This window comes from Tepidicella baoligensis, assembly GCF_013432195.1.
Classification (GTDB): Bacteria; Pseudomonadota; Gammaproteobacteria; order Burkholderiales; family Burkholderiaceae_C; genus Tepidicella; species Tepidicella baoligensis.
In genome coordinates, this window is the sequence record NZ_JACCDB010000003.1 from 166,148 (window position 1) to 252,500 (window position 86,353).

General features: G+C 65.6%; 85 protein-coding genes and 1 tRNA gene (1 of these 86 only partly in view). 55 read left to right on the top strand and 31 right to left on the bottom strand.

What is annotated here, in order from left to right; translation table 11 throughout:
• The 11 genes from HZS63_RS05425 to HZS63_RS05470 form a co-directional block, all read left to right on the top strand.
• Positions 1-401 carry the final stretch of a VWA domain-containing protein gene (locus HZS63_RS05425; protein ID WP_180683036.1) on the top strand. It extends 769 nt beyond the left edge of the window, so 401 of the gene's 1,170 nt are visible here — the last part of the coding sequence; its start codon lies beyond the left edge, outside the window; the stop codon is at positions 399-401.
• 20 nt (positions 402-421) lie between these two features.
• Complete coding sequence (locus HZS63_RS05430) at positions 422-1,426, top strand: XdhC family protein (RefSeq protein ID WP_180683037.1); 1,005 nt, start codon at positions 422-424, stop codon at positions 1,424-1,426.
• Position 1,427: 1 nt separating this feature from the next.
• A complete protein-coding gene (locus HZS63_RS05435; protein WP_180683038.1) occupies positions 1,428-2,117 on the top strand; it encodes a nucleotidyltransferase family protein in 690 nt (229 codons plus the stop codon).
• Positions 2,114-2,242, top strand: coding sequence for a hypothetical protein (locus tag HZS63_RS14120; RefSeq protein ID WP_281364029.1), 129 nt, complete (start codon positions 2,114-2,116; stop codon positions 2,240-2,242). The genes HZS63_RS05435 and HZS63_RS14120 overlap by 4 nt, the downstream gene beginning before the upstream one ends.
• 53 nt (positions 2,243-2,295) lie before the next feature.
• Entirely contained in the window at positions 2,296-3,342 is a 1,047-nt protein-coding gene (locus tag HZS63_RS05440) for a hypothetical protein (protein ID WP_180683039.1), read from the top strand.
• The gene (locus HZS63_RS05445) at positions 3,339-4,340 is read left to right on the top strand and encodes an XdhC family protein (protein ID WP_180683040.1); all 1,002 of its coding nucleotides are present in this window, start codon (positions 3,339-3,341) and stop codon (positions 4,338-4,340) included. Before HZS63_RS05440 ends, HZS63_RS05445 begins: the two co-directional genes overlap by 4 nt.
• A gap of 109 nt (positions 4,341-4,449) precedes the next feature.
• Complete coding sequence (locus HZS63_RS05450; RefSeq protein ID WP_180683041.1) at positions 4,450-6,267, top strand: NAD(P)H-dependent oxidoreductase subunit E; 1,818 nt, start codon at positions 4,450-4,452, stop codon at positions 6,265-6,267.
• Positions 6,264-7,004, top strand: coding sequence for a 2Fe-2S iron-sulfur cluster-binding protein (locus HZS63_RS05455; RefSeq protein ID WP_180683042.1), 741 nt, complete (start codon positions 6,264-6,266; stop codon positions 7,002-7,004). The genes HZS63_RS05450 and HZS63_RS05455 overlap by 4 nt, the downstream gene beginning before the upstream one ends.
• The gene (locus HZS63_RS05460) at positions 7,001-7,564 is read left to right on the top strand and encodes an NADH-quinone oxidoreductase subunit B family protein (RefSeq protein ID WP_219339093.1); all 564 of its coding nucleotides are present in this window, start codon (positions 7,001-7,003) and stop codon (positions 7,562-7,564) included. Before HZS63_RS05455 ends, HZS63_RS05460 begins: the two co-directional genes overlap by 4 nt.
• A gap of 9 nt (positions 7,565-7,573) precedes the next feature.
• Positions 7,574-9,067, top strand: coding sequence for a Ni/Fe hydrogenase subunit alpha (locus tag HZS63_RS05465; RefSeq protein ID WP_180683043.1), 1,494 nt, complete (start codon positions 7,574-7,576; stop codon positions 9,065-9,067).
• Between the two features lie 2 nt (positions 9,068-9,069).
• Complete coding sequence (locus HZS63_RS05470) at positions 9,070-9,603, top strand: hydrogenase maturation protease (protein ID WP_343039953.1); 534 nt, start codon at positions 9,070-9,072, stop codon at positions 9,601-9,603.
• On the opposite strand, the gene HZS63_RS05475 is transcribed toward HZS63_RS05470, so the two are convergent.
• Positions 9,561-10,499, bottom strand: coding sequence for a ChaN family lipoprotein (locus tag HZS63_RS05475; protein ID WP_180683044.1), 939 nt, complete (start codon positions 10,497-10,499; stop codon positions 9,561-9,563). The two genes, HZS63_RS05470 and HZS63_RS05475, sit on opposite strands and share 43 nt — an antisense overlap.
• Before the next feature lie 29 nt (positions 10,500-10,528).
• Between HZS63_RS05475 and HZS63_RS05480 the strand changes: the two genes are divergently transcribed.
• On the top strand, positions 10,529-11,038 hold the full coding sequence (locus HZS63_RS05480) for a Dps family protein (RefSeq protein WP_180683045.1): 510 nt from the start codon (positions 10,529-10,531) through the stop codon (positions 11,036-11,038).
• A gap of 8 nt (positions 11,039-11,046) precedes the next feature.
• Here the strand turns inward: HZS63_RS05480 and HZS63_RS05485 are convergent, their stop codons facing one another.
• The gene (locus HZS63_RS05485) at positions 11,047-11,343 is read right to left on the bottom strand and encodes a BTH_I0359 family protein (RefSeq protein ID WP_180683046.1); all 297 of its coding nucleotides are present in this window, start codon (positions 11,341-11,343) and stop codon (positions 11,047-11,049) included.
• A gap of 132 nt (positions 11,344-11,475) precedes the next feature.
• Positions 11,476-12,225: a DUF3108 domain-containing protein gene (locus tag HZS63_RS05490; protein WP_180683047.1), complete on the bottom strand. Its 750-nt coding sequence runs from the start codon at positions 12,223-12,225 to the stop codon at positions 11,476-11,478.
• Between the two features lie 25 nt (positions 12,226-12,250).
• Between HZS63_RS05490 and HZS63_RS05495 the strand changes: the two genes are divergently transcribed.
• Positions 12,251-13,195, top strand: a complete 945-nt coding sequence (locus HZS63_RS05495; protein ID WP_180683048.1) for a fumarylacetoacetate hydrolase family protein — start codon at positions 12,251-12,253, stop codon at positions 13,193-13,195.
• 13 nt (positions 13,196-13,208) lie between these two features.
• Here HZS63_RS05495 and HZS63_RS05500 read toward each other — a convergent pair whose 3' ends face one another.
• Positions 13,209-13,622, bottom strand: coding sequence for a VOC family protein (locus HZS63_RS05500; protein WP_180683049.1), 414 nt, complete (start codon positions 13,620-13,622; stop codon positions 13,209-13,211).
• Positions 13,623-13,627: 5 nt separating this feature from the next.
• Positions 13,628-14,011, bottom strand: a complete 384-nt coding sequence (locus HZS63_RS05505) for a TraR/DksA family transcriptional regulator (protein WP_180683050.1) — start codon at positions 14,009-14,011, stop codon at positions 13,628-13,630.
• A 138-nt stretch (positions 14,012-14,149) separates the two neighbouring features.
• On the opposite strand from HZS63_RS05505, the gene HZS63_RS05510 reads away from it, so the two are divergent.
• Together HZS63_RS05510 and HZS63_RS05515 are read left to right on the top strand one after the other, a co-directional pair.
• Positions 14,150-14,896, top strand: coding sequence for a PhaM family polyhydroxyalkanoate granule multifunctional regulatory protein (locus HZS63_RS05510; protein WP_180683051.1), 747 nt, complete (start codon positions 14,150-14,152; stop codon positions 14,894-14,896).
• Positions 14,893-16,176, top strand: coding sequence for an FIST signal transduction protein (locus HZS63_RS05515; RefSeq protein WP_180683052.1), 1,284 nt, complete (start codon positions 14,893-14,895; stop codon positions 16,174-16,176). Before HZS63_RS05510 ends, HZS63_RS05515 begins: the two co-directional genes overlap by 4 nt.
• 39 nt (positions 16,177-16,215) lie before the next feature.
• On the opposite strand, the gene tgt is transcribed toward HZS63_RS05515, so the two are convergent.
• Positions 16,216-17,430, bottom strand: coding sequence for a tRNA guanosine(34) transglycosylase Tgt (gene tgt / locus HZS63_RS05520; protein WP_180683053.1), 1,215 nt, complete (start codon positions 17,428-17,430; stop codon positions 16,216-16,218).
• A 118-nt stretch (positions 17,431-17,548) separates the two neighbouring features.
• On the opposite strand from tgt, the gene HZS63_RS05525 reads away from it, so the two are divergent.
• Positions 17,549-19,183 (top strand): methyl-accepting chemotaxis protein, encoded by a 1,635-nt coding sequence (locus HZS63_RS05525; protein WP_180683054.1) that lies wholly within the window; start codon positions 17,549-17,551, stop codon positions 19,181-19,183.
• Here the strand turns inward: HZS63_RS05525 and queA are convergent.
• Positions 19,143-20,219, bottom strand: a complete 1,077-nt coding sequence (gene queA / locus HZS63_RS05530; RefSeq protein ID WP_180683055.1) for a tRNA preQ1(34) S-adenosylmethionine ribosyltransferase-isomerase QueA — start codon at positions 20,217-20,219, stop codon at positions 19,143-19,145. The genes HZS63_RS05525 and queA overlap by 41 nt on opposite strands.
• Positions 20,220-20,313: 94 nt before the next feature.
• Between queA and HZS63_RS05535 the strand changes: the two genes are divergently transcribed.
• A complete protein-coding gene (locus tag HZS63_RS05535) occupies positions 20,314-21,078 on the top strand; it encodes a ParA family protein (protein WP_180683056.1) in 765 nt (254 codons plus the stop codon).
• A 19-nt stretch (positions 21,079-21,097) separates the two neighbouring features.
• Here HZS63_RS05535 and HZS63_RS05540 read toward each other — a convergent pair whose 3' ends face one another.
• The 3 genes from HZS63_RS05540 to HZS63_RS05550 are packed head-to-tail and all read right to left on the bottom strand — an operon-like array spanning position 21,098 to position 23,887.
• Positions 21,098-22,588 carry a sensor domain-containing diguanylate cyclase gene (locus HZS63_RS05540; protein ID WP_180683057.1) on the bottom strand — a complete coding sequence of 497 codons (1,491 nt, stop codon included), beginning with the start codon at positions 22,586-22,588 and terminating at the stop codon, positions 21,098-21,100.
• A gap of 39 nt (positions 22,589-22,627) precedes the next feature.
• Complete coding sequence (locus HZS63_RS05545; protein WP_246316174.1) at positions 22,628-22,939, bottom strand: P-II family nitrogen regulator; 312 nt, start codon at positions 22,937-22,939, stop codon at positions 22,628-22,630.
• A 15-nt stretch (positions 22,940-22,954) separates the two neighbouring features.
• The gene (locus tag HZS63_RS05550) at positions 22,955-23,887 is read right to left on the bottom strand and encodes a sodium-dependent bicarbonate transport family permease (RefSeq protein ID WP_180683058.1); all 933 of its coding nucleotides are present in this window, start codon (positions 23,885-23,887) and stop codon (positions 22,955-22,957) included.
• 157 nt (positions 23,888-24,044) lie between these two features.
• On the opposite strand from HZS63_RS05550, the gene recG reads away from it, so the two are divergent.
• From recG to ubiA, 3 genes are read left to right on the top strand one after another with little or no spacing between them, the layout of a single operon-like run.
• Positions 24,045-26,186, top strand: coding sequence for an ATP-dependent DNA helicase RecG (recG, locus tag HZS63_RS05555; protein ID WP_180683059.1), 2,142 nt, complete (start codon positions 24,045-24,047; stop codon positions 26,184-26,186).
• Positions 26,187-26,199: 13 nt separating this feature from the next.
• Positions 26,200-27,174 carry a hydrogen peroxide-inducible genes activator gene (locus HZS63_RS05560; protein ID WP_180683060.1) on the top strand — a complete coding sequence of 325 codons (975 nt, stop codon included), beginning with the start codon at positions 26,200-26,202 and terminating at the stop codon, positions 27,172-27,174.
• An 8-nt stretch (positions 27,175-27,182) separates the two neighbouring features.
• Entirely contained in the window at positions 27,183-28,067 is an 885-nt protein-coding gene (ubiA, locus tag HZS63_RS05565) for a 4-hydroxybenzoate octaprenyltransferase (protein ID WP_180683061.1), read from the top strand.
• A 9-nt stretch (positions 28,068-28,076) separates the two neighbouring features.
• Here ubiA and proC read toward each other — a convergent pair whose 3' ends face one another.
• Both proC and glpK read right to left on the bottom strand, forming a co-directional pair.
• A complete protein-coding gene (proC, locus tag HZS63_RS05570; protein ID WP_180683062.1) occupies positions 28,077-28,943 on the bottom strand; it encodes a pyrroline-5-carboxylate reductase in 867 nt (288 codons plus the stop codon).
• A complete protein-coding gene (glpK, locus tag HZS63_RS05575; RefSeq protein ID WP_180683063.1) occupies positions 28,940-30,439 on the bottom strand; it encodes a glycerol kinase GlpK in 1,500 nt (499 codons plus the stop codon). The genes proC and glpK overlap by 4 nt, the downstream gene beginning before the upstream one ends.
• A 257-nt stretch (positions 30,440-30,696) precedes the next feature.
• On the opposite strand from glpK, the gene rplN reads away from it, so the two are divergent.
• The 19 genes from rplN to HZS63_RS05670 all read left to right on the top strand — a co-directional run bounded on the left by rplN (position 30,697) and on the right by HZS63_RS05670 (position 39,742).
• A complete protein-coding gene (gene rplN, locus HZS63_RS05580; RefSeq protein ID WP_180683064.1) occupies positions 30,697-31,065 on the top strand; it encodes a 50S ribosomal protein L14 in 369 nt (122 codons plus the stop codon).
• A gap of 9 nt (positions 31,066-31,074) precedes the next feature.
• Positions 31,075-31,395: a 50S ribosomal protein L24 gene (rplX, locus tag HZS63_RS05585; protein WP_180683065.1), complete on the top strand. Its 321-nt coding sequence runs from the start codon at positions 31,075-31,077 to the stop codon at positions 31,393-31,395.
• Between the two features lie 2 nt (positions 31,396-31,397).
• On the top strand, positions 31,398-31,937 hold the full coding sequence (rplE, locus tag HZS63_RS05590; protein ID WP_180683066.1) for a 50S ribosomal protein L5: 540 nt from the start codon (positions 31,398-31,400) through the stop codon (positions 31,935-31,937).
• A gap of 8 nt (positions 31,938-31,945) precedes the next feature.
• Positions 31,946-32,251, top strand: a complete 306-nt coding sequence (rpsN, locus tag HZS63_RS05595) for a 30S ribosomal protein S14 (RefSeq protein WP_180683067.1) — start codon at positions 31,946-31,948, stop codon at positions 32,249-32,251.
• A 19-nt stretch (positions 32,252-32,270) separates the two neighbouring features.
• Positions 32,271-32,666 carry a 30S ribosomal protein S8 gene (gene rpsH / locus HZS63_RS05600; RefSeq protein WP_180683068.1) on the top strand — a complete coding sequence of 132 codons (396 nt, stop codon included), beginning with the start codon at positions 32,271-32,273 and terminating at the stop codon, positions 32,664-32,666.
• Between the two features lie 24 nt (positions 32,667-32,690).
• Complete coding sequence (rplF, locus tag HZS63_RS05605; protein ID WP_180683069.1) at positions 32,691-33,224, top strand: 50S ribosomal protein L6; 534 nt, start codon at positions 32,691-32,693, stop codon at positions 33,222-33,224.
• Between the two features lie 11 nt (positions 33,225-33,235).
• Entirely contained in the window at positions 33,236-33,601 is a 366-nt protein-coding gene (gene rplR / locus HZS63_RS05610) for a 50S ribosomal protein L18 (RefSeq protein WP_180683070.1), read from the top strand.
• A gap of 14 nt (positions 33,602-33,615) precedes the next feature.
• Positions 33,616-34,134, top strand: coding sequence for a 30S ribosomal protein S5 (rpsE, locus tag HZS63_RS05615; protein WP_180683071.1), 519 nt, complete (start codon positions 33,616-33,618; stop codon positions 34,132-34,134).
• 11 nt (positions 34,135-34,145) lie between these two features.
• Positions 34,146-34,328 carry a 50S ribosomal protein L30 gene (gene rpmD, locus HZS63_RS05620; protein ID WP_180683072.1) on the top strand — a complete coding sequence of 61 codons (183 nt, stop codon included), beginning with the start codon at positions 34,146-34,148 and terminating at the stop codon, positions 34,326-34,328.
• Between the two features lie 14 nt (positions 34,329-34,342).
• Complete coding sequence (rplO, locus tag HZS63_RS05625) at positions 34,343-34,774, top strand: 50S ribosomal protein L15 (protein WP_180683073.1); 432 nt, start codon at positions 34,343-34,345, stop codon at positions 34,772-34,774.
• Positions 34,775-34,798: 24 nt separating this feature from the next.
• Positions 34,799-36,118, top strand: coding sequence for a preprotein translocase subunit SecY (gene secY / locus HZS63_RS05630; RefSeq protein ID WP_180683074.1), 1,320 nt, complete (start codon positions 34,799-34,801; stop codon positions 36,116-36,118).
• 3 nt (positions 36,119-36,121) lie between these two features.
• Positions 36,122-36,340 carry a translation initiation factor IF-1 gene (gene infA / locus HZS63_RS05635; RefSeq protein WP_086118896.1) on the top strand — a complete coding sequence of 73 codons (219 nt, stop codon included), beginning with the start codon at positions 36,122-36,124 and terminating at the stop codon, positions 36,338-36,340.
• Between the two features lie 29 nt (positions 36,341-36,369).
• Entirely contained in the window at positions 36,370-36,483 is a 114-nt protein-coding gene (gene rpmJ, locus HZS63_RS05640; protein WP_072242940.1) for a 50S ribosomal protein L36, read from the top strand.
• Positions 36,484-36,501: 18 nt separating this feature from the next.
• A complete protein-coding gene (gene rpsM / locus HZS63_RS05645) occupies positions 36,502-36,867 on the top strand; it encodes a 30S ribosomal protein S13 (RefSeq protein ID WP_180683075.1) in 366 nt (121 codons plus the stop codon).
• A 17-nt stretch (positions 36,868-36,884) separates the two neighbouring features.
• Complete coding sequence (rpsK, locus tag HZS63_RS05650) at positions 36,885-37,289, top strand: 30S ribosomal protein S11 (RefSeq protein ID WP_180683076.1); 405 nt, start codon at positions 36,885-36,887, stop codon at positions 37,287-37,289.
• A 165-nt stretch (positions 37,290-37,454) separates the two neighbouring features.
• Positions 37,455-38,078: a 30S ribosomal protein S4 gene (rpsD, locus tag HZS63_RS05655; RefSeq protein WP_180683077.1), complete on the top strand. Its 624-nt coding sequence runs from the start codon at positions 37,455-37,457 to the stop codon at positions 38,076-38,078.
• 108 nt (positions 38,079-38,186) lie between these two features.
• Entirely contained in the window at positions 38,187-39,173 is a 987-nt protein-coding gene (locus tag HZS63_RS05660; RefSeq protein WP_180683078.1) for a DNA-directed RNA polymerase subunit alpha, read from the top strand.
• 72 nt (positions 39,174-39,245) lie between these two features.
• On the top strand, positions 39,246-39,641 hold the full coding sequence (rplQ, locus tag HZS63_RS05665) for a 50S ribosomal protein L17 (RefSeq protein WP_180683079.1): 396 nt from the start codon (positions 39,246-39,248) through the stop codon (positions 39,639-39,641).
• A gap of 24 nt (positions 39,642-39,665) precedes the next feature.
• Positions 39,666-39,742, top strand: a tRNA-Met gene (locus tag HZS63_RS05670).
• A gap of 258 nt (positions 39,743-40,000) precedes the next feature.
• On the opposite strand, the gene katG is transcribed toward HZS63_RS05670, so the two are convergent.
• Complete coding sequence (gene katG / locus HZS63_RS05675) at positions 40,001-42,181, bottom strand: catalase/peroxidase HPI (RefSeq protein WP_180683080.1); 2,181 nt, start codon at positions 42,179-42,181, stop codon at positions 40,001-40,003.
• A gap of 232 nt (positions 42,182-42,413) precedes the next feature.
• Positions 42,414-44,009 carry an MFS transporter gene (locus HZS63_RS05680; RefSeq protein ID WP_180683081.1) on the bottom strand — a complete coding sequence of 532 codons (1,596 nt, stop codon included), beginning with the start codon at positions 44,007-44,009 and terminating at the stop codon, positions 42,414-42,416.
• A 109-nt stretch (positions 44,010-44,118) separates the two neighbouring features.
• Between HZS63_RS05680 and HZS63_RS05685 the strand changes: the two genes are divergently transcribed.
• Together HZS63_RS05685 and HZS63_RS05690 are read left to right on the top strand one after the other, a co-directional pair.
• The gene (locus HZS63_RS05685; RefSeq protein ID WP_180683082.1) at positions 44,119-44,559 is read left to right on the top strand and encodes a universal stress protein; all 441 of its coding nucleotides are present in this window, start codon (positions 44,119-44,121) and stop codon (positions 44,557-44,559) included.
• 49 nt (positions 44,560-44,608) lie between these two features.
• Entirely contained in the window at positions 44,609-45,298 is a 690-nt protein-coding gene (locus tag HZS63_RS05690; RefSeq protein ID WP_180683166.1) for a dienelactone hydrolase family protein, read from the top strand.
• On the opposite strand, the gene HZS63_RS05695 is transcribed toward HZS63_RS05690, so the two are convergent.
• Both HZS63_RS05695 and HZS63_RS05700 read right to left on the bottom strand, forming a co-directional pair.
• A complete protein-coding gene (locus HZS63_RS05695) occupies positions 45,286-48,252 on the bottom strand; it encodes an EAL domain-containing protein (RefSeq protein ID WP_180683083.1) in 2,967 nt (988 codons plus the stop codon). The two genes, HZS63_RS05690 and HZS63_RS05695, sit on opposite strands and share 13 nt — an antisense overlap.
• 85 nt (positions 48,253-48,337) lie before the next feature.
• Positions 48,338-48,814, bottom strand: coding sequence for an Lrp/AsnC family transcriptional regulator (locus tag HZS63_RS05700; RefSeq protein WP_180683084.1), 477 nt, complete (start codon positions 48,812-48,814; stop codon positions 48,338-48,340).
• 208 nt (positions 48,815-49,022) lie between these two features.
• On the opposite strand from HZS63_RS05700, the gene HZS63_RS05705 reads away from it, so the two are divergent.
• The 5 genes from HZS63_RS05705 to secF all read left to right on the top strand — a co-directional run bounded on the left by HZS63_RS05705 (position 49,023) and on the right by secF (position 57,066).
• Complete coding sequence (locus tag HZS63_RS05705; RefSeq protein WP_180683085.1) at positions 49,023-52,655, top strand: indolepyruvate ferredoxin oxidoreductase family protein; 3,633 nt, start codon at positions 49,023-49,025, stop codon at positions 52,653-52,655.
• A gap of 70 nt (positions 52,656-52,725) precedes the next feature.
• A complete protein-coding gene (locus HZS63_RS05710) occupies positions 52,726-53,694 on the top strand; it encodes a DMT family transporter (RefSeq protein WP_180683086.1) in 969 nt (322 codons plus the stop codon).
• 129 nt (positions 53,695-53,823) lie between these two features.
• Complete coding sequence (gene yajC, locus HZS63_RS05715) at positions 53,824-54,138, top strand: preprotein translocase subunit YajC (protein ID WP_180683087.1); 315 nt, start codon at positions 53,824-53,826, stop codon at positions 54,136-54,138.
• Between the two features lie 75 nt (positions 54,139-54,213).
• A complete protein-coding gene (gene secD / locus HZS63_RS05720; protein ID WP_180683088.1) occupies positions 54,214-56,100 on the top strand; it encodes a protein translocase subunit SecD in 1,887 nt (628 codons plus the stop codon).
• Positions 56,101-56,115: 15 nt separating this feature from the next.
• Entirely contained in the window at positions 56,116-57,066 is a 951-nt protein-coding gene (gene secF, locus HZS63_RS05725; protein WP_180683089.1) for a protein translocase subunit SecF, read from the top strand.
• Between the two features lie 37 nt (positions 57,067-57,103).
• Here secF and dprA read toward each other — a convergent pair whose 3' ends face one another.
• Complete coding sequence (gene dprA / locus HZS63_RS05730) at positions 57,104-58,210, bottom strand: DNA-processing protein DprA (RefSeq protein ID WP_180683090.1); 1,107 nt, start codon at positions 58,208-58,210, stop codon at positions 57,104-57,106.
• Positions 58,211-58,218: 8 nt separating this feature from the next.
• Positions 58,219-59,400 (bottom strand): LysM peptidoglycan-binding domain-containing protein, encoded by a 1,182-nt coding sequence (locus tag HZS63_RS05735; protein ID WP_180683167.1) that lies wholly within the window; start codon positions 59,398-59,400, stop codon positions 58,219-58,221.
• Between the two features lie 295 nt (positions 59,401-59,695).
• Here HZS63_RS05735 and def point away from each other — a divergent pair, with 295 nt between their 5' ends.
• The 4 genes from def to HZS63_RS05755 are packed head-to-tail and all read left to right on the top strand — an operon-like array spanning position 59,696 to position 62,275.
• A complete protein-coding gene (gene def, locus HZS63_RS05740) occupies positions 59,696-60,214 on the top strand; it encodes a peptide deformylase (RefSeq protein WP_180683091.1) in 519 nt (172 codons plus the stop codon).
• 10 nt (positions 60,215-60,224) lie between these two features.
• Complete coding sequence (gene fmt, locus HZS63_RS05745; protein WP_180683092.1) at positions 60,225-61,196, top strand: methionyl-tRNA formyltransferase; 972 nt, start codon at positions 60,225-60,227, stop codon at positions 61,194-61,196.
• A 1-nt stretch (position 61,197) separates the two neighbouring features.
• Positions 61,198-61,947 carry an AzlC family ABC transporter permease gene (locus HZS63_RS05750; protein ID WP_180683093.1) on the top strand — a complete coding sequence of 250 codons (750 nt, stop codon included), beginning with the start codon at positions 61,198-61,200 and terminating at the stop codon, positions 61,945-61,947.
• Positions 61,940-62,275 (top strand): AzlD domain-containing protein, encoded by a 336-nt coding sequence (locus HZS63_RS05755; RefSeq protein ID WP_180683094.1) that lies wholly within the window; start codon positions 61,940-61,942, stop codon positions 62,273-62,275. Before HZS63_RS05750 ends, HZS63_RS05755 begins: the two co-directional genes overlap by 8 nt.
• On the opposite strand, the gene HZS63_RS05760 is transcribed toward HZS63_RS05755, so the two are convergent.
• The gene (locus HZS63_RS05760) at positions 62,226-64,238 is read right to left on the bottom strand and encodes an ATP-binding protein (RefSeq protein WP_180683095.1); all 2,013 of its coding nucleotides are present in this window, start codon (positions 64,236-64,238) and stop codon (positions 62,226-62,228) included. The two genes, HZS63_RS05755 and HZS63_RS05760, sit on opposite strands and share 50 nt — an antisense overlap.
• An 85-nt stretch (positions 64,239-64,323) precedes the next feature.
• Between HZS63_RS05760 and HZS63_RS05765 the strand changes: the two genes are divergently transcribed.
• Positions 64,324-65,295, top strand: a complete 972-nt coding sequence (locus HZS63_RS05765; protein WP_180683096.1) for an IS5 family transposase — start codon at positions 64,324-64,326, stop codon at positions 65,293-65,295.
• Between the two features lie 136 nt (positions 65,296-65,431).
• Here the strand turns inward: HZS63_RS05765 and HZS63_RS05770 are convergent, their stop codons facing one another.
• Both HZS63_RS05770 and HZS63_RS05775 read right to left on the bottom strand, forming a co-directional pair.
• The gene (locus tag HZS63_RS05770; protein WP_180683097.1) at positions 65,432-65,911 is read right to left on the bottom strand and encodes a putative pterin-binding protein; all 480 of its coding nucleotides are present in this window, start codon (positions 65,909-65,911) and stop codon (positions 65,432-65,434) included.
• Positions 65,912-66,014: 103 nt separating this feature from the next.
• Positions 66,015-68,078, bottom strand: coding sequence for an ATP-dependent helicase (locus HZS63_RS05775; RefSeq protein WP_180683098.1), 2,064 nt, complete (start codon positions 68,076-68,078; stop codon positions 66,015-66,017).
• Positions 68,079-68,138: 60 nt separating this feature from the next.
• On the opposite strand from HZS63_RS05775, the gene HZS63_RS05780 reads away from it, so the two are divergent.
• The gene (locus tag HZS63_RS05780) at positions 68,139-69,092 is read left to right on the top strand and encodes an AEC family transporter (protein WP_180683099.1); all 954 of its coding nucleotides are present in this window, start codon (positions 68,139-68,141) and stop codon (positions 69,090-69,092) included.
• Between the two features lie 6 nt (positions 69,093-69,098).
• On the opposite strand, the gene priA is transcribed toward HZS63_RS05780, so the two are convergent.
• The 6 genes from priA to HZS63_RS05810 form a co-directional block, all read right to left on the bottom strand.
• Positions 69,099-71,210, bottom strand: a complete 2,112-nt coding sequence (gene priA / locus HZS63_RS05785; RefSeq protein ID WP_180683100.1) for a replication restart helicase PriA — start codon at positions 71,208-71,210, stop codon at positions 69,099-69,101.
• Between the two features lie 330 nt (positions 71,211-71,540).
• Positions 71,541-72,659 carry a uroporphyrinogen decarboxylase gene (gene hemE, locus HZS63_RS05790; protein ID WP_180683101.1) on the bottom strand — a complete coding sequence of 373 codons (1,119 nt, stop codon included), beginning with the start codon at positions 72,657-72,659 and terminating at the stop codon, positions 71,541-71,543.
• A gap of 32 nt (positions 72,660-72,691) precedes the next feature.
• Positions 72,692-74,002, bottom strand: a complete 1,311-nt coding sequence (locus tag HZS63_RS05795; protein WP_180683102.1) for an O-acetylhomoserine aminocarboxypropyltransferase/cysteine synthase family protein — start codon at positions 74,000-74,002, stop codon at positions 72,692-72,694.
• Positions 74,003-74,020: 18 nt separating this feature from the next.
• A complete protein-coding gene (locus HZS63_RS05800; protein WP_180683103.1) occupies positions 74,021-74,524 on the bottom strand; it encodes a CoA-binding protein in 504 nt (167 codons plus the stop codon).
• A 133-nt stretch (positions 74,525-74,657) separates the two neighbouring features.
• Positions 74,658-75,278 carry a thioredoxin family protein gene (locus HZS63_RS05805; RefSeq protein WP_180683104.1) on the bottom strand — a complete coding sequence of 207 codons (621 nt, stop codon included), beginning with the start codon at positions 75,276-75,278 and terminating at the stop codon, positions 74,658-74,660.
• Positions 75,279-75,292: 14 nt separating this feature from the next.
• Positions 75,293-77,464, bottom strand: a complete 2,172-nt coding sequence (locus HZS63_RS05810) for a protein-disulfide reductase DsbD family protein (RefSeq protein WP_180683105.1) — start codon at positions 77,462-77,464, stop codon at positions 75,293-75,295.
• A 234-nt stretch (positions 77,465-77,698) separates the two neighbouring features.
• On the opposite strand from HZS63_RS05810, the gene HZS63_RS05815 reads away from it, so the two are divergent.
• Both HZS63_RS05815 and HZS63_RS05820 read left to right on the top strand, forming a co-directional pair.
• Complete coding sequence (locus tag HZS63_RS05815) at positions 77,699-78,946, top strand: class I SAM-dependent methyltransferase (RefSeq protein ID WP_425505917.1); 1,248 nt, start codon at positions 77,699-77,701, stop codon at positions 78,944-78,946.
• A gap of 9 nt (positions 78,947-78,955) precedes the next feature.
• A complete protein-coding gene (locus tag HZS63_RS05820; RefSeq protein ID WP_180683107.1) occupies positions 78,956-79,810 on the top strand; it encodes a creatininase family protein in 855 nt (284 codons plus the stop codon).
• A 42-nt stretch (positions 79,811-79,852) separates the two neighbouring features.
• Here HZS63_RS05820 and HZS63_RS05825 read toward each other — a convergent pair whose 3' ends face one another.
• The 3 genes from HZS63_RS05825 to HZS63_RS05835 all read right to left on the bottom strand — a co-directional run bounded on the left by HZS63_RS05825 (position 79,853) and on the right by HZS63_RS05835 (position 82,653).
• Positions 79,853-80,521 (bottom strand): histidine phosphatase family protein, encoded by a 669-nt coding sequence (locus HZS63_RS05825; RefSeq protein ID WP_180683108.1) that lies wholly within the window; start codon positions 80,519-80,521, stop codon positions 79,853-79,855.
• Between the two features lie 126 nt (positions 80,522-80,647).
• Complete coding sequence (locus HZS63_RS05830) at positions 80,648-81,901, bottom strand: aminotransferase-like domain-containing protein (protein ID WP_180683109.1); 1,254 nt, start codon at positions 81,899-81,901, stop codon at positions 80,648-80,650.
• Between the two features lie 83 nt (positions 81,902-81,984).
• Positions 81,985-82,653, bottom strand: a complete 669-nt coding sequence (locus HZS63_RS05835; protein ID WP_180683110.1) for a LysE family translocator — start codon at positions 82,651-82,653, stop codon at positions 81,985-81,987.
• Between the two features lie 135 nt (positions 82,654-82,788).
• Here HZS63_RS05835 and HZS63_RS05840 point away from each other — a divergent pair, with 135 nt between their 5' ends.
• Positions 82,789-84,267 (top strand): aminotransferase-like domain-containing protein, encoded by a 1,479-nt coding sequence (locus HZS63_RS05840; RefSeq protein ID WP_180683111.1) that lies wholly within the window; start codon positions 82,789-82,791, stop codon positions 84,265-84,267.
• A gap of 2 nt (positions 84,268-84,269) precedes the next feature.
• Here HZS63_RS05840 and abc-f read toward each other — a convergent pair whose 3' ends face one another.
• Positions 84,270-86,192, bottom strand: a complete 1,923-nt coding sequence (gene abc-f / locus HZS63_RS05845; protein WP_180683112.1) for a ribosomal protection-like ABC-F family protein — start codon at positions 86,190-86,192, stop codon at positions 84,270-84,272.
• Positions 86,193-86,353 lie beyond the last annotated feature (161 nt).

Genomic DNA, 86,353 nt, shown 5'->3' on the forward strand with positions numbered 1-86,353 from the left:
GGGTGTTTGTGTTCCACGTGCGGCTGGCCGAAATCACGCCGCTGCTGCAGCGCGACAGTGCTGTGGTGCAGGAAAAAATCAATGCAGTCACCGCCGGTTTTGGCGCTGGCACCCGTATTGCCACCAACCTGCAAGCTTTCACCCGCCAGAGCGCCCGCGCCCAGCTGAGCCGCGACAGTCGCGTCTGGTTGATGTCGGACGGCTTCGATACCGACGCGCCCGAAGCACTGCGCGAATCCTTGCAGGCACTGCGCCGTCACGGCGCGCGCATCACCTGGTTTCACCCCACGCGGCAGCGGCCTGCCTCCGCAGCCTTGGAGCAGGCTCGAAGCTGCGTGGATCATTTTCTGCCACTGGCCACCCTGGCAGATCTGGCCCGGGCTCGTCCGTGGCTGTACTGATGCACGACTGGAGAGCGATCATGAACCTGACCGCCTGGCTCGAAGCGGCCCAACAGTTCCACTCGCAACAGCGGGCCTATGCCCTGGTGACGGTGCTGCGTGTCACGCCGCCCGCTTCTGCCCGAGCGGGTGACAAGGCGGTGGTCACGGCCGACGGTACCCTCAGGGGCTGGATCGGCGGTGGCTGCGCGCAGCCCGCGGTCATCAAGGCGGCCCGGCTCGCGCTGGCCGACGGCCAACCGCGCACCATCCGCATCACCCCAGCCAGCGAGAGCGAAGAAAAGCAGCTGGAGGATGTGCTGGAGTTCGGCATGTCCTGCCATTCGGGGGGGACGCTGGAGCTGTTTGTGGACCCGGTGCTGCCCCAAGAAGCACTGGTGGTGTTTGGCGATTCGCCGGTGGCACGTGCGCTGTGTGATCTGGCGCCGCGCGTGGGCTTTGCCGTGCACTGGGTGGCCCAGGGGGCGGTGGCCACGGATGCCCCTGCAGCCCATCGGGTGCTGGACAACGACGATGCCGCATCGGTGACGGCCACCGTGCCGCCGGCCAGCTGGGTGGTTGTGGCCACGCAGGGGCGGCGCGACATGCCGGCCCTGAAGGCGGCGTTGCAGATCCGTGCCCGCAGAATCTGGTTCGTGGCCAGCGAACGCAAGGCGGGTGTGCTGAAAGACAGCCTGCTGGCCGCTGGCGAAGACGCGGACCGTGTCGGGGCCATCGTGGCGCCGGCGGGCACGCCCATCGGCGCCGACACGCCAGAGGAAATCGCCCTGTCGGTGCTGGCTTCGGTGGTGGCGGCGCGACGCCAGCAGGTCAACGATGCGGCGTCCCCAAAATCGTGCTGCGGGGGGCGCAAGCCAGCCGCTGCGCAGGCAACAGCGGCAGCGAGGGTGTCGGAAGAAGCAACGGCAGTCACGGCAGGCGCCACGCTGACGGAAGCGGCCATGGAAGCGGCAACCGCCATGCCTGAGCCGTCCACGCCTGCGGCCTCAACACAGCAGGCCAAGACATCCTGTTGTGGAGGTTGATATGGGCTGCATCCTCAAAGGCGGTGGCGGTCTCTACAGCCGTGTGGTGGTGGGGGCGGTACTCTTGGCAGCGGGTGCAGGATCGCGCATCGGATGGCGTCCGAAAAGCCTGCTGGAACTGGGCGGCGTACCCTTGATACGTCGGCAGCTCATCGCTCTGTCGGGGGCGGGCGTGGACGAGGTGGTGGTGGTGCTGGGTCACCATGCTGACCACATCGAGCCCGTGGTGCAGGACTTCCCGGTGAGCGTGGTGCGCAACCCCGTCCCGGACGACGGGCAGGTGTCGTCGCTACGTCTGGGTCTGCAGGCCCTGAGCGGCAAGCTCGACGCGGTGCTGGTGGCGCTGGCCGATCAGCCGCTGCTCAATGCCCAGGACCTGAGGGACGTGATCGGGGCCTACAAGAAGCGACCTTCGGGTACTCAGGTGGTGGTGCCCACGGTGGACGGTCTGCCCGGCAACCCCGTGATGTTTGCTGCCGAGGTACGTGATGCGGTGTTGTCGGGCAATGCCCGGCTGGGCTGCAAACAGTGGCAGGCAGCCCATCCTGAACAGGTGTATCGTTGGGACACACCCAATCGTCGTTATCGCATCGACATCGACAGCGAGGACGACATCACACAGGTGGCGGCCACCACCGGGCATCAACTGCGCTGGCCGGCCCGTTGGCAGACTGAAGCTGCGCAGCCATGAGCGCCGCTGATCGACACACCGGGGACTGGGCCCCCGCGCTGTGGGCCACCCCACTGGGCACCTACCAGTGGCTCCATGCTGCCACGGTCAACCCGCTGCTGGAACGCGGGCTGGGCAGGGGATAAGCGTGCATCCGTTGCCGGTCGCTCATCCTGTACGCTCGATCCCGAGTCGGTTGATGTCGGTTTCCGGCTGGGGCATAGCCCATCAGGTGTGCGTGGCCTGTCTGACTTACAGCGCCTGGCTGGTATTGCTCCAGATGGGCATGACGCTGACCTGGAATTGGTTCAGTGGGCTGTTGCCGCTGGCGGCGTGGTGGGCATGGTGGATTCTGGATCCCCTGGGAGACAGGGGCCGACATCAGCGGGTGGCGATGTGGGCGGCAGTCGGTGTAGGGGTGGGAATATGCCTGGCTCACATGGGTGGCCGAACGCTGTTGGGCTGGACGGGTCTGCTGCTGGCAGCATGGACTTGGGCGCAATGGCTCCGCTCTGTGCCGCAGTACCGACTCGCCTGTGAAGCGTGCGGGTCGTTGTCGCGCCTGTGCGTGAGTGTGCCGACCCAATTGGCCGGGCTTTTGCTGGCCGTCTGGCTTGCGGCCGATCCGATGCTCTGGACCCATCGCTGGCCAGGGCTGCTGATGGTGTGGCTGGCTTGGTTGTTGTGTGCTTGCATGAGTCGGCGTGTGCTCCAGCCTTCTCATGGTGTCCCTTCGTTTCTGTTCCACCCAGCCATGGCCTTGATGATGGGAGGGCAGCTGCTGATGGCCCAGTGGTGCGTTGCGATCGGCTGGACCTACACGCAAGCCGTATTGGCCCATGGTATCGTCATGGTCCTGGCTCATGCCGTTCATCAGGTGATGGGAGCGGATGCCGGTGCGGCTCCATCCCCATGGGCACCGAATCGCTGGCATCGGTCCGGGTATGCGCTGGCTCCTTTGCTGGGCATCGCCGCAGCGGTGTGTTTCTGGTTTGCAGATGATGCGGCGGCCATGCTGGCTGCCATGGCCTTGATCGCATTGAGCCAAACGCAGGCCCCCGCGTTTGCCGAAGCCCGTGCCTACCGCTTGTGGACCTTGAGTCTGTTCTTGCCGGCGCTGCTCTGGATGGGGTATGCCGCCCCGACTGGTGGCCCCCCAGCCATTGCCGGACCGCTCATCGGGCTCAGCGTTGTGTGGGCGATCGGGGTCTGGGTACGTCTTTGGTATGCAAGGAGGGCTTCATGAACAGCATCGATATGGATGTGATACGCAATGCGCTGGACTGGCTCGAGCGCGGCCATCGGGTGGTGTTGGGGACGGTGGTGCGTACCTGGGGTTCTGCGCCTCGACCACCCGGTTCCTTGATGGTGATTCGCGATGACGGTCAGGTCGCCGGCTCCGTGTCGGGAGGGTGCATAGAGGACGACCTCATCCGTCGCGTGGCAGCGGGCGAATTGGCCCTGCGCCGCCCGGAGGTAACCATTTATGGCCAGACCGCTGAAGAAGTACGCCGGTTCGGCTTGCCCTGCGGCGGAACGGTGCAGGTGGTGCTGGAGCCCCTGTCGCCACAGTCCCAGTTGCGCGAATTGCTGGTGGAGATTGCCGGACACCGGTTGGTGCAACGTGAGCTGGATGTGCAAACAGGCCTCGTGCGGCTCGGCCCCGTCACACATGGAGAACGAGTCTCGTTCGACGGCAGGTACCTTGTCACGGCGCATGGCCCCCGGTTGCGTCTGCTCATCATCGGCGGTGGGCAGTTGTCGCGTTATCTGGCCAGCATGGCCCTCATGCTGGACTATCAGGTCATCGTCTGCGAGCCGCGCACCGAATACCACGAAGGTTGGGATGCTCTGCCCGGTGTCACCCTTTCCACTCAGATGCCGGACGATCTGGTGCTCGCCATGAATCTGGACGAGCACAGTGCGGTCGTAGCGGTGACGCACGACCCCAAACTCGATGATCTGGCCCTGATGGAAGCCTTACGGACGCCCGCTTTTTACGTGGGGGCGCTCGGGTCCAGGCACAACAATGCGCGACGCCGCGAGCGCCTGATGGAGTTCGACGTCTCGCCGCAAGAAGCCGCCCGCATGCGTGGACCGGTGGGCCTACGCATCGGTGGATTGACGCCGCCAGAAATTGCACTCAGCATCATGGCCGAACTGACGGCGCTGCGCCGCGGCATCGATCTCAGTCAGCCTCTGAGTGATTGGTCGGTCTCATCAACAGTCTGTCAGTTGGCTTGAGGCAGGCGCCTGGTCAGGCGTGCCCGATCCGCTTGAATAGGGCACAATAGTCCGCAGCCGGCCCGGGTTCACGTGTTGCACCGGGTCAGCCTGATGTGGAGGCCTCTGTTTGCAGTTCAACGACCACCACCCTGAGCAGCTTGCATCCATCCTGAGGTTGCACCGGAATGCGCCCGAGCGGCTGCTGCAAATCCTGCACGACGTGCAGGACCACCTGGGCTGGCTCCCCCCCGCGGCCTTGACCGCCGTGGCCCAAGGGCTGGGCCTGCCTCGTGTGGCCGTGGAAAGCACGGCAGGCTTCTACAGCTTCCTGTACACCCAACCGGTCGGCGAGTATCGGGTGCTGTTCTCCGACAACATCACCGACCGCATGCTGGGCGCCCCCGCATTGATGCAACGTTTGTGTGAGCGCCTGTGGCTGGAGCCGGGCAAAGTGTCGCCGGACGGTCTGGCCAGCGTGGCCACCACCTCCTGCACCGGCCTGTGCGACCAGGGGCCTGCGCTGCTGGTCAACGGCCGTGCCATACCGCGCCTGACCAACGAACGCATCGACGCGATGGCGGGACTGATCCAACGGCGCGTGCCGGTGGCTGATTGGCCCGATGACTGGTTCGCGATCGAAGACCACATACACCGGCGCGATGCACTGCTCAGCCACGTGTGGCAAGCGGGTGAGGTGTTGCATGCTGCCCGCGAGCGGGGGGCGCAGGGCGTGCTGAAGGAAGTGGAGCGCTCCGGCCTGCGCGGGCGTGGGGGCGCGGGGTTTCCCACTGGGTTCAAGTGGCGTGCCTGCGCCGAAGCCCCGGGGGATCGGCGCGTCATCGTCTGCAATGCCGACGAGGGCGAGCCCGGCACCTTCAAGGACCGCGTGCTGCTGACCACCGCGTTCGATCTGGTGGTGGACGGCATGTGTGTGGCGGCGCTGGCCGTGGGGGCGAGCCTGGGCTTCATCTACTTGCGTGCCGAATACCGCTTCCTGTTGCCGCGCCTGCGGTCCCGGTTGGCCGAACGGCGCGTGCAGGGCCTGCTGGGGCCGGGCTGCCTCGGGTCGGGGCAGGACTTCGACATCGACATCCACCTGGGTGCCGGCGCCTACATCTGTGGCGAGGAATCGGCGCTGATCGAATCGCTGGAGGGCAAGCCGGGCAAGCCGCGCATACGCCCGCCATTCCCGGTCACCCACGGTTACCTGGGCCTGCCCACCGCCGTGAACAACGTGGAAACGCTGGCCACGGCCGCGCTGGTGGCCCTGCACGGGGGCGACTGGCTGCGCGCCATCGGCACATCGGCATCCAGCGGCACCAAGGTGCTGTCGATTTCGGGCGACGTGGCCCGCCCTGGCATCTACGAGTTCCCTTTCGGTACCCCGCTGATCGAGGTGCTTGATGCGGCCGGTGCCACCGACGTCCAGGCCGTGACCACCGCCGGGGCCGCCGGACCCTGCCTGAGTGCCAGCGAACTGGACCGCCGCATCGCCTTTGAAGACGTGGCCACCGGCGGCTCGATCATGGTGTTCAACCGCTCGCGCGACCTGTTCGAGCTGGCGCACAACGTGGCGCATTTCTTTGCCCACGAAAGCTGTGGCTTCTGCACCCCCTGCCGGGTGGGCACGGCGGTCAACGCGCGTTTGCTCGACAAGCTGGCCGCCCATCGCGGCTCGCCCTACGACCTGGACGAAATGGACCGCATGCACCGCCTCATGCAGGGTGCCAGCCATTGCGGCCTGGGCAACACCGCCACGCTGGCCCTGCAGGACCTGGTGCACAAATTCCGCCCCGCTTTCGAGCGCCGCCTGGCCTCCACGGCCTATGAACCCGCCTTCGACCTCGACGCGGCCCTCAGCGAAGCCCGCCGCATGACCGGGCGCGACGACGCCCACGCCCACCTGGGCAGCAACCGCAGCGCGGGCCTGGGGCAGACGCCATGACCACGCCATCCCCACCCGCTTCACCACCCACTTTTCTGCTCGACGGCCAGCCCGTGCCCTTCACGCCCGGCCAAACGGTGATGCAGGCCGCCTACGCGGCCGGCCGCTACATCGCCCACCTCTGCTGGCACCCCGACTTTTCCGCCCACGGTTCGTGCAAGCTGTGCACCGTGCAGGCCAACGGCCGGCTGGCCACCGGGTGCACGCTGGCTGCGGCCGAGGGCATGGAGGTGCACACCCAGACCCCCGAACTGCAAGACAAACGCCGCACCCTGTTGCAACTGCTGTTCGTGGAGGGCAACCACTTCTGTCCCTCGTGCGAGAAAAGCGGCAACTGCCAGCTGCAGGCCACGGCCTACGAGGCCGGCATGCTCACCCCGCACTTCGACCACTTCTTTCCCGCCCGGCCGGTGGACGCCTCCCACCCCGAGGTGTTGCTGGACTTCAACCGCTGCATCCTGTGCGAGCTGTGCGTGCGCGCCAGCCGGGACGTGGACGGCAAGCACGTGTTCGCCCTCTCCGGCCGGGGCACGCAGTCACACCTCATCGTCAACAGCCCCACCGGCCGGCTGGCCGACACCGACTTCGCCGCCTCCGACCGCGCGGCCGACATCTGCCCCGTCGGCGTGATCCTGAAAAAGCGCGTGGGCTTTGCCGTGCCCATCGGCCAGCGCCGTTACGACGCCCAGCCCGCCAGCGCGGTGGACGTGGCCTCACCCGCGAGGGACAACGCATGACCGAGCCCATGGCCACCCCGCCACGCAAGCTCAAGATCGCCACCGTCTCGCTGGCCGGCTGCTTCGGCTGCCACATGTCCTTTCTCGATATCGACGAACGCCTGCTGCCGCTGCTCGACCTCGTGGAATTCGACCGCTCCCCGCTCACCGACATCAAGCACTGCGGCCCCTGCGACATCGGCCTCATCGAGGGCGGCGTGTGCAACGCCGAGAACGTGCACGTGCTGCGCGAATTCCGCGCCCAGTGCCGGGTGCTGGTGGCGCTGGGGGCTTGCGCCGTCAACGGCGGTCTGCCGGCGCAGCGCAACCACCTGGCGGTGGGCGACGTGCTGCAGCAGGTCTACCTCACCGGCCACGGACTGGCCGCGGGCAGCCAGATCCCCAACGACCCGGAACTGCCCCTGCCACTGAACCAGGTGCACCCGGTGCACGAGGTGGTGCGCATCGACCACTTCCTGCCCGGTTGCCCGCCCTCGGGCGACGCCATCTGGGCCTTCCTGAACGATCTCATTGCCAGCCGTGAGCCCCGCCTGGGCCACGGCCTGCTGCACTACGACTGAATCGCTGCCATGAACCCCGCTGCCGACCTCGAAACCGCCCAGGTGCCCCGCGAAGGCTTGCGCCGGGTCGCCATCGACCCCGTGTCGCGCGTCGAAGGCCACGGCAAAGTCACGCTGCTGCTGGACGAGCAGCACCGCGTGCACCAGGTGCGGCTGCACATCGTGGAGTTTCGCGGCTTCGAGCGCTTCATCCAGGGCCGGCCCTACTGGGAGGTGCCGGTGATGGTGCAGCGGCTGTGCGGCATCTGCCCGGTGTCGCACCACCTGGCGGCCAGCAAGGCGTTGGATGCCGTGGTCGGCGTGCGCCAACTCACCCCCACCGCCGAAGCCATGCGCCGGCTCATGCACCATGGGCAGATCCTGCAGTCCCATGCGCTGCATTTCTTCCACCTGTCCTCGCCCGACCTGCTGTTTGGCTTCGAGTCGGAGGTGGAGCGGCGCAACATCGTGGGCGTGGCGCAGGCCCATCCGGACATCGCCAAGCAAGGCATTCTGCTGCGCAAGTACGGGCAGGAGGTGATCCGCCTCACCTCGGGCAAGCGCGTGCACGGCACTGCGTCGGTGCCCGGGGGCGTGAACCGCTCGCTCACCGGCGCGCAGCGGCTGGAGCTGCAGCAGGGCATCGCACAGGTCATCGCCTGGAGCCGGCAGGCCGTGGCACTGGTGCAACAACTTCATGAACAGAACCCGGCGCTGTACGACGTGTTCGGCACCTTCCGCTCGCCCATCATGGGGCTGGTGGCGCCGGACGGCAGCCTCGACCTGTACGACGGCGCCCTGCGCGCCACCGACGCCGACGGCCAACGCCTGTTCGACCGGTTCGATGTGAATGGCTACGACCGCCTCCTGACCGAAGAGGTCAAGCCCTGGACCTACATGAAGTTTCCCTACTTCACCGCCCTGGGGCCGGAGCAGGGCTGGTACAAGGTGGGGCCGCTGGCGCGCATCCAGAACGCCGACCGCCTGCCCACCCCGCTGGCCGAGCAGGCGCGCCAGCAGCTGCTGGCCTACGCCCGCGCGCGCGGCCACGCCGTGCTGCACGCCACCCTGGCCTACCACTGGGCGCGCATGATCGAGATGCTGCACGCGGCCGAAACCATCGAATGCCTGCTGCACGACGACGCGCTCGAAGGCACCGACCTCATGGCCCAGGGCGAGCGCCCGTCGGCTGGCGTTCGCGAAGGCGTGGGCGTCATCGAAGCCCCGCGCGGCACGCTCATCCACCACTATCAGGTGGGCGATGATGACCTCGTCACCATGGCCAACCTGATCGTCTCCACCACCCACAACAACCAGGCCATGAACACGGCGGTGCGCGAGGTCGCGCGGCGCTACCTGGACGGGCGCGAACTCACCGAAGACCTGCTCAACCACATCGAAGTCGCCATCCGCGCCTACGACCCCTGCCTCTCGTGCGCCACCCATGCGCTGGGCCAGATGCCGCTGGAGGTGGTGCTGCTGGATGCCGATGGCACCGAGCTCGACCGCAAGGTGCGCCATTGACCGTGGCTGAGCAAACGACCGCCCCCACCCTGGTGTTTGCCTGGGGCAACCCCAGCCGGGGCGACGACGCCTTGGGCCCCCGGTTTGCCGAGGCCGTGCAGAGCTGGCAACTGCCCGGTGTGGAGTGCCTGACCGACTTCCAACTCCAGGTCGAGCATGCGCTGGACTTGGTGGGACGCGAGCGCGTGCTGTTTGTGGACGCAACTGTGGACGCAACCATGGAAGTGTCGGGCGTCCCGTTCACCGTGACCCCCCTGCACCCCCGGCGGGACGCCAGCTTCACCAGCCATGCCCTGTCGCCGCAGGCGGTGTTACAGGCCTTTGCCGACACCCAGACACAACCGCCACCTCCTGCCTGGTTGTTGTCGCTGCCAGGCGCAGCCTGGGGGCTGGGGGAGCCGGTGTCGGCGACGGCCGAGCACGCCCTCCACGCTGCCCTGACCTGGGCCCGCCCTTGGCTGGCAGGGGAGGCCGCTCACCCCGGCATGCCGGCTCACGGCGTGGTTGTGCCCGAAGGACCGCCTGCCGGACGCTGAAAACGCTGCCGCAACGCGGCGCAGTGGTCTTGCGGCGGGGCCGCAGGCGTGGGCCAGACGGCATCGGGGGACAGCGGGGTCCCTTCAGGCGCCAGCGGTTCGGCGCCTGCCGTGCGCAGGTCGATCACCCGGACCTGTGCCGTGGGCAGTGCCGGATCGATCTGTGCCAGCTGCCAGGGCACACCGATGTCCTTGCGCGCGTGCTGCCGACCCGTCAAGAGCAGCACCACCCGGTCAGGCTGCAGCAGCGATCGCACGGTGTGGGCCATGGCCTGGTCTCGGGCGATCTGGATGCGAGCCATGCCGGGCCACTGGCTTGCCGGCAACAACTCGCAATGGGCGGTGTGGATCAGCGCCTGCAATGCTTGCCAGCCATCGGGTGGCAGGGTGCGGTCGAGCGTGGTGTCGGTCATGGCCGAACGCATGGCCCAGCGAGGCAGGTTGCCGCCGTGCACCGGCACACCGGACCGCACCGCCACCATCACCACCGGGCCATAGCGTTCCCAGGGCCAGTCGGCATCGGGCCAGGCCAGCGCTTGCTGCACGCGCTCGGGCGCACTGTCGGTGGGCAAGCCAGTGGTGCTGTGGCCGCGTGGGGCCATTTCCAGCACCAAGGCGTGCAACAGTTCCCGGCTGGCCAGGTGGTGCACCACCTCGGCCTGCAGCGCCTGGTGGGCGTCGGCGTCATGCTGTTCACCGATGATCAGCACCTGCGCGGGCAGCAAGGCATCTACACGCTGAGCCACCTCGGACGGGCGGACTTCTGGCGTCATGCCCTGAGCCGCCCTGACAGGCGTCAGGCCAAACGTGGCCGTCAACACGACCACCAGCCCCAGCAGGCGCCATGACGCTGCCAGCCACGACCAGCTAAAGGCGCTAGGATAAGGGGTTGTCATCCTTGTAAACCTTGTTTTGGAGTCATCCCATGGCCAAGAAAGCCCCGCCCGCCCCCGTCAAGCCCCTCAAGATGGACATCGGTATCAACGACAAGGACCGCGCCGCCATCGCCCAGGGGCTGAGCCGGCTGTTGGCCGATACCTACACGCTGTATCTGACCACGCACAACTTCCATTGGAACGTGACCGGGCCCATGTTCAACAGCCTGCACGACATGTTCATGGCCCAGTACACCGAGTTGTGGAATGCGGTGGACCCGATCGCCGAGCGCATCCGCGCCCTCGGTCATGTCGCTCCCGGGTCCTACGCCGAATACGGCAAGCTCAGCTCCCTGCCCGACGCCCCAGCGGTACCGCCGAAGGCCATGGAGATGGTGCGTATCCTCGCCCAAGGCCATGAGGCGGTGGCCCGTACTGCCCGCAGCCTCTTTCCGCTGGTGGAAAAGGCCAGCGATGAGCCCACCGCCGACATACTCGTGCAACGCCTGGCTGTGCACGAACAGACCGCCTGGATGCTGCGCAGCCTGCTGGAAGACTGAGCCCCGCTTCAGTGCACCACGACTGGCGTCTGAGCCAGCGTGGCATAGCGTTCCAGCGTGTCCTCCACCTCTTCTTGGGTGGGGGTGTCGCGCTGCCAAGCCTGGATCTGCTGCTGAAACAACTCGGCCCAGGAGCCGTCGAGATAGACCTCCTTGCCCGAGCGTTTGTCAACGATTTCGAACCCATGACGGGGCATCTGTGGGCCATTCGCGGACTCGTTGGCTTGCACATCGCAAGCGTGGGCAGGCACATTCGCGAAGATATGCACCACCGCGAAGGATTCTGAGTCGTAGAGCATGTGCATGGTTCAAATGTCCTCGAAATGCGATAACCCTGCAAGCTTCATGCCGTGTCCCTGACACGTTTTTCGGCATGGCTGCCACGACCTGGATATGGAGGCCGACCGGCGGCACTTCAAGAGGCGATGAGCGGGGGCTCAAGGGAGGCGGCGCAGCCGTTGGTCCACCCGGTGGCCTTCATCGTCCTCCAGCACCAGGCGAGCGGGCAGATGGTGCACGGCAGGCGCGAGCCACAAGGTGATTTGGGTGTCTCCCGGGTCGGCGCGTTCGCGCTCCAGGCGCAATGCCGGCAGGCTGCCGGCGGGGGTGTCCACCGCTTCCTGGGCGGCGAGGCGGAAACGCCACGGTTCGGTACCGCCCTGGCCCAGCACCGGTACCACGGCGGTGGCGCTGCCCATCGCCTCCTGCGCCTGGGACCTGGCCCACAGACCCAGCTGAAAAAACAGGCTCAGACGGTCCTGCGTGCCCGCGACCAGAGGCCCGTCATGCATCAACTGCCCATCGCGCAGATAGCGGAAACGCTGCTCGGCCCAAGCCAGCTCGTAGCGCCGTTCGCGGCGGGCCTGGTCGATGTAGCGCTCGGGGCGCAGGCCGTCGCGGCTGAGCCGGCCCTCGGAGCGCTGGGTACGGGTGCCCACCAGCGGCGCACGCATGTCCAGCGATGCTGTGTAGGCCGCCCCATTCGGTTCCCAGTGCAAGACGCTGGCGGCGCGGTAGGGCAGGCCGCGCGCACGGCCGCTGACCTCGTATTCCAGCGTCATGGCCGCTGGCCATGGCGGCGGCTCGACGGCACGGCCGGTGCCCCACATGCCCACGGCAGCCGCACCCGTTGCGGTCATCCAGGCGCGGCGGGTCCAGCCAACGGTATCCTTGGTGTTTGACTCCATGGGCCCAATCGTACACTTGTCGGCCATGAAACTCGCCACTTACAAGGACGGCTCCCGCGACGGTCAGCTCGTGGTGGTCTCGCGCGACCTCGGCATGGCCCACTATGCCACGGGAATCGCCGGCACGTTGCAACAGGCGCTCGATGACTGGAATTTCATCGCGCCGCAGTTGCAGGACCTTGCGGTCACCCTGAACCACGGCAAGGCCCGGCACGCCTTTCCTTTCGACCCCCGGATGTGCATGGCCCCGCTGCCCCGAGCCTATCAGTGGGTGACGGGTGCCGCTCACCCCCGCCCGGTGGAGGCGCAAGGCCCACTCCAGCGCCCGAGCGACGATCTGCGTGGCCCCTGTGACGATCTGATCCTGGCGCAGCCGGGTTCAGGCGTCGATGTCGGCGCCGGGATCGCGGTGATCACCGATGACGTGCCCCAGGGAGCCACGCCTGAGCGGGCGCTGGAAGGGGTGCGGCTGCTGATGCTCTACAACGACACGGCGCTGGCTGTGGCCCGACAGGGCGCATGCGGCGAGCGCATCCAGCCCGGGCCGACCGCCTTCGGCCCGGTGGCGGTGACCCCCGACGAACTTGGCGAGGCCTGGCAGCAGGGGCGCTTGCACCTGACCCTGCAGATCACCTGCGCCGGACGCAAGCTCGGCATGTGCGATCTCGCCGACATGCGCGGCTCCTTCGGCACGTTGATCGCGGACCTGTGCCGCACGCGCCGGTTGCGTAGCGGCAGTATCGTGGGAGGTGGGATCGTCGGGAGCTCCCCGGTGGACGCGGACGGCCGCCCCGATTGGCCCAAGGGCCACGGCTGCATCGCCGACCGCCGGGCCGCCGAACAGCAACGCGATGGCCGGGCCGTGACGGCCTACCTGGCCCTGGGAGACGTGGTGCGGCTGGAGGTCAAGGGGCGCGACGGACAGTCGGTCTTCGGCGCCGTCGAGCAAACGGTGGCCGCGCCGGTCTGAGCCTTGGTTTCCGTCAGCTGGCGTACACCGTGTCCAGCGAACGGAAGCCTTTGATCTCGATCGGGTTGCCGAAAGGGTCGCGGAAGAACATGGTCCACTGCTCCCCAGGTTGCCCCTGGAAGCGCACCTGCGGTGGGATCACGAAGCGCACGCCAGCGGCGGTGAGCCGATCGGCCATGGCCCGCCAGTCGTCGAGTGTGAGTATCAGCCCGAAATGCGGCATCGGCACCCGGTGATCGCCCACATGCCCGGTATCGGCGGTGGCCAGCGGCTGGCCCAGGTGCAGCGAAAGCTGGTGGCCGAAGAAGTCGAAATCCACCCAGGTGTCGGTGCTGCGGCCTTCGGTACAGCCCAGCAGCCCACCGTAGAAGCGGCGGGCTTCGTCGAGGTCGGTGACGTTGAAGGCGAAATGAAACAGGCTGCGCATGGCGGTCACAGGGACGGATGGGTCACGTCCCGGTCGTGCTCGGCCTTGTCCTGACAGGCCACGCAGCGCAGGGCGGTGGGGTTGGCGTGCAGCCGGGCGGTGGGGATGTCGACGCCGCAGTCCACGCACAAGCCATAGTCGCCCGAGGCGATGCGCTGCAAGGCGGCATCGATGGCGGCCAGGGTTTCGGCCTCCCGCTCGTCGATGGCCATGGCCAGGTCACGCTCGGCGTCGGCCTGCGCCCAGTCGCCGCTCTGCACGTCACGCAGGTCGCCAGCGGCTTCGGCACGCCCGATTTTGCCGCCGCGCTGGGCACGGATCTGTGCAATCACGTCGCTGCGCATCTGTTGCAGCTGTTGGGCAAAGGTATCGGAAATGTGCTGGCTCATGGGAAGGCTCCTGTGCTGAATGGATGCATTGTCATGCAAACGGGGTGGTTCTGCCTTGATGCGGGTCAAGGCCGGGAGTGTCAAGCCAGGCGAGCTGTGGCATGCTTGCAGGTATCCGTTTTGCCCTGGAGCTGGACCATGACCGCACCCGACATGCACGCTTTCGCCAAATACATCCCCGGCTTCGAGTTTTTGCAGAACCTCTCGCGCCAGACGGCCGCCGGTGCGGCCCCTGGGCAGGCTGGAGCCGCACCCGGCATGCCTCCGATGAGCCACTGGGTGGCCCCGACCTTGGATGTGGAAGAACTGGACAAGCGCATTCAGGACCTGCGGGCCGTGCATTTCTGGCTCGACCAGAACACCAAGGCCCTGGCCGCGACCATCCAGGCTTTGGAAGTGCAGAAGATGACGCTGGCCGCGCTCAAGGGCATGAACGTGAGCTTGCAGGACATGGCCGAGGCATTTCAGATTCGCCCCGAGCCCACGGCCGATGCCGCGGCTGCCACGGCCGCCACGGCGGCCCCAACACCGGCAGCGCCGCCTTCTGAAGCCGCTGCTGCCAATGCCGCCCCCGCGCTGGACCCGCTGCAATGGTGGAACGCGCTGACCCATCAGTTCCAGACCATTGCCAACGGGGCCATCCGCGACATGGCCGAGCATGCCAGCCGGGCGGCCGAACAGATGACCCAGACGGTACAGGCCGGCACCGAACCGGCGGCCGCCGCCCAGGCGTCCCCCGCCGATCTCCCGCCCCCGACCCGCAGCCGGGCCACGAAGCGTCCCCGCCCGGCGCCCCGCCAGACCACAGGGGCGTCCCGGCCTGCAGCGAAAAAAGCACCTGCCGCTGCCACGCGCAAGAAGGCCAGCACGGCCAGGAAGGGATGAAGCGGTTTCCCTACGCCCACGCCACCCACCCGCAATGGCGCATGGCCGCCGCGCTGGTGTTGGCGCAGCTGCGCGCCCAGATGGCCCTGCCCGACCATGCGTCCCAGCCGGCGTTGGGCCTGCTCTACATCACCGACCACTACGCCGCCGAGGCGCCAGGCATCCTGGATCATCTGAGCACCGAATTGCCCGAGGTCACGGATTGGGTGGGGACCGTGGGGGTCGGCATCGTGGCCAACAACGTGGAGTACATCGACGAGCCGGCCCTGGCCGTCATGCTGTGCGACCTGGCCCCTCATCAATACCGTGTTTTCAGTGGGGTTGCCCCGCTGGCGGCGACCCAGGACACCGACGGCTTCGTGCCGCAAACGGCGCTGGTGCACGCGGATGGATCCACCCCTGACGTGGCCGAACTGATCGCCGAGGTGGCGCAGCGGACCTGGAGTCACCACGTCTTCGGAGGCCTGGCATCGAGTCGCGGCCCGACGGTGCAGTTCGCCCGTTCCAGTCGAGGAGCCGTGGCCGGCAGCGGTCAGCGTGGCGCTGTTGGGGTGTTCCATGGGGGATTGAGCGGTGTGGCCTTTGGGCCTGACGTGCGGCTGCTGTCCCGCGTCACACAGGGAGTTCGGCCATTGGCGGGCATGCACCGCATCGACCGCGCCGATCACAACGTCGCCCTGGTGCTGGACGGCCGCCCGGCCCTGGAAGTGTTGTTGGAGGACTTGGCGATCACGTTGGACGACCCGCCCGCTGCGGTGCAACGGTTGCGCCAGACGCTGGTGGGCCTCACCGCGCCGGAGCCGGCTCGGGGGCCTGGCCTGCAGGTGCCCGGCGCCGTGGGGGACGATGTGCTGGTGCGGCATCTGATCGGACTGGACCCGGGCCGGCGTGGCGTGGCCATGGCCGATGTCGTGCCTGTGGGCGGGCGGTTGGTGTTTTGCGAGCGCCATGTGCAGGCCGCCAAGGCAGACCTGATGCGCATGTGTGCCGAAATCCGCGAGGAGCTGGAATCTCCTGCCACGCAGGCAGAGGGCTCACCCTTCCCAGCGCAGGCGCAGCCTGCGAGGGAGCGCATCGTGGGCGCGGTGTATGTAAGCTGTAGTGGCCGCGGCGGGCCGTACTTTGGTGGATCCAGCGCCGAACTCCAGGTCGTGCGCCATGCGCTGGGCGATGTGCCGCTGGTTGGCTTCTTGGCCAGTGGCGAAATCGCGCACCACCGGCTGTATGGGTACACCGGTGTGCTCACGGTCTTCGCAACGGCCGACAGCGAGGCGGCATGAGTCAAACCTGAGCGCGGGAGGCAGCGACGATTTGCAGACTCAGACCCCGCGCGCACGCTCGGCCTGAAAGCGTTGCCGAAAGGCGCCGAAGGTGCCCGCGTCCAGCGCCTCGCGCACCTCACGCATCAGGTTCAGGTAGTAGTGCAGGTTGTGGATGGTGTTGAGCATGGGGCCCAGCATCTCGCCGCATCGGTCCAGGTGGTGCAGGTAGGCGCGGGAAAAGCCGTCGCGGCCGCCGTTGTCCCAGCTCACGCCGCTTGGGCCCGCGCAGGCGTAACAGGTGCAAGTGGGGTCCAGTGGTTGCGGGTCGGCCTTGTGGCGCGCGTTGCGGATCTTCAGGTCCCCGTAGCGGGTGAAGAGGGTGCCGTTGCGGGCGTTGCGGGTGGGCATCACGCAATCGAACATGTCCACGCCACAGGCCACGCCGTCCACCAGGTCCTCCGGGGTGCCCACGCCCATCAAGTAGCGTGGTTTGTGGGCGGGCAGGCGGTGCGGTGTGTGCGCCATGATCTGCCGCATCAACTCCTTGGGTTCGCCCACGCTCACGCCGCCGATGGCGTAGCCGGGGAAGTCCATCTCCACCAACGCTTCCAGCGACTCCTGGCGCAGATGCTCGAACATACCCCCCTGCACGATGCCGAACAGCGCATTGGGGTTGCCCAGGCGTTCGAACTCGGCTTTGGATCGCAACGCCCAGCGGCGGCTCAACTCCATGCTCCGGCGCGCTTCGGCCTCGGTGGTGATGTGGCCGCTGCCCCCCTGGCTGGGTGGGTTGCCCTGCCAGTACGGTGTGCACTCGTCCAGCTGCATCACGATGTCGCTGTTCAGGACGGTCTGGATTTGCATGCTCACCTCGGGCGACATGAACAGCCGGTCGCCGTTGACGGGCGAGGCGAAATGCACGCCTTCCTCGGTGATCTTGGCGCTGTGTGCCAGGCTCCAGACCTGGAAGCCGCCCGAGTCCGTCAGGATGGGTTTGTCCCACTTCTCGAACTGGTGCAGGCCGCCAAAGCCCTTCACGATGTCCAGCCCCGGGCGCATCCACAGGTGGAAGGTGTTGCCCAGGATGATCTGCGCACCCATGTCGTGCAGGCTTTGCGGCGTGACGCCCTTGACGGTGCCATAGGTGCCCACGGGCATGAAGATGGGGGTCTGCACCACGCCGTGGTTGAGCGTGAGCGTGCCACGGCGGGCGTGGGAGCCTTCGTAGCCGCCGCGGGGCGGGTCGGTGATCAGGAGGTCAAATTGCAGCATTGGGCATATTGTGCAAGGCTTTTGCATGGAAGCGGGGAGAATAGCCAGCCCAAGCAGAGCCCATCGCAGTTGGGCTATAGTCCAAATAAATAAGCCATTGGTAATCGAGGAGATTTTCATGCTTGAACGAATGACGGTGGTCAAACGTCTGTTCCTGGGCTTTGGGGTGCTGCAGGCCATTCTGATCGCCGTCACACTGACGGGCGTGTTCAGGGTGTTGTCGATCGAGGCTGCGCTGGCCGAGAACAGCCTCGAACATGCGCCCATTCAGCGTTTTGCGATCAACTTCCGCGGCTCGGCCCACGATCGATCCATTGCGATCCGGGATGTGGTTCTGGCGGGCACGCAAGAGGAGGTGGATCGCGAACTGCGGCGCATTCAAGATCTGGCCAAGTTCTATGCCGATGCTGCCGCGCCTCTGGAGCAACTGCTGGCGACTTCTGCCAACAGGGAGGAACTGCAACGTTTGTATGGAGCCATCAAGGCGATCGAGGCCCAGGCCGTTGCGTCCACGCAGGCCGTCGCCAGCCGTGTGGCGCAAGGCGATCCAGAGGGCGCCCGTACCATCTTATGGACCCAGGTCAAGCCCCAATATGAGCAGTGGCTGGCGGCCATCAACCGGCTCATCGACTTCGAAGAAGCCAACATCCAAGCCAAAAACCAGATTGCACAAGAACAAGCGGCAGGCTTTTTGAAAGTGATGTTGTTCGCGCTGGCCTTGGCCTTGGTGATCGGTATCACGTTGGCGGTGGGTATTTCTCGCAGCATCATTCGCCAGCTCGGTGCAGAGCCTGCCGCTTTGGGTGATGTGGCCCAGCGGGTGGCCAAGGGCGACCTGCAATCGGTACAGGGTATTCGGGCGCGAGACAGTCGCAGCGTGCTGGCTTACTTGGGGGCGATGCAGGCCAGCCTGGAGTCCATTGTGTCGAAAGTCCGTTCGGCTTCCAGTGTGATTGCCAGCCGATCCACCGAGATTTCCCAGGACAACGCGGATCTGAATCGGCGAACCCAGGAGCAGGCCGATCATCTGCAAAAAACCGCTGCATCCATGGAGCAGATGAATGCCGCGGTTCGTGCCAATGCCGATTCGGCCCAGGAGGCAGCCCGGCTGGCGGCATCGGCCAGCGATGCCGCTCACCAGGGCGGCGAGGTCATGCAACAGGTCATTCAGACCATGGATGACATCTCCAGCAGTTCACGAAAAATAGGCGACATCATCGGTGTGATCGACAGCATTGCGTTCCAGACCAATATCCTCGCTTTGAATGCGGCGGTCGAGGCTGCCCGTGCGGGCGAGCAGGGGCGCGGCTTCGCTGTCGTGGCTTCGGAGGTGCGCAGTCTGGCGCAGCGCAGCGCTGAAGCGGCTCGCGAGATCAAGTCGCTGATCGAGGCCAGCGTCGGCAAGGTGGAGTCTGGCTCCCAGCTGGTGACCAATGCCGGCGCCAAGATCGAAAACATCGTGCAGCAGGTGCAGCAGGTGGCCGGCATCATCCGCGACATCAGTGTTTCCACACAGCAGCAAACCAGTGGCATAGGAGAGGTCAGCGAGGCACTGGCCGAGCTGGACCGCTCCACACAAGACAATCTCTCGCTGGCGCAAAGGGCTTCTGTGGCAGCCGACGATCTCTACCGCAACGCCCAGTTGCTGCAAGAGGCGGTTCAGGTCTTCAGACTGAGCCGGGACGACTCGCCGCAGACCCCCTTGCTGGCCATCAGCCCGCCCGCTTCAGCAGCATCGAATCACCGTAACTGAAAAAGCGGTAGCGCTGCTCGATCGCATGCCGGTACAGCGCCATGATGTGGTCATGGCCCGCGAAGGCGCTCACCAGCATCATCAGTGTGCTTTTGGGCAGGTGGAAGTTGGTGATGAGCACGTCCACCACCTGGAAACGAAAGCCTGGGGTGATGAAAATGTCGGTGTCGCCGCAGGCCAAGCCGGTGCGGGCCCAGCTTTCCAGCGTGCGCACGCTGGTGGTGCCGATGGCGACGATGCGTCCACCCCGGGACTGGGTCTCGCGTATGGCCTGCTGCGTGGCTGCGGGTACCTGGTACCACTCGCTGTGCATCACATGCTCGGCGATGTTCTCGGTCTTGCAAGGCTGAAAGGTGCCGGCTCCCACGTGCAGCGTGACGCTGGCGCGCTGCACGCCGCGGGCGTCCAGGGCCGCGAGCACACCTTGGTCAAAATGCAGCGCGGCGGTCGGCGCGGCCACGGCTCCCGGGTTTTTCGCAAACACGGTCTGGTAACGCCGCTCGTCTTCTTCCGTGTCACCGTGCTGGATGTAGGGTGGCAGCGGCACGTGGCCGTGCGCGGCCATCAGGGCATGGGGCTCGCCGCTGAATGCGAAGCGAAACAGCGGCCCGTCATCGTGGGGCCAGCGGCCCAGCAGCGTGGCGGTGAATGCCGTGCGGGTGCTGCCACGGGCGTGCATGTGCAGCGTCGCGCCCACAGGGGGCTTTTTGCTCACCTTCATGTGTGCCACCACCTCGTGGCCAGGGCCGGGCAACACACGCTCCACCAGCAGCTCCACTTTGCCCCCAGTTGCTTTTTCGCCAAACAGCCTGGCCTTGATCACCTGGGTGTCGTTGAACACCAGCAGATCGCCCGGCAGCAGCAGCTCGGGCAGCTCGCGGAAGAGGCGGTCCACCGGCGGCGCGCCTCTGCCATCGAGCAGGCGTGAGGCGCTGCGTTCGGGCGCGGGGTGCTGGGCAATGAGCTCAGGCGGCAGCGAAAAATCGAAATCGCTGAGGGTGAAGACGCGGGTTGCGTCAGCGGTGGATGCGGTCATGGGCTTGAGGGCCGGACGGGCCCGTTCCAAGTGAAACAAGGCCGCGATTGTCGCAGAAGGTATGATGTTGCGCTGCAACAAGCAGGAGAATCCCATGGCCCTCGTCGTGTTCAATCAGAAAGGTGGGGTGGGCAAGTCCACCATCGCGTGCAACCTCGCGGCCATCAGCGCGGTCCAGGGTTTGCGGACCCTGCTCATCGACCTGGACCCGCAGGGCAATTCGACCCGCTATTTGCTGGGCGTGCCGGCAGCGGCCGACCAGCCCACCGTGGCCAGTTTTTTCGATCAGACACTGAGCTTTACCTTCAACCCCTTGCCGGCCAATGAATTCGTGATCGACACGCCGTTCGATGGCTTGAAGGTGATGGCCGCCAGCGAGCGACTGGACGAACTCCAGCCCAAGCTGGAATCGCGCCACAAGATCTACAAGTTGCGCGAAGCCTTGCAACAGTTGGCCGACAGCTACGACCGGATCTACATCGACACCCCTCCCGCGCTCAACTTCTACACCCGCTCGGCGTTGATGGGGGCCAGTGGCTGCCTCATTCCCTTTGATTGTGATGATTTCTCACGTCAGGCGCTTTACACGCTGCTGGCCAATGTGCAGGAAATCCGCGCCGATCACAACCCGGGGCTGGACATCAAGGGCATCGTGGTCAACCAGTTCCAGCCGCGTGCCAACCTGCCGCAGCGGCTGGTGCAGGAATTGGTGGACGAAGGCTTGCCGGTATTGGAGCCCTATCTGCCCGCTTCGGTGAAGGTGCGTGAGTCGCATCAGCTGGCGCGGCCCATGATCCATCTGGATTCGAAACACAAGCTCACGCAGGCCCTCTGGGCTTTGCACGAGCGGCTGGGTTGAGGGTGCGGGGGCAAGGGCATCAAGCCCGGTCCGAGCGTCGCCGGGCGGGTGCATGGGTTTCGTAATAGCGGGCCTTGTCTTCATACATGGCACGGTCGGCGGCCTGCAAGGCGGCCTCCATCGACTCGCCACGCTGGCAGACCGCCAGGCCCATGGCAAAACTCAGTGATTTGCCGGGGTAAAACTGGTTGTTCAGCTCCAACACCTGCCGGATCTGTTCCATCACACCGCGTGCCCCTTCCTCGTCGGTGCCCGGCAGCAGCACCACGAACTCGTCGCCGCCGATGCGCGCGGCACAACCCGGAGCGTCAACCGCTTTGTTGAGCACCTCGCCCGCACGGCGCAGCAGGGCGTCACCGGCCACATGGCCGCCTTCGTCGTTGGCGATCTTGAGGCCATTGAGGTCCACCGCGATCACCGCCACCGGCCAGGGACCTTTACGGCTGAGGCGGTTGGTTTCCTCGACGAAGTAGGCCCGGTTGCGCAGGCGGGTCAACACGTCGTGTTTGCCCAGGTATTCGAGGTAGGCCTCGGCCTTCTTGCGGGCGGTGATGTCCACCAACGACACGAGCACCAGGCTCCAGTCGTCGAGATGATCTTCCAGGATGGCGAACTGCATGTGCACATGCAGGGGGTCGCCGCCGAGCGTGTAGTTGACCACTTCGCGCTCCTGGGCGTATTTGCCGTTCCAGAGGTCGATCAACTGGGCCGCAAAGGGTTCTTCCATGTCGTCGCGGAACACGGCATCGAGCCGTCGCAGCAGTTCGTGTTTGTCGGCAGCGCCAAACAAGCGCAGCGTCTGGCGGTTGACGTCGATGACGCGGATTTCCCGCATGCACCGGGTGATGAACTCCGGGTGTACCTTCAGAAATACCGGGAAGTCCTCGATGCCCTGCGCCCGCACCTCGTCGAGCAATTGTTTGACGGCACGGAAGTCCTCGACCCATAGCGAGACGGGGGAACGTTCGAACAGGTCCCGGGCGTACTGCTCACTGTCGTGCAGATCGCGCTCGGCCTGTACCCGTGCCGTGATGTCCTCCAGCGAAACCAATACGCGGTCCCAACGGTCTTCATGTCCGGGCAGGACCTTGCCTCGGATGAGCACGTCCAGGCGTCGCCCGTCGAGGGTGTAGTTGACGGTTTGGTTTTCGAACACCGGCTCGCCGTTCCAGATGGCCGTCAGTTCACGGATGGCCGTCTCGTGCATGTCGCCCGAGAACACCCGGTCCAGCGACGACAGCAGGCGCTCCTGGGATTCGGCACGGAACAGCTCGAGGGTGCGTTGGTTGACGCGCAACACGCGGTAGCAAGCCGTGCACTCAGCCACCCGGGCGGGGTTTTCGCGCAGGTAGAGGCCGAGGTCGGTCACGCCGGCGGCCCGCCAACGCTGGAACAAGGCGATCAGTTCGCTGTAGTCTTCCAGCCAGAGAGATACCGGAGCGAGTTCGAACACATGCTCGAACTCGGTGTCCGTGGCGGTGGAGGGGGGCTGGGTCGCGGCAGGGTTCATGCGAGCATCATAGCCCGCTCGATTCCGTCCAGGATGGTGTCAGAACTTGCCGGGCCGCAGGACTTCCACTTCCGAAAAGCAGGCCACCATGGCGTAGTTGGAGTAGTAGCGGGCCTGCAGGTGGGCCAGCAGCGCTTCGGCCTGCTCGCGGGCGCAGATCACCTCGATGCGGATGTTGCGCGACTCGTCCCACGAGGCGTCGCGCACGCCCCGGCTGCCTTTGCCGCGCGCATCCGAAATGGTGTAGCCGCGCACGCCCATGCGGTCCATGTCCTTGATCAGGAGCTGCTCGATGCTGGCTTCGGTGAACACGGTGAGCAGGGTGCGTTTCTCGGTGTGCATGCTGTCCATGGCGTCGGTCCTGTGTCACGCTCCGGTCAGTTGGGTGGCCATCCAGTGGTAGAGCGGAATGCCCAGCAGGATGTTGAAGGGGAAGGTCACGCCCAGCGAGCCGGCCAGTGAGATCGCCGGGTTGGCTTGCGGCACCGCGATGCGCATGGCCGCCGGCACCGCGATGTAGGAGGCCGAGGCCGCCAGGGTGGCCAACATGGTGAGGCCGCCGACCGACAGGCCCAACATCATCCCGGTGCCCAGCCCCAGGGCAGCCGACAGCAGGGGCATGGCCAGCCCGAAGACGATGAGCGACAGCCCGCGCCGCCGCAGCTCGCCCACTTGCCGGCTTACGATCAGGCCCATTTCCAGCAGGAACAGCGTCAGCACCGCTTTGAACAGGTCGAAATACAAGCCGCCGATGGGCGCCAGACCTTGCGGGCCGGCGGCCCAGCCAATGGCCATGCCGCCGAGCAGCAGCGTCACGCCCTTGCCCAGGAAGGCTTCGTGCCCCAGCGATTGCCAGTCCGTGTCCCGGCTGACACCCCGAGCCAACATGATGCCCACCAGAATCGCCGGGATTTCCATCACTGCCAAGAGGATGGCCATCTGCGGCTCCATGTCGATGTTGCGTGCGGCCAGCCAGGCGGCCGCCACCGCGAAGGTGGCCACGCTCACCGAGCCGTAATGGGCGGCTGTGGACGCCGCGTTGGGGCGGTCGAATCCGAACACCATGCGCAGGCCGGCATAGGCGATCAGGGTCTGCAACACACCCAACACGATCACCGCTCCAATTTGCGGCAGCAGCGGCAGCAGCGGCTGGGTGGCCAGCCCCTGGCCGCCCTTCAGGCCGATGGCCAGCAACAGAAAGATCGACAGCGAGTCGTACAGGGCATTGGGCAGCTTCAGTTCCGAGCGCAGCAGTCCCGCGACCAGACCGAACAAGAAAAACAGGATGACCGGATCCATAGCGTGCATGATGTCATGGTTTGTGCCCGGATGGCAGGCCGAGGCCGCGACAGGCGTGACGGGCGATCGTAAGGACAGAAAACCATTTTGTAAAATCCATTTTTCATGACGGATTCATAGCCTAAATGCTATCTTTAAAGGCTGGCACAATCGGTCCATGGCTGAAGCCGCCCCGTCTCCGTCGCTGCCCCAGTCTGCTGCCAAGCCCTTGTCCGCACCGCAAAAAGCGTTGCGCAAGCTGGGGTTGGTGCGCGCCATCGATCTGGCGCTGCACCTGCCCTTGCGCTACGAGGACGAAACCCGCATCACCCGGCTGGCCGATGCGCGCGAGGGCGAATCGGTGCAAATCGAAGGCACGGTCACCGGCTGTGAAGTCGTTCAGCGACCGCGCCGCCAGTTGCTGGTTACGTTGGACGACGGCAGCGCCACCTGTACCCTGCGGTTTTTCAGTTTCTACCCCAGCCATCAAAAAACCCTGAGCGTGGGGGCCCGCATCCGGGCCCGCGGCGAGTTGCGCGGTGGCTTGCTGGGCTGGACGATGATGCATCCCAGCTTCCGTGTGGCCAGTGGCGAGTTGCCTGATGCACTCACCCCCGTCTATCCGACCAGCGCCGGTTTGCCGCAGGCCTATTTGCGCCGTGCGGTGCAGGCCGCTTTGCAGCGGGCCGACCTGAGCGACACCGTGCCGCCCGAAGCGCTGGCGGAATGTCCGGGCCTGCGCCTGCCCGGCCAGGGCTGCCCGTGGAGCCTGCGTGAAGCGTTGCAATTTCTGCATCATCCCGCGCCCGATGTGCCGCTGGCGGCTCTGGAAGATCGCAGCCACCCTGCCTGGCAGCGCCTCAAGGCCGAGGAGTTGCTGGCGCAGCAGTTGTCGCAATACCGTGCCAAGCAGGAGCGGGCTGGACTGCGGGCCCCGGCCCTGCCCAGCCGCCCCGGCGGCTTGCACGAACAACTCCTCGCGGCGTTGCCGTTTCCACTCACGGCCGCTCAGCGCCGCGTGGGTGAAGAGATCGCGCGCGATCTGGCCCGCACCGTACCCATGCATCGGCTGCTGCAGGGCGATGTGGGCAGCGGCAAAACGGTGGTGGCCGCGCTCGCGGCTGCCGTGGCCATCGACGCAGGCTGGCAGTGCGCCCTCATGGCGCCGACCGAAATTCTGGCTGAGCAGCACTTTGCCAAACTGGTCGGCTGGCTCCAGCCCTTGCTGGAGCCCCTGGGCCAAGAGGTGGCCTGGCTCACCGGGAGCCAGAAAAAGAAGGACCGCGCCGAGATGCTGGCGCGCATCGAAACCGGGCGTGCCGCGTTGGTGGTGGGTACCCATGCCGTGATCCAGGAACAGGTGCGTTTTCACAAGCTGGCGCTGGCGATCATCGACGAGCAGCACCGCTTTGGCGTGGCCCAGCGTCTCGCCCTGCGGGAAAAAATGCAAGGCACTGGGCTGGAACCCCATCTGTTGATGATGAGTGCCACCCCCATCCCACGCACCTTGGCCATGAGTTATTACGCAGATCTGGACGTTTCCACCATCGACGAACTGCCCCCCGGCCGCACCCCCATCGTCACCAAACTGCTGGCCGACAGCCGGCGCGACGAGCTCATCGAGCGCCTGCGCCGCCAGGTTGCCGAAGGCCGGCAGGTCTATTGGGTCTGCCCTTTGATCGAGGACAGCGAGGCGCTCGACCTGAGCAACGCCACCGCCACCCATGCCGAGCTGTCTGCGGCCATGGATGGGCTGGTCGGCGCCGACGGCTCGCCGGTACTCGTGGGGCTGCTGCATTCGCGCATGCCCCCGGCCGAGAAAAAGGCCGTCATGGCGCTGTTCAGCCAAGGCGTCATGGGGGTGCTGGTCAGCACCACCGTCATCGAGGTGGGGGTGGATGTGCCCAACGCCTCGCTCATGGTGATCGAACACGCCGAGCGCTTCGGTCTGAGCCAATTGCATCAGCTGCGCGGCCGGGTGGGGCGCGGCACGGCAGCCTCGGTTTGCCTGTTGCTGTACTCGCCCGATGAAAACGGCCGCGTCAGTCCGACCGCTCGCGAGCGCCTGCGTGCCATGGTCGAGACGAACGATGGCTTCGAGATCGCCCGGCGCGACCTGGACATTCGGGGGCCGGGCGAATTCCTCGGAGCGCGCCAGTCCGGCTCACCGCTGTTGCGCTTCGCCGATCTCGCCACCGACAGCCATCTGCTGGAATGGGCCCGCGAATGGGCGCCCCGGGTGCTTGACCAATGGCCCGATCTGGCGCACAAACACCTGGACCGCTGGTTGGGTGGAAAATCCGACTATCTGAAAGCTTGATTCGATAGCAGCCATGACCCTGACCGAACTGAAATACATCGTCGCCGTGGCGCGCGAAAGGCACTTCGGCAAGGCCGCCGAGGCCTGCTTCGTGTCGCAGCCCACGTTGAGCGTGGCCATCAAGAAGCTGGAAGAGGAGCTGGAGGTCAAGCTCTTCGAGCGCAACGCGACCGAAGTGGCCGTCACCCCGCTGGGCGAGGAAATCATACGCCAGGCCCAGGTGGTGCTGGAGCAGGCCGCCGCCATCAAGGAAATCGCCAAGCGCGGCAAGGACCCGCTGGCCGGCCCTTTGCGGCTCGGGGTCATTTACACCATCGGCCCCTATCTGCTGCCCGATCTGGTCAAGCAGATCATCGAGCACACGCCGCAGATGCCGCTCATCCTGCAGGAGAACCTGACCGTCAAGCTGCTGGAGCAATTGCGCCTGGGCGAAATCGACGCCGCCATCCTGGCCGAACCTTTTCCTGACACCAATCTGGCCATCGCCCCCCTGTACGACGAGCCGTTTTTCGCGGCGGTACCAGCCAACCATCCGCTGGCCCAGCGCGACGACGTGACGGTCGAAGAACTCAAGCAGGAAACCATGCTGTTGCTGGGCAGCGGGCATTGTTTCCGCGACCACGTGCTGGAGGTGTGCCCCGAGTTCGCGCGATTTTCCAACGACGCCGAAGGCATACGCAAGACCTTCGAAGGCTCCTCGCTCGAAACCCTCAAGCACATGGTGGCGGCGGGCATGGGCATCACCCTGGTGCCCCGGCTGAGCGTGCCCTCTGCAGCGTTGGGGCCAGGTGCGAAGGCCGTTGCGCCAGGCACCGGGCCGGGCGACACCTCTTATGTGCGCTATCTGCCGTTTGCCGGTGAACCGCCGACGCGTCGCGTGGTGCTGGCCTGGCGGCGCAGTTTCACGCGCTATGAGGCCATTGCCGCGCTGCGCAATGCCATCTATGCCTGCGAGCTGCCGGGTGTCAGACGCCTGACTTCATCATGAGCATGCCCATGACCGCTTCCCTCTGGCGCGACAAGCTGTCGCTGTATTTGGACCTGATCCGCTGGGACCGCCCCGCCGGCTGGTTGTTGTTGCTGTGGCCGACCCTGTCGGCGTTGTGGGTGGCCGCAGACGGCTGGCCGGGCTGGCATCTGCTGACGGTGTTCGTGCTGGGTACCATCCTCATGCGCAGCGCGGGCTGTTGCATCAACGACGTGGCCGACCGGGAATTCGATCGCCACGTCAAGCGCACGGCGCACAGGCCAGTGACGAGTGGTCGGGTCTCGGTCAAAGAGGCGCTGCTGCTGGGGGCCGTGCTGGCTTTGCTTGCCTTTGTGCTGGTGTTGACCACCACCTGGGCCGCCGTCTGGCTGTCGCTGCCGGCGCTGGCCGTGGCCATGGTGTATCCCTATGCCAAGCGGGTGCTGTCCATGCCGCAGGCGGTGCTGGGCGTGGCCTTCAGTTTCGGCATTCCCATGGCCTATGCGGCGGTGCAGTCCTCAGTTCCCTGGCAGGCATGGGCGCTGCTGGTGGCCAACCTGTTCTGGGTGCTGGCCTACGACACCGAATACGCCATGGTCGATCGCGACGACGACCTCAAGATCGGCATGAAGACCTCGGCCATCACGCTCGGGCGCTACGACGTGGCCGCCGTCACCGCGTTCTATGTCGTGCATCTCGCGCTGTGGGGCGCTTTGCTGTGGCCGGTGGTCGGGGGCGGTTGGTTTGGCCTGGCCCTGGTTCTGGCCCTGGCACAGGTGGTGTGGCATCTGACCCTGATCCGCGACCGCACGCGCGAGGGGTGCTTTCGGGCCTTTCGGCTCAACCACTGGCTGGGTTTCACCTTGTTCGCCGGGTTGGCGCTGACTTACGCCCAGCGCCAGTGGTGGGGTTGACGCGCAGGCTCAGGCGCCAAATTCGTCGCCCAGCTCCCGTGCGCGGCGTTGCGCGGCATGCATGGCGGCGACGAAGGCATCGGCCACACCGGCCGAGTTCATGGCCGTGAGCGCGGCGTAGGTGGTCCCCCCCTTGGAGGTCACGCGCTCGCGCAACACTTCGGGCGGTTCGCTGGCGTCCTGCGCCAGATGCGCGGCCCCGACGAAGGTGCCGATCGCCAGTTGCAGCGCGGTGTCTGCATCCAACCCCATCTCGGTGCCAGCCCGTCGCATCGCCTCCAGAAAGTAGAACACATAGGCCGGACCGGAGCCGGACAGGGCCGTGACCGCGTCCAGGTCGGCTTCTTGTGGCAGCCACAGAAAGCGCCCCGTGGTGCCTACCACGGCCTCCACCAGTCGCCGGTCTTCGGGTGTGACGCCTGCGCCGGCATACAGACCGGTCATGCCCAGACCCACCAGGGCTGGCGTGTTGGGCATGGCACGCACGAGACGCCCGTTGCCCAGCCAGGCGCGCATGCTGCCGGTTCGGATGCCGGCGGCCACGCTCAGGTGCAGGGCCGAGCCGGTGTGGGCGGCGCAGGCCAAGGCGGCTTCCTTGAAGGTCTGCGGTTTGACGGCCCAGACCACGAGGTCGCTGCCCGCGAGCGCCGGGTTGGGGGCCTCGTGCAGGCGCACGTCTCCGAACTGGCTGGCCAGCTTGTCGCGCTGCGGGGCATGGGGTTCGACGATGTCGATCCGTGCGGCAGGCAGGCCTCGCTGGATCAGGCCGCCGATGATGGCGCTGGCCATGTTGCCGCCACCGATGAACGCCAGGCGGCTGTCCGCGAGGATCGACACAGGCGCAGCAGGGGGAGTGGTTTGGATCGGGCGGTTCATGGGGCGATTGTCGCCTGTCTCACGGCGCGTTCCCAGGCCGCCATGGCTTCGGCGGCTCGATCGGCCGTCCATTGAGGTTCGAAGCGGCGATCCGCCCGCCACAGGTGCTCCCAGGCCTGCGGGCCATCGAACACCCCGGCCTGCAGACCGGCCAGGCAGGCCGCGCCGAGCGCCGTGGTTTCGGTCACGGCCGGGCGTACCACCGCAATGCCCAGCAGATTGGCCTGTGTCTGCATCAGCAGGTCATTCACACTGGCACCGCCGTCCACCCGCAGTTCTTGCAGGGCAGCCGCGCCATGCGCTTGCGCGTCCCGGTTCATGGCTTGCAGCACCGCGGTGGACTGGAAGGCGATGCTGTCCAGTGCAGCGCGGGCAATGTGGGCCATGGTGGTGCCGCGCGTCAACCCGGTCAGGGTTCCCCGGGCGTCCGGCTGCCAGTAGGGCGCACCCAAACCCGTAAAGGCAGGCACGAAAACGACTCCCTCACTGTCTGGCACCGAGGCCGCCAGCGCCTCCACGTTGTGGCTGGCCTCGATGGCCCGCAAGCCGTCGCGCAGCCATTGCACCACCGCCCCTCCGATGAATACGCTGCCCTCCAGCGCATAGGCTGGCGTCGCGTCGTAGCGGGCCGTGGCCGTGCTCAGCAGGCCGTTGTCGCTGGTCGCGGGCAGGGCGCCGGTGTGCATCAGCAGGAAACACCCGGTGCCGTAGGTGTTCTTGGCCATGCCGGGGTGCAGGCAGGCCTGGCCGATCAGGGCGCTTTGCTGGTCGCCGGCCACCCCGCCGATCGCGATCGGCCCACCGAACAGGGGTTCATCGGTGGTGCCGAAAGCGGCGCTGGACGGCAAGACTTCGGGCAGCACGGCACGCGGAATGTCGAGTGCTGCCAGCAACTCGTCGTCCCAGTCTCCCCGCTGCAGGTGAAAGAGCAGGGTGCGGGAGGCGTTGCTCACGTCGGTCACGTGGCGCCGCCCGCCCGTCAGCTGCCATACCAGCCAGCTGTCCACCGTGCCGAAAGCGAGCTCCCCGGCCTGCGCACGGGCACGGGCGCCTGGGATGTGGTCCAGCAACCAGGCCAGCTTGGTGCCCGAAAAGTAAGGGTCGGGCCGCAAACCCGTGCGCCGGTGGATGGTGTCCGCGCCCAGCCGGGCCTCCAGGCGTTGGCATAGATCGGTGGTGCGCCGGTCTTGCCAGACAATCGCCCGGTACAACGGTTCACCAGAGCGACGGTCCCACAGCAGGGTGGTTTCGCGCTGGTTGGTGATGCCGATGGCGGCGATGTCGCGATGCGTCATTCCAGCCAGGCGCAGCGCCTCCTGCGCGGTGTGGAGTTGATCATTCCAAATCGCCTTCGGGTCGTGTTCCACCCAGCCGGGCTGAGGATAATGCTGACGCAGCTCCCGCTGCGCGCAGGCCACGACCCGTCCCTCGGGGTCGAACACCAGGCTGCGTGAGCTGGTGGTGCCCTGATCCAGGGCCAGCAGGTATTGGGTCATCTCGGGTCTCCGCCATCCAGGCCATGTGCCCACACTGTAGCGCGCCGGCCACACATGCAAAGCGGTTGCGCAGACTGGCCAGGGTCGCTTGACAGCACCGAATCGGTAGGCAATAATACCCAGCTTCGCCCTCAAAGGCGGAGTTTTCTGCCCACCGAAGCTGCATCGTCCGTCATGACGACGCGGCGACGACGGGCCCAAGACTGATCGCCGCAGACCATGGTGGCCTGCGGGATTCAAGTTGGGACTTAAATCAAATGATCCAAACGCAATCTCGACTCGATGTTGCTGACAACACGGGTGCCAAGTCCGTGATGTGCATCAAGGTGCTGGGTGGTTCCAAGCGCCGCTATGCCAGTGTGGGCGACATCATTAAAGTGAGCATCAAGGAGGCCGCTCCGCGTGGCCGCGTCAAGAAGGGCGAGGTCTACAACGCCGTGGTGGTGCGCACCGCCAAGGGCCTGCGTCGCCCCGACGGCGCCTTGATCAAGTTCGATGGCAACGCCGCCGTGCTGCTCAACAACAAGCTGGAGCCCATCGGCACCCGTATCTTCGGGCCGGTCACGCGCGAACTGCGTACCGAAAAGTTCATGAAGATCGTGTCGCTGGCGCCCGAGGTCCTGTAAGGAGTTGTCATGAACAAGATCCGTAAAGGCGACGAAGTCATCGTGATTGCTGGCCGTGACAAAGGCAAGCGTGGCAAGGTGGTGTTGCGTGCCGACGAAGAGCGTGTGGTGGTCGAAGGTGTGAACATCGTCAAGAAGCACGTCAAGCCGAACCCCATGAAGGGGGTGACCGGCGGCATCGTGGAAAAAGCCATGCCCATCCATCAGTCCAACGTGGCCATCTTCAACGCGGCCACCGGCAAGGCTGATCGCGTGGGTGTGAAGGTGCTGGCTGACGGCAAGAAAGTGCGCGTCTTCAAGTCCAGCGGTGAAGAAATCAAGGTGGCATGACCATGGCACGCTTCCAACAAATCTACCGCGACAAGATCGCGCCGGCGCTCAAAGAGCAGTTTGGCTACAAGTCCGTCATGGAGGTGCCGCGCATCACCAAGATCACCCTGAACATGGGTGTGGGTGAGGCCGTTGCCGACAAAAAAGTGCTGGAAAACGCCGTCGGCGACCTCACCAAGATCGCCGGCCAGAAGCCGGTCGTCACCCGCGCCCGCAAGGCCATCGCCGGTTTCAAAATTCGCGAAGGCCAACCCATCGGCTGCATGGTGACCCTGCGCGGTGCCCGTATGTACGAATTTCTGGATCGTTTCGTCACCGTGGCCCTGCCCCGTGTGCGTGACTTCCGTGGCATTTCCGGTAAGGCATTCGACGGTCGTGGCAACTACAACATCGGTGTCAAAGAGCAGATCATCTTCCCGGAAATCGAATACGACAAGGTCGATGCCGTGCGTGGTCTGAACATCAGCATCACGACGACCGCCAAGAACGACGCTGAGTGCAAGGCGTTGCTCGCCGGTTTCCGTTTTCCGTTCAAGAACTGAGGTGGTGTGTGGCTAAACAAGCTTTGCTCCAGCGTGAACTCAAGCGCGAAAAACTCGCCGCCAAGTTCGCCAACAAATACAACGAGTTGAAGGCCATTGCCAAGGATGCCAAGCGCTCCGACGAAGAGCGCGACGCCGCTCGCCTGGCCTTGCAGAAATTGCCTCGCAACGCCAACCCGACCCGCCAGCGCGCCCGTTGTGAAATCACCGGCCGTCCCCGCGGCACCTTCAAGCAATTCGGCCTGGGCCGCATGAAGATCCGTGAAATGGCCTTTGCCGGCGAGATTCCCGGCGTGACCAAGGCCAGCTGGTGAGCCGCGAAGGAGTAACGAAATGAGCATGAGTGATCCTATCGCCGACATGTTGACCCGCATCCGCAATGCGCAGATGGTGGAAAAAGCCACTGTGTCCATGCCTTCCTCCAAGGTAAAGGCTGCCATTGCGCAGGTGCTGAAAGACGAAGGCTACATCGACGGCTTCCAGGTCAAGACCGAAGGGGGCAAGAGTGAGCTCGAGATTGCCCTGAAGTACTACGCCGGGCGTCCGGTGATCGAGCGCATCGAGCGTGTCAGCCGCCCTGGTCTGCGCGTGTACAAAGGTGCCAAATCGATTCCTCAGGTCATGAATGGCCTGGGTGTGGCGATCGTCACCACGCCCAAGGGTGTGATGACCGACCGCAAAGCGCGTGCTGCCGGAGTCGGCGGTGAAGTTCTGTGTTACGTCGCCTGACGCGCGCATCGAGGAGTATCTGAAATGTCTCGTGTAGGTAAAGCGCCCGTCGTCATCCCTCAGGGTGTCGAAGTGGCCATCAAGCAAGACGTCATCACCGCCAAGGGTGCCCTCGGGGCCCTGAGCGTGAATCTGAATCCGCTGGTCAAGGTGGAAAGCGCCGACGGCAAGCTGACCTTTGCAGCCGTTGCCGACACAGCCGAAGCCAGCGCCATGCGCGGCACGATGCGCCAGTTGGTCAACAACATGGTCAATGGGGTGAGCAAAGGCTTCGAGAAGAAGCTGACGCTGGTGGGTGTGGGCTACAAGGCCGCCGCTGCCGGCAACAAGCTCAACCTGGCCGTGGGTTATTCCCACCCGGTGGACTTCGTGATGCCCGAGGGTATCAGCGTGGCCACACCGGCTCCGACGGAAATCGTGGTCAAGGGCGCTGACCGTCAGCGCGTGGGCCAGGTCGCCGCCGAAATCCGCGCCGTGCGTCCTCCCGAGCCCTACAAGGGCAAGGGCATTCGCTATGCGGATGAGAAGGTCGTCATCAAAGAGACCAAGAAGAAATAAGGACTGCGAACATGTTGACGAAAAAAGAACAGCGTTTGCGTCGTGCCCGTCAGACCCGCATCCGCATTGCCCAGCAAGGCGCGGTGCGCCTGAGCGTGAACCGTACCAACCTGCACATCTATGCCAACGTCATTTCCGGCGATGGCTCCAAGGTACTCGTGTCGGCTTCGACCGTCGAAGCCGAAGTGCGCGCCCAGTTGGGCGGTGCGGGCAAAGGCGGCAACAAGGCGGCAGCAGAGTTGATCGGCAAGCGCATTGCCGAGAAGGCCAAGGCCGCTGGCATTGAGAAGGTGGCCTTCGACCGTTCCGGTTTCGCCTACCACGGCCGAGTCAAGGCCCTGGCCGATGCCGCGCGTGCCGCCGGCCTGCAGTTCTGATTGGGGAAACGCAAATGGCAAAGATGCAAGCCAATGTGAAGAGCGAAGGCAACGACGACGGCCTGCGCGAAAAGATGATCGCGGTTAACCGCGTGACCAAAGTGGTCAAGGGTGGCCGCATCATGGGTTTCGCGGCGCTGACCGTGGTCGGTGATGGCGACGGCCGCGTGGGCATGGGCAAGGGCAAGGCGCGTGAAGTGCCGGTGGCCGTCCAGAAAGCCATGGATGAAGCCCGTCGCAACATGTTCAAGGTGTCGCTGCGCAGCGGTTCCCTGCACCATGAGGTGCACGGCCAGCACGGCGCTTCCAAGGTGATGATGCTGCCGGCCGTCAAGGGTACCGGCATCATCGCTGGCGGCCCGATGCGTGCCGTCTTCGAGGTGCTGGGCGTGACCGACGTGGTGGCCAAGAGCCATGGCTCGACCAACCCGTACAACCTGGTGCGCGCCACGCTGGACGCGCTGAAACACTCGACGACCCCTGCCGAAGTGGCTGCCAAGCGCGGCAAGTCGGTGGAAGAGCTCGTAGGTTGACTGGAGCGATCATGACGACTGCCAACACCATCAAAGTCAAACTGGTTCGCAGCCCCATCGGCTGCAAAGTGGATCACCGGGCCACCGTGCGTGGCCTGGGTCTGCGCAAGCTCAACAGCGAGCGCGTGCTGCAGGACACCCCTGCCGTGCGCGGCATGATCAACAAGATCAGCTATCTGGTCAAAGTGATCTGATCGGAGTCTGACACATGGAACTCAACACTCTCAAGCCCGCCGCTGGCGCCAAGCACGCCAAGCGTCGCGTGGGTCGTGGCATCGGCTCAGGTCTGGGCAAGACCGCCGGTCGCGGTCACAAGGGCCAGAAATCCCGTGCTGGGGGCTACCACAAGGTCGGCTTCGAAGGCGGCCAGATGCCGCTGCAACGCCGGCTGCCCAAGCGGGGTTTCAAGTCCCAGTCCCTGAAGTTCAACGCCGAGGTGACGTTGGCTGATCTGCAGGCCCTGGGTGCTGCCGAGGTGGACCTGCTGACGCTGAAGCAAGCGGGGCTGGTGCCTGAGCTGGCCAAGAAGGTCAAGGTCATCAAGACAGGTGAACTGAACATCGCTGTCAAGCTGAGCAATATCGGCGCGACGGCGGGTGCCAAGGCCGCCATCGAAGCCGCTGGCGGCTCGCTGGCCTGATTCGGCTAACCCTCGGAAACGCTTGTGGCCACAAACGCAGCCTCCCTCGCGAAAACCGGCAAGTTCGGTGACCTGCGTCGCCGGCTGGTCTTTTTGCTGCTCGCGCTGGTGGTGTACCGGATCGGTGCACACATTCCGGTGCCGGGGATCGACCCGGACCAGTTGAGTCAGCTCTTTCGTGGGCAGCAGGGCAACATCCTGAACCTGTTCAACATGTTCTCCGGCGGCTCGCTGGAGCGGTTCGCGGTGTTTGCTTTGGGGATCATGCCGTACATCTCGGCATCGATCATCATGCAGCTCATGACCTATGTGGTGCCTTCGCTCGTCCAGCTCAAGAAGGAAGGCGAGGCCGGTCGCCGCAAGATCACCCAGTACACGCGCTACGGCACGCTGGCGCTGGCGATCTTCCAGTCGCTCGGTATCGCCCTGGCGCTGGAGGGCATGCCTGGTTTGGTCATCGACCCTGGCTTTACCTTCCGCTTCACGGCGGTGGTCAGCTTGGTGGCCGGCACCATGTTCCTGATGTGGCTGGGTGAGCAGATCACCGAGCGTGGTATCGGCAACGGCATTTCGCTGCTGATCTTCGCAGGCATTGTGGCAGGTCTGCCCAGAGCTGTCGGCAGTTTGCTGGAGTTGGTTCGCACGGGTGCGATGAGCATTCTGGCGGCGATCTTCATCGTCCTGCTGGTGGTCGTGGTGACCTACTTCGTGGTGTTCGTCGAGCGCGGTCAACGCAAGATCCTGGTGAACTACGCGCGCCGTCAGGTAGGCAACAAGGTGTATGGTGGCCAGTCCTCGCACCTGCCGCTGAAGCTGAACATGGCAGGCGTGATTCCACCGATCTTTGCCTCGTCCATCATCCTGTTGCCGACCACGCTGGTGAGCTGGGTCAGCACGGGGGATTCGACCCGCTGGCTGCGCGATCTGGCTTCGGCCTTGTCGCCGGGGCAGCCGATCTATGTCGGTATCTACGCCGCCGCCATCATCTTCTTCTGCTTTTTCTATACGGCGTTGGTGTTCAACAGCCGCGAGACGGCAGACAACTTGAAGAAGAGCGGCGCTTTCATTCCGGGCATCCGTCCGGGTGACCAGACGGCGCGGTATATCGACAAAATCCTCGTTCGGCTGACGTTGGCCGGCGCGATCTACATCACGGCGGTGTGTTTGCTGCCGGAGTTCCTGATCCTGCGCTACAACGTGCCGTTTTACTTCGGGGGCACCTCGTTGTTGATCATCGTGGTCGTGACCATGGACTTCTGGGCCCAGGTGCAGAATTACGTGATGTCACAACAATATGAGTCGCTACTGAAGAAAGCCAATTTCAAGGCGTCTCCAGGTGTGTAAGTCATGGCCAAGGACGATGTCATCGAGATGCAGGGCGAGGTCATTGAAAACCTCCCCAACGCCACGTTTCGCGTCAAACTGGAAAATGGACATGTGGTCCTGGGACACATTTCCGGCAAGATGAGGATGCACTACATCCGCATCCTCCCGGGTGACAAGGTCAAAGTGGAGCTCACGCCTTATGACCTCACCCGGGCCCGGATCGTGTTCCGCAGCAAGTGAGTTTTTGAGAATCTGTTCAGGAGAAAGACATGAGAGTTTCGGCTTCGGTCAAGAAAATGTGCCGCAACTGTAAGATCATCCGTCGCCATGGCGTCGTTCGCGTCATCTGCACCGACCCGCGACACAAGCAGCGTCAAGGCTGAATCGTTTAGAGGACCACCATGGCACGTATTGCAGGTATCAACATCCCGCCGCACAAGCACGCCGAAATTGGCCTGACCGCCATTTATGGTATCGGTCGCACCCGCGCTCGCAAGATTTGCGAGGCCTGCGGTATCGACTACACCAAAAAGATCAAGGATTTGACCGACGCCGAGCTGGAAAAAGTGCGCGATCAGGTCAGCACCTACACCATCGAAGGTGACCTGCGTCGCGAGACGACGATGAACATCAAGCGTCTGATGGACATCGGCTGCTATCGCGGCTTCCGCCACCGTCGCGGTCTGCCCGTGCGCGGCCAGCGCACCAAGACGAATGCCCGCACCCGCAAGGGTCCGCGCAAGGCAGCTCAGTCGCTGAAGAAGTAATCGGTTAAAGGACAGTTATGGCTAAGCAACAATCCAGCAGCGCCGCTGCCCGCGTCCGCAAGAAGGTCCGCAAGAACATTGCCGACGGGATCGCGCACGTGCACGCGTCGTTCAACAACACCATCATCACCATCACCGACCGTCAGGGCAATGCACTGGCTTGGGCGTCGTCGGGGGGGCAGGGCTTCAAAGGTTCGCGCAAGTCCACGCCGTTCGCCGCCCAAGTGGCCTCGGAAGCGGCCGGCCGTGCCGCCATGGAGCAGGGCATCAAGAACCTGGACGTCGAGATCAAGGGGCCGGGCCCGGGTCGCGAGTCGTCGGTGCGTGCGCTGGGCGCGCTGGGTATTCGCATCACCTCCATTTCCGACGTGACGCCGGTGCCGCACAACGGTTGCCGTCCCCAGAAGCGTCGTCGCATCTGAGGGGTGTGGCTTGACGGGTCATCCCGTTGTGCTCTATACTAAAAAGCTTTTTGCTTTGAGCCACTGCAGTTCGCTGCGGTGGCGTTGTCGTTAAGACCACCGCCGGCATGCATGCGTGCCGGCTCCCGCAGAGTTCCTGCGGCAGTTGAAACTGAAGGACATCACGTGGCACGTTATCTCGGCCCCAAGGCCAAACTCTCTCGCCGTGAAGGCACCGATCTGTTGCTCAAGAGCGCTCGCCGCGCCATCAGTGACAAGGCCAAGTTCGATTCCAAGCCGGGTCAGCACGGGCGCACCTCGGGGCAGCGCACCTCTGACTTCGGCCTGCAGTTGCGCGAAAAACAGAAGGTCAAGCGCATCTATGGTGTGCTGGAGCGTCAGTTCCGTCGCTACTTTGCCGAGGCCGACCGCCGCCGTGGCAATACCGGCACCAATTTGCTGAGCCTGCTCGAATCCCGCCTGGACAACGTCGTGTTCCGTATGGGTTTTGCTTCGACCCGTGCCGAGGCGCGTCAGTTGGTGTCACACAAAGCCATCCTGGTCAACGGACAGAGCGTGAACATTCCGTCCTACCTGGTCAAGGCCGGTGACGTGGTCGCCGTGCGTGAGAAGTCGCGTAACCAAAACCGCGTCAAGGAAGCCCTGGAGCTGGCCAAGCAGATCGGTTTCCCGGCCTGGGTGGAAGTGGCTGCCGACAAGGCCGAGGGTACGTTCAAGAAGGTGCCGGACCGTGACGAATTCGGCTCCGACATCAACGAATCCCTGATCGTCGAACTGTACTCGCGTTGATCGCGAGATGCTTGTTAGAGCCCGGATTCTGCTGCTGGCGGGGTCCGGGATTTTGTGCTCCATCGGCCTTATCGGTGTAACGAGCCGAGGGTATTGAAGGAAGTCCGAATGCTGAATAACCTGCTCAAACCCAAGAACATCAACGTCGAGCACCTGTCGGCCAACCGCGCCGAGGTGACGCTCGAGCCTTTCGAGCGGGGTTACGGCCACACCCTTGGCAATGCCTTGCGCCGTGTGCTGCTGTCCTCGATGGTGGGTCACGCTCCCACCGAGGTGACCATCGCCGGGGTGGTGCACGAGTACTCGTCGATCGACGGCGTTCAGGAGGACGTGGTCAACATCCTGCTCAACCTCAAGGGTGTGGTGTTCAAGCTGCACAACCGCGACGAGGTCACGCTGAGCCTGCGCAAGGAGGGCGAAGGCGCCGTGACCGCCGCCGATATCCAAACCCCGCACGATGTGGAAATCTTGAATCCGGATCACCACATCGCGACTCTGGCCGCCGGTGCCAAGCTGGACATGCAGATCAAGGTGGAAAAAGGTCGTGGCTATGTGCCGGGCAACCTGCGCCGCGGTGACGACAGCACCCGTTCCATCGGTCGCATCGTGCTCGATGCCTCCTTCTCGCCGATCAAGCGTGTGAGCTATGCGGTGGAAAACGCCCGCGTGGAACAGCGCACCGACCTGGACAAGCTGGTGCTGGACATCGAAACCAACGGTGCCGTGGGTCCGGAAGAGGCGGTGCGTGCCGCCGCCAAAATCCTCGTCGAGCAACTGGCTGTGTTCGCCCAGCTGGCGGGTGACGAAGTATTCCCGGCCGACGGTACGCCGTCTCGTAGCGCCCAGCAGTTCGATCCGATCCTGCTGCGTCCTGTCGATGAGCTGGAGCTGACGGTGCGTTCGGCCAACTGCCTCAAGGCCGAAAACATCTACTACATAGGTGACCTGATCCAGCGCACCGAGAACGAGCTGCTCAAGACCCCGAATCTGGGTCGCAAGTCGCTCAATGAAATCAAAGAAGTGCTGGCTTCGCGCGGCCTGACGCTGGGCATGAAGCTGGAAAGCTGGCCGCCCGCCGGCCTGGAAAAGCACTGATCGTTTTTTTACCGCCCCTGACCCCCCGCAGTACCTGATACGGCTGCGGGTGAAATTAGAAAGGAAATCCCCATGCGTCACGGACACGGACTTCGCAAACTCAACCGCACCAGCAGCCACCGCCTGGCCATGCTGCGCAACATGATGAATTCGTTGCTCACGCACGAAGTCATCAAGACCACGTTGCCCAAGGCCAAGGAGCTGCGCCGCGTTGTCGAGCCCATGATCACCCTGGCCAAGGAGCCGACCCTGGCCAACAAGCGCCTGGCGTTCGACCGCCTGCGCGATCGCGACGTGGTTGTCAAGCTGTTCAATGAGCTGGGCCCGCGTTTCAAGGCGCGTCCGGGTGGTTACACCCGCATCCTGAAGATGGGCTTCCGCGTGGGCGACAACGCTCCCATGGCCCTGATCGAGCTGGTGGACCGTGCGGAAAAAGCACCGGCTGAAGGGGTTGCGGACTCCGAATAAATCGTGCTACAATAACAATCTTGACGCGGAGTGGAGCAGTCTGGTAGCTCGTTGGGCTCATAACCCAAAGGTCGCAAGTTCAAATCTTGCCTCCGCAACCAACAGAATGCGCATTTGGCATGCATGTGACATGCATGTGTGTAGCGCAAAAGGCCTCCCCATGCGGAGGCCTTTTTGTTGTCTGTTGCTGTGTGTTGCGCCCAGCATGGGCACCATACTTGGTGCTGCAAAGCCAGACAGCGAGCAAAGCGCAACGGGATGCGGTTGGCCGAGCGCTTTGCGAGGAAGTGCCGGCCGGAAGCAGCAACCCAGTGGCGTCGCATCCGGCCGGCCTGGCCGCGCATGGCGGCCGTTGGCACTCAAGCGGTCAGGTCGTAGCGGTCCGCGTTCATCACCTTGGTCCAGGCGGCGATGAAGTCATGGACGAACTTCTCGCGGTTGTCGTCCTGGGCATAGACCTCGGCGTAGGCGCGCAGGATGCTGTTGGAGCCAAACACCAGGTCCACCCGGGTGGCCGTCCACTGGGTTTGGCCGCTGGCGCGATCGACGATGTCGTAGCTGTTGCGGCCGGTCGGCTGCCAGCGGTAGGCCATGTCGGTGAGGTTCACGAAGAAGTCGGTGGTCAACGCGCCGACGCGGTCGGTGAACACGCCGTGTTTCGTGCCGCCGTGGTTGGTGCCGAGCACGCGCATGCCGCCGATGAGCACAGTCATCTCCAGCGCCGTCAGGCCCATGAGCTGGGCGCGGTCGAGCAGCATTTCTTCGGGTTTGACGGCGTAGTGCTGCTTTTGCCAGTTGCGGAAACCATCGGCCAGAGGTTCCAGTACGGCAAAGGAATCGACATCGGTCTGGGCCTGCGTGGCGTCGCCACGGCCTGGAGCGAACGGCACCGACACCTCAAAGCCAGCGGCGCGTGCGGCTTGCTCGATGCCCAGATTGCCACCCAGCACGATCACGTCGGCCACGCTGGCGCCGGTCTCGGCCGCGATGGGTTCGTACACCGCCAGCACCTTGGCCAGGCGGGCGGGTTCGTTGCCTGCCCAGTCCTTTTGCGGAGCCAGGCGAATGCGGGCACCGTTGGCGCCGCCGCGATAGTCCGAGCCTCGGAAGGTGCGGGCGCTGTCCCAGGCGGTGCAGACCATTTCGCTGATGGACAGACCGGCCGCAGCAATCTTGGCCTTGACGGCGGCAACGTCGTAGTCGGTGCGGCCGGCGGGAACGGGGTCTTGCCAGATCAGGTCTTCGGCAGGCACCTCGGGGCCGATGTAGCGCGTCTTGGGGCCCAGATCGCGGTGTGTGAGTTTGAACCAGGCGCGGGCGAAGACTTCTTCGAAATAGGCTTGATCAGTGGCAAAGCGTTCGGAGATTTTGCGGTATTCCGGGTCCACCTTGAGGGCCATGTCGGCGTCGGTCATGACCGGCATGGTGCGGATGGAGGGGTCTTCCACGTCGGTGGGCATGTCTTCGGGGCGGATGTTCACGGGCTTGTATTGCCAGGCGCCGGCGGGGCTCTTGGTCAGCTCCCAGTCGTGTTTCAGCAGCATGGCGAAGTAGCCGTTGTCCCACTTGGTGGGGTTGGTGGTCCAGGCGCCTTCGATACCGCTGGTCACGGTGTCGCGGCCGATGCCGCGCGCCTGGTGGTTCATCCAGCCCAGACCCTGTTCGTGCACATCGGCGCCTTCGGGGGCAGGGCCCAGAAGGGCGGGGTTGCCGTTGCCGTGTGCCTTGCCCACGGTGTGGCCGCCAGCGGTCAGGGCCACGGTTTCCTCGTCGTTCATGGCCATGCGGGCGAAAGTGACGCGCATGTCGCGTGCGGTCTTGAGCGGGTCGGGTTGGCCGTCCACGCCTTCGGGGTTGACATAGATCAGCCCCATCATCACAGCGGCCAGGGGGTTTTCCAGTTCGCGCTCGCCGCTGTAGCGGCTGCCTTCGCTGCCGCTCTTGGCCAGCCACTCCTTCTCGGAGCCCCAGTAAATGTCCTTCTCGGGGTGCCAGATGTCCTCGCGGCCAAAGGAGAAGCCGAAGGTCTTGAAGCCCATGGATTCATAGGCCACGTTGCCGGCCAGGATCATCAGGTCGGCCCAGCTGATGCGGTTGCCGTACTTTTTCTTGATCGGCCACAGCAGGCGACGTGCTTTGTCGAGGTTGCCGTTGTCGGGCCAGGAGTTCAGCGGGGCAAAGCGCTGGTTGCCGGTGTTGGCGCCGCCGCGGCCGTCGGCCACGCGGTAGGTGCCGGCGGCGTGCCAGGCCATGCGGATCATCAGGCCGCCGTAGTGGCCCCAGTCGGCCGGCCACCAGGGCTGGCTTTGGGTCATCAAGGCGGTCAGGTCTTTTTTCAAGGCCGCCACGTCGAGTCTCTTGACTGCTTCGCGGTAGTTGAAGCCTGGCAGCGGTTGGGTTTTGCGGTCGTGTTGGTGCAGGATGTCCAGGTTGAGGTTTTCGGGCCACCAGGCTTGGGCCTGGCCGGCTTGGCTGGCGTTGACGTTGGCGCCGTGCACGACGGGGCACTGGGCGGCGGTGTCAGGGTGTTTCGTGTTCATGGGTTTCTCCAGGACGGGGGTGAGGAGCGCCAGGGCTCCGGGGAAGGGCCAGTGGCCTCGGGTCGAAGGAGTCGGTGAGGCGCACTGGAAACAGTTTCAGTGTATCGGCCGTGGGCGATTGGGGTGGTCGTTTTTCCCAATCACGGCGATAGCCATGGGGCATGGGGTTGTTTGACGCAACCCGGGCATTCGAACCTGAGCGGAACCGGTGAGGTGGGGTGCGAACCGATGGTCAGACGACATAGCGCGTCACCACGGGCGGGGTTTCACCCAGATGGAAGGCCAGCTTGCGCTCGCGTAGGGCCACGTCGCTGGCGGTGACACGGTCGAAGCGGCGCAGGTGCTCGTTCCAGTTTTCGTCGGTGATGCATTCCACGAAGTGGCCCGGGTCACCGATGTCCTGCCAGAGTTCCCAGCCGAGGGCTCCCATGCGCAGACGGCTGCGCCGGCTTTCCTGCATGAGGGCGCGGAAATCATCGGCGCGGGCCGGGTCGATGTGGTAATGGATGCAGACCACGATCCGCCCGGGCGGGGGGGTGGAGTCGGCAGTCGGTGGCGACCAGGCCTTGGCCGGTGTCAAGTCCTCGATCAGGCCGCGCTCCTTGAACCAGCGTTGTGCCAAGGTCACGGCGGTGATGCCCGACAGCGCGGCGATGCCCACGCTCCAGTGCACATCGGTCCAGCTCGCGACCTGCCCCCAGAACGCCGCGCCCGCTGCCGCCCCGCCCATGATGGCCATCTGATACACCGACATGCCCCGGGCCCGAACCCAGTCGGGCAGGCTCATCTGGGCCGACACGCTGAGCGAGTTGGCCGTGGCGATCCACGCCATGCCGGCCAGGAACATGGCCGGCACCGACCAGACCAGACTGGGCAGAAAGGCGACCAGGGCCATGGCCAGGGCTTGCAACGCCGACCCCCACCAGACCACCGTGTCGCGCGTCACGTTCTGGCGCAGCCGGGGCAGCAGCATGGCCGAGACGATGGCGCCGCTGCCCATGGTGGCCAGGAGCAGGGTGAAGGTAGCGGCGTTGCCGCCTTCCATGCGCAATGCCAGCAGCGGCAGCAGTGCCATCAGCGCGGTGGAATGGAAAAAGAACAGGGCGATGTGCAGGTATACCACCCGCAGTCGGGGCGATTGCGCCACGTACTGCCAGCCGACGCGCAAGGCACTGAAGAACGGCTCTCGGCCCAATGGGCTGGGCGTGTGTTCGCGTTTCCAGCGCCAGATGATCACCGCCGATACGCAGGCCAGCACCGCGTTGAGCAGGAACACCCAGGCGCTGCCCAGGGCCGCGATGATGGCGCCCGCCAGCAGCGGGCCGATGATGCGCGAGGCGTTCATCGACACCCCGTTGAGCGCCAGCGCCTGTGGCAACTGCTGGCGTGGCACCAGTTCGGGCACGATGGCGGCGAACACGGGCCAGCGCATGGCCAGCCCGATGCCATTGGCAAACACCAGGGCCAGCAGCAGCGAGGGCGTCATGGCGTCGAGCAGCACCACGGTGCAGATCGTCAACGCCACCAAGGCGATCCAGACCTGCGTGCCCAGGAAGTAGCGCCTGCGGTCGAGCGTGTCCGCCAGTGCCCCGCTGGGCAGGCCCAGCAAGAACACCGGCAGGGTCGCCGCCGTCTGCACCAGGGCCACCCACACCGGGGAGGGCGCCAGCGAGGTCATCAACCAGGCCGCCGCCACATCGTTCATCCACATGCTGACGTTGGCCATCAGCCAGGTCAGCCACAGCACGCGAAACACCGCGTGCTCGAAAGGGGCCAGTGCGGCCAGCCCAAGGGGCGGGCGGCGCGTCGTCAGGGTTGGATCAGGCATGTGAGCATTGTCCATGCTTGTCGCCGGTGTTGCAGGCACCGGGCGGCTGCTTCACGTCGCCAGGGCGTCTATGATGTATGCATCGAAGACGATCCGAGGAGTGACGACCATGAAATGGCTGATTCCGGTGGACGGTTCCGAACTGTCGTTCGAGGCCGTGGCCTATGCGGTGGGCATGTCCCGTGCCGGGCTGGAGACCGAGCTGGTGCTGGTGAACGTGCAGGAGCCGGCCACCGTCTATGAGCTGGTGACCCTGCACAACGAGGAGGCGCTGCAGAAGGTCGCCGAGGAGGCCGGCATGGACATGCTGGCCCCGGCGGCCGAACTGGCCCGCGCCGGTGGTGTACCCTTCATCCAGCGCGTGGTCACCGGCGATCCGGTGCCTATGCTGCTGGAGGTGCTGGAGGCCGAGGGGTGTGATGGCGTCATCATGGGCAGCCACGGCAAGGGGCTGGTGGGCCGGGCGTTGCTGGGCTCTGTGTCGCAGGAGATGCTGGAAAAATCGCCGGTGCCAGTCACTTTCGTCAAGCCCGACCCCCTGGTCGAGTGATCGCTGGCCCTAGCCGCAAACCTTACCCTACAGGAGATGAGAGATGACGATGGATCCATGGACCGATCTGCACGCCGCCGATGGCTTCACTTGCCCGGCTTACGTCGCCCGCCCCACCGGCCCCACGCGAGGCGCCGTGGTGGTGTTGCAGGAAATTTTTGGCGTGAACGCACACATCCGCTCAGTGGCCGATGGCTACGCGGCAGCCGGTTACCTCGCGGTGGCTCCCTCCACTTTCGCCCGGGTGCAGACCGGGGTGGAGCTGGGCTACACCGAGGCCGACATGCAGACCGGTTTCGGCCTGAAAACCGCAGTCGAGGCGCTGCCGGAGCCCGGTGTCATGGCCGACATCCAAGCGGCCATCGACCATGCCGCGCACGCCAGTGGGGGCAAGGTGGGGATCGTCGGTTATTGCTGGGGCGGGCTGCTGACCTGGCGCAGCGCCTGTTTGCTGGAAGGATTGTCGGCAGCGGTGCCGTATTACGGCGGCGGCATGACTCTGGAGGCCGAGGCCGCCCGTACGCCCCGCTGCCCGGTGCTGGCGCACTTCGCCGAGCAGGACCAGTGGATCCCCCTGGACACCGTCGCGGCCTTCCGTGACCGCCAGCCGGGCGTGGAGGTGTATACCTATCCGGCGCATCACGGTTTCAACTGCGATCAGCGCGCCTCGTACCACGCGCCGTCGGCCCAATTGGCGCGGGAGCGCACGCTCGCGTTCTTGGCACGTCACGTCGGTTGAGGCGGTTCGACAAAGGCGGTGGCCGGCGGGCCTGACGCCTGGCGTTGCCGCAACCATGCCGCCAGTTCGGCTGGGGTCAGGGCCTTGGCATAAAGCCAGCCCTGACAGGCAGCGCAGCCATGGGCCAGCAGGAAATCGCGCTGCCCGGCCGTCTCGACGCCTTCGGCGACCACCATCAAGCCCAGATCGTGCGCCATCGACAGGGTCGCGCGCACGATGGCTTCGTTCTCCGGATCGCCCGGGATTCCGTGCAGAAAGGAGCGGTCGATCTTGAGCTTGCTCAGGGGCAGCCGCTTGAGGTAGCCCAGGCTGGAATAGCCGGTGCCGAAGTCATCGAGCGACAGGCCGATGCCCATGCCGGTGATCGTCCGCATGCGTGTGCTGATCTCGCCGTTGGCTTGCACCAGCAGACTTTCGGTGATCTCCAGTTCCAGCGACATGCTGCCCATGCACAGGTCGTCGACCACCTCCAGGAGGTGATCGAGGAACTGCGGGCGTGCGAATTCGGCGGCGGAGACGTTCACGGCCACGGACATGTCGCGGAACCAGGCTGCATCCGGGCCGGTCTGCCAAGCCTGGACCTGGCGGCAGACCTCACGCAACACCCACTGCCCCAGGTTTTCGATGATGCCGCTGTCTTCAGCGATCGGGATGAATACCGAGGGCGGGACCGGCCCGAATGTCGGATGGTTCCAGCGCAACAGCGCCTCCAGGCCGATGACTTCACCCGTGGCGGCATTGACCTGAGGCTGATAGACCAGTTGCAGCTCTTCGGCGCCGGGCTCCAGCGCGAGTCTCAACCCGGCTTCCATGGCCAGACGCTGCGAGACACGCTCATGCATGTCTGCGGTGAAAAAGCGCCACTGATTGCGCCCGGCGGCCTTGGCCGCGTACATGGCAGTATCGGCATGCCGCAGCAGCTCTTCCACCGTCTCGCCATGCTCCGGGAATATCGCCACGCCCAGACTGGCCGTGACCTTGATCTGCATCCCTTCGAGCATCACCGGAACCGACAGCACCCGGGAAATCTTGCGCGCCACGGTGGCCGCGCCTTCAGGGTCGCGCAGGCCGGGCAGGAGCGCCACGAACTCGTCGCCACCGATGCGGGCCAGCACGTCGCGTGAGCGCAGGCATTCATGGATGCGCGCCCCGATGGTGACCAGCAATTGGTCGCCCTGGGTGTGGCCCAGGCTGTCGTTGATGTGCTTGAAGCGGTCCACGTCGAGGAAGATCACGCCCACCCGCTTGCCACTGTCGCGCGAGGCGGCCAGTGCGGCTTCGGCCTGCACGGTCCAGAACGGGCGGTTGGCCAGGCCTGTCAAGGCGTCGTAATGGGCCATCTGGGTCAGCGCCGCGTTGCTGTGCGCCAGCTCCTGCGTGCGCTCCGCCACCAGCTTGGCGGTGCGCCGCCCGAGGCCGGTGATGACGATCAGGAAAGCCCCGAGGATGGCGACGGCGATCAGTCCGGTGATGGAGGTGGCCCAGGCGCTGTTCTGGCCGGCCAGTCCCCAGAAGGCGGGTCCCGCTTGCAGCCTCAGGGTCCATTCGCGGTCACCGATCGCCAGCGGCCATTCCTTGATCCAGCGCTGTTCCTGCAGGCTGACGGACGGTGCGTTCTCGCAACCCTCGGGACCAGCCAGGCGCTGATTGCCCACACGCGCCGACGGGTCGTACAGGCACAGCGCGATCTGCTGGGGATCGATGCGGCCGAGAGCGGCCTCGAGTACGTCGTCCATGCGGAACACCGAGGACACCACGCCCTTGAGCCCCCGGGCCCCCGGGTGCATCGGGTCGTCGGCATGGCGTGGCTCGAACACGGCGAGATACATCACCACGCCGCGCTGCTCCCCCGACTCCTGCACCAGGCGTATGCCTTCGGTGACTGCCGGACGCTGGTTTTCCACCGTGGCACGCACCGCAGCGGCCGTGGCGGGCAGCACGCTCACATCGAGGCCCAGCACCGAACGGTTGCTCTCCAGAGGAGCCACCCAGGTGATGGGGAGGTGGCTGTCGGCCTGCGCCGCGGGCGAGATACGGCCTTCCCAGTCGCGCCCCATGATGGCGTAGCCCGGCATGCCGGGGTCCACCGCGCCTTGCTCATAAGCCAGACGACGCTCCCGGGTGATCAGCGGGCTCCAGCCGAAGTTCTGGGTGCCCGGGTAGCGGTGCAGCCAGGGTTGTGTCGCGGACTCGAAGTCCGCCTGGGACATGTGTGGGGCGAGCTCCATGAGCTTGGCGATGGCCTCGACGCTGTCCGTTTGCACGTCGAGGCGGCGTTGCAGCCGCTGGGCCAGCTCCTGCCCTGATTGGTCGAACTGATTTGCCAGTACGCGCTGGTGGCTGGCGTTGATCTGGTAAAACATCACGCCGATCAGCCCCATCGCCAGGGCCATGGGCATGGCCACCGTCAAGAGCCGGGGGCGCCAGGCTTCGGCCGGCTGACCGCAACACACCAGCACCAGCGGGGCGAACAGCACCGCACCGAGGGCATCGCCGAGCCACCAGGTGAACCAGGCGCCGGGCAGTTCGCTCCAGGGCATGGCACCGTCCACGACCAGGGCCGGCACGGAGAGCGATGCGTTGACCATCGAGCCCAGGGGCAGGCAGACGAACATCAGCATCACCACCTGCAACGGCTGGTCCAGCGCGGACGGGTAGCCGATGCGGCGGCGGATCCATTCGGCCGTGATCCAGGCCTGCGCGGCGGCCCCGAATGGCGCCACCCAGAGGGTCCAGCCCCAATCCAGACCGGCCTGGGCGTGGGCCAGCCACTGCACGGCCAGGGCCCCGGCCCACACCCCGGGCAGCACCCGGTTGCCAGCGGCCAGCACCGCGCCCACGGCGATGCCGGCGGCGATGAACAGCACCGAGATGTAGTCCGGCGGGACGGCTGCCTGCAGCGACAACCAGCCGCCCATGGCATAGGCCAGGGCGGTCAGCAGGTTGGGTGTCACGTGGTGAATCAATGCAGGAGATCCCGATTTGAACAGCGGGACTGTAGCAGCTTGCTGCAGACGGCCTTGGGGATGGCCGACCGGTTCATCTGGATAGATGGGTCAGAGGCAGCACCCCGGCCGTCTTTACCTCGCCGAGCGAGAAGCTGGTGTGCAGGTCTTTGACGTTGGGCAGGTTGATCAGGCGCTGCAGGGCGAAGCGCGAGAAACTGTCCAGGTCGGGGGAGACCACCTGGATTTCGAAGGTGCCGGCACCGCTGATGTAGTGGCAGGAGATCACTTCCGGCAGCTGGCGGATGGCCTCCTCCAAGGCCCGGGTCGCGTCGCCGGTGTTGCGCTCGGCGTCCAGTCGCACGAAGGCCAGCACGCCCAGCCCGATCTTGCGCCGATCCAGCACGGCGCGGTAGCCCGTGATGTAGCCCGCCTGTTCGAGAGCGCGCACGCGGCGCCAGCAAGGCGCTGCCGACAAACCCACCCGCTGAGCCAGTTCGGCATTGGTCAGCCGGCCGTCGGCCTGCAAATGTTGCAGGATGGCGAGGTCAAACTTGTCAAGCGTTTCCATGAGCATGCATTCTAAGGAAGAATATTTCTTCTTGCGGGTTGATCTGGATGCGAAAAGCAAAGACATTCCAGCGCACAGGGCATACACTTTGCGGTACTTTTCAGATGCGATGCGGCTGGCGATCCTGGCCGTCTCGCCAAGGCCCCGCTACCCGCGGGTTTCGCCGTTGCACCGGCCAAACGGCCGTCACTCATTGCAGGAGACAACCATGAACGCCCCCTTGCCCGAGCACATTCGCCGTGCCCTCGACACGGTCACGTTGGACGACAAATACGCCCTGGACCATGGACGGGCCTTCATGAGCGGGGTTCAGGCCCTGGTCCGGCTGCCGATGCTGCAACGCCAGCGCGATGCGTTGCAAGGCAAGAACACGGCCGGCTTCGTCAGCGGCTACCGGGGTTCGCCATTGGGCGGCTATGACCAGGCTTTGTGGAGCGCGCGCAAGCACCTGCAGGCGCAGAACATCGTGTTCCAGCCCGGCGTGAACGAGGAACTGGCCGCCACCGCGCTGTGGGGGACGCAGCAGCTCGGTTTCGCCCCGCCCGGTAGCCACCGGTTCGACGGCGTGTTCGGTATCTGGTACGGCAAGGGGCCGGGCGTGGACCGTTGCTCCGACGTGTTCAAGCACGCCAACATGGCGGGCACCACGCCCTGGGGCGGGGTCATAGCCGTGGCGGGCGACGACCACGTGGCCAAAAGCTCCACCGCCGCGCACCAGAGCGACCACATCTTCAAAGCCTGCGGGCTGCCGGTGTTTTTCCCGGCCAGCGTGCAGGAAATCCTGGACCTGGGTCTGCACGCCTGGGCCATGAGCCGCTTCGCCGGGGTGTGGACGGGCATGAAGACGATCCAGGAGATCGTCGAGTCCAGTGCCACGGCCGAGATCGACCCGCAGCGGGTGCAGATCGTCCTGCCCGATTTCGAGATGCCGCCAGGGGGCGTGCACATCCGCTGGCCCGACACCGCGCTGGAGCAGGAAGTCCGTCTCATGGACTACAAATGGTATGCCGCTCTGGCCTATGTGCGCGCCAACCGTCTCAACCACAACGTCATCGAAGGCCCGAACGACCGCTACGGCATCATCGCCAGCGGCAAAGCCTACAACGACCTGCGCCAAGCTTTGCACGATCTGGGCCTGGACGACGACACCTGCCGCCAGCTTGGCATCCGGGTGCACAAGGTGGCCGTGGTGTGGCCGCTCGAAGCCCAGACCACGCGAGAATTCGCCACCGGCCTGCGCGAGATTTTGGTGGTGGAGGAAAAGCGCCAGGTCATCGAATACCAGCTCAAGGAAGAGTTGTACAACTGGCGTCCGGACGTGCGTCCGGACGTGCTCGGCAAATTCGATGAGGTGGGCGGCGACCACAGCGGCGGCGAATGGTCCATGCCCAATCCGTCCGCGAACCAGCTGCTGCGCGCCAACGCCGACCTGTCACCCGCCATCATCGCCCGGGCCTTGGGCCGCCGCCTGAAGAAACGCGGTCTGCTGCCCGAGGGCAGCGACATCGCCGCGCGGGTCGATGCCCAGTTGGCCATCCTGGAGGCCAAGGAGCGCTCCATGCAGGTGCTCAACGCCCAGACGCCGCTGGCCGACCGCATGCCCTGGTTCTGCAGCGGCTGCCCGCACAACACCAGCACCCGCGTGCCCGAAGGATCGCGCGCCATGGCCGGCATCGGCTGCCACTTCATGACCATCTGGATGGATCGCAATACCGTCGGCTTTACCCAAATGGGCGGTGAGGGGGTGCCTTGGGTGGGGCAGCAACCCTTCAGCCACGAGCGGCACATCTTCGCCAACCTGGGCGATGGCACCTATTTCCACAGCGGTTTGCTGGCCATCCGTCAGTGCATCACGGCGGGGGTCAACATCACTTTCAAACTGCTGTACAACGACGCGGTGGCCATGACCGGCGGCCAACCCGTGGGGGAGCGGCCCGAAGGCCACAGTGTGTTGCAGATCGCGCACAGCCTGCGTGCCGAGGGCGTGGCCAAGATCACCATCGTCACCGACGAGCCCGAAAAATACCAGGGTGCCCATCACACCACGATCGGCGGCGTCACACTGAAACTGCCCGAAGGCATTGCGGTGGAGCACCGCGATCAACTGGACCGTATCCAGCGGGAATTTCGCGAGATCCCCGGCACCACCGTCATCATCTACGACCAGACCTGCGCCACCGAAAAGCGCCGCCGCCGCAAGCGCGGCACGCTGGTCGATCCGGCCAAGCGCGTCGTCATCAACGAAGCCGTGTGCGAGGGCTGTGGCGACTGCGGCGTGCAGAGCAACTGCCTGAGCGTGGAGCCGCTGGAGACCGAATTCGGGCGTAAGCGCGCCATCAACCAGAGCACCTGCAACAAGGACTATTCCTGCACCAAAGGCTTCTGCCCGAGCTTCGTGACCGTCGAAGGCGGGCAGCTGAAGAAGAAGGCCAAGGGCGCGGGCGCCGCCTCGCCGTTGGGCCTGGGTGAATTGCCCGAGCCGGTGCTGCCCAGCGCGGCACAGCCCTGGGGCATCGTGGTGGCGGGCGTGGGGGGAACCGGCGTCATCACCATCGGCCAGTTGCTCGGCATGGCCGCGCACATGGAAGGCAAGGGCATCGTCACGCAGGACGCGGCGGGCCTGGCCCAAAAGGGCGGCGCCACCTGGAGCCATGTGCTGATCGCCGACCGGCAGGAAGACATACGCACCACCCGCGTCAGCATGGCTGGCGCCGACCTGATCCTGGGTTGCGACCCGATCGTGGCGGCGGGCAAGGAAACCGCGCTGCGCATGTGGGAGGGCCGCACTCATGTGGCGCTGAACACCCATGCCACGCCCACCGCGGCCTTCGTGAAAAACGGCTGCTGGCAGAATCCGGCCGAGCAGTGCGTGGCCAGCATCGCGCAGGCGGTCGGGTTGGACGCCGTGGGGGCTTTTGACGCCGACGCCGTGGCCACGAAGCTGATGGGCGACAGCATCTTCATCAACCCCATGGTGCTGGGCTATGCCTGGCAGCGCGGCTGGATTCCGCTGCACCGTGAGTCGCTGATGCGGGCCATCGAGCTCAACGGCGTGGCCGTGGAGCAGAACAAGACCGCGTTCGAATGGGGCCGTCAGGCCGCCCACGATTGGGCCAGGGTCAAGGCCCTGTTGGCGCCGGCTCAGGTGATCGAATTCAAGCCGCGCGACACGCTCGACAGCCTGCTGCGCCGTCGCGTCGCTTTCCTGACCGACTACCAGAACGCCGCCTACGCCCAGCGCTACGAGGCGTTCGTGCGCCGGGTGCAGCAGGCCGAAACCGCCGCCATGGGGCCGGGCAAATCGGCGCTGGCCGAGGCCGTGGCGCGGCAACTGTTCCGCCTCATGGCCTACAAAGACGAATACGAGGTGGCCCGCCTCTACACCGACGGCGCATTCCAGCAGAAGCTGGCCGAGCAGTTCGAGGGTGATTACACCTTGCGCTTTCATTTGGCGCCGCCTTTGCTGGCGAAAAAGAACGAAAAGGGCGAACTGATCAAACAGACCTACGGCCCCTGGATGCTGAAAGCCTTCGGCCTGTTGGCCAAGCTCAAGGGTTTGCGGGGCACGGCACTGGATGTGTTCGGCTACACCGAGGAGCGCCGCACCGAGCGCGCATTGATTGGTGAGTACCTGGACCTGATGGAGGAGGTGATCGGTCAGCTCGATGCCTCCCGCTACGCCCTCGCGTTGGACATTGCCCAGGTGCCCGAACTCATCAAGGGCTTTGGCCACGTGAAGGAGCGCAACCTGCGCGCCGCACGCGAGCGCTGGCAGGCACTGCTGGAGCGCTGGCGCGAGCCGCAGCGGTCACCAGGCAGCGGGCAGCGCCAGGCGGCCTGAGAGTCCGGTGTTCATGCCCCGGCCCGGTTCGCTCTAGACTTGCGGGTTTTTCTGGAGCAAGGGAGCGGGTATGGCGGTGGGCGTGGCGTTCGCGTTGGCGGCGGGGCTGTTGTGGGGGCTGGTCTTCGTCGCACCGCTGATGTTGCCGGATTATCCCGCGGTGCTGCAGGCCGTCGGGCGCTACCTGGCGTTCGGTCTGCTCTGCCTGCCGCTGGCGTGGATGGATCGTCGCCACCTGCGCGGCCTCACCCGGGCCGACTGGGTCGAGGCGCTCAAGCTGGCCGCCATCGGCAACCTGCTGTACTACACCTTTTTGGCCAGCTCCATCCAGCGCACCGGAGGGCCACTGACCACCATGCTGATCGGCACCCTGCCGGTGGTGATCGCGGTGGCCGCCAACGGGCGCAACGCCCGGCGCGACGGACGCCTGCCGTGGGGGCGCCTGGTCTGGCCGTTGGGGCTCATGCTGGCCGGCATTGCGCTGGTCAATCACGTGGAGATGGGGGCGGTGCAGGCGCAGGACGATGCCTCGTTGGCCCGCTATGCCCTCGGCGCTCTCCTGGCCGTCGGAGCGGTGGCGTGCTGGACCTGGTACCCCCTGCGCAATGCCGACTGGTTGCGCGACCACCCTGGCCGCAGCCCGCGCGCCTGGGCGACTGCCCAGGGGCTGGCGACTCTGCCCCTGGCCCTGCTGGGTTACGCCTTGCTGTGGGGCTGGATGGGGTTGTCCGGCGCCGCATTCGAGATGCCGCTGGGGCCAGACCCATTCTTGTTCGTGGCGCTGATGGTCTCCGTCGGCCTGCTGGCCTCCTGGCTGGGGACGCTGTGCTGGAACGAGTCGAGCCAACGCCTGCCCACTGCCCTGGCCGGGCAGCTCATCGTGTTCGAGACACTGGCCGGGCTGCTCTATGCCTATCTGTGGCGCGGCGAGTGGCCATCCGGGCTCACCTGGCTCGGAATCGCCGCACTCGTGGCCGGGGTGTTGTGGGCGGTGCGGATCAAGCCGGTGCCGGTCGTTGCAGAGGCCCATGCCCACTGAATTCCGCGGTGGCCGAGCATCCGTTCGAGCGGCATTTTCCCCTCCTGGCGCAGCCGGTTAAAATGTTCTGTTATTCGAGGTGGGTCATGCAGCCCGCCGTGTCAGAGACCGTCATCCACAGGAAACACCGTGTTCATTTCTCCCGCTTACGCCCAAGCCGCTGGCGACTCCCCCTCCACCTTGCTGAGCCTGCTGCCGCTGGTGCTCATGTTCGTGGTGCTGTACTTCGTCATGATCCGTCCGCAGATGAAGCGCCAGAAAGAGCACAAGGCCATGGTCGAGGCCCTGGCCAAGGGCGATGAGGTGGTCACGGCTGGCGGGTTGTTGGGCAAGGTCTCCAAGATCGGTGACCCCTACATCGGGGTGGAACTTGCCCACGGCGTGGAAGTCCAGATGCAAAGAACCGCCGTGGTACAGGTCCTGCCCAAGGGTACCGTCCAGTAACGGCTGACCAGACCGATCTCTCCTGCCGGCTGGGCCTGTGCCCGGCCGTTTGGTTTTTCCCGGAGCCTTCCGCTCATGAACCGATACCCCCTGTGGAAGTACGCGATCCTCGTGGTTGCGTTCATCATCGCCACGCTCTACACCCTGCCCAATTTCTACGGTGAGGCGCCGGCGGTGCAAATCTCCGCGGGCAAGCCCTCGGTTCGTCTGGACGAGGCGACCGTGGCGCAGGTCGAGCGCATCCTGGCCGAGCAGAACATCACCCCGGCCGCCATCCAGTTCGACGGACAGTCGATCCGGGTCCGCTTCGAGAGCACCGATACCCAGATCCTGGCGCGCGACGCCATCGAGCGCGCCCTCAACCCGGATCCGGCCGATCTGACGTACGTGGTGGCGCTCAACCTGTTGCCGCGGACACCGGCGTGGCTGCAGGCGATCAACGCCCAGCCGATGTACCTGGGGCTGGACCTGCGCGGCGGCGTGCATTTCCTGCTGCAGGTGGACATGCCCGGGGCCCTGGAGAAGCGTGCCGAGGTGCTGGCCAGCGACATGCGCACCACGCTGCGCGACCGCAATATCCGCCACGGCGGCATCCACCGGGAAGGGCAGTCCATCGAGCTGCGCTTTCGCGATGCCGAAACCCAGGCTGCTGCGCTGCGCGTGCTGGAAGACCAGTTCCCCGAGCTGCAGTTCGAACGCACCACCGATGGAGCCGACCTCAAGCTGGTGGGCACCCTGCGCGCCGATGCGGCGCGCCGCATCCAGGAACAGGCGCTGCGCCAGAACATCACCACGCTGAACAACCGCATCAACGAGCTCGGCGTGGCCGAACCCATCATCCAGCAGCAGGGGGCAGACCGCATCGTGGTGCAACTGCCCGGCGTGCAGGACACCGCCAAGGCCAAGGACATCCTGGGCCGTACCGCCACGCTGGAGGTGCGCCTGGTGGACGAAAGCCCCGAAGGCCTGGCCGCCGAGCGCGGCATCGGCCCGGTGCCCTTCGGCTCCGAGCGCCATCTGGATCGCAATGGGCAGCCCGTGATCACCCGCCGCGAAGTGCTGCTCACCGGCGAGAACCTCACCGACGCCCAGGCCGGCTTCGACAGCCAGACCCAGGAGCCCGCGGTACACCTCACGCTCGACGCCAAGGGCGCGCGCATTTTCCGCGACGTCACGCGCGAGAACGTGGGCAGGCGCATGGCCATCCTGCTGTTCGAGCGCGGCCGTGGCGAGGTGGTCACCGCCCCGGTGATCCGCACCGAAATCGGCGGCGGTCGGGTGCAGATTTCGGGCCGCATGACCACCGCCGAGGCGGCCGATATCGCCCTGCTGCTGCGCTCGGGATCGCTGGCGGCACCGATGGACATCATCGAGGAGCGCACCATCGGGCCCAGTCTGGGGGCCGAGAACATCCAGATGGGCTTCAACAGCGTGAAGTGGGGCTTCATCGTCGTGGTGGCCTTCATGAGCGTGTACTACATGCTGTTCGGGGTCATTTCGAGCATCGCGCTGGCTTTCAACCTCATGTTGCTGGTGGCCGTGCTCTCGATGCTGCAAGCCACGCTCACCCTGCCCGGCATGGCGGCGATGGCGCTGGCGCTCGGCATGGCGATCGACGCCAACGTGCTGATCAATGAACGGATACGCGAGGAGTTGCGCAACGGCTCCGCGCCCCAGACGGCGATCAACACCGGCTACGACAACGCCTGGGGCACCATCCTGGACTCCAACATCACCTCGCTGCTGGCCGGGTTGGCGCTGTTGACTTTCGGCTCCGGGCCGGTGCGCGGTTTTGCGGTGGTGCACTGCATCGGCATCCTCACCAGCATGTTCTCGGCCGTGTTCTTCTCGCGCGGTCTGGTCAATGCCTGGTACGGCCGCCAGAAGAAACTCAAGAGTCTGTCGATCGGCACCGTCTGGCGTGGCGACGACGCGGGCCAGCGTGGCCTCAAGGCCGATTGAACGGGGGTTGATCACATGGAGTTTTTCCGCATCAAGAAAGACATCCCGTTCATGCGGCACGCGGTGCTGCTGAACGCGATTTCCATCACCGCCTTCGTGCTGGCGGTGTTCTTCCTCGTCACGCGCGGGCTCAACCTGTCGGTCGAATTCACGGGCGGCACGGTTATTGAGGTGGCCTACGAGCAGCCTGCCGATCTCGCGGCGATCCGCCAAGTGATCGCGGGCCTCGGTTACGCTGAAGTGCCGGTACAGAACTTCGGTACCTCCCGCGATGTGCTCATGCGATTGCCGCTGGTCGAGGGGCAGACCTCGGGCCAGCAAAGCGAGATCGTGCTCGCTGCCTTGCGGGCGCACGATCCGTCGGTGGAGCTGCGTCGCACCGAGTTCGTCGGCCCGCAGGTGGGACGGGAATTGGCCGAAGACGGTCTGATGGCCCTGGCCTTCGTCATCCTGGGCATCATGGTCTATCTGGCGTTTCGCTTCGAATGGAAATACGCCGTCGCCGCCATCGTGGCCAACCTGCACGACGTCATCATCGTGCTCGGCTTCTTTGCCTTCTTTCAGTGGGAGTTCTCGTTGGCGGTGCTGGCGGCGGTGCTGGCGGTGCTGGGCTATTCGGTGAACGAATCGGTGGTGATCTTCGACCGCATCCGCGAAACTTTCCGGCGTCAGCGCAAGATGAGCACGCGCGAGGTGATCGACCATGCCATCACGCGCACCATGAGTCGCACGGCCATCACCCACGGCTCGACCGAGGTCATGGTGGTGTCCATGCTGTTGTTCGGGGGGCCCACGCTGTTCTATTTCGCGCTGGCCCTGACCATCGGCATTCTGTTCGGTATCTATTCCTCGATCTTCGTGGCTTCCGCCATGGCCATGTGGCTGGGCGTGCGGCGCGAGGACCTGATCAAGCCGACCAAGAAAGTCGAAGACCCCGACGACCCGAACGCCGGGGCTGCGGTCTGAGCAGCGTGCGGTCTCACAGGCCGCCCGATTCCCGCCTTCAGCCGCGTATCAAGCGCTGGAAGCGACCGCCCGGCAAGCGTTGTACCAGACCGTCGAGCTCCCATTCCAGCAAGCGGGCTTGCAGCGTCGCTGTGTCCATGCCGGTGCGGGCCTGCAAGGCATCGAATCCGACGGGATCGAAGCCCAGGGCTTGGAGCAGTGGGCTGTCTGGCGGGGTTTCGGTGGCGGAGGCGGGGGAGCGGCGGGCGTCGGCCGGTGGCAGCACATAGCGCAGGTCTTCCAGGATGTCCTGAGCCGATTCGACCAGCTTGGCGCCCTGCCGGATCAGGGCGTGGCAGCCCCGGGACTGAGGTGCATGGATGGAGCCCGGAATGGCAAACACCTCGCGCCCCATCTGGAGCGCCCATTCCGCCGTGATCAGCGAACCCGAGCGCAGCGCGGCCTCGACCACCAGCGTGCCTTGCGCCAGACCGGCGATGATGCGGTTGCGCCGCGGGAAATTCGGCGCCAGCGGCGGGGTGCCCAGCGGGTATTCGCTCACGAGGGCGCCTTGCCCTGCGATGCGGTGCGCGAGTTCGAAGTGCCGCTTGGGATACACCCGGTCCAGCCCGGTGCCGACCACCGCCACGGTGGGCGCACCGCTGTCCAGCGCTCCCAGATGGGCCGCGCCATCGACGCCGAGCGCCAGGCCGGAGACGATGCACACCCCTGCCTGCCCGAGCGCATGCGCGAACTGGCGTGCGTTCTCCGCACCTTGCGGGGTGGGATTGCGGCTGCCCACCACGGCCACCATGCGCGGGTGGTTGAGGGCGTCGAGGTCGCCCTGCACATAGAGCAGCAGCGGCGGATCCTCGGTTTGCAGCAGGGCCGGTGGGTAGGCGGCGTCTGCGAGCGTGACGATGTGACGCCCGGTGTCGGCAGCGCACCACTCCAGGGTCTGGCGCAGCCGGGCCTCGACCTCGGGTGTCGGGGTTGACAGGGCTTGTGCGAGGCGTTCGCCGACGAGGCGGGACAGCGTTGCCTGCGTGGCCGAGAACACCGCCTCCGGCGGCCCCAGCGCGGCGAGCAGCTTGCGCCCCGTCGCGGGACCCACTCCCGGGGTGGCGGTCAGGCGCAACCAGGCGTCGAGTGCGTCGGGCAACATGCGCTTCGTCAGGGATTGACGAAGCGGTCGCCCACCTTCACGCCATCGGTGATCTGCAGCACCAGCGCATAAGACACCCGGTCGAAGGTCCGGAACACCATCATCAGGCCGTTGCGTTCACCGGGCAACAGCAGGGCGGGGCGGGTTGCATCGGTGGTGTCGGTCAGGCGCTCGGTGTCCTTGAGGATGGCCAGCACATGGCCGCGCTCCAGCCCGTCGCGGGCGCCGCGGTTGATCACCACGATCTGGTTCTGGCCGCTGAAACGCAAGGCATTGCCGTAGGCCTTGACGATCTGCCCCGACTGGGCCGACGCAGGCGCGCGCGGCACGTACACAGGGACCTCCCGCAGGGGTTCGGGCAGCAGGCGGTCGCCGACACGGATTTCCTCGCGCGACAGGATGATGTCGATGGTCGCCGGCTCAACCTTCACCTGCACACCGTCCGGGCCGTCGACTTCGCGCAGCACCTCGCTGCGCACGAGTTGTGACTGGCCGATGAACTGGGCTTCGTAGCCCAGCGTTTCGCCGGTGGACGGGTCGATCAGTGGCGTTGCGTTGCGGTAGATGCGATGCACGAGCGGACGTCCGCCGTCGGTGGTCAGTGCCACGCCGTCCAAAGCGTCGGCGGTTCCGTATTGACCACGCGCGTAGGCCCGATCACCGCGGCTGAGCAGCACCCTGCCTTCCTGGGTGGCCACGATGCGCGGGGCGCGGGCGTGTTCGGCCTCATCCACGACCAGCGACTCGGTCAGGAACGGTTCGATGGCGTTGAGCGGGATCGGCGGCACGGCGGCGTCGGCCAGGCTTTCGGCGCGGATGCGCGGCGATACCTTGACCGTGGGCAGACCGGCCGCATCCGATTCGAACGTGAGGATGGCGCGGTCGCCGATGCGCGTGAGCACCAGCACCTGACCCGGGAAGATCAGGTGCGGGTTGCGGATCTGGTCCATGTTCATGCCCCACAGCTCGGGCCAGCGCCAGGGCCGCTGCAGGAAAAGGCCCGAGATGCCCCACAGCGTGTCGCCCCGCTGGATGGTGTAGCGTTCGGGTGCGTTGGGTGACAGCTCACTCAGTGGCACGCCGGCCTGGGCCACCTGTTGCGCGGTGCTGCGCTGCCCGGGGGTGATGGGGTAGTTCGGGAAGGTCTGTGCGGCGGCCGACTGACTGCCCAGCAGCGCGGCGGCGAGCATCCAGGGCAGGGCATGGCGCCAGACCGGTGTGGCCACACAGGCGTTGAGGCGCGAATCGGCAAGACGAGGGTTCATACGCATGGGGGTGCCCTGAAGTCGCGCCTGGAGGGATGAACGCAAGCGCACATCGTCCTCCCCCCGGTCACGGTGTTTGGTGGTGAAATCACTGGAGATTTTGCGATCAAGCCCTATTTATGGCAATGATATCCCTTGCCGCAGGCTGCATCCGGGCCGGAAAGTGGCGAAAATAACCACAAGCAACGGCCTGCGAGCGGCCCCATGTCTTTTTGTCCCGATGAACGAACCTGAACTGCTGACGATCCTGCGCTATCCCGACCCCCGCCTGCACAAGGTGGCCAAGCCGATCGCGGCGGTCGATGACCGGGTGCGGGCCCTGATTCCACGCATGCTGGCCACCATGTACCACGCCAACGGCATTGGGCTGGCAGCCACCCAGGTGGACGTTCACGAGCGTCTCATCGTGATCGATGTGAGCGAAGAGCGCAACCAGCCCATGGTCCTGATCAACCCCGAGCTCGAATGGGCCAGCGAGGACAAGCGCAAGGGCGAAGAAGGCTGCCTCTCGGTACCGGGCATTTACGACGGTGTGGAGCGGTCCGTGGCGGTGCGCGTGCGGGCACTCGATGGCGAGGGGCGGCCTCGCACCATCGAGGCCGAGGGGTTGCTCGCGGTCTGTATCCAGCACGAGATGGATCACCTCATGGGCAAGGTGTTCGTCGAGTATCTGTCACCGCTCAAGCGCAACCGCATCAAGAGCAAGCTCCTGAAGGCCGAGCGCGAAGCGGCCCGGTGAAGGAGGCGGCATGAACGTGGTGTTTGCCGGCACGCCGGTGTTTGCGGCCGTGGCCTTGCGTGCCCTGCTGGCGGCCGGTTTCCAGGTGCCCCTCGTGCTGACCCAGCCCGACCGTCCGGCGGGCCGAGGCATGAAGCTGCAAGGCTCGCCCGTCAAGCAACTGGCGCAGGAGCACGGTATCGCCGTGGCACAACCGCGCGGCCTGCGGCTCGATGGCCGATATCCGGATGACGCCGCCGCCGCGCGCGAGGCGTTGCAGGCGGCAGGCGCCGATGTCATGGTGGTGGCGGCGTATGGCTTGATCCTTCCCGCCTGGGTGCTGAGCGCGCCCCGCCTGGGTTGCCTCAACATCCACGCCTCGTTGCTGCCACGCTGGCGTGGCGCGGCACCGATCCACCGGGCCATCGAGGCGGGGGACGTCGAAACCGGGATCACCATCATGCAAATGGACGAAGGGTTGGACACGGGCGACATTGTGCTGGCTGAGCCGCTCCCCATTCTCGACCACGACACCACCGGCTCGCTGCACGACCGTCTGGCCGCTCTGGGTGGGCGTCTGATCGTCGAGGCGCTGGAGCTGGCGGCATGCGGGGGGCTGCGCCCCCGGCCGCAACCGGCGGCGGGTGTGACCTACGCGCAGAAAATCGACAAACACGAGGCCGCGATCGACTGGCGCCGCCCAGCCGCCCAGATTGAGCGTCAGATCCGCGCTTTCAACCCGGCCCCTGGGGCCTGGACCACCGACCCTTCCGGAGGCGTGGTCAAGGTCTGGGCGGCGGCGGTGGAGCCGCTGGTGTCAGAGGCCGCACCCGGCACGGTGCTGTCTGCCCAAGGGTGCCTACGCGTGCAAACGGGCGATGGGGCGTTGCGGCTGCTCGAGCTCCAGCGCGCCGGCGGGCGGCGTCTGGCCGTGGCCGAATTCCTGCGTGGGCATCCCTGGCCCGACACCGCGGTGCTCGGTGGCGGGCCGCTGGTCTCCTGACATGTTCTGGCGCGTCCTGTACCGTCGTCAACCCGAGTTCTGGGAGGGTGTGCGCGATCAGGCTGGCGTGGCCACGGGCATCGCGGCGTGGGGCTTGATGACGGGTGTCGCCATGGTCAAGGCGGGTTTGAGCGTCTTTGAGGCGTCCGCCATGACCTTGCTGGTCTATGCCGGCAGCGCCCAGCTCACGGCCGTGCCCCTGATGGCCTCGGGGGCCCCGATGTGGGTGATTCTGGCGGCGGCCTTTTGTGTCAACCTGCGCTTTGTGGTGTTTTCTGCGCACCTTCGGCCCTACGTCATGCACATGCCGTTGCGCGAACGCCTGGCCACCGGCTATGTGACGGGTGACCTGAGTTATGTCTTTTTCGCTCGCCGCTACCCGCACCCTGGCCGGTCGCTGGAGGAACGGGTGCGCCAGCAGGCCTATCTGGCGGGCAACTGCGCGGTGAATTATGTGGCGTGGATGCTGGCCAGCTTGATCGGCATCGCGCTGGCGCATGTGATTCCGGCCCAATGGGGGCTGGGCTTTGCAGGCATCCTGGCTTTGCTGGGGGTGGGGTGCTCGCTGGCCACGTCGCGCCTGCGCATCGTGTCGGCCGGGGTGGCGGGCGCGGCGGCCATCGCTGCCTGGGCTTTGCCGCTGAAGCTCAACATCGTGGTGGCGATTGCGGCAGCGGTGGCCATTTGCCTCGTGATCGAGGCCCACGGCCCGCGCTGGCTGCGGGGTCAACCGGTGCCGCCCCATGGTTGATGTCGATCCCTGGACCATGCTGGTGATCGTCGCCCTGGCGCTGGTCACGGTGCTCACGCGCGGTTTCTTTTTCATCTCCGAACGCGATTGGACGTTGCCGCGTTGGGCCGAGCGGGGGCTGCAGTACGCACCCATCGCGGCGCTGGCCGCCGTGGTGATTCCGGAAGTGATTGCCGATCAGGGGCAGCTCATCGATACCTGGCGCGATGCCCGGTTGTTCGCGGCCGTCGCCGGTGCAGGCTGGTTCTTCTGGCGCGGCGGGGTGCTGGGCACCATCGTCACGGGCATGGCGGTGTACTTGCCGCTGCGTCTGGCGCTGGGCTGGTGAGATCGCCGCCCGGTGTGCCGAAGGCGGTCGGCGCAGAGATGTCGCGCTTGGCCTGACCCACGCAATGCGCCATGACCGCGCACAGTTCACGTTGTTGAACCGGCTTGGCCAGGAAGGCGTTCATGCCGGCCGCACGTGCCCGGTCCTGTGCTTCGTTCATCACGTCGGCCGTCAGGGCGATGATCGGCACCTGCGATCGGGGGCCGCTCAGGGCACGGATGTGCTGGGTACAGGTCAAGCCGTCCATTTCGGGCATGTGGACATCCATGAGGATGAGGTCGAAATCGTGGCGGGCGGCGAGCTCGAGCGCGGCGCGACCGTTGTCGGCGAAGGTGACCTGGTGCCCGAGTTTGTCGAGCAGCATGCCGATGAATTTGCGGTTCACCGGGTGGTCCTCTGCCACCAGGACCCGCAGCGGGGCAGGGGCGGAGGCGGGAGTCTGCGCAGGGGTGACGGCCGCGCCGCTCGCTTGGGGTCCTGCGATCGGGGGCGGGGGCAGGGGTGGCGGTGGAGGCTGTGTCGGACGGGCGAAGACCGCAGGGGGCGCCGAGTGGACCGGTGTGGCTGGAGCCGCGCAGACCGGCGTGGTCAGCGTGACCACGAAGACCGAACCCTGGCCGCGCTGACTCGTGACCGTGATGTCCCCACCCATCATGCGGGCCAGGGTGCGCGAGATCTCCAGCCCCAATCCACTGCCTCCGTAGCGCCGCGTGGTGCTGTCGTCGCCCTGGCGGAAGCGCTGGAACAGGCCGGACAGGGTGGCCGGGTCCATGCCGATGCCGGTGTCGGCAACGGTGAGGGTCCACAGCGCTCGCTGGCCATCGCTCAGGCAGTCCACGCTCAGTCGCACTTCTCCTCGGTCGGTGAATTTGATGGCGTTGTTGAGCAGGTTGAGCAGGATTTGGCGGATGCGCTTGGCATCGGCCTCGACCCACTGCGGGCACTGTGCCGCCACGCTCAGGGGCATGGACAGGCCTTTGCGTTGGCCCTGGGCTTGCACGAGCCGGTGCACCTCGGTGATGACGGCCGTCATGCACACCGGCTCGGGCTGGATTTTCATGCGGCCGGCGTCCAGGGCCGAGAGGTCGAGCAGGTCATTGAGCAGGCTCAGCAGGTGTTCGGCCGAGGCGCGGGCGGTGACGAGCTGGTCGCGCTGCTGCGGGGTGAGTGCGCTGTCTTCGAGCATGTCGAGCATGCCGAGCATGCCATTGAAGGGCGTGCGCAACTCGTGGCTCATGTTGGCGAGAAACTGGCTTTTGGCCAGGTTGGCCTGGTCAGCCTGCTCCTTGGCCTGGACCAACGCCGCGTTGAGCGCTTCGAGCTCGCGTCGCTCTCTGAGCTGGCGGCGCTGGCGCAGCAAAAGGCTGACCGATGCCGTCAACAGGATGAGGATCTGCACGCCCACCAACCAGGCGATCCAGCGGTTTTGCTGGCGCACCACGCGCAGTTGCTGCTCCATCAGGTGCGTCACCAGGCTGTTGGCCGCGAAGCTCAGGGATTGCACGTCCGGCCCCAAGGCGTTCATCGTGTCGAGCACGCGCTGCAATTCGCTCAGATGCCGAGCCGGGTCGGCCATGGGGCCGTCGGCCAGCAACAGCAGGGCCTCGAGTTTCGGGACGGTTTCCTGATACTCCCGCCGCTGGGTCAGCTTCTGGATGCTCGGGTTGTTGCGCAGCAGGCCGATGCGGCTGGCCAGGATGTCGTAGCGCAGCATCAGTTGGTTCCAGTCGGTCTGCTCGGGACGGGCCAAGGCCAGCCCCAGTTCGCTGCGCAAGCGCAGGAATTCGCGTTCGAGCTGGAAAGTGAGAGAAGTGACCGAGTCGGCCTGCAGCCGGGCGGTGGTTTCGACCGTTTCGGACTGACGCCAAAACACCAGCGTCATCACCGCCAGCCCCACGGCCAGCGCCAGCGTGGTGAAGGCCAGCCACAACAAGAACCGGCGGCCATCTTTGCGTTCGGGCATGTGCTTGGCGATCGGTTATGGATGGTGTTCAAAACTCTGTCGCCCGTGGCCAGTGAACCATGTCACCGCACCTGACAATAACGCCATGAAGCAACAAGACCTTGGCCTGAACCTGAACAAACGCCGCACGCGCAAGGCGGTGTTTCTGGATGAGATGAATCTGGTGGTGCCGTGGACGGAGCTGCTGGCGCTGATTGCGCCACACGCACCGCGTGCCAAGACGGGTCGTCCGCCGTTCGAGTTGGAGACGATGCTGCGTATCCACTTCGTCCAACAATGGTTCGGCCTGTCCGACCTGGCCATGGAAGAGGCCCTTTTCGAGACCGCGCTGTACCGGGAGTTTGTCGGGCTTGGCAGCGTCGAGCGCATTCCAGACCGGGTCAGCATCCTTCGTTTCCGTCACCTGCTCGAAGAACACCATCTGGCCGAACAAATCCTGGCCACCGTCAATGCCACACTCACCGACAAAGGTCTGATGCTGCGCGAAGGCACGGTGGTGGACGCCACCCTGATTGCTGCGCCCAGTTCGACCAAGAACAAGCACGGAGAACGCGACCCCGAGATGCACCAGACCAAGAAGGGTAACCAGTGGCATTTCGGTATGAAGGCACACGCTGGCGTGGATGCCGATTCGGGCCTGGTGCACAGCGTGGCGACCACGGCGGCCAACGCGCACGATGTCACACAAGCCCATGCGTTGCTGCACGGTGAAGAAACCGATGTCTTTGCCGACTCGGGCTACCGGGGTGTGGAGAAACGCGAAGAAATTCAGGCGCAACACCCCAAGGTGAATTGGCACATCGCCATGACGCCGGGCAAGCGCAAAGCGCTGGACAAGGGCACGCCGATGGGCGCCATCCTGGAGAAACTGGAGCAGACCAAAGCCAGCATCCGGGCCAAGGTGGAGCACCCGTTTCGGGTCATCAAACGGCAGTTCGGCTACACCAAGGTCAAGTACCGGGGGCTGGCCAAGAACACGGCCAACCTGATGACGCTGTTTGCGCTGAGCAACCTGTGGATGGCACGGCACAGGCTTTTGCAGGGGCTCAAGGGATGAGTGCGTCCGCAATCGGCCAAAGGGCCAGCGGCAAGGGTGAAATGCCCTTGTTTGCAACCCCAAAATCGCCGGATTCGTCACCATGTGGAATATCTTGTCTCAGTGGCCGCCGGCAAACGTGTTTTGAACACCATCCTTATTCGATGTGTATGGCTTTCAATTGCCAGATCGACCGCTCATAGTACCGTGCGCTTTGCAATTGCGGGTGGGCGTTGAAGGGGTAGATGATGAACAGGGGGCCGCGGGTGCGTATGGACATCGGCTGGTCGTTGAGCCGGGTGGCGATGATGACATCGAACTGCTGGGCGTCGTCGGCCGGGATGCTGATCCGGTAATCGTTCAAAGCGGTGGCGCGCAAGGTCTGTCCCCGGGCTTGCACCAGGCGCAGCACGTCGCGCAACAGGGGGCCACTGAATTTGAGTGGCCGGTCTTCCCAGGGGGTGAGGGTGGTGAATTCGTGTTGTGGCAGGGCTTCGAGCATGGCCATGTCGAAAACGGCGGCCCCTGTTTGGTTGGTCACGCCGATCAGGCCAGTCAGCGTCAGCACCGGGGTCTGGCGCGGGATTTCCAGCGCCTGCACACCGACCGAGGGGCTGAACAGCAGGGGCAGAAACATCCATCGGATCCATTTTTTTATCAAATGAATGGCCATGACTTTGTCGGTTTTATTGTTTGACAGGTTGCAATGGTAGGGGAAATGCCAGTTCGGGGGAACCTCCTCAAGCCGCAGGCGTGGCCGCGCGCTGGGCGAATTCGGCGCGCAGCGCGCGCAGCTTTTCGCGTGGATCTTCTTTCACGGTGGCCGCATCCAGCTGCATTTCCGCGATGAAGCGACTGGGCTGGCCAGGCACCAGTTCACGGCCCTTCTTGCGCCGCTTGAGCCAGCTCACCACCAGCGTGTGCTGCGCGCGCGTGATGCCCACATACATGAGTCGGCGTTCTTCCTCGATCAGCTTGCCCAGGGCCTCGTCATTCAAGCTGTCGTCGCGCTGGAAGGGCAGCAGCCCCTCGTTGACACCGACGAGGATGACGTGTGGCCACTCCAGCCCCTTGGAGGCGTGCAGGGTGGACAGGGTGACCACGTCCTGCTCCTGCTCGCGTTCGGAAATGGTGGCGATCAGCGCGATGGTCTGCGCCACCTCCAGCAGCGATTTGGGTTCGCGCTCGGTGGTGACGCCGCCGGTGTCGTCGATCTGTCCACCGCAGCGCTGGGCGATCCAGTCGCAGAAGTCGATCACATGGCCCCAGCGCGCGGCGGCGACCTTGTCGCTGTCCTCGCTGTCGAGCAGGTGCTGTTCGTAGCCGATGGTCTTGAGCCAGTCGTCCAGAAACGCCTTCGCCGCCTCGTGACCGATGGTGTGCCTGGCGCGGTGTTCCAGGTCGTTGAGGGTGCGGCCGAACTCGTGCAGGCCGTGCACCGCGCGCGCGGGCAGCGCCGCCTGCAAGGAGTGTGAGAACAGCGCCTCGAACAGGCTGACCTTGTACCGGGAGGCAAAGGCGCCGAGCTGTGCCAGCGTCTGGTGGCCGATACCGCGTTTCGGCGTGGTGATGGCGCGCAGGAAGGCCGGGTCGTCGTCGTTGTTGACCAGCAGGCGCAGCCAGGCGCACAGGTCCTTGATCTCGGCGCGGTCGAAAAAGCTCTGCCCGCCCGAGACCTTGTACGGGATCTGTGCCTTGCGCAGGGCGGTTTCCAGTGCCCGAGCCTGGTGGTTGGCGCGGTAGAGGATGGCGAAGTCCTTGAAGGCTTTGTATTGGGCGCCGGTGCTGCCGGCAGCGGCGGAGCCGGCGCGGATGCTCTGGATGCGGGCGACGGCGCGCTCGGCTTCATGGTCCTCGTGGTCGCAGGCGATCACGCGCACCGGCTCGCCTTCGCCGAGTTCGCTCCACAGCGTCTTGGGAAACAGCTTGGGGTTGGGCCCGATGACGTGGTTGGCCGCGCGCAAAATGGCGCTGGTGGAGCGGTAGTTCTGCTCCAGCTTGATGATCTTGAGGTCGGGGAAGTCCTGGGGCAGTTTCTTGAGGTTGTCCAGCGTGGCGCCGCGCCAGCCGTAGATCGACTGGTCGTCGTCGCCCACGGCGGTGAAACGGCCGCGCTCGCCCACCAGCAGTTTCAGCAACTCATACTGCGTGGCGTTGGTGTCCTGGTATTCGTCCACCAGCACATGGCCGAGTCGTTGCTGCCATTTCTCGCGCACGCTCGGGTGTTGTTGCAGCAGTTTCAGCGGCAGGGCGATCAGATCGTCGAAGTCCACGCTCTGGTAGGCGGCCAGGCGTTCCTGGTACTTGGCCATGACCAGCGCGATCACCCGCTCGTTCTCGTCCCGGGCCTGCGCCAGGGCCTGCTCGGCGTTCAGGCCGGCGCTTTTCCAGGCACTGATGGTCCATTGCCAGTGGCGGGCGGTGGTTGCGTCCGTGGTGCCGCCGCAGTCCTTCAGGATGGAGGTGATGTCGTCGGTGTCGAGGATGGAAAACTGCTCTTTCAACCCCAGCGCCGCACCGTCTTCGCGCAGCAGGCGCACGCCCAGCGAGTGGAAGGTGCAGATGATCACGTCCTTGGCGGGTTTGCCCACGAGCTGCCGGGCGCGCTCGCGCATTTCGGCAGCGGCCTTGTTGGTGAAGGTGATGGCCGCGATGCGGTTCGCCGCCAGCCCCGCTTGGATGAGGCGCGCGATCTTGTGCGTGATGACGCGGGTCTTGCCCGAGCCGGCCCCGGCCAGCACCAGGCAGGGGCCCGAGAGGTGGTTCACGGCGTCGAGTTGGGCGATGTTCAAACCAGCAGACATGGACGGACAGCACGAACAAAGCGCCTGATCATAACGGGCCGTCCTGCGACAATGGCGGCCGTGCTCACCGTCCTCCTCGTCACCTTTCCCTTTTTCGCGCTGGTCCTCGCGGGCTTCGTGGCCGCGCGCCGCCGCATGCTGCCGCTGGAAGCCATTCCGGGCCTCAACAGCTTCGTGCTGTATTTCGCGTTGCCCGCGATGCTGTACCGCTTCGGCTCCATCACGCCCATCACGCAGCTGCTCGACGCCGCGGTGTTCGGGGTGTACCTGCTGTGCGCGCTCGTCATGGTGGCCTTCACCATCGTCATGACCTTGAGCCGGCGCATCCGCTGGAACGATGCCTCGCTGGGTGCGCTGGTGGCCGCGTTTCCCAACACCGGGTTCATGGGTGTGCCCCTGCTGGCGGCCCTGCTGGGGCCCGAGAGCGTGGGCACGGTGATCGTTCTCATCGTGGTGGACATGGTGATCACCAGTTCCCTGTGCATCGCCTTGTCGCGACTCGACCAGCGTGACGGCGGCGCGATGGCGGCGGCGGGCAAGGCGCTGCGTGGCGTGCTGGCCAACCCCATGCCCTGGGCCATCATCCTGGGTGCGGTCGCGTCGGCGGTCGAGTTCACCCTTCCGGGGCCGATCGAAAAGACCGTCTGGCTGCTGGCCGATGCAGCCTCTCCCGTGGCCCTGTTCACGATCGGCGCCGTGCTGGCACGTTCCCAGATGCAGGCCGACCACCCCATGCCCTGGAGCGATTACGTGCCCGTGGCTTTGATGAAGCTGCTGCTCCACCCCTTGCTGGTGTTGCTGGTCGGCTCGGTGGCGATTCAGTTCGGGGTGCCGCTGGACCCGTTTACCCTCACGGTGATGGTGCTGGTGGCGGCGCTGCCCAGTGCCAGCAACGTGTCTTTGCTGGCGGAGCGTTTCGGTGCCGACAACGGGCGCATCGCGCGCATCATCCTGGTCTCGACCGCGCTGGCGTTCCTGACCTTTTCCGGGGCGGTGGCTCTGCTGTGGGGCTGATCGGGTTCAGATCGCCAGCGGGTCCACGTCGATGGCCCAACGGATGAGCCCGCGCGTTTCGGGTCGGGTGCGCAGGGCGTGCAAGGCGGGTTGCCAGGCGGCCAGAAAGGCTTGAAGCGCCGGACGCGAGGGGCTTTCCAGCAGCATCTGGGCCCGTTCCACGTTGGCCACGCGCTGGATCGTCATGGGCACAGGGGGGTACACGGTCAGGCGGTCGCGTCCGGGCAGGTCGTCGCCCGCCTGGGAGGCCAGGGTCAGCCAGGCCTGTGCGGCTTCCTGGGTGCGGGCCTCGGCGCGAACCAGCGCTTGGTATCCGAAGGGAGGCATCTGGGCGGCGGCCCGCTCTTCCAGTTGTTGGGCGGCGAAAGCCGGGTAGTCGTGCCGCGCCAGTGCCGCGAACAGGGGGTGCTGGGGGTACCAGGTCTGTACCCAGAGTTCCACGCTGCTGCCCTGCTCGGCCACGAAGGCGGCGTCACGGCCAGCCCGTCCGGCGGCCTGCATCAGCAAGGCGAACAGGCGCTCCGGGGCCCGGTAGTCGCTGGCGAACAGGCCGCTGTCGGTGTTCAGGCTGGCCACCAGCGTGATGCGCCGAAAGTCATGTCCTTTCGCGACCATCTGGGTGCCGACGAGCACGTCCACCTCGCCGGCATGCACGTCGGCCAAGCGGCTTTCCAGACTGCCCTTGGCGCGGGTGGTGTCGGCGTCCAGCCGGGCCACGCGCACCGGCTGCCCATCGGGACGGCGGGCATCGGCCAGCAGGCCAGCGAGTTGTTCCTCGATCTGCTCGGTGCCACGCCCCACGGGTGTGATGTCGAGGTTGCCGCATTCGGGGCAGGCCCGTGGCACGCGCGTGGTGTGACCACAGTGGTGACAGCGCAGTGTGCGGTCGATCTTGTGAAACACCGCATGGGCGCTGCAGTGCGGGCAGTCGCTTTTCCAGCCGCAGTCGTGGCAGGCCAGCACCGGGGCGTAGCCGCGCCGGTTCAGCAGCACCAGGCTCTGCTCGCCCCGGGCGGCGCGTTCGGCCATGGCCTGCAGCAGGGCTGGGGCGATCACGGTGTGCCGGGGTTGCTGGTTCATGTCCACCAGCCGCAGGCGCGGCAGCGCGCCGCCGCCGATGCGTCCGGGCATGGTCAGTCGCAGATACCGCCCTTGCTCGGCCGCGTACCAGCTTTCCAGCGAGGGCGTGGCCGACCCCAGCAGCACCTGGCAAGGTGCATGGGCCGATTCCAGCCGGGCACGGTACACCGCCAGATCCCGGGCCGAGTAGCGCGCCCCTTCCTGGCTCTTGTAGCTGGGGTCGTGCTCTTCATCCACCACGATCAGGCGCAGCCGCGGCAAGCTGGCGAAGATGGCCATGCGCGTGCCCAGCACGATGCGCGCTTGCCCGAGGTGGGCGCTCAGCCAGTGCTTCAAGCGTTGCGCGGGCGTGAGGCCGCTGTGCAGGGACACCACCCCATGCGCCCCCAAACGGTCCCGAAAACGGGCTTCCAACTGGGGCGTGAGGTTGATCTCCGGGACCATCACCAGCACCTGGGCGTGGGGGTCGTCGCTGAGCAGGTGCTCGGCTGTGCGCAGGTACACCTCGGTCTTGCCGCTCCCGGTCGCTCCGAACAAGAGCACGGGTTGGGTGGCGGCGCGCAGCGTCTCCAGAACCTGGGCCTGTTCGGGGCTGAGGTCTGGGGGCGAATGGCCGGCCTCCAGCGGGGGTGCGGTGAGGACGGGCAGTTTTTTCAGCCGCCGCGCGAATGCGTCGGCTGGCAAGTCGCGCAGGGCGGGCGGCAGGGCAGAGAGGGCCACCTCGCCCAAGGCCCGTTGGTAGTAGCGCGCCGCAAAAGCCACCAATTCGCGCCAGCGCTCGTTCAGCGCCGGGATGCCGTCCAGCAGGGAGCCCACCACGCGGGTTTGTGCCGGATCCAGATCGATCGGCGGCTGCTCGCGGAGGGCCCACACGATACCCAGCACCTCGCGGGTCCCCAATGGCACCCTGACCAGAGCGCCTGGCGTCAGCGAGCGCTCACTGCGGTAGGTGAGGCTGTCGCCCAGTCCACTGTGGGCCGGTGTGGTCACGACCACGTCCACCCAAACGGCAGGACTTGGCGGCGGAAGTTCAGTCATTTTGGCGAAAAAAACGGTAAGTCATTGATCCGTCGAAACTTCTGGACTTGCTCAGCATTTCTGTGGATAACTTTGTTGATAGTTGCTGAATCCGCCGTGCAAGGTCTTGAAAATCAAGGCTTTGGTTAGACTGCCTAGAAAATGTGCAGCCAAGCATCATCAATGAAATCAATGACTTACGTATCTTCTGCGGGAAATGCGAGTCGAAATGCCAGCTGCGGGCCGATGCTGCACCGCACCGCAAATTTTGTGCATAAGCCCGGTGCGTCATCTGTGTCCAGCCCCATTTTTGTGCTAGCACGCTGGCCTGAACGGTGCGTTCGTGAGGGATCAGGTAGGCAGCCGCATGCGCCGCGAATGGGCATGCACGGTGTCCACCAGCACCTTCACGTGCTCAGGCGGGGTGTGCTGGCTGATGCCATGCCCGAGGTTGAAGATGTGGGTCGGGCCGGTGGTGGTGCGGTCGGTGTGCGGGGCGCCGAAGCTCTCCAGCACCTTCACCGCTTCGGCCGCCACTTGCTCCGGCTGGGCGAACAGCACGTTGGGGTCCAAATTGCCTTGCAGCGCCTTGCCCGGCCCGCCCACCGCGCCACCCACGGCCGCCCGGGCCTTGGCCAGGTTCACGGTCCAGTCCAGGCCCAGCACGTCACAATCCAGGGTGTCCATGTCGTCCAGCCACAGGCCGCCACCCTTGGTGAACACGATGCGCGGGATGCGCTGGCCGTCGTGCTCCTTGGGCAGCTGGTCCAGCACCCGCTTCGTGTAGGCCAGGCTGAACTGCTGGAAGTGGCCATCGGCGAGTACGCCGCCCCAGCTGTCGAACACCATCACCGCCTGGGCGCCGGCCTCGATCTGGGTGCGCAGGTACAGCGCCACCGCGTCGGCGTTGATGGCGAGCACCCGGTGCATCAGGTCGGGGCGTTGGTACATCAGGGTCTTGACCAGGCGGTAGTCGTCGCTGCCGCCGCCCTCCACCATGTAGCAGGCCAGCGTCCAGGGGCTGCCCGAAAAGCCGATCAACGGTACGCGGCCATTGAGCGCCCGACGGATGGAGGTGACCGCGTCGAACACGTAGCGCAGCTTGTCCATGTCGGGCACGGCCAGGGCGGCGACATCGGCTTCGGTCCGCACCGTTCTTTCAAACTTGGGGCCTTCGCCCAAGGCAAAGCGCAGACCCAGGCCCATGGCATCCGGCACGGTCAGGATGTCGCTGAACAGGATGGCGGCGTCCAGGTCGTAGCGCTCCAGCGGCTGCAGCGTGACTTCGGTGGCGTAGTCCACATGGGTGGCCAGGCCCATGAAGCTGCCGGCCCGGGCCCGGGTGGCGCGGTATTCGGGCAGGTAGCGGCCGGCTTGGCGCATCAGCCAGACGGGCGTGTGGTCGGTCGCTTGGCGCAGGCAGGCGCGCAGGAAGGTGTCGTTCTGCAGGGGGGCGAAGGTCGTGCTCATAACCCCGCATTGTCGCAGGGCGACCGGGGCTTTCAGCCCGCTGCCTTGCGCAGCGCCTGGTCCAGATCCCAGAGGATGTCGTCCACCTCTTCGATCCCCACGCTCAGGCGGATCATGTCAGGCGCCACGCCGGCTTGCTTCAGTTCGTCCTCGTTGAGCTGGCGGTGGGTGGTGGAGGCGGGGTGGATGACCAGCGTCTTCGCATCGCCGATGTTGGCCAAGTGGCTGAGGAACTCGCAGGCGTCGATGAAGCGCTCGCCGGCCTTTGCCGGGTCGCCGGCGCGAATGCCGAAGGTGAGGATGCCGGAGCCGCCGGGCAGGCCGTCCACCATGCGGAACTGTTTGGCGGCCAGTGCGTGGTAGGGCGAGTCGGCCAGCCCGGGGTAGTTGACCCAGGCCACCAGCGGGTGATCGCGCAGAAACTCCGCCACCCGGCGTGCGTTGCGGCAGTGCGCCTGCATGCGCAGGTGCAGGGTTTCGATGCCCTGCAGGATCAGCCAGGCGTTCATGGGCGAGAGCACGGCACCGAAGGTCCGGTTCACCTCCATGCGCGCCTTCATGGTGTAGCCGAAGTTGCCGAAGGTCTCGTAGAACTTGACACCGTGGTAGGCCCGGCTGGGCTCGACCATGTCGGGGAAGTTGCCGTTGCCCCAGTCGAATTGGCCCGACTCCACCACCACGCCGGCCATGGTCGTGCCATGCCCGCCGAAGTATTTGGTCGCACTGTGCACCACGATGTCGGCGCCGTGCTCGAAGGGGCGGCACAGCCAGGGCGTGGCCACGGTGTTGTCGATCACCAGCGGCACGCCGTGGTCGTGCGCCACCTCGGCGATGGCGGCAATGTCCAGCACGTTGACCAGCGGGTTGCCGATGGTTTCGCCATACACCGCACGCGTGTTGGGGCGCATGGCGCGGCGGAAGTTTTCGGGGTCGGACGGTTCCACGAAAGTGGTGGTGATGCCCAGCCGCTCAAACCCCACGCCCAGTTGACCCACCGTGCCGCCGTACAGGGTGGAGGCGGCCACGATGTGGTCGCCCGCCTTGAGGATGGCCAGCAGCGCCGTCATCTGCGCGGCCATGCCGCTGGCGCAGGCCAGCGCGGCACGCCCACCTTCCAGTGCGGCCACGCGTTCCTCCAGCACCGACACCGTGGGGTTGCCGATGCGGCTGTACACGTTGCCGAAGGTCTGCAGGTTGAACAGGCTGGCGGCGTGTTCAGCACTGTCGAACACGAAGCTGGTGGTCTGGTGGATGGGCGTGGCACGCGCGCCGGTGACGGGGTCGGGGATGGCACCGGCATGGATGGCCAGCGTGCCGAAGCCGTAGTCGTGGTCCTGGGCCATGAGGGCTTTCAAACAGAGTCAATAGGGCAATTGCTGGGGGCGTTTGGCCGAAATGACCCGGGTGTTGACCCCGGCCCAGTTCAGCCCGCCAAAGAGCCGGGCATGCTCGATCTTCACGCAGCGGTCGTGCACCACCCACAGGCCGGCCTGCGCGGCCTTGGCCTCGGCCTCGGCGTGCTCCACACCCAGTTGCAGCCACAGGCACTTCGCGCCGACTTCGATGGCCGCATCGGCCAGGGGCGGGATGTCCTCGCTCTTGCGAAAGCCGTCCACCATGTCGATGTGCTGCCCTTGCGCCGCCAGGGCCCGGGCCGCTTCCTGCACACTGGCGTAACAGCGTTCGCCCAGGATGTCGCCGCCTTCGCGCGCCACCAGCGGGTTCACCGGCACGATGCGGTAACCGTGCGCCTGCATGTACTTGGCCGCGAAATAGCTGGGCCGATGCCACTGGGGCGAGAGCCCCACCACCGCCAGGGTGCGGCAGGTCGAGAGAATGCGTCGCAGGGTGGAAATGTCGCTCATCCCCGCAGTGTAAGCACGCCAAAGGCTTGGGTAAATGGTCTCGCCTTACACAAAGCGCACATGGGTCCAGCCCGCTGCCCGCAGGGGCTCGACCACCTTGGCCGAGCGGTTTTCCGAGCGCGGGTCATCCCGGTCAGCTCTTGTACTTGATGGTGCAGCCGTACGCTTGGTTCGTGCTCACACTCAGAGGTTGGCCGGCCAACAGTTCATTGAGTCCTTGCCGGACATAGTTGGTGGCACGTTCGATATCGGCCACGCGGGCCGACGGGATGCTGTCGATGGCACCTGCATACACCAATGTGCCGTTGGCGTCGATGATGTACATGTGTGGAGTGACCCGAGCGCCATAGGCGCGGCCGGTGCGGCCTTCCTCGTCCATCAGCACGGCCGTGGCGGCGGCTTGCTGCTCCTGCATCCACGCCGCCAGAGCGGCCGGTGTCAGGTAATCGGTGCTGGCCTTCTCGGTCGAGTTGATGGTCAGCCACGCCACCCCCTTGCCGGTGTACTCCCGCTGCAGGTTCTGCATGTTGCCCTGGTAGTGCTTGCGCACGAACGGGCAACCCGGGTTGATCCATTCCAGCACCACCGGCCGGCCCCGGAAGTCGCCGAGGCTGACGGTTTGACCCGCCGTGTTTTGGAGGCTGAAAGCCGGAGCAGGTTGGCCGATCTGGGCGGCGACAGCCAGCGTAGGCCACAGCATCAGCGGCGAGATCGCCGCGCCGCTGATGCCCAAAGCGAAGTCACGTCGTTTCATGGGGGACACTCCTTTCACAATGACAATTGCTGGACGGCCGAGCGAACCTCTTCGACCGTCAAAATCTCGGAAAGTATCAGAGGCGTGCGTCCTGGGCCATGCAGCACATACACCGGGATCCCGCTGCGCCCCAGCGCTGCCAGCGATGCGGAGATCACCGGATCACGCCGCGTCCAGTCCGCGCGCAGCAGCACCACCCGCTTGTCGGCGAAGGTTTGCAGCACGTCCGGGTGGTTCAACACCGTGCGTTTGTTGTACTGACAGGTCACACACCAAGCGGCGGTGTAGTCCACGAACACCGGCCGGCCTTGAGCCAACAGGTCGGCTTCACGCTGGGGACTCCAGGCTTCCCAGGCCACGCCTTCGATCGAGGTGGGAGCGAAAGAGGCCACACTGTCCTGCAGCCGGGTCACAGTCGGGCCGATGGCCCACAGCAACCAAGCCAGCCCCAGCAGCGAGAGCGGGCCCAGCACCGTACGCACCTTGCCGCCCCGGTTCAGGGCCCAAATGAGCAGCGCCAACACCACCAGCAGCATCAGCAGTGCGGCAGCGCCATCGATCCCGCTTTGCTGGCCCAGCACCCACAGCAACCACACCACGGTGGCAAACATCGGGAAGGCCATCAACTGGCGGAAAGTTTCCATCCACGGGCCAGGTCGCGGCAGCGCCCGAGCGATCGCTGGTACCCAGCTCGCCAGCAGGTAGGGAAGCGCCATGCCCAGCCCCAACACGGCAAATACCGCCAGGGCTTGGCCGGTCGGCAGCGCGATGGCCAGCCCGAGCGAAGCGCCCATGAACGGAGCGGTGCACGGTGAGGCGACGGCGGTGGCCAAGACCCCGGTGAGGAAAGCATCGGCGGTCGGGTTTCTGGCTTGCAGGCTCGCGACCGAGCTGGGCAGGATGTGTCCGAACTCGAACAGCCCAGCCAGGTTCAAGCCGATCACGGTAAACAGTACCGCCAAAGACGCCACCACCACCGGGTTCTGCAGCTGGAAACCCCAGCCCAGTTGCTCGCCCGCAGCACGCAGGGCCAGCAGCAACCCGCCGAGCGCTATGAAGGACAACACGACGCCCGCCGTGTAGGCCAGTCCGCCGACGCGATGGGCGCCGTGGTTGTTCCCCTGTTGCGAGAAGGCCAGCACTTTGATGGCCAGTATCGGGAACACGCAGGGCATGAGGTTGAGGATCATGCCACCGACGAGGGCGCCGAGCAGAGCCGCCCACAGCGTCAGCGTGGTGGTGCTTGGGCCTGTGGCGGCAGCCGCGCGAGCGGCGTTTTCGGCCAGAGCCGCTTGCAGCGCGGCCGAGGCGCCACTGCCTGCCTGAGCCACGGGCGGCCAGCCATCGGGGACGGGCACCTCCATGCGCACACCCCGTAGCCCCGGCCCCGTCCCGGGTGGGTTGGCTGGCGCGACGACCAACGCCACGGTGTCTGGGCTGTCGGCGCGAAATCGGGAGAGGGGTATCGTGGCGTGCCACACTCCGTTGTCCCAGCGCTGCTGCCAGGCCGCGCCCGGCTCGATCAAGCCGGCCTTTTCGGGAAAGAGCTCCAGTGGGCGGGTACGCCACTCGGGCGGCAAGCCGGTGAGCACCACTTCCAACCCATCGCTGGTGACATGCAGCCGGCTGTTCCCCGGTGCCTGCTCGATCGGGACCGCAGACCAGGCCGCTTCGAAAGCAGCGGCATGCGCCGCAGTGGACAGTTGTGCCGGGATCCGGACCTGAAAATGGGCCTCTTCCGGAACGCATTCCTTGCGGCAGATCAGCCAGCTGGCTAAGACTTCAGCCTGAAGTGTCTGTCCCTGGAAATCGGCACCCACGCGCAGCGGGATGGGCAGCAGCACGGTGCCGTCGTAGCCGTAATTCGCCAGATCGCCCAACGGAAATTTGCGCGGCGTAGGCCATTCGATGTCTCCAGGCGTGATTCCCGCTGGCAACTGCCATTCCAGCTCGGTGGGCAGGCCAGAGTCCCCCGGGTTTTTCCAGTAGGTGTGCCAGTCAGGGGCATGGGTGATCTGTAGGCCCAGCCACAGTGGCTGGCCGGGGGTCACCCCGTTCGGGGCATGCACCAGCAGCTCGGCGCGCGAAAACTCGCTTTGCACCGGGGGTGACACCGTCGCACCTTGCGCCTGGACGCCGCCCGCCAAGGCCAGCGCGAACAGGAAATAGAGCCAGCGTTTGAACATGGGTGAACAATCGGGATTGGATGGTCCGAATCCTCCTGGCGGTCAAAGTTCCGCTTGGAGCAGGTTTGCCGATTGTCCAGCAGGCGAGGTGTTGGTGCAGGCTAAGGGCCTCTTCATAGTGGAAATCTATCAAAACCATAGCGTCCAAGGGGTTTTCAAGAGCGCTCGAGTGTTGAACAATGGCTCTGTGGGTCATGAGCGGCCCCTGTCATGGAGGACGAGTGCATGTTGTCGATGGACAAAGCGTTGGAATCCTGGGTGGCGCGGTGGCGCCAGCGTGTCGACTTGCCGCTGCTGGTCCGGTGGTACACGGCGCCTGGCGAGGTGCCTCCCACCGCCCCTGCCTGGCGTCTGGGGGAGTTTGACGAGCCGGCCGTCACGGTGACGGTGCGCGATGGTGCCGCGCTGCCTGCACTCTTGTCGCCAACGCTCGACAGCCTGGGTGAGGCTTATGTCGAGGGGCTCATCGATGTCGATGGCCGTGTCGAAGACATCCTGGCGATGGCCCATGCCCTGGCCGAGTCCGGGTCTGCCGAGCGCGGGGGGGGCACATGGTCCCGCATGGTCAAGTCCTTCACCCACAGCCGCAAGAGCGATCAGGCCGCCATCCAATACCACTACGATGTCTCCAACGCTTTCTACAGCGAATGGCTGGACCCGGCCATGGTCTATTCCTGCGCCTACTTTGAAAACGGCGACGAGTCGTTGGCCGAGGCGCAGATCAAGAAGATCGATCACATCCTGACCAAGATCCGGTTGCAGCCCGGGCAGCGGCTGCTCGACATCGGTTGTGGCTGGGGGGCGCTGGTCATCCGCGCCGCGCAGCGATTCGGCGCGCAGTGCGTGGGCATCACCCTGTCGCAGAACCAGTACGAACTGGCCACCGAACGCGTGCGGGCGGCCGGTCTGCAGGACCGTGTCGAGATTCGTTTGCAGGACTACCGCGATGTCACCGGCGCCTTCGACCGCATCACCAGCGTCGGCATGTTCGAGCATGTGGGGCTCAAGCACCTCAAGGACTATTTCCGCATCATCCACGACCTTCTCACGCCCGAGGGCTGGTGCCTGAACCACGGCATCACCTCGACCGACCCGCACGATGGCGAAACGAGCCACGGCGGCGGCCGCTTCATCGACAAATACGTTTTTCCCCAGGGAGAGTTGCCGCACATCGGCACCGTGCTGCGTTCCATGCAGGAAGGGGGACTGGAGGCGGTCGACGTCGAGAGTCTGCGCCGGCATTACGCCCGCACGCTGAACTGCTGGAGTGCGTCCTTCGAAGCCAAGACCGACCGCTTGCGCGCGATGGTTCCGGAAAAGACCTGGCGTATCTGGCGCGTCTATCTGGCCGGCTGCGCCTGGGCGTTCGAGCACGACCAGGTTTCGCTGTTCCAAGTGCTGTGCCGCCGCGCCGGGCGTTCCGCACAGGAGTTGCCGTGGTCACGCCGCTGGATGTACGACGGGGCGATCGGTAGCGGCTAAGATGGCCTCATGTCTTCGCGTCCGTCGCCCACCCCCGTGTCCCTGCCCCGTTGGGCAGATCTGTGCACCACCGATTTCGCCGCACTCGATGCGGCCCGTACCGTGGCCGTGCTGCCTGTGGCGGCGACGGAGCAGCACGGGCCCCATCTGCCGTTGTCGGTGGATACCGATCTGCTCGAAGGCGTGCTCGCGGCGGCCGGGGGCTGTTTGGAGGAGGGGGTGCCTGTCTATGTGTTGCCCATCCAGTCCGTCGGCCTGAGTCCCGAACATGAGCGTTTCGCGGGAACGCTTACGTTGCGCCCCGAGACCATCCTGAACCTGTGGCGTGACATCGGTGCGTGCGTGGCGCGCGCCGGTGTGCGCAAGCTGCTGATCTTCAACAGCCACGGGGGGCATGTCGGGCTCATGGACGTGGTGGGGCGTGCATTGCGTGCCCGCCACGACTTGTTGGTGTACGGTGCCAGCTGGTTCGACCTGCCCTTGCTGGATGAACAGGGGCAAGACCTGAACCAGCGTTTCAGTGCCGCCGAGCGCCGTTTCGGCATCCACGCCGGGCAGGTGGAAACGTCGATGATGTTGGCGCTGCGCCCGCACACCGTGCGCATGGACCGAGCCCTCGATTTTGCCTCCACGTCTCAGGAGCGGGCGGCGCGCTGGCCCATTTTGGGCAACGGGCGCAGTGCCAAGCTGGCTTGGCAGATGCAGGACTACCACCCCGCCGGGGCTGTGGGCAATGCCACCGCTGCCGATGCCGAGGTGGGGCAGCTGCTGGTACAGGCAGCGGGTCGTTCGCTCGCCGCGTTGCTGAGCGAAATCAGTGCCTTGCCGCTGTCCACGCTGGTCGACAAGCCCGACTTTTCCTGACGTTGCCCGGGGCGGCCCGCTGCTCCCAGTGCTGAACCGCGCTCAGGCGTGGGTGACCCAGCCCGCCAGGTCTGCCCGTGCCAGGTGTGGCAGCGTGTTGAAGCTCACCAGCGTGTGGCGCTTGGGGTTGTAGGCCACCTCGGTCACCGACGTGTTGCGCATGCGCAGGTTCAACTCGATGGTCGTTTCCGGTGACGTGCCCAACAGATGTCCCACCACGGTGGAAATCGGCCCGCCGCTGGTGATGATCAGCACATGGCCCTGATGGTGTGCCCGCACGTGGTCCAGGACGGACGTCACACCGGCCACGAAGTCCTCGTAACGGGGCATGCCGCGCGGCGTCATCACACCCGCCATCCATTGGCGCAGGGCATCGCGCAGCAGGCGGAAGTGCTGGCGGTAGCCCTCGGCCGTGGTGGGTGGTTCCGTGGGGCGGGTGTGCAGCGCATCGATCAGCGCCGCGCTGTCGTATTCGTTCAAGCCAGGCCAGGCCAGCGGTTCGGCGGCCCAGCCCATACCCTGTGACAGGCCTTCCCAAGTCTGCACGTGGCGGCGCAGCGTGCCCGTGATCACGGCCTCGAACGCCAGGCCGTGCTCGCGGAAGTGCTCGCCCAGGCGCTCACTTTGCCGCAGGCCCAGGGGGCTGAGCTGGTCGTAGTCGTCCGCGCCGAACGAGGCCTGGCCGTGGCGCACGAGGTAAAGCGTTCCCATGACGGGTGATTGTCCGAGCTGGCGAGCCGGGTCGCAGTCGCCGCCGTGACCTGTGGGGCAGCGGGTTGCCCAGGTCAGCGGTTGGCGTGAGCACATCCACCTGCCGAAAAGGGCGTGACAACCGGCTCATCGCCTTTGCAACTGCTCGCGCACGGCCTGCGCCAGTGCGGCCACGCCGGTGTGCATCTGGCCTGTCGAAGCGGTGACGAACGACAGGCGCAGCGTGCGGGGATCGGCGTGGTCGGCGTAAAAAGCAGCACCGGGCACGAAGGCCACGCCCTTATCGACCGCATGCGGCAGCAGTTCGATCGCGTTCATCCCTTCGGGCAGGCGAGCCCAGAGGAACATGCCGCCGTCCGGACGGTTCCAGGTCACGCCCAACCCTTGCATCTCTTGGTCCAGCGCTTGCAGCATGGCATCGCGCTGCGCCCGATACAAGGCGCGTATGGAGGGCACATGCCGATCCAGGAATCCGTTCTTCAGGACCTCAGCCACCACGCGCTGGTTGAAGCTCGGCGTATGGAGGTCTGCCGCTTGCTTGGCTTGCAGCAGCTTGGGGTAGAGCGCGGGCGGGGCCACCAGAAAGCCCAGCCGCAGGCCGGGAGCCAGCACCTTGGAAAACGACCCCAGGTACACGCAGCCTTCGGGGTGGCGCGCCGTCAGCGGGGCAGGTGGCGGGGTGTCGAACCACAAGTCGCCATAGGGGTTGTCTTCCACCATCGGCAGGCCCAGCCGCCGGGTTTCGGCGCTCAGGGCGGCACGGCGCGCCTCGCTCATCGTGCGGCCGGTCGGGTTCTGGAAGTTGGGCAGCACATACATGAAGCGGGGGAAGTCCTTGGCCGGGTCCAGGTCCAGCTGCAGCAGGCGGCGGCGTTCCGGGGCTTGCGGGGCATCTGCCGGATCGTCTGCCATACCCAGCGTGTGGTGCAGGTCCTGCAACAGCGGGCCTTCATCGTCACTGGCCACCTCCACCACGCTGGGTTCCATGGGCGCGAAGGCCTGCAGCGCGCCGAGATACGTCGGGGTCTCCACCAGCACCCGACTGCCCGGGTCGATCAGCACCTTGCCCACCAGGTCGAGCCCTTGCTGCGAGCCGGTGGTGATCAGCACATGCGCGGGGTCCACCGCCCAAGGCAGCATCTCGGCCACCTGTTCGCGCAGTGCCCCGAGCCCCTCGCTGGCGGCGTACTGCAGGGCCGCGCGGCCATCGTCGCGCAGCACCTTGGCACAGGCCTCGGCAAACACCTCCACGGGGAAGGTCTTGGGCGAAGGCAACCCGCCCGCGAAGCTGATGATGCCGGGGCGCTCGGTCACCTTCAGGATTTCGCGGATCACCGACGGGTTCATCTTGTGGGCGCGTTGGGCCAGGGTCCAGTCCATGGTTCAGGGCTTTCCTTGTGTCGTGGTTTGAATGGAAGTGCGTTTGCCCTGCGGCTTGGTCAGGGTCATGGTCAGGCCATCCGTCAGGGGGCCATCGGTTGAATTCGTGTGCTTCCCGTACCGTCCAGCCCGGAAACCAGCATCCACAGGGCCGTCAGCACCAGTGCCAGGGCCATGCCCCGGTTGAACCAGCGCAGCCGCTGTCCGCTCGGCTGGCCATGAACCAACGGGCCAGCCAGCCAGCCGCGCAATACAGAGCCGATCAGTGCGTAGGTCAGATTGCTGGCGAACGCATACACGATGAACACCGGCATGACCAGCCAGAAACGCTGCAGCGCGTCTGGCTGGCCTGCAATCCATCCGGCCACGATGGACAGGGCCAGCATCCAGGCCTTGATGTTGAGAAACTGCAGGCCCACACCGCGCACGAAGGTCACGTTCAGGCTGGCCAGGTTCGCGTGGGACAGCGTGCGGCTGCCTGCCAAGCCCCAGGCCAGCCACAGCAGGTAGGCCACGCCCCCTACCAGGATGGCGCCACGCAACACAGGCATGGTCAGCACCAGCACCCCCACGCCTGCGGCACATAAGGTCAGCAGCAGGGTCCAGCCCACCGGCACGGCACACACGAAGCGCAGTGCCCGTCGCAGGCCGAAGTTGGCGGCCAACGCCGTGGACAGTGTGGTGTTCGGCCCGGGTGTGAAGCTTGCGGCCGTGGCCAGTGTCAGCAGCGCGCCGAATTCAGCGGCGTCCATAGCGGCAACCTGAACAGGGGGATGAACTCATGCCTGCAATATAGGCGTTTAAATCAATACACTTGCAGTACAGTTGCGCCATTCACGCCATCAACTGTATGGCTTTGTCGAGCCACACACTGGAGCCCCGCACGCATGCCTGCCCCCTTTTCTTCGGTGTTGTTGCCTTCGGACTGCGACACCGCCGCCCCAGCCAGTGGCCTCACGCGTGGCAGCGGCACGTCGCTTGCCCAGCAGCTGGCGGACCGTTTCGCGATCCGCATCCGCGATCGTCTCCTGGCGCCGGGCACCCGTTTGCCCAGCGTGCGGCAGTGTGCGGCAATCAACGGCTTGAGCCCGTCCACGGTGGTGGCTGCCTACGACCAGCTCCTGGCACGCGGGCTGGTCGAAGCGCGCCGCAATAGGGGGTTTTTCGTGCGCGAGCGTGCCGGGGCGGCATCCATGCCATTTCAGGCTCCAACCGAGCGGGGCCTGCCCGGCTCGCGTCCACAGGCACCGGTCAATGCCGCCGCGCTCATCCGGGGCATGTTTCAGGGCAGCGATGACCGACCCCAGCCCTGCATGGGCGTGCTTCCGCCAGACTGGCTGGCGTCCAGCTTCATGCCCGCGGCCCTGCGTCGCGTCACCGCCTCGCGCGCGCTCACCGATGCGTCTTTGCGCTATGGGGATCCCCGGGGAGACCCGCATTTGCGCCAGGTGCTGGCCGGCCGCCTGATGGCGCTGGGTCTGCCGGTGGATGACGCCCAACTGATCACCACCGTGGGTGCGACGCATGCGCTGGACATCATCAGCCGCACCTTGTTGCGGCCGGGCGATGCCGTCATGGTCGAAGAGCCTGGCTGGGCGGTCGAATTTGCCCGTCTCCAGGCGCTCGGCATGCGTCTGTTGCCCGTGCCCCGCGGCCCCGCCGGCCCGGATCTGGAAACCATGTCCCGCTACTGCGAAGCGCACGCCCCGAAGCTGTACGTCAGTGTGAGCGTGCTGCACAACCCGACCGGCTATTCTTTGTCGCCGGCCAGTGCCCACCGCGTGCTCCAGCTGGCTCAGCGTCACGGCTTCTTCGTGGTCGAAGACGACACCTATAGCCACATCGCCGCCGAACATGCCACCCGCCTGTCGGTGCTCGACGGCTTGCAGCGCACCTTCTATGTCAGTGGCTTTGCCAAAATCCTTGCCCCCAACTGGCGTGTTGGCTACCTGGCGGCCCCCTCCGCCTGGGTGGAGCGCTTGCTCGACACCAAGCTGCTGTCCACCCTCACCACGCCCAGCCTCATGGAGCGGGCGCTGGCCCACTGCATCGAGCGGGGCCAGCTGCGTCGTCATGCCGAACGCATTCGTGGTCGGCTCCATGCGGCCCGGCAACGCAGTGTCAAGCTCGCGCTTGAAGCGGGGTGCCGTTTTGTGTCCGAGCCCGCGGGCCTGTTCGGCTGGGTCGACACCGGTGTGGACACCGAAGTGCTTGCGCAGCGGCTCCTGGATGATGGCATCCTGATTGCCCCGGGCACCCTGTTTCACGCGCACCGCACGCCCAGCACCTACATGCGGATCAATTTCGCCACCACCCAGGCTGCCGCGTTTTGGCGTGCCCTGGCCGTTGCTCGTGAGGACCTCTGAAATCAGGACGCGGTACTCAGCGCTTCCCAGCGCTCCCATGCTTGCAGCAGCGCCGCTTCGATCTCACTGTGTCGGGCAACGAGTTCGGCCGCTCGGGCCGGATCCGTGCCGTAGAGGGTGCCGTCGGCCAGCGCTGCGTCGATCGCTTTCTGCTCGGTTTCGAGCGCCTCGATGCGCGCCGGCAAGGCCTCCAGTTCGCGTTGCTCTTTGTAGCTCAGCTTGCGCCGCGAACGACTCGTTGCCGTGGAAGGTGGCGCAGTGGGGGGCGTGCTCCGTGCAGTGGCCGAAGGGGCGCGGTTCACCTGCGCCTCGACCACCGGATGCCAGGCCGGCGCCCGGCCATGCAGCCGCATCGATTGCTGGACCCAATCCTCTACGCCACCCTCGTATTCGCGCCACCGGCCTTCGCCTTCATAGACGATGGTGCTCGTGACCACATTGTCCAGAAAGCGCCGGTCATGGCTCACCAGAAACACCGCTCCCTCGAAGTCCGCCAGCAGCTGCTCCAGCAGCTCCAGCGTCTCGATGTCCAGGTCGTTTGTCGGTTCATCGAGCACCAGCATATTCGCCGGTCGGGCGAACAGCCGAGCCAGCAGCAGCCGGTTGCGTTCGCCGCCCGACAGGCTGCGCACAGGCGACTGCGCCCGCGCGGGCGAGAACAGAAAGTCCCCCAAATAGCTTTTCACGTGCGTGCGCCGGTTGCCAATCTCGATCCATTCGCTGCCCGGGCTGATGAAGTCCTCCAGCGTCGCGTCCAGATCGAGTTGATGGCGCATCTGATCGAAGTAGGCCACTTCCAGCCGCTGACCGATGCGAACCGTCCCCTCATCCGGCGGGAGCAGCCCCAGCATGAGTTTGAGCAAGGTCGTTTTGCCAGCCCCATTGGGGCCGATCAGACCGACCTTGTCTCCTCGCAGAATCGTCGCGCTGAACCGATCCACCACCGTCTGGCGTTGTTCGCCTGCCCCGAAGTGTTTGCTCACCTGTTCCAGCTCCGCCACCAGCTTGCCTCCGGCATCGCCTCGGTTCACCTCCATTCGCGCGAGTCCGACCGCCTCCCGCCGTTGTCGGCGCTGGGTCCGCAACACCTTCAGTCGCTCGATGCGCGCCTGCGCCCGGGTTCGGCGAGCCTCCACCCCTTTGCGTATCCACACCTCTTCCTGGGCCAGCAGCTTGTCCGCCTTGGCGTTGACCACCGCCTCCTGTGCCAGGCGCTCATCCTTGAGCCGCTGAAATTCACTGAAATTGCCCGGATAGTTCCACAGCTGACCCCGATCCAGCTCCACGATCCGCGTGGTCACACGATCCAGAAAATCCCGATCATGGCTGATCACGACCACGGCCCCCCGAAAGGCCTGCAGCAACTCGGCCAACCAGTCGATCGCGTCCATGTCCAGGTGGTTGGTCGGCTCATCCAACAGCAACAGATTGGGCAGCGCCACCAATGCCCGTGCCAGTGCCACCCGCTTGCGCACACCACCGGAAAGCGAAGCAATCCGCGTCTGCGGCCTCAAAGACAGACGAGACAGCGTCTCCTGCACCCGCTGCTCCCAGCGCCAGCCATCCAGTGCCTCGATCTCGTTTTGCAACGCATCCAGGTCGGCGCCCGGCGCATGTTCCAAATACCTCTGGCACAACCGCCTCACATCATCCAACCCCCCGCAGACCGCATCGAACACCGACTCATCATCGTTCAGAGCAGGCTCCTGCGGCACATACGAAGAGCGAAGATCGAGTTGACGCTGAATCTCGCCATCGTCTGGCCGTTCCAGCCCCGCCAGAATGCGAAGCAATGACGATTTGCCCGTCCCGTTGCGCCCGACGATCCCCATGCGCTCCCCGGGTTCCAGTGCCAGCTGCACACGGTCGAGCAAAGGAACATGCCCATACGCCAGGGAAACATCATTCAGAGAGATCAGTGCCATGACACGAGAGCGTAACAGCTTGGGCGTGGGCGCAGCGGTCAGCAAGAGGTGGCCAGTCATCCCCCGCAAAAAACCATCCACAATCTTGCGATTTCGGGAAAACCCGGTATACAATCTCGCTCCTCACAACGTTCTGGCGCTTCCAAGCCGGTGGGCTGGCA

Excerpts from the sequence above, each read along its gene's own strand:
- HZS63_RS05430 (WP_180683037.1), top strand. The coding sequence starts at position 422 with ATGAACCTGACCGCCTGGCTCGAAGCGGCCCAACAGTTCCACTCGCAA.
- HZS63_RS05435 (WP_180683038.1), top strand. The coding sequence starts at position 1,428 with ATGGGCTGCATCCTCAAAGGCGGTGGCGGTCTCTACAGCCGTGTGGTG.
- HZS63_RS14120 (WP_281364029.1), top strand. The coding sequence starts at position 2,114 with ATGAGCGCCGCTGATCGACACACCGGGGACTGGGCCCCCGCGCTGTGG.
- HZS63_RS05440 (WP_180683039.1), top strand. The coding sequence starts at position 2,296 with ATGTCGGTTTCCGGCTGGGGCATAGCCCATCAGGTGTGCGTGGCCTGT.
- HZS63_RS05445 (WP_180683040.1), top strand. The coding sequence starts at position 3,339 with ATGAACAGCATCGATATGGATGTGATACGCAATGCGCTGGACTGGCTC.
- HZS63_RS05455 (WP_180683042.1), top strand. The coding sequence starts at position 6,264 with ATGACCACGCCATCCCCACCCGCTTCACCACCCACTTTTCTGCTCGAC.
- HZS63_RS05460 (WP_219339093.1), top strand. The coding sequence starts at position 7,001 with ATGACCGAGCCCATGGCCACCCCGCCACGCAAGCTCAAGATCGCCACC.
- HZS63_RS05465 (WP_180683043.1), top strand. The coding sequence starts at position 7,574 with ATGAACCCCGCTGCCGACCTCGAAACCGCCCAGGTGCCCCGCGAAGGC.
- HZS63_RS05475 (WP_180683044.1), bottom strand. The coding sequence starts at position 10,499 with ATGACAACCCCTTATCCTAGCGCCTTTAGCTGGTCGTGGCTGGCAGCG.
- HZS63_RS05480 (WP_180683045.1), top strand. The coding sequence starts at position 10,529 with ATGGCCAAGAAAGCCCCGCCCGCCCCCGTCAAGCCCCTCAAGATGGAC.
- HZS63_RS05485 (WP_180683046.1), bottom strand. The coding sequence starts at position 11,343 with ATGCACATGCTCTACGACTCAGAATCCTTCGCGGTGGTGCATATCTTC.
- HZS63_RS05490 (WP_180683047.1), bottom strand. The coding sequence starts at position 12,225 with ATGGAGTCAAACACCAAGGATACCGTTGGCTGGACCCGCCGCGCCTGG.
- HZS63_RS05495 (WP_180683048.1), top strand. The coding sequence starts at position 12,251 with ATGAAACTCGCCACTTACAAGGACGGCTCCCGCGACGGTCAGCTCGTG.
- HZS63_RS05500 (WP_180683049.1), bottom strand. The coding sequence starts at position 13,622 with ATGCGCAGCCTGTTTCATTTCGCCTTCAACGTCACCGACCTCGACGAA.
- HZS63_RS05505 (WP_180683050.1), bottom strand. The coding sequence starts at position 14,011 with ATGAGCCAGCACATTTCCGATACCTTTGCCCAACAGCTGCAACAGATG.
- HZS63_RS05510 (WP_180683051.1), top strand. The coding sequence starts at position 14,150 with ATGACCGCACCCGACATGCACGCTTTCGCCAAATACATCCCCGGCTTC.
- HZS63_RS05515 (WP_180683052.1), top strand. The coding sequence starts at position 14,893 with ATGAAGCGGTTTCCCTACGCCCACGCCACCCACCCGCAATGGCGCATG.
- tgt (WP_180683053.1), bottom strand. The coding sequence starts at position 17,430 with ATGCTGCAATTTGACCTCCTGATCACCGACCCGCCCCGCGGCGGCTAC.
- HZS63_RS05525 (WP_180683054.1), top strand. The coding sequence starts at position 17,549 with ATGCTTGAACGAATGACGGTGGTCAAACGTCTGTTCCTGGGCTTTGGG.
- queA (WP_180683055.1), bottom strand. The coding sequence starts at position 20,219 with ATGACCGCATCCACCGCTGACGCAACCCGCGTCTTCACCCTCAGCGAT.
- HZS63_RS05535 (WP_180683056.1), top strand. The coding sequence starts at position 20,314 with ATGGCCCTCGTCGTGTTCAATCAGAAAGGTGGGGTGGGCAAGTCCACC.
- HZS63_RS05540 (WP_180683057.1), bottom strand. The coding sequence starts at position 22,588 with ATGAACCCTGCCGCGACCCAGCCCCCCTCCACCGCCACGGACACCGAG.
- HZS63_RS05545 (WP_246316174.1), bottom strand. The coding sequence starts at position 22,939 with ATGGACAGCATGCACACCGAGAAACGCACCCTGCTCACCGTGTTCACC.
- HZS63_RS05550 (WP_180683058.1), bottom strand. The coding sequence starts at position 23,887 with ATGGATCCGGTCATCCTGTTTTTCTTGTTCGGTCTGGTCGCGGGACTG.
- recG (WP_180683059.1), top strand. The coding sequence starts at position 24,045 with ATGGCTGAAGCCGCCCCGTCTCCGTCGCTGCCCCAGTCTGCTGCCAAG.
- HZS63_RS05560 (WP_180683060.1), top strand. The coding sequence starts at position 26,200 with ATGACCCTGACCGAACTGAAATACATCGTCGCCGTGGCGCGCGAAAGG.
- ubiA (WP_180683061.1), top strand. The coding sequence starts at position 27,183 with ATGACCGCTTCCCTCTGGCGCGACAAGCTGTCGCTGTATTTGGACCTG.
- proC (WP_180683062.1), bottom strand. The coding sequence starts at position 28,943 with ATGAACCGCCCGATCCAAACCACTCCCCCTGCTGCGCCTGTGTCGATC.
- glpK (WP_180683063.1), bottom strand. The coding sequence starts at position 30,439 with ATGACCCAATACCTGCTGGCCCTGGATCAGGGCACCACCAGCTCACGC.
- rplN (WP_180683064.1), top strand. The coding sequence starts at position 30,697 with ATGATCCAAACGCAATCTCGACTCGATGTTGCTGACAACACGGGTGCC.
- rplX (WP_180683065.1), top strand. The coding sequence starts at position 31,075 with ATGAACAAGATCCGTAAAGGCGACGAAGTCATCGTGATTGCTGGCCGT.
- rplE (WP_180683066.1), top strand. The coding sequence starts at position 31,398 with ATGGCACGCTTCCAACAAATCTACCGCGACAAGATCGCGCCGGCGCTC.
- rpsH (WP_180683068.1), top strand. The coding sequence starts at position 32,271 with ATGAGCATGAGTGATCCTATCGCCGACATGTTGACCCGCATCCGCAAT.
- rplF (WP_180683069.1), top strand. The coding sequence starts at position 32,691 with ATGTCTCGTGTAGGTAAAGCGCCCGTCGTCATCCCTCAGGGTGTCGAA.
- rplR (WP_180683070.1), top strand. The coding sequence starts at position 33,236 with ATGTTGACGAAAAAAGAACAGCGTTTGCGTCGTGCCCGTCAGACCCGC.
- rpsE (WP_180683071.1), top strand. The coding sequence starts at position 33,616 with ATGGCAAAGATGCAAGCCAATGTGAAGAGCGAAGGCAACGACGACGGC.
- rpmD (WP_180683072.1), top strand. The coding sequence starts at position 34,146 with ATGACGACTGCCAACACCATCAAAGTCAAACTGGTTCGCAGCCCCATC.
- rplO (WP_180683073.1), top strand. The coding sequence starts at position 34,343 with ATGGAACTCAACACTCTCAAGCCCGCCGCTGGCGCCAAGCACGCCAAG.
- infA (WP_086118896.1), top strand. The coding sequence starts at position 36,122 with ATGGCCAAGGACGATGTCATCGAGATGCAGGGCGAGGTCATTGAAAAC.
- rpmJ (WP_072242940.1), top strand. The coding sequence starts at position 36,370 with ATGAGAGTTTCGGCTTCGGTCAAGAAAATGTGCCGCAACTGTAAGATC.
- rpsM (WP_180683075.1), top strand. The coding sequence starts at position 36,502 with ATGGCACGTATTGCAGGTATCAACATCCCGCCGCACAAGCACGCCGAA.
- rpsK (WP_180683076.1), top strand. The coding sequence starts at position 36,885 with ATGGCTAAGCAACAATCCAGCAGCGCCGCTGCCCGCGTCCGCAAGAAG.
- HZS63_RS05660 (WP_180683078.1), top strand. The coding sequence starts at position 38,187 with ATGCTGAATAACCTGCTCAAACCCAAGAACATCAACGTCGAGCACCTG.
- rplQ (WP_180683079.1), top strand. The coding sequence starts at position 39,246 with ATGCGTCACGGACACGGACTTCGCAAACTCAACCGCACCAGCAGCCAC.
- katG (WP_180683080.1), bottom strand. The coding sequence starts at position 42,181 with ATGAACACGAAACACCCTGACACCGCCGCCCAGTGCCCCGTCGTGCAC.
- HZS63_RS05680 (WP_180683081.1), bottom strand. The coding sequence starts at position 44,009 with ATGCCTGATCCAACCCTGACGACGCGCCGCCCGCCCCTTGGGCTGGCC.
- HZS63_RS05685 (WP_180683082.1), top strand. The coding sequence starts at position 44,119 with ATGAAATGGCTGATTCCGGTGGACGGTTCCGAACTGTCGTTCGAGGCC.
- HZS63_RS05690 (WP_180683166.1), top strand. The coding sequence starts at position 44,609 with ATGGATCCATGGACCGATCTGCACGCCGCCGATGGCTTCACTTGCCCG.
- HZS63_RS05700 (WP_180683084.1), bottom strand. The coding sequence starts at position 48,814 with ATGGAAACGCTTGACAAGTTTGACCTCGCCATCCTGCAACATTTGCAG.
- HZS63_RS05705 (WP_180683085.1), top strand. The coding sequence starts at position 49,023 with ATGAACGCCCCCTTGCCCGAGCACATTCGCCGTGCCCTCGACACGGTC.
- HZS63_RS05710 (WP_180683086.1), top strand. The coding sequence starts at position 52,726 with ATGGCGGTGGGCGTGGCGTTCGCGTTGGCGGCGGGGCTGTTGTGGGGG.
- secD (WP_180683088.1), top strand. The coding sequence starts at position 54,214 with ATGAACCGATACCCCCTGTGGAAGTACGCGATCCTCGTGGTTGCGTTC.
- secF (WP_180683089.1), top strand. The coding sequence starts at position 56,116 with ATGGAGTTTTTCCGCATCAAGAAAGACATCCCGTTCATGCGGCACGCG.
- dprA (WP_180683090.1), bottom strand. The coding sequence starts at position 58,210 with ATGTTGCCCGACGCACTCGACGCCTGGTTGCGCCTGACCGCCACCCCG.
- HZS63_RS05735 (WP_180683167.1), bottom strand. The coding sequence starts at position 59,400 with ATGCTCGCCGCCGCGCTGCTGGGCAGTCAGTCGGCCGCCGCACAGACC.
- def (WP_180683091.1), top strand. The coding sequence starts at position 59,696 with ATGAACGAACCTGAACTGCTGACGATCCTGCGCTATCCCGACCCCCGC.
- fmt (WP_180683092.1), top strand. The coding sequence starts at position 60,225 with ATGAACGTGGTGTTTGCCGGCACGCCGGTGTTTGCGGCCGTGGCCTTG.
- HZS63_RS05750 (WP_180683093.1), top strand. The coding sequence starts at position 61,198 with ATGTTCTGGCGCGTCCTGTACCGTCGTCAACCCGAGTTCTGGGAGGGT.
- HZS63_RS05755 (WP_180683094.1), top strand. The coding sequence starts at position 61,940 with ATGGTTGATGTCGATCCCTGGACCATGCTGGTGATCGTCGCCCTGGCG.
- HZS63_RS05760 (WP_180683095.1), bottom strand. The coding sequence starts at position 64,238 with ATGCCCGAACGCAAAGATGGCCGCCGGTTCTTGTTGTGGCTGGCCTTC.
- HZS63_RS05765 (WP_180683096.1), top strand. The coding sequence starts at position 64,324 with ATGAAGCAACAAGACCTTGGCCTGAACCTGAACAAACGCCGCACGCGC.
- HZS63_RS05770 (WP_180683097.1), bottom strand. The coding sequence starts at position 65,911 with ATGTTTCTGCCCCTGCTGTTCAGCCCCTCGGTCGGTGTGCAGGCGCTG.
- HZS63_RS05775 (WP_180683098.1), bottom strand. The coding sequence starts at position 68,078 with ATGTCTGCTGGTTTGAACATCGCCCAACTCGACGCCGTGAACCACCTC.
- priA (WP_180683100.1), bottom strand. The coding sequence starts at position 71,210 with ATGACTGAACTTCCGCCGCCAAGTCCTGCCGTTTGGGTGGACGTGGTC.
- hemE (WP_180683101.1), bottom strand. The coding sequence starts at position 72,659 with ATGAGCACGACCTTCGCCCCCCTGCAGAACGACACCTTCCTGCGCGCC.
- HZS63_RS05795 (WP_180683102.1), bottom strand. The coding sequence starts at position 74,002 with ATGGCCCAGGACCACGACTACGGCTTCGGCACGCTGGCCATCCATGCC.
- HZS63_RS05800 (WP_180683103.1), bottom strand. The coding sequence starts at position 74,524 with ATGAGCGACATTTCCACCCTGCGACGCATTCTCTCGACCTGCCGCACC.
- HZS63_RS05805 (WP_180683104.1), bottom strand. The coding sequence starts at position 75,278 with ATGAAACGACGTGACTTCGCTTTGGGCATCAGCGGCGCGGCGATCTCG.
- HZS63_RS05810 (WP_180683105.1), bottom strand. The coding sequence starts at position 77,464 with ATGTTCAAACGCTGGCTCTATTTCCTGTTCGCGCTGGCCTTGGCGGGC.
- HZS63_RS05815 (WP_425505917.1), top strand. The coding sequence starts at position 77,699 with ATGGACAAAGCGTTGGAATCCTGGGTGGCGCGGTGGCGCCAGCGTGTC.
- HZS63_RS05820 (WP_180683107.1), top strand. The coding sequence starts at position 78,956 with ATGTCTTCGCGTCCGTCGCCCACCCCCGTGTCCCTGCCCCGTTGGGCA.
- HZS63_RS05825 (WP_180683108.1), bottom strand. The coding sequence starts at position 80,521 with ATGGGAACGCTTTACCTCGTGCGCCACGGCCAGGCCTCGTTCGGCGCG.
- HZS63_RS05830 (WP_180683109.1), bottom strand. The coding sequence starts at position 81,901 with ATGGACTGGACCCTGGCCCAACGCGCCCACAAGATGAACCCGTCGGTG.
- HZS63_RS05835 (WP_180683110.1), bottom strand. The coding sequence starts at position 82,653 with ATGGACGCCGCTGAATTCGGCGCGCTGCTGACACTGGCCACGGCCGCA.
- HZS63_RS05840 (WP_180683111.1), top strand. The coding sequence starts at position 82,789 with ATGCCTGCCCCCTTTTCTTCGGTGTTGTTGCCTTCGGACTGCGACACC.
- abc-f (WP_180683112.1), bottom strand. The coding sequence starts at position 86,192 with ATGGCACTGATCTCTCTGAATGATGTTTCCCTGGCGTATGGGCATGTT.